We start from the raw sequence: 115343 nt of genomic DNA, 5'->3' as shown, positions 1-115343 counted from the left end.
TTAACGCCTGATTTCGAAATGGGTGAGTTTAAGCGTCAGGATCTGGTTTATGAAAAAGACGATCTGTTAATTTCTGGGCCCGGCAAATATCCTGAATATAACTTTTACCGTAAAACAGGTATGGCGATTAACGGCAAAGACAAAGGTGATGCAGATGATGAAGCTAAACCTATCGATGTCAAAAGCCTGTTACCGTAAGGAGCGATATTCATGGAATTTGCATTTTACATCGCGGGGCTGATTGCCATCCTTGCAACATTGAGAGTTATCACTCATACCAATCCAGTACACGCATTGTTGTACTTAGTGATTTCATTGATTGCACTCTCTGTGGTTTTTTTCTCGCTGGGCGCCTATTTTGCAGGTGCATTAGAAATCATCGTTTACGCTGGCGCCATTATGGTGTTGTTCGTTTTCGTGGTGATGATGCTCAACTTAGGTAAATCCGTCGTTGATCAAGAGAGAAAGTGGCTACAACCGAAGTTTTGGATTGGGCCAGCACTTTTATCTCTGATGTTATTAATCGTGCTTATTTATGCAATTAGTAGTGTCACTCACGGTGAAATTACTGGAGAAATAATTGGTGCGAAAGAGGTCGGTATTAGCTTATTTGGGCCTTATATTCTGGCTGTTGAGTTAGCATCTGTTCTCTTATTGTCAGGGTTAATAGTTGCTTATCACATTGGTCGTGATCAGAGCCATGACGATCTCGTCGAAAACGAAAACGCAGGGGAGCAAAAATGATACCTCTTCAACATGGTTTGATCTTGGCTGCGGTACTGTTTGTGTTAGGTTTTACCTGCTTAGTACTTCGCCGCAACCTGTTGTTTATGTTGATCGGACTAGAAATTATGATTAATGCGGCTGCACTGGCATTTGTTGTCGGTGGTAGCTTTTGGGGTCAAACGGATGGTCAGATAATGTATATTCTGGCAATCAGCTTGGCAGCGGCAGAGGCAAGTATTGGTCTGGCATTGTTGTTACAGCTTCATAGACATCGCCAAAATATCAATATCGATACAGTCAGTGAGATGCGCGGATGAATATACTCTATTTAACCATTCTGCTACCACTGCTGGGATTTTTACTGCTCGCTTTCTCACGTGGTCGTTGGTCTGAAAACGTATCAGCATGGATTGGTACTGGTTCGGTTGGTTTATCGGCTTTAGTTGCACTTTGGGCTGGTATGGATTTCTTTGCCAATGGGCAAGAAACGTATGTTCTGACTTTATGGAACTGGATGTCTGCAGGAAATTTTAATATTCCATTCACTCTGGTTCTTGACGGTCTTTCATTAACTATGCTGGGTGTTATTACCGGTGTTGGCTTCCTTATTCATATGTATGCATCGTGGTATATGCGTGGAGAAGAGGGGTATTCTCGCTTCTTTGCTTATACCAACTTATTTATCGCAAGTATGGTTGTTTTAGTACTGGCTGATAACATGATGCTGATGTATATGGGTTGGGAAGGGGTTGGTCTATGTAGCTACCTATTAATTGGTTTCTATTATAGCAATCCTGCTAATGGCGCAGCGGCGATGAAAGCGTTTATCGTAACGCGTATCGGTGATGTGTTCTTAGCTATCGGTATGTTTATCCTGTTTGACCAATTAGGTACATTGAGTTTCCGTGAAATGGCAGTACTTGCTCCTGAGCAATTAGCCGTGGGCTCAAGCGTTATTAACTGGGCAATGTTGATGGTATTAGGCGGTGCAGTAGGTAAATCAGCACAGCTTCCATTACAAACTTGGTTAGCCGATGCAATGGCAGGTCCAACACCTGTATCTGCATTAATTCACGCCGCAACCATGGTCACGGCGGGTGTGTACTTAGTCGCACGCAGCAATGCACTATTCTTAATGGCACCAGAAGTACTGGAATTGGTCGGCATTATCGGTGCAGTCACATTAGTGTTAGCGGGCTTTGCAGCTTTAGTACAAACAGATATCAAACGCATTCTTGCTTATTCAACCATGAGCCAAATTGGTTATATGTTCTTGGCTTTAGGCGCTCAAGCATGGGATGCGGCAATTTTCCACTTAATGACACACGCTTTCTTTAAAGCATTACTGTTCTTATCAGCTGGCTCGGTGATTGTTGCCTGCCACCACGAACAAAATATCTTTAAGATGGGCGGGTTACGTAAGAAGATCCCATTTGTTTATGCTTGTTTCCTAATTGGTGGTGGCGCATTAGCGGCATTACCGCTGTTAACAGCAGGGTTCTTCAGTAAAGATGAAATCTTATGGGGTGCGTATTCAAACGGGCATTTTAACTTAATGCTTGCAGGTTTAGTTGGCGCGTTATTTACGTCACTTTATACCTTCCGTTTGATTTTCATCGTATTCCATGGTGAAACCAAAACCGAAGCACACCAAGTTAGAGGGTTTACTCATACTTTCCCATTAGCGGTATTAGCACTGTTATCAACATTTATCGGTGCGTTAATTACTCAACCGCTAGGTGCAGTTTTCCCTGAAGGAAATGCATCGCACGATGGTAAATATGTGTTAGAAATTCTTTCTGGTGTGGTAGCGATAGTAGGCGTTGCCATTGCAGCATGGTTATACCTGAAACAGCGTCAATGTGTTTCTAAGGTTGCCAATACTCGTACAGGTCGTTTCTTCTCAACATGGTGGTTCCATGCTTGGGGATTCGATGCGCTGTATGAAGTGCTGTTTGTCAAACCTTATAAAGGGGCGGCGTGGCTTATCCAAAATGATCCTGTTAACCAATTCTTTAATTTATTCGGTTGTCTGCTTAAAGGCACCAATAAAGGATTAAGTTTCAGTGAGAATGGATTAGCACGTTGGTATGCGGCTTCTCTCGGTTTAGGTGCAGTGCTGGTCATCGCTCTGCTGCTTCTGGTTTAATTAAGGGACACATTGCGCCATGTTATTACCCTGGCTAATACTTATTCCCTTCATCGGTGGCCTGCTAAGTTGGCAGGCTGAACGAATCGGCTCGCAAGTCCCTCGCTGGGTTGCGTTGCTGACGATGGGATTAACACTTGTTATTTCTGTGCAACTTTGGTTGCAGGGCGATTATCAACTACTTAGTGCTGATGGAGCGCCACGCTGGACAGAGTATTACTTTGTGCCGTGGATACCTGCTTTAGGGATTAATATCCAATTTGCACTTGATGGTATGTCATTGCTGATGACTGTATTAACTGCGATTTTAGGTATCTTAGCGGTACTTTCATCGTGGAGTGAAAATCAGCCATCACAAGGTGCTTTCCATTTTAATCTGCTGTGGATCTTAGCAGGTGTGATGGGGGTATTTTTAGCAACTGACCTGTTCTTATTCTTCTTCTTCTGGGAAATGATGTTGATCCCAATGTATTTCCTGATTTCTTTATGGGGACACAAAGGAAGTAGCGATAAAAAACACGTTAGTGCAGCAACAAAATTCTTTATCTATACACAGGCAAGTGGCCTGTTAATGTTGCTGGCCATTATCGGTCTTGCGGTGGCTTTCTACCGTGAAACAGGTATTTGGACATTTAATTACGATACCTTATTACAAGCACATACTGTTTTAAGCTCTGAACTACAATTTATTCTGATGTTAGGTTTCTTTGCTGCATTTGCAGTGAAAATGCCAATTGTTCCTGTACATGGTTGGTTAGCGGATGCTCACGCAGAAGCGCCAACAGCAGGCTCTGTTGACTTATCAGGTATTTTGCTAAAAACAGCGGCTTACGGTCTATTACGTTTTAACTTACCGCTCTTCCCAGAAGCATCAGCGTTACTGGCTCCGGTGGCGATGTGGTTAGGTTTAATTACTGTATTCTATGCAGCATTACTGGCATTTCGTCAGACAGATATCAAACGTCTTGCGGCTTACAGTAGTATTTCTCACATGGGCTTTATCGTAATTGCGATTTATGCCGGCTCTGTATTGGCTTACCAAGGTGCGATTATTCAAATGATCACCAATGGTTTGTCAGCAGCAGGTCTATTTATCATGTGTGGCATGCTGTATGAGCGTTTAGGTACGCGTGATATGAACCAAATGGGTGGATTGTGGAAAAGCATCCGCTTCTTACCAGCGTTTTCATTGTTCTTTGCGGTTGCTTCTTTAGGTATGCCGGGAACAGGTAACTTCGTTGGTGAGTTTATGATCCTGTTTGGTACTTATGGTCACTTTAAGCTGATTACAATTATTTCGGTCTTTGGTTTAGTTTTTGCTTCTGTCTATGCATTGTGGATGATGCAACAAGCTTACTATGGTTCACCGAAAGCAGCTGAAAGAACCTATAAAGGGTTAGATCTGAGAGAGTTCTTTATCCTGATCACATTGGTTGTTTTACTGGTTATCTTAGGCTTCTTCCCACAACCAGTATTAGACACATCAATATCAGCGATGGAAAATCTCCAGACTTGGTATTCCGCTTCTATTTCAACAGTAAGGCCGTAATTCGCCATGACAATAACTCCTGAACAATTGATCGCAATGCTACCGCTATTGATCGTCGGATTGACGGTGGTGGTTGTGATGCTGTCCATTGCGTGGCGACGCGATCATTTTACTATTGCCACTTTGACAGCAACGGGTTTCATCATTGCGCTGGGATCACTCTATTACGTTAATGCATTAGGCGTAGTGGACGTTACCACGCTTTACCATGTTGATGGATACTCTAGCTTCTTTACCGCGCTAGTGATCCTTTCTGGTATTGGAACTATAGCTTTTGCTTATCCTTGGTTAGAAGGCTATCAAGATAACAAAGAAGAATTTTATTTGCTGATTGCGATTGCGGTCATTGGGGGGATTTTACTCTCTTCGGCTCACCACTTCGCATCGATGTTTATTGGTATTGAATTACTGACATTACCGCTGTTTGGTCTTATCGGTTATGCATTCCAACAACGTCCTTCTTTGGAAGCAGGTATTAAATATATGCTGCTTTCAGCAGCTGCATCTTCTTTTTTACTGTTTGGCATGGCACTTCTCTATGCAGAAGCAGGAAACCTCTCCTTTACCGCAATGGGACAGAGTTTAAGTGATAGTAATATCCATAAACCATTAGTACTCGCAGGTTTAGGTATGATGTTAGTGGGAATTGGCTTTAAATTATCTTTATTCCCATTCCAACTGTGGACACCCGATGTTTACCAAGGCGCACCAGCACCAACTGGCGCGTTCTTAGCGACAGCAAGTAAGATTGGTATTTTTGCTGTTGTTATGCGTTTATTCCTTGAAGCACCCGCTGCGGATAGTGAAACCTTACGAATGATCTTAGGTTTCATGGCAATTGCCTCTATCTTATTTGGTAACATCATGGCGTTAACGCAAAAGAGCGTGAAGCGCTTACTGGGTTACTCTTCAGTATCGCACCTTGGTTATCTGCTAGTGGCATTAATTGTATTGCAATACAGTCCTGTATTAGCACAAGAAACAGCTGAAATTTATTTAGCAGGTTACTTGTTTGCAAGCTTAGGGGCGTTTGGTGCTATTGCAGTAGCTTCAAGTCCTTATCGTGAGAGCGAAATGGATTCACTGGAAGATTACCGCGGGTTATTCTGGCGTCGTCCTGTGGTTGCGGTGGTGATGTCGCTGATGATGTTATCACTGGCAGGTGTACCAATTACATTAGGCTTCATTGGTAAACTATATGTCATCATTGCAGGTATCAGCTCAAGCTTATGGTGGTTAACAGGTATGGTTGTGTTAGGTAGTGCTATTGGTTTATTCTACTACCTACGTGCTGCGGCTATTGTCTTCTTACGTAAACCTGACAATGACAACACTCCAGCTATTTCAACAACATCACAAAACATGGCAACATTTGTTGCACTAATCTGTGCAATTGTTGTTATTGCATTAGGTGTATGGCCACAACCACTTATTGAATTAACTAATTTTGCGATTATTGCTCCAGCAGTAAATTAATCGATATTATTAGATAATAAGGTAGTAAAACGGCTCTTTATTATAGAGCCGTTTTTTTAGCTAAGGTGTATTACTGTTTATCTTTTCTGAAGTATCGTAATATAGAGAGAAATCATCTAAGAATGAAAATAGAGGGATAATAATATCTTCTGTTAATAAAATATTATTTTTTAGCTCGTAAAATTGTAAATTAATATTATTCCAATATTTGTTTAATCGTTCTAATTGTTCAATAAAAACTCTTAGGTAATAGTCGATATCAATTAGTTTATAGTAGTGTTTTAGAACAAATAGGGCATTTTGCTTTTTGTTTCTTAATTGGTTGAGTTGTTTAATTTGCTCTAGGTAATTTGCCGTTAATTGGTGACGAGTTTCAACGATTTTAGTATAAGAAAAACCATGATTTAAGGTTGAAAATAAATTATTAAGTATTTCTATCAATGAAGATAACAGGTTTTTCTCGTTAGGTTCAATATTGAGTTCTTCTATTTCTGACTTTGACGGAATAGAACTTTTGAAGAGGTTGAGAAAATATCTTTTATTTAGAAGCGCTTCACTTTCTCGAATGATATTCAGTTCTTGCTTCGTTTTTTCTGAATCTATCTCTAAAGTTGAAATGTTTTTTGTTAGTTGGTTAATAAAATCCTTTTTATCAGTGATAAAGGGTGTGACCTTATGAGTGATAAAATGTTTTTTAAGTCGCTTTATTTCCATTGATAGAAATAAATTATGTTCACTAATTATAGTGCTTGTTTCGTTTATCTCGTTTAGATATAGATCTATGATCTCTTTTTTTTCTACTTCCAGTTTTAATTTTAACTCTACATCAAGAGTTTCCTTTTTTATCTCTTCATCAATTTCATTAATGGTTTTAAATGTATTATTAAGTAATTTTTGTCTTAATCGACTTTTTAATACTAGAGAAAAATAAATGATACTCTCAATATTTTTATTGTTTTTCTCTAAGAATAAGGTTAGCTCATTGTCAAAATCATTATTCATATAACACTTATTATTACTTAAGTGAAGAATGTTTTTATATGCATGAAAGAGTTTATTATGTTCAAAAGATATTTCTGAGATGATGTGAGTTTCATTATTATTCATAACAATTCCCTTTGTTAATTTGAGGAGTAAAAAGAAGAGAGAGCATTATCGAAAGAGATTAAGATCTCTTTTGAATAACCAATTACCATATACCAAGGTGAAATGATTTTTTCTAGATAAATACTAAACTTAATAAGTTCTAATGCATTGTTTATTTTGTTGAAATTATTAATTGATGCTTCTATTTCCGTTAATATGGCTTGCCAAACATATTCAATATGCTCTAGTGCCATATTTGTATCTTCGATAAGTTGTTGTATCTCTTCCAGTTCAATATAAAGTGAATTTAAATGTAGTGATAGGTTGGTGTAAATATCTATCTCTTTATTGAGGCTTTTTACTTTATCAATTAATTGATTTCTTTTTTTACGAATATTTTCAGCTTTTGAACCAAAAATTCCACCAGTAATAATAACGCCGATAATGCCCGCAGCAAGCCCTGTAAAAGCAAGGATAACATAGTTTTTATATTCTTCTTTCAGTATTGAAATATCTTCAATCAGTAAATTACGTTCATCACTTAATAGAGGATTATTTTTATTATAAAATTCATTAATGAGTCTCTTTTTATTAAGAATTTCATGATAAATAGAGTGATGAGTTACATTTTTACTGTCTTTTTCACCCATAATTTTACTTCTGAACGTGGATAAGTTCTCTTTTAATTTAAGTGTTTTATCTCGCTCAGTTTCAATATCTTCTTTCATACTTTCTAATATATGAATAAGTTGAATGGAAACTTGTTTATCTTGAGAGGTATATTTGATGTTGGCTAACTCTTGCTCAGAAAGATCATGCATGGTTGTTGATATTTTAGTAAGTAACGGCATTTGATTAATAAATGAAATAATATTTTCACCTGTAGAAGTAATCTCTCTACCAATAATTTCTAAATCAATTGCTTGTTGTTTTATTGAATATTCTATCTTATTCCATTCTAAGGCATGCTCTCGTATTTTGATAAAAAGAGATAAAATGCTTTCTGGTAAAAGTTGTTGTATGCTTATTTGGTTGTAACCAATAAAATCTATTACATCATCTAATTTGTAAGGAAGTGAAAGCGCTTTATTAATATAAGATTTTATCTTAATTAAATCAGGAGCAGTTACAATTCCCGGTAATCGGCCATTTTCGATATCTATTCCTAATATTAAACTGAGTGCAACTTTAGGAACATCGGGCACTTCGATAAATTTATCTACTTGTTCAAAGATGGTTGTATCCATATAACCCCTCTTATGTATAATGTTTTTCGCCTATACAGTTCAGCCTTAAAATGATTTGTTCACGATTTAAGTTTTTAGATTAATACATCTACTTTGTAACATGAAAAATACAAAACTTTGATAAATGACAAAGGTTATAATTAATCAACCCTTTGATAATTTGTATAGAGACGTATAATCTTCCTTTTAATTAGTTGTGGGTATTTGGAGTGGAAAAGGTTAATCCTGTGTTTTCGACACTGTACGAAAAAGTTAAAAATATAAATCTGACAGCACAAGGTAATCTTTTACATTTGAAAGTCACCTTGCCATCAGAGGTTTCATTTTCATTGCTCTCATGGCTTGCTGCACAGTCGCATTATCCCCAATTTTATTGGCAACATCGCGATGAGCATGAAGAAGTCGCCGCTTGTGGGCAATTACGCTGCTTTAATCATATTCAAGATGCTTGCCAATTTTTAGGTTTACATCATTGTGATGCAGACAGTGATGATGTGCGTATTTGGGGCTTAAATGCATGGGATACCATTATTCCAGGCCGCATTGATAAAATAAAAGGCGATGATGCCTACCTTTTTTTGCCTCGCATTGAGATTAGGCGCCACCAGCAACAGCTTTCTGTTCATCTAAATATGTTGGATGAAGGTGATAAGCAAAATACATTGGATTTTCTGCAAACATTAAATCAAGCTGTAGAAATTGAACCGCTTTCTGTTTCTGTTACTCATGTTAATCACTCTTTAACGCAAGAGCAGTGGACTCACTATCTCAATATTGCCTTAGATGAAATTAGCCAAGGTTTATTTGAAAAAGTTGTCCCTGCAAGAGCGACATGCTTAACTCTAGATAACCCGCTGAAAGCGATCCAATTTATGAAAGCGAGCCGTGATGTTAATCATCATTGCTATCACTATATGCTGGCGTTTTCACCTTCAGATGCATTTATGGGATCAACCCCAGAAAGATTATATAAGCGTGATGAGTTGATGCTTTATACCGAAGCGTTAGCGGGTACAGTCGCGAGTTCTGATAACGAGCAACAAGCTACTGAATTTGCAGATTGGTTGATGAATGATAAGAAGAATCAACATGAAAATCTGGTTGTAGTTGATGATATTTGCCAACGATTACAAGGTGGAGTTGACGGTATTGATGTTTCACCCGCGGATGTTATCCGGTTGCGTAAAGTGCAACATCTTCGTCGCTATATACATGGTAAATTAATTGACTCTGATGACATCGATTGCTTAAAGCGATTACAGCCAACCGCAGCCGTATGTGGCTTACCAAGAAGTGTCGCGCGTGCATTTATTCGTAAGCATGAACCTTTTGAGCGCCGTTGGTATGCGGGCTCTGCGGGATATTTATCTCTCCCTCATGCCGAATTTGCGGTCAGTTTACGTTGTGGTGAGTTGCACGATGATGCATTGACTTTATACGCTGGTGCAGGAGTTGTTGCAGGATCTGATCCTCAGCAAGAGTGGACTGAAATCGAAAATAAAGCGGCAGGTTTACGCACATTGCTGGAAAAAGAGAATTAATTTCTTACAGATAATCTCAGTTTGAATAAATAATACCAGCGAAATAATCAAAATTTGATGAGTAGTTTTTTAAAGTCAGTTATTTAGTGCTACTCTTCAAATAACCACTGCTAATTGTTAACTAATTGATGCTATCCTTTAGAACACTAGCGCTATTTATTCCTATTCTTAACGATAAAAAAGAGCTCATTGAAAATAGAGTGGATGATTAGCCTAAATAATGCACTTTTTGAGTGTTTTCTTTAACGATTTATTTAACGAAAACTTCTGTTCATTGAACTAGGCTAAGGAAAAGTATTTAGGAACAGATATTATAATAGCAATTGCAGGTTTTCGTTGTTGGGATGATCAATGTCTAATAGTTCGTTTAATCGCCAATGGGCTAAAGTTATACTCGAAACTTTGACTCGTCATGGCTTACGCCATATCTGTATTGCCCCCGGATCTCGTTCGACCCCTTTAACACTTGCGGCGGCTGCCAATCAAAAATTAGTCTGCCATACGCATTTTGATGAGCGTGGTCTTGGTCATTTAGCTTTGGGTCTCGCAAAAGCAACTAAAGAGCCTGTCGCTGTGATCGTGACATCGGGAACCGCCGTTGCCAATTTATATCCTGCGTTAATTGAAGCCGGATTAACGGGTGAGCGTGTTGTCTTTTTAACCGCGGATAGACCGCCCGAATTAATTGATTGTGGTGCAAACCAAGCTATTCGCCAGCAAAGTATTTTTGCAACGCATCCTTCACAGACACTCTCGTTACCAAGGCCAACAGCAGATATTTCTGCAAGCTGGTTAGTTTCTACCCTTGATAATGCCATGAATACATTGGTTCATGGTGCATTACACGTCAATTGCCCTTTTGCAGAACCTTTATATGGTGATGATGTTGAAACATCGACTCCATGGACTGAAGCTTTAGGGGATTGGTGGCAAAGTGATAAACCGTGGCTACAAGAAACACTTTTTACCTCTGCCACTATGCATTCTCAGTGGAATGCATTGCGTCAAAAAAAAGGTGTAGTTATTGCAGGACGTATTAGCCCAGAAGAGGGTGTTGAAGTCGCAAAATGGGCTTCACAATTAGGTTGGCCTTTATTGGGTGATGTATTATCACAAACTGGGCAACCGTTACCTTGTGCCGATTTATGGTTGAATAATCCACAGATAAAATCAGAATTAAATAAAGCTGAAATCGTTATTCAATTTGGTTCAAGTTTAACAGGCAAACGCTTATTACAATGGCAAGTAGGATGTTCGCCAAAAACGTATTGGATTATTGATCCTATTCCGGGACGATTAGATCCTGGTCATCATCAAGGTGAGAAATTTACATTACCACCGATGCAGTGGTTAACGGCACATCCTGCGGTTGATAATTCACCGTGGACAAATGTATTAACTAATATAGCCAAACAAACCTATCAAAAAGTCAGTGAAATAACGGATTATTTCGGTGAAGCACAGGTTGCGCACCGATTAGATAAATTACTTCCTAATGATGGGCAGTTATTTGTTGGCAATAGTCTGATAGTACGATTAATCGATGCATTTGCTCAGTTGCCTGAAGGTTATCCTGTGATGAGCAATCGAGGTGCGAGTGGTATTGATGGTTTGATTTCAACATCTGCGGGTGTTCATCGTGCAACAGAAAAGCCAACATTAACAATATTAGGCGATTTATCAGCACTGTATGATTTAAATAGTCTAGCGTTGCATCAACAAGTCTATGCGCCTAATGTTATTATCGTAGTGAATAATAACGGTGGGCAAATATTCTCAATGCTACCAACGCCAGAGGCAGAACGAGAACGTTTTTACTGTATGCCTCACTCATTAAATTTCAAACATGCAGCCGCAATGTTTGGCTTGCATTATGTATCACCAACAAATTGGGATGCACTGTTAACGACTGTTCAGGCGTGCTGGACAGGGGCGCCAACAACGACATTAATTGAATTAATTGTTGATGATACTGATGGTGCAAAAACATTAAATCAGCTGGTAAAACAGGTAACATCTCATGACTTTAGCATGTCAGCGATATAATACCCATAATGAAGGGCCTTGGTTAGTTTGGTTGCATGGGCTATTAGGTGAAGGTTCTGAATGGGAGCCTGTGATCCAGGCTTGCCATGAATATCCATCACTTGTGATTGATTTGCCTCGTCATGGTGGTTCTGCTTCTATCAGTGCGAAAGATTTTGTTGAAGTTAGTGCATTGCTAACAGACACACTTAAAGAGCAAGGTATTAACCATTATTGGTTAATTGGCTACTCGTTAGGTGGCAGAATCTCTATGTATCACGCGTGTTTTGGCGATACTACAGGATTAATGGGATTGATTGTGGAGGGCGGAAATCCGGGGTTATATGATGCAACGGAAAGACAAAGCCGCCTTGCACATGATAAACGCTGGGCTGAACGTTTTCGTAATGAGCCTATCAGAGACGTATTAACACAGTGGTATCAGCAACCGGTATTTGCCGATTTAAGTGATGATAAACGCCAGTTATTCGTTGAAAAACGTTGCCGTAATGCGGGTTTTTGTATTGCAGAAAGTTTAGAAACACTTTCTTTAGGTAATCAGCCTTGGCTTGTTACAGAATTACAGCAACTCACTTTGCCATTTATTTGGCTTTGTGGTGAAAAAGATAATAAATTTCAATCTATTGCGCAGCAATATTCGCTGCCATTAACGACTATCCCGCATGCTGGTCATAATGCCCATCAGGCACAGCCTATTGCTTATGCTGCGGTGATAAATCATGTTTTATCCCTCTTTGGTTAAAGGAACCTAATTATGCTTTACCCGAGCGAAGAAAAATTATATGCACCGATTGAATGGCAGGATTGTTCTGAAGGTTTTGAAGATATCCTTTATCATAAATCAGTCGATGGCATTGCAAAAATTACGATTAACCGCCCGCAAGTGCGTAATGCTTTTCGTCCTTTGACAGTGAAAGAGATGATCCAAGCATTAGCTGATGCACGTTATGATGACACAATTGGTACTATCATTTTAACGGGTGCGGGTGAAAAAGCATTCTGTGCAGGTGGCGACCAAAAAATTCGTGGCGATTACGGCGGATATCGCGATGATAGCGGTACTCATCACCTGAATGTGCTAGATTTCCAACGCCAAATCCGTACTTGTCCAAAACCTGTTGTAGCAATGGTTGCAGGTTATTCTATCGGTGGTGGTCATGTACTTCATATGATGTGTGACTTAACTATCGCTGCTGAAAACGCTATTTTTGGTCAAACTGGCCCTAAAGTTGGTTCTTTTGATGGTGGCTGGGGCGCTTCTTATATGGCTCGCATTGTTGGTCAAAAGAAAGCACGCGAAATTTGGTTCTTATGCCGTCAATATGATGCAAAAGAAGCATTAGAAATGGGCTTGGTTAACACTGTTGTTCCTTACGCAGATCTTGAAAAAGAAACAGTACGCTGGTGTCGTGAAATGCTGGAAAATAGCCCAATGGCATTACGTTGCTTGAAAGCTGCATTAAATGCAGATTGTGATGGTCAAGCTGGCCTTCAAGAATTAGCGGGTAATGCAACTATGCTGTTCTATATGACTGATGAAGGTCAAGAAGGTCGCAACGCCTTTAACGAAAAACGTCAACCTGATTTCACTCGATTTAAACGTAACCCATAATGCGAAACGCCAAACTCTATTCATTCAGCCTACCTGTAGATGCAGGCGTTGTTCTGCGCTATCAAAGGCTAAAAACGCGTGATGGTTTTCTTGTCTGTTTAGAGCAAAATGGCAAACAAGGGTGGGGTGAAATTTCACCTCTTCCTGAGTTTAGCCGTGAAACTTTAGAACAAGCACAAGAAGCTGCACAATCTTGGTTAACAGCTTGGTGCGCGGGTGAAAACCCTGTTCATAGTGAACTGCCAAGTGTGGCTTTTGGTATTAGCTGTGCATTAGCAGAGCTGGAAGGTACATTGCCACAAGATGCGAATTATCGTGCCGCACCTTTATGTAATGGCGATCCTGATGATTTGATTTTAAGCCTTAATGATATGGAAGGTGAAAAGGTCGCTAAAATCAAGGTTGGCTTATATGAAGCAGTGCGTGATGGGATCGTTGTTAACCTGTTATTAGAAGCTATCCCTGACTTAAAACTAAGACTTGATGCCAATCGAAGCTGGACACCAGCAAAAGCAGAAGGCTTTGCAAAGTATGTTAATCCGCAATGGCGTGACCGTATTGCGTTTTTAGAAGAGCCTTGCAAAACACCAGAAGAGTCACTGGCTTTTTCTCAAGCAACAGGTATTAACATCGCTTGGGATGAAACGGTGCGTGATGATGGTTTTGAAGTAAAACTACAACCTGGTGTAACAACGATTGTTATTAAGCCTACGTTAGTGGGAAGTCTTGAACGCTGTCAAATGCTTGTTAAACAAGCAAATGCGTTGGGGTTAGATGCTATTATCAGTTCAAGTATTGAAAGTAGTTTCGGACTCACTCAATTAGCCAGAATTGCACAATGGTTAACACCTAATAGCATTCCGGGGCTCGATACTGTTGATTTGATTAAACAACAACTTATTCGTCCTTGGCCAAATGTGGACATTCCGCTTATCTCTCTTGAACAACTAGAGACAGTATGGCAACAGTAGTTCCATTTAAACAATGGCCGTGGCATCACTGGGCACAATTATACCCAAATGAAACGGCCATCATTTCAGGTGTTTCACCAATTACATGGCAACAACTAAGTTGTCATATAAATCAGTTAGCTAATAATTTTGCTAAACAAGGTATTGATACACAAAGCACTGTGCTGTTGCGTGGAAAAAATCACATTAATCTTGTTTTCGCATTGCTCGCTATTTTTCAATGTGGTGCAAAGGTTTTACCTTTAAATCCACAGCTTCCAAAATCTTTACTTGATGAATTATTGCCTCACTTACGCATTGATTTTTATGCTGATTTGAGTGAAATATCGCTAGATTTAAATGCAACATTGCTTGATCTTAGTGGTATTGAACTAGATAACATGTCACGTCAATATAAAACTCAAACAGTAAATGATGTTTTATGGGAGCCATCTCGTATGGCAACACTTATTTTGACATCAGGTTCATCAGGTTTACCTAAAGCCGCGGTACACACTTTTGATGCACATCTTTGCAGTGCAATGGGTGTTTTATCATTAATGCCTTTGGAAAAAGGGGATAGTTGGTTACTTTCTTTGCCTCTATTTCATGTTTCAGGACAAGGTATACTTTGGCGCTGGTTATTACGCGGAGCAACGCTGGTGGTGCGTGAAATGCATCCTTTTGTAGATGCTTTGCAAGGTTGCACTCATGCCTCTTTAGTTCCCACACAATTATGGCGCTTCTTACAAAATAGAGCGCAACAAGATAATCAACAACCTATTACCCTAAAATCTGTTTTATTAGGCGGAGCAATGATCCCTATTGAGCTAACGCAAGAAGCAGAACATTGGGGAATTCAATGCTGGTGTGGTTACGGCATGACAGAAATGGCATCGACCGTTTGTGCCAAGCGTGCGGATGGTAAAGCTGGAGTAGGGCTTCCACTAAAAGGCAAAAGTGTTAGGTTAGTGAATGATGAGCTCCAGGTAATGTCTGACAGCATCGCATTAGGTTATTGGTTTGATGGTCAATTAAAACCGCTATCGCTTACGGCTGATGGTTGGTATTCAACGCGAGATAAAGGTTGTTTTAGTGCCGAAGAATGGTGTGTTTTAGGCCGTTTGGACAATCTTTTTTTCAGTGCTGGCGAAGGGATCCAACCGGAAGATATTGAAAAAATTCTTAATACACATCCAAGTGTTAGCCAATCTTTTGTTGTCCCTATCGATGATGCCGAATTTGGACAACGTCCGGTTGCAGTTGTTGATGCTGATATTGAAATCATTAATCAATTACCACAGTGGTATCACTCTCGATTAGCCGGATTTCAAAGACCTGTTGCTTGCTTACAACTTCCTGAAAGCCTTAAAAATGGGGGAATAAAAATCTCTCGTAAACAAGTACAACAATGGATGAAAGGGCAATTGTTGAAGTAATAATGGTGTGTTTGTCGATCCTCCTATCAAAATTCTATTTCTAATATAAAAGGTAGATAAAAGTAATTTGAATTTCTGTTCGTCATGGTTAAAATGATGAGCATAAAATAGACAATAAGTCCTAAAGATTATTAGAGAAAGGCGCCCGAAGGCGCCTTATTATTTTTGCCGAGTTGCTCACAGGGCTTCTTATTATACGGTTATTTAGCGTCTTTTTTTGCTAATGCTTTCATTGCTTTTTCAACACCAGCACCATATTCAGGATGAACTTTCTTAAATAAGGCAATTTGACGTTTTTGTGTATCTTTACTTGCTTGAATTAATTCACCTGCGATGCGAGAAAACATACGTTGATGCTCTTCATCACTCAGTAATTCATACAGTGCGCGAGGTTGGCTGAAATAATCTTCGTCTTCACGATGGTTCCAGTGATCTGCAGCACCTTCAATTGATAATGGTGGCTCTTTAAAATTAGGCTGTTCTTGGAACATACCACCATTATTGGGCTCATAAGTAATACCGCTACCACTATTACCATCAACACGCATTGCACCATCACGATGATAATTATGGAATGGGCATTGTGGCGCATTCACAGGGATTTGATGATGATTAACACCTAAACGATAACGGTGAGCATCACCATAAGAGAATAGGCGACCTTGTAACATCTTATCTGGGGAGAAGCCAATGCCCGGAACAATGTTGGCAGGGCTAAATGCTGCTTGCTCTACATCAGAAAAATAGTTTTCAGGGTTACGGTTTAGCTCGAAATAGCCCACATCAATTAATGGATAGTCAGCATGAGGCCAAACTTTAGTTAAATCGAAAGGATTATAAGGGACTTTTGACGCTTCTTTTTCTGGCATCACTTGAATTTGTAAATTCCAGCGAGGGAAATCACCGCGTTCAATCGCATCAAATAAATCACGTTGTGAGCTTTCTCTATCTTTACCAACCAGAGTCTCAGCTTCATCATCCATCAAGTTTTTAATACCTTGTTGGCAACGGAAGTGAAATTTAACCCAGAAACGCTCATTATCTTTATTAATAAAGCTATAAGTATGGCTACCAAAACCGTGAATAAAACGATAGCTTTGTGGTAAACCACGGTCACTCATATCAATAGTTAATTGGTGTAAAGCTTCTGGTAAATGAGAGAAGAAATCCCATTTATATGCCATATTGCGTAGGTTGGTTTTAGGATCACGTTTTACAACGTGGTTTAAGTCTGGGAATTTCAGCGCATCGCGAAGGTAGAAAACAGGAGTGTTATTACCCACCATATCCCAATTACCTTCTTCAGTATAAAATTTTAACGCAAAGCCACGAATATCGCGTTCGGCGTCTGCGGCACCTCTTTCACCAGCAACAGTTGAAAAGCGAGCAAACATTTCTGTTTTTTTACCCACTTTAGAGAAAATTTTAGCGCGAGTATATTTCGTAATATCGTGAGTGACTTTAAATGTACCAAAAGCACCAGAGCCTTTTGCGTGCATACGTCTTTCTGGAATAACTTCACGATCAAAGTGAGCTAGTTTTTCTAAAAACCAGACATCTTGAAGTAACATCGGACCACGAGGGCCTGCTGTCATTGAGTTATTATTGTCTACAACAGGTGCGCCTGACGCCGTTGTTAGCTTTTTCTTTTCCATCACATATCTCCAGTTTATGAAATAGTAAACGATCTAAAAAAATAGCATGTGTGAATAAAACGAAGCGAACAGCCTTATATTTATTATGGTTAATATTGACTGTAATTCCACTTTAGCAATATTAAATCCATTAATAAAACCAATTAGACCAATAATATTGATAGATGTAACTTATTTACATAGATTGAAAATTCTACAGATTATCTTTCAATTTTGAGTCAAGTTGTTTAATAAATTTGTTGTATAATTATAAGTTAGGACAATTATTTGCTGGGGTAATAACAATGAAAAAATATTTATTGGTCGGCGCTATAAGTACACTATTTATGGCGGCAAATGCCAATGCGGTATCAATGAATATTCAAGCGGGTGAGCATTATACAGACGTTCGCGCAGGATTAGGCAATCCTAATGCGGGTCTTTCTTTTAATGGTAACTGGGCTCGTAGTGATCATGATGGTCAATTAGGTAGCCTAGGTGCAAAGTTTGCTCTGCCATTAGGGCCTTTTTCAGCAAGTGTTGGTGGTAAAGCACTTTATTTAGCACCCAAAAATGGTGATGATGGTGCTGCTTTAGCGGGTGGTGTGGGTCTTAACTGGAATGTTCTGCCTTCTTTAAGTGTGTATGGCGAAGCCTATGCATCTCCTGAAGGATTAACCTCTGGTAGCAAATCTTATTATGAAGCTGATGTGGGTGCACAATTAACGGTATTTAAACCATTGCATGTTAATGCTGGTTATCGCGTGATTGAAATCGAAAACTCACATAATAGAAGTAATAATAAATTAGCTGATGGTTTCTATGTGGGTGCCGGTTTAAGTTTCTAATCTAGACGCTATATCTGAATCAAAAAAAGCAGGTGTCTAAAATCAGCACCTGCTTTTTTGTCGCCTATAAGAAAGGGAGTTAGCCAACTTGAGGTAATAAACCAAAAGTGATGGCGACTTGAATACCAATAACCACCAGGCCACAAGTAAATACAATACCTAATGCACTTTTCCCACCTTTAACTTTGTATTTATCAGTACCATTTCGTTCTTGTCTGACTTTCCATACTAATAAAGCCGGTAGAAGTAATGCTAAAATTGACAGTGCAATAGCCGCATAAGCTAATGCTTGCACAAAGTTAGGGAAATAAAGCGCACAAACCAAAGGTGGAACAAAGGTTAACAGGCTTGATTGCATGCGCCCAGTAGCGCGATTGCTACGCTTAAAGAGATCTGCAAGATAATCAAATAGCCCTAATGCAACACCAAGGAATGAAGTAGCTAAAGCCAATGCAGCAAATAGGTTAACTGCAATATTCACGCGAGGTGTAGCAACAACATCACGAATAGCAGTCAGTAAGCCATTTAATCCCGATTGCTGCGCCATAATTCCCATAAAAGTATTTGTTGGGATGGCACCTAATGTGGCAATTTGCCATAAGATATAAGCAACAAGCGGAATAGCACTACCAATAATAAAGATAATACGTAGCTTTTTAATATCGCCATTCATGTAACTTACGATACTTGGCACACTACCGTGGAAACCAAATGAGGTAAAAATAACAGGAACCGCAGAAAGGATAAGTCCATATTCTACAGGCATTGAGGTCAAGTTTACCGACTCAACGTGAGGTAACATCACAATCAGCATGAATATAAGGAAAAAGACTTTTGCGGTAAATAATAGGCGATTAATCATATCGACCGATGTTGTACCAATTCCTACTACAGCTCCGCCAATCACTGTAAAGATAATAATACCTTGAGTGATAGAAAGCTCATGACCAATCCAAGATGAAAGGGTAGCCGAAAGTAGTTCACCTGCACCACTAATATAAGCGGTCGTTAACGCATACATTAATAGCAACAGTGCGAGGCCAGTGATAACTTGACCACCTACACCGAGATAGCGTTTTGCGATAGAGCCGAGACCTGTATGAGGATCGTTGTATTGATAAACTTCCACCAGCAGTAATGCGGTATAGCTCATCAATAACCATAAGCCAATAAGCAATAACATCATCGTGCTAAAGCCAATACCCACGGCAGCTAATGGCATTGCCAGCATACCAGCCCCAATTGTTGTTCCTGCAACAATAAAAACACTGCCTATAGTGCGATTCTTCACAAGATCCTCTGTTCACTAGACTATTTTATTTATTTAAAAAGCAGAGTATAAGAATGGTAAAATTCTGTCAAATTTTAATTACGTATAGTGTAATGATTAGTTTACAAGAAGAGGTTTTGTGAATAAAAAAACGCCAATCATAAATATGAATTGGCGCTTTAAGAGAAGGGTTTATAAGAGCATTAATCGTCAAGCTCTACCATTCGTCTTATTTGATCACGATTAATCTGTTTAATCTGTCCGGTTTCTGAATCTTTGTAGGTAATTAATCCAGTTGCTTCATCTTCTTGGGGTTTATCCGTCGTTAAAATTGTTTCCCCATTTACTGTTTCTATTTTTTGTGGACTTGAACAGCCTGCAACAAGCAGAATTGATGTAGAAATAGCAATGACTGAGAAAATAGACTTTAATTTCATAATGCTTTTCCTTTTTTTATCGTGTTAACTTAACCTTAGTCAAAGTTGAACAAGAGTGTTAGAAAAAAGCTCAAATTAAGATAATTCAAATTATTCAGAGTAAATTTCTATTTCAATATCACTGATGGGATGACAGCTACAAGGTAAGATTTCATCAGGTTGGATAAATGCTAAAGGTTCATTGCGATAACAAACCTTGCCTTTCACTAGGCGCAGACGACAAGAGCCACAATAGCCTTCGCGACATTGGTATTCGACTTGGACTTTCCCATGTTCTAATGCATCAAGCAAAGAGGGGTGGGTGTCAGTATGAAATTCTAAAGGTTTTGAAAGACCCTGCATCAGCAGGGTCACTTTATGAGATGCCATAACGTATCGGTGTTATTTCTCAGTATTACAATTCAAAGTTGCTTAAATCATCAGTATCAACTTGTGAATCGATTTGACCCACGAGGTAAGAACTGACTTCAACTTCTTGAGGTGCAACTTGAACGTTGTCAGACACTAACCATGCGTTGATCCATGGAATAGGGTTAGAGCGCGCTTTAAATGGTAATTTAAGACCCACTGCTTGCATGCGAATATTTGTAATATATTCAACATATTGGCAAAGGATATCTTTATTTAAACCAATCATCGAGCCTTCAGAGAATAGGTATTCAGCCCACTCTTTTTCTTGCTCAGCAGCTTCAACGAACAGGTCATAACACTCTTGCTCACATTCTGCTGCAATTTCTGCCATTTCAGGATCATCTTGACCTGAACGCAGTAAATTCAGCATGTGTTGTGTACCTGTTAAGTGTAGCGCTTCGTCACGAGCAATTAGTCGGATGATCTTCGCGTTACCTTCCATCAGTTCACGTTCAGCAAAGGCAAATGAACAAGCAAAGCTAACATAGAAGCGGATTGCTTCTAGTGCGTTGACGCTCATTAAGCACAGATAAAGCTGTTTCTTTAATTTACGTAATGTGACGTGAATTGTTTTACCTTTAACTTGATGGTCGCCTTCACCATACATGTGATAAAGATTTGTCAGCTTGATTAACTCGTCATAGTAAGAAGAAATATCACGAGCACGTTTTAAAATCTCTTCATTTTCAACGATATCATCAAACACAACTGACGGATCATTAACGATATTACGAATAATATGAGTATAAGAGCGTGAGTGAATGGTTTCAGAGAATGACCATGTTTCAACCCATGTCTCTAACTCTGGGATCGAGATCAAAGGTAAGAATGCCACGTTAGGGCTTCTGCCTTGAATCGAATCCAACAGCGTTTGATATTTTAAGTTGCTAATAAAAATATGTTTTTCATGATCAGGTAATGCATTGTAGTCAATGCGATCACGAGAAACGTCCACTTCTTCTGGACGCCAGAAGAAGGAGAGCTGTTTTTCAATTAGCTTTTCAAAAATAGGATATTTTTGCTGATCATAACGCGCTACGTTAACAGGTTGCCCAAAAAACATGGGCTCCTGAAGTTGATCATTTTTAACTTGTGAAAAAGTAGTATAAGACATAGCTTCCTCAATTAAATTTTACACGCGCCGCCTTCACAATCTAAATCTTCCGTCTCAACGACTTCTTCCAGATCACCCTGTACATCATCTGCACCGTCACGGGTATTGTGATAATAAAGTGTTTTCACACCATATTTGTAAGCGAGCAGCAAATCTTTCAGCAGTTGGTTCATTGGAACCTTACCGCTAGGGAAACGAGTAGGATCGTAGTTAGTGTTCGCTGAAATGGCTTGGTCAACGAATTTCTGCATGATGCCCACTAACTGCAAGTAACCTTCAATACTTGGCATTTGCCATAGTAATTCATAAGCGCCTTTCAAACGCTCATACTCAGGAACCACTTGACGTAAAATACCGTCTTTAGAGGCTTTAATACTGATATAACCACGCGGTGGTTCGATACCATTTGTTGCATTAGAAATCTGTGAAGATGTTTCTGATGGCATCAGTGCAGACAGTGTTGAGTTACGTAAACCGTGCTCTTTAATGTCTTTGCGTAAACTTTCCCAATCGTAATGCAGAGGTTCTTTTGTCAGTACATCTAATGATTTTTTGTAGGTATCAATAGGTAAAATACCGTCAGCGTAAGTGGTTTCATTAAACCATGGGCATGCACCTTGTTCTTTCGCTAATTCATTAGATGCTTTTAATAAATAGTATTGAATTGCTTCAAACGCACGATGAGTTAAGTTATTTGCACTACCATCAGAGTAGCGAACACCGTGTTTTGCTAAATAATAAGCAAAGTTAATAACACCAATACCTAAGGTACGACGGCCCATTGCACCTTGTTTTGCCGCTAAGATTGGATAATCTTGGTAATCTAACAGCGCGTCTAAAGAACGAACGGCTAAACGAGCAAGTTCTTCTAAATCATCAAGATTTTCAATTGCGCCTAAGTTAAATGCAGATAATGTACACAGTGCAATTTCACCATTAGGATCTTTAATATCATTTAATGGTTTAGTTGGTAGTGCAATTTCTAAGCATAAATTCGATTGACGAATTGGTGCAATTGCCGGATCAAATGGGCTATGTGTATTACAGTGGTCAACGTTCTGAATGTAAATACGGCCAGTTGATGCTCGTTCTTGCATCATTAATGAGAATAACTCAACTGCTTTAACTTGTTTTTGGCGGATGCTCTTATCTTTCTCGTATTGCACATATAAACGTTCAAATTCATCTTGATCAGCAAAGAATGCATCGTATAGACCAGGGACATCAGAAGGGCTAAATAAAGTAATATCCTGCCCTTTGATTAAACGTTCATACATTAATTTATTTAATTGAACGCCGTAATCTAAATGGCGAACACGGTTATCATCAACACCACGGTTGTTTTTCAGCACCAGCAGGCTTTCAACTTCTAAATGCCATAATGGGTAGAACAAGGTTGCTGCGCCACCACGAACACCACCTTGCGAGCAAGATTTTACCGCAGTCTGGAAGTGTTTATAGAAAGGGATACATCCCGTATGGAATGCTTCACCATTACGAATAGCACTACCTAATGCACGAATACGACCCGCATTGATACCGATACCCGCACGTTGAGAAACATATTTCACGATGGCACTTGATGTCGCATTGATAGAATCAAGGCTGTCGTCACACTCAATTAATACACAAGAGCTAAATTGACGAGTTGGTGTTCTTACACCTGCCATGATTGGTGTTGGTAATGAGATTTTAAAGGTTGAAATCGCATTATAGAAACGTTCGATATAGTCCATACGTGTTGCTTGTGGATAACGAGAGAACAAGCAAGCCGCAACTAAAACATATAAAAACTGTGCGCTTTCGTAAATTTCACCTGTAATACGGTTTTGAACGAAGTATTTACCTTCTAATTGTTTAACCGCAGCGTAGGAGAAGTTCATATCACGTTGATGAACAATAAAGTTATTCATCTGTTCAAACTCTTCTTGTGTGTAATCTTCAAGAAGATGGCGATCATATTTGCCTAAATCGACTAATTTTTTAACGTGATCATACAGTGTTGGTGGCTCAAATTGGCCATACGCTTTTTTACGTAAATTAAATACGGCAAGACGGGCAGCGAGGTACTGATAATCAGGCGTTTCACCAGAGATTAAGTCCGCAGCAGCTTTTACCAGCGTTTCATGGATATCAGCAGTTTTGATACCATCATAAAACTGAATCTGAGAACGTAATTCAACTTGAGATACAGAGACATTTTCTAGACCTTCTGCGGCCCAGGTGATAACACGGTGAATTTTGTCTAAGTCAATGCGTTCTTTATGACCATCACGTTTTGTGACGAGCAGGCTGTGATTCATGAGCGATGCACCTTTCTTGCATTAGTGTTACCTGAAATTTTATACCGCAAAAAAACGCTCCCGATGACAATCTGTGCCAAGGAGTCTTGTGGTGTGAAATTTAAGGAAACACAATATATAGGGGTTGGTTCAAATGGTGATAACAAGATAAAGGTAATTGAGCGATTGATCAAGTGTACAAATCTGATTGTTTCTGTGGATAAATAGGGGATAATTTTTTTAACAACTGCCTGTACCCTGCATAAATACAGGCAGTAAGAAACACAAATTCAAGTGACAACGATGTAAAGTCAATTTTAAAAAATGTGATCGTTTGATGTTTTATTAAACCAAATCAAACTTTCAGTTTCACGAATTCGAGTTATGTGTCGATTGTGTGTGCACCATATAGTTCACATCGACATTTGGCGCTAATCGGAATTTGTCAGTAATCGGGTTATAATGTAAACCAATCATATTTTTGCTACGCAAATCGGTTTCATCAACCCAACTAAGTAATTCTGATGGGCGAATAAACTTATTAGCATCATGTGTGCCCTTAGGTACCATATTCAGAATATACTCCGCACCTACCACCAGCATCAACCACGCTTTTTTATTACGATTGATGGTTGAGAAGAAAACATGTCCACCAGGTTTTACCAGTTTTGCACAGGCTCTTACAACAGATGAAGGGTCAGGAACGTGCTCTAACATCTCCATACAGGTAACGACGTCATAAGTTTGTGGGTTTTCATTCGCGTGGTTTTCAACTGTATCTTGAATGTAAGTGACCGGAATACCCGATTCTAGCGAGTGCAAACGTGCAACTTGTAATGGCTCTGTACCCATATCAAGGCCAGTTACTTCAGCCCCAACACATGCCATACTTTCAGACAAAATACCGCCACCGCAACCAACATCTAGGACTTTTTTTCCGAATAGGCCGTCTGCGCGTTCTTGAATATAGTTGAGTCTTAGCGGGTTGATGCGGTGTAATGGCTTAAATTCACCTTCAAGATCCCACCACCGTGATGCGACGCTTTCAAACTTGTCGATTTCATGCTGATCCACGTTAGCATGTAAAGAGGTTGTTTTATCATTCATCAGAAAGTATTACTCCTATTTTCATATTGCCATGATTCTACCAACGTTAGACGGTGAAATCGAAGAGAATAGCGAAAGGATCATTAATTTAGTTGTTTCCTTTTTCCAAAAATTGGCGATTTGTGGTATAGTTCTAAACCTTTGAATCCGTAGTATGAGGGACAGTGGCTCCATGAGCGACATTGCCAGAGAAATCACACCAGTTAATATCGAAGAAGAGCTGAAAAGCTCATATTTGGATTATGCGATGTCTGTTATTGTAGGACGCGCATTACCCGATGTTCGAGACGGACTGAAGCCAGTACACCGCCGAGTGCTTTTCGCGATGAATGTACTAGGAAACGATTGGAATAAACCTTATAAAAAATCAGCCCGTGTTGTTGGGGATGTTATCGGTAAATATCACCCGCACGGTGACAGTGCTGTTTATGAAACGATTGTTCGTTTAGCACAGCCTTTTTCTATGCGTTACATGTTGGTTGACGGGCAGGGTAACTTCGGGTCAGTTGATGGTGACTCGGCGGCTGCAATGCGTTATACCGAAGTTCGTATGGCGAAAATCGCCCATGAACTGCTGGCGGATTTGGAAAAAGAAACGGTTGATTTTGTTCCTAACTATGATGGAACAGAACATATTCCGGCAGTAATGCCAACCCGTATTCCAAACTTGTTAGTCAATGGTTCTTCAGGGATTGCGGTGGGGATGGCAACAAACATTCCTCCACATAACCTAGGCGAAGTTATCGACGGCTGTCTTGCTTATGTTGATAACGAAGACATCACGATTGAAGAGTTGATGGAACATATTACGGGGCCTGATTTCCCGACTGCCGCTATTATTAATGGTCGTAGAGGAATTTTAGATGCTTACCGTACTGGTCGCGGAAAAATTTATATTCGTGCTCAGGCTGACATCGAAACTGATGAGAAAACAGGTCGCGAAACTATTATCGTGACAGAAATTCCTTATCAGGTGAACAAAGCTCGTTTAATTGAAAAAATTGCAGAGCTTGTTAAAGATAAGCGTATTGAAGGTATTAGCGGATTACGTGACGAGTCTGATAAAGACGGTATGCGTATTGTCGTTGAAATCAAACGTGATGCTGTGGGTGAAGTGGTATTAAATCACTTATTCTCACAAACACAAATGCAGGTTTCTTTCGGTATTAATATGGTTGCGCTTCACCAAGGCCAGCCAAAATTATTAAATCTAAAAGAAATTATCTCTGCCTTTATTCGTCACCGTCGTGAAGTTGTTACTCGTCGTACTATTTACGAATTACGCAAAGCGCGTGACCGTGCTCATATCTTAGAAGCACTGGCTGTTGCATTGGCGAACATTGACCCAGTTATTGAAATGATCCGTCAAGCACCAAATCCAGCAGAAGCAAAAGCGGCATTAATTGCACAACCTTGGGATTTAGGTAGCGTTTCTACCATGTTAGAGCGTGCTGGCGACAGCAACGTTGCTCGCCCTGAATGGTTAGAGCCACAATATGGTGTGCACGACGGTAAATACTATCTAACAGAGCAACAAGCTCAAGCTATTTTAGATCTGCGTTTGCAGAAACTGACCGGTCTTGAACATGAAAAACTGTTAGATGAATATCGTGAGTTATTACTCCAAATTGCTGAGCTATTACATATCTTAAGAAGCCCTGAACGTCTGATGGAAGTCATTCGTGAAGAGCTAAATACGATTAAAGATCAGTATAACGATCCTCGCCGAACTGAGATCACTGAAAATACGGCTGATATTAATATTGAAGACTTGATCAATGAAGAAAATGTTGTTGTGACACTTTCTCACCAAGGCTACGTTAAATATCAACCACTTACCGATTACGAAGCACAGCGTCGTGGTGGTAAAGGCAAATCAGCAGCAAGAATTAAAGAAGAAGACTTTATCGATCGTCTATTAGTGGCTAACACCCATGACACGATTTTATGCTTCTCAAGCCGTGGTCGTCTCTACTGGATGAAAGTTTACCAGTTACCAGAAGCAAGTCGCGGTGCTCGTGGTCGTCCAATTATCAACTTATTACCTCTTGAGCAAAATGAACGAATTACCGCTATTTTGCCAGTAAGAGAGTATGAAGAAGGTAAGTTTGTCTTTATGGCAACGGCAAGCGGAACCGTGAAGAAAACGCCTCTGCAAGATTTCAGCCGTCCTCGTAGTGCAGGCATCATTGCCGTTAACTTAAATGAAGGCGATGAGTTAATCGGTGTTGATTTAACCGATAGCACAAACGAAGTTATGTTGTTCTCTGCGGAAGGTAAAGTGGTTCGTTTTGCGGAAGATTGTGTTCGCCCAATGGGTCGTACTGCGACAGGTGTCCGTGGTATGAAACTGAGTGATGACGATAAAGTGGTTTCACTCATCATCCCTCGTGGTGAAGGTGATATCTTAACTGTAACTGAAAATGGTTATGGTAAACGTACTGCTCAAAGCGAATACCCAACGAAGAATCGTGCAACACAAGGCGTTATCTCTATTAAAGTGAGTGAGCGTAACGGTAAAGTTGTTGGTGCAATTCAAGTTGAAGAAACTGATCAGATTATGATGATCACTAATGCGGGTACATTAGTTCGTACACGCGTTTCTGAAGTCAGCATTGTTGGACGTAATACACAAGGTGTTACCTTAATTCGTACAACAGAAGATGAGTTGGTCGTTGGCTTGCAACGCGTTGAAGATGAGGATGATGCATTAGATGACGATGAAGTTAATGAAGTTATTAGCGAAGAGTCATCAGAAGCACCTGATTCAAATTTAACAGATGATGCGGACGAAGAATAATATTTATCATTATTGTGATGTATAAATAAAAGAAAGCAGGCATAATTGCCTGCTTTTTTTATGTGGTAGGATCAGTTTATTATCAGAAAAAATTATCCTGATGATAAAGATCATATCATTCAGACATTCAGTAACTTCTGCTAGAATAGAATAAGTTTCTTGTGCGGTAGGAATATTGATTAGGGTGGTTGTTTGAGATATCTCTCGTCCTTTAAAACATCGTTAAAAATTTCCCGCTACCTTTTTCGGATATTAGGTATCATGTTGTGGGCGATGGGTGCATTGCTAACCATGTTTTACCTCATCAATATCTTTAATGATACCAAGTCTGATATTCGGCAAGAGTATAGTAATAACTACACCAACCTTCTTAGTTTCTTTAGGCAAACCTCCGGCACTATCCGTGATTTACAATACCTCGCAGAACGTCACCAAGAACAAATTAACTTAAACCCGGGCATGAAAAACTCATTATTTTATGAAGGGCCATTCTCTCTTCATAAACTTAATGACACCGCAGATTGTGAATTATTTAAAGGGCAAACGAACAACTATTTCCGCTCTTTTAACAGCATCTTATATTATTGGAAAGATAACACTCCGGCATTACAAGGGATAAATCAAGTCTTTATGGTTGGCTCCCATAGCATGTGTATGATTAACTTCCCTTTGCGAGCATCCCCTGTTGATACTGAAATGTTGAAAAAAATGGTTTACGAAAATACACGTAACTATGTTAATCAACGTGCACAAGGTAAAGAAGTTAATCAATATTGGATAGTGCCAGATGCAAAAGGGGATAGTGGCATTTTATATGTTATGTCGCCAGTTTATGCCTCAGGTAAATTCATTGGCCTGATTGGTATTGAAAGGGCTATTCGTCTTGAATATTTTTCTCCTGCCAAAGATAGAGTGATTTCAATTCATCTTCTTAATAGCAGAAATACAACAGTTTTAAGCTATCCAGCAGAAAACAACTATCATACCGTTAAACAGGTTCCTGATGTCAGCGCCCCTTATTTTGGCTTTGATGAAGACTTTAGTGATTTAGTTGCTAAGCGTAAATTATTACCATCATCTTTTAGTGTGGTGTATTCATTACCACTCAAGCAAATTTTAAATGAATTTAAATTCACGATTTTTAATGCGCTGATCTTAAATATTATCTCAGCCATTATGATTTTTATTTTCGTCTGGATCTTTGAGAGAAAAATATTCTCTCCAGCCGAAAATAATGCCTCTCGTCTAGAAGAACACGAACAGTTTAACCATAAGATCGTGGCATCAGCGCCAGTCGGGATCAGTATTCTTAGAATACGTGATGGAATGATCATCTTAAGTAACGAGCTAGCACACAACTATTTTCGTTTGCTTAGCCATAGCGATAAACAAAATATTCTTTCTATTATTGCTGAGAAAAGTAGCAATATGGTCGATGTAGTGACCAACAATCGTAATCATCTGCAAATAAGCTTTGTTAACTCACGTTATCAAAATGAGGATGTGGCTATCTGTGTTTTAGTGGATATTAGCGCACGGGTTAAAATGGAGCGCTCACTACAAAATATGGCAACAGCTGCGGAGCAAGCTAACCAAGCTAAATCGATGTTTTTAGCAACAGTCAGCCACGAATTACGAACACCACTTTATGGAATTATTGGTAATCTAGAATTATTGCAGTCGCTTACACAAAATGATGATACATCTCGATTACTAAAGACGATGGATAACTCTTCATCGTTATTGCTAAAAATTATCAGCGATATCCTCGATTTCTCGAAAATTGAATCTAAACAGTTAAAAATTGATATTAAGCCATTTAATTGTCGCCAAGTACTCTCGTTTGTTATTTCTAACTATTTACCTTTGATTGCGAAAAAAGGCTTGGCTATTTACTGTTTTATTGAACCTGATGTACCAAAAATTGTAAATAGCGATCCTGTTCGTGTACAACAAGTTATCTCTAATTTGTTGAATAACAGTATTAAATTCACCACAACTGGATGTATTACCTTACATCTTTATAAAGATGATTATTATCTCTATTTTGATATTCACGATACAGGGAGAGGTATTAGCGATAAAGCATTGCATGAGCTGTTCGAGCCATTCTTCCAAGTATCTCAAAATACAGAAAGTGCATCAGAGGGAACTGGATTAGGTTTGGCCATTTGTGAAAAACTGATCAACTTAATGGATGGGGATATCAGTGTTGTTTCCCAAGAAAATATTGGTAGCCGCTTTACGGTTCGTATACCTCTTTATGGTGCCTTAGAAGGAATAGAATCGTCTTCTAAACAGAATATTTATAAAGAAAGTAATGTTCGTTGTTTTATAGACATTAAAAATCTTTATTTGGAAGGCTTTATTGGTCGATACCTTCGTTACTTCGGTTTGAGCTGTGAATTACTTACTGAAGAAGTGGTGATATCTTCAAACGATTTTATTATTACGGACTACGATCTACCAAGAAAATATAACAGCCAATTTATTAGGATCAATGAGCATTACTTTGAGCCATCAAAGAAAATAGCTGAAAATATATGGGTATGCAGTACTTATAAACTAAATGAATTAACAAAAATAATACTGCAATTACCACAAAATAAAGTTGAAGCAAATTGTGCGGAGATGGTGGAGCAAGCTACAGATTGTAGCTTACAAACTTTAACTATCCTTATTGTCGATGATCATCCAATAAACCGCTTATTGTTGACCGATCAACTGAAAAAAATTGGTTTTAATACAGCAACAGCAGAAGATGGTTGTGACGCATTAACGTATTTAGCTAAGAATCATGTTGATATCGTTCTGACAGATGTCAACATGCCGAATATGAATGGCTATCAGTTGGCAACACATATACGAGAAATGGGCAGTGCTATGCCTGTAATAGGAGTAACGGCGAATGCGATTGCCGAAGAGAAGCAACGCTGTATTAATGCCGGAATGAATGATTGTGTATCCAAACCTGTTTCACTTTCTATTTTAAGAGAAGTGTTGGTGAAGCATATTCCTAAAGAATAGTTCTAGAACGTGAACGATAAAATGAGTAAATAAAGACTAATTTATTAGTCTTTATTTATTTTTAAGCCCAAATAAGGCGAAAAGTGATGCATTTAAAAAGTATTTTGATAGATAAGGTAAAAACAGAGCAGAGTCATAACAAGATAAATGACTTAAAAGCAGGGTAATAAAGCCTCTACAATGCTCTGTGAGCACTGAAGCTAATAAGGGTATGAAGAAATAGAAGGATAAATCATACTGCTTAGAAGCGCTTGTAAACAAAGGAGGATATTACTAAGGGAAAGAAAGGGGGAGCCCAAAAAGAAAGAAGGATAAATTAAAGACTAAAAAGCAGAGAAGCTCCCCAAAGGGTTGAGCTTCCTGATTTTATCGGTGCAACTAAGGTAACTACAGTGAAATTAATCTGGGCCGTTAATTTCCTTATCAATAGTCACTGATGATAAGGAATTAAGTAATGCGATATCGTTATCGACACCTAATTTCATCATGGCTGATTTTTTCTGACTACTAATCGTTTTAATACTACGATTCAGTTTCTTCGCGATTTCAGTTACAAGGAAACCTTCAGCAAATAATCTCAGCACTTCACTCTCTTTTGGTGATAGGCGTTTATCGCCATAACCATTCGCATTGACTTTTTCAAGTAGCTTCGCAACACTTTCAGGCATAAATTTTTTGCCTTTTTGCAGCGCAGCCAATGCTTTTGGCAGATCAGTCGGAGCACCTTGCTTAAGCACAATACCTTCAATTTCAAGATCAAGGACTGCGCTCAAAATAGCTGGGTTGTTATTCATTGTTAGTACGATAATCGACAAATTAGGATAATGTCTTTTAATGTACTTAATGAGTGTAATACCATCACCATACTTATCGCCAGGCATAGACAAGTCAGTAATTAAAGCATCCACATTTAACTTAGGTAAGTTATTGATAAGTGAAGTCGAATCTTCAAATTCACCAACAACATTGACCCATTCAATTTGTTCTAAAGATTTACGAATACCGAATAAAACGATTGGGTGATCATCGGCAATAATAATATTAAGGTTATTCATGTTTAATTGTTACCTTGCTGCAGCAACTGTTGAATCCATTTATCCAGTTGAGTGATACGTTCTTTGATCTCTAATTCATTATGATTTTTTATGTCATGCTCTAAATATTCACAGCTTTCTCTGAGATATTCTAAATCTAACATGGCAAAAACCCCTTTTAGACGATGAGCTGTCTGGGCTAGAGAATGAAAGTCTTTATTTGTTGCTTCTAAGTGTAGTTTTTCAACATCAATAGGAACAGTACTGATAAATAGTTCCTTATAATCACTACCATTCAACTTCTTCCTATAATTATTAAGAATTACTTCGTATTTATCAAGGTTATTATTTTCATCCCAAATACTCTCTTTAGCTGTATCTAGGAGAAATGACTCATTTTCTTCAATTAAATAAGTAATAGCCTCTATTAAAGGATCACCGAAGTTATAGTTACACTTTATTAAATCTTTTGATATTTTTTCAAATCCAACAATAGAGCTCATTAATAATATTGTTGGAGATTCAGGATTATCATTCGGCGTATCCCTAAGTATGATATCGTATTCGGGATAAAGATTCTCTCTATTTTTATCAAAGTATGTAGCGCCATATTTATCAAGCTGTTGACAGATGATTTTTTCTATTTCAGGGTTTTTTATGGCGAGTTTTGCGTTTATACCCTCTAATAATACGTTAAAAGTTCGTTCTTCCGTATCTATATGCTGGTATGGGAGTGCAATTCGGAAATGAGAACCAATACTTTCTTGACTCTTAATAGTTAATTCTCCCTGTATCTTATTACACAGCAAATGACATAAATAAAAAATGATACCTGAGTTAGAATAATATTTGTCTCCCATTGCTTGGCCTAAGAATGGGTATTTTATATTAGCAATGTCTTGAGGTGTAAGTCCGCTTCCACTGTCAATAATATCAATAAGTATTTCTTCTTTATCTTTATTTTGAACTAAATTCAGATTAACTGTTATCTTTCCATAATTAGTCGTACTAATGGCATAATTAATCAATGATAAAATAATCTTACTTAAAGCCGGGCCATCGTTAATTAAAAGTAAGCCTGGTCTTATGTTATTGTGGAAATAAAGTGTTAGGCCTTTTCTTATCATAAAAGGTGATGCTGTTATCAGAATAGATTCAACTAATGTTGAGAGTTCAAATTCATCCTTATGAATTTTCCATTCTTGATTTTCTAACTTATTAATTAATGTAATGTTTTCTATCCACTCAGAAATGTAATTTGTTTTCTCTAATAATAAGCTAAGCAATTGTTGATGAGTATCTTCGGGTAATAACTCTTTGAACTGATAAACCATCTCATTTATATCTTTGATGGGACGCATCAATTCTAATGACATATTAGATAAAATTTTGCGTCGTGCGATGGTGTTTTTCTCATATTCTTGCTGTGCAAGTTGTAATTTTTTATTGATTAATGCTTCGTTATCTTTATTCAGGAATATGAATAATGATGTATTGTCAATATTGTTATTATTACTGGTTCTTATTTCATAAATTTCGTTGTTGATAGCCGTTTGGATTAAGCCATTATGCTCAACCGCCATTTGGCGGATCTTAGATAAATCAATATGAGGCAGTAATTTTTCCGCATGACTATTACTAATAATCTTATGGTTAGAGGAAAAATTATAGACTAATAATCCTATCGGGAGATTCGAAATGATGTCGTTTGTCATCTCTTCTTTGATTCGTAGGTTACGAGTCATAGAGATATAAGGGAAAACGTACTTATTCCGAATATAGATATGGCCAAAAATGGAAATAGAAATAAATACCAGCAGGCTGATTAATAACCAAATATTTTTGTAGGCAATCTCTTTTATAATCGATTTCAACGGATATTCATAAGAGAGTGAATAGGGGATCCCTGCAATAGGTTGAGAAAAAATCAGTGAAGAGCCGTCTGTTGATACTTCAATGCTATTTTTGTCGTAAACAGATTGCTGACCTGTTGGAAGTAGTCTTAAGTAGTGTGGAGACAATTCTGAAGGTAAGAAGTTATTGATAGGCAAATCAAACGCTACTACGCTGGTTAACTGACCAGGCACATTAAACATAATACGATAAGTGTAGTAGTAGATGTTTTCTGTAGACATTTTCCTGATGGGAGAAAGACTCTCTTTTTCATCTAATGCCGTTGATTGCATCAATAACTCAGACCGCTTGTTTTCAGCCGTTAATGTTAAATAGCTTTCTTTATAACGGATCTCCGGCTTAAGCACAGAATGAGTCGTAATTAAGATAAGATCATTTCCTTTACCATTTAGATAATAAAGTGAACTGTAATCATTACGCACTCCCCAAAGAATTTCGAGTGAATTTGCAAATCGTTGTGCTAACTGAAAGGTTTGCTCATTGGGTTTGCCGAATATAATGGAATCTACGGTTTGATCTCGGCCTTCAAGCCAAAATACATCCGAACGTAATCTTATTGGATTAAGTCGCAATACAGGGAACGTCGAGGTATCTGCTATTTTATTTGATAGCTGAAAAAGCTGATTAGAGTGGTAACGGTAATCTTCAACCTGTCGAGCAAATTTGTGAGTCGTATTGTTGATAGCATTTTTTTTGCTATCTAGCCAAGTGTCAAAATAACTGTAAGCGTATAGAAAAAGTGATATGACCATAAAAAGAAGAAACAGGGCATATAGACGAGTTAGTGTATTTGGCTTGAGTTGGTTCAATGTACGCATTCAGTTTGCGAGCCTTTAAGAGACAATGTAATTAAAAAATAGAAAATTGAATAAACAATCACCATTATTCAGTCATTATATTAACAGGTTATCACTTTAAAAGGGATATTCGGATGAACTTTGAGCAAACAAACAAAAAAATCCAATTTTTTTACAATCGGAGCTAGACAGCGGGGCCAGAGATAGGCATAATTCCGCGCTATGGAAGGATGGCCGAGTGGCTGAAGGCAGCGGTCTTGAAAACCGCCGATGGGAAACCATCCTAGAGTTCGAATCTCTATCCTTCCGCCAGAATTAGCCGGCTTAGCTCAGTTGGTAGAGCAACTGACTTGTAATCAGTAGGTCACCAGTTCGACTCCGGTAGCCGGCACCATATAAGAACCCGTTATCTCGTAAGAGATAGCGGGTTTTTTCTTATCTATAATTCTATTTTTCATTTTCCCTCTTATTTATTTTTATTTAATTCCTTTTGGGTTACTCCATTTATCTCTCGATATCACTGTGATTTTTTATCTTTAGTTATCAAAAATTAACCAGTATATTAGTGAGTTAGCACTTTTTAAGCAAAAAGCGTTTGAAGATTGAGCAAACAGATAAAAAAGTCATTTTTTTTACAATCAGGACTAGACAGCGGGGTCAGAGATAGGCATAATTCCGCGCTATGGAAGGATGGCCGAGTGGCTGAAGGCAGCGGTCTTGAAAACCGCCGATGGGAAACCATCCTAGAGTTCGAATCTCTATCCTTCCGCCAGAATTAGCCGGCTTAGCTCAGTTGGTAGAGCAACTGACTTGTAATCAGTAGGTCACCAGTTCGACTCCGGTAGCCGGCACCATATAAGAACCCGTTATCTCAAAAGAGATAACGGGTTTTTTCTTGGGTAAATTTTATGAATATATATTAAAAAACACCACATAAAAGATTGTAGTGTTTTCGTGTATTACTATGATTATCGATCTATCACGATCACCAACCCATCACGGACCAATTAAATACTCGTCCCAAAATTTTTACTTCTTCTAATGTAGAACGCTCATCTGGGTAATCAATAGTGTTATAGCTACGGATGATTATGGTGTTATTGGGAAGTCGATGTAAAATTTTGACTCTTAAAAGATCACCTTGTTGAATAGCATAAATACCGCCATCAACAATTTTTGTATGTCCTGTACTGATAGTGACAATTGAACCATCAGGGATAACAGGGGACATACTGTCACCATGAACTTTAAAAGCAACGGCATCACTAGGTTGAACACCATAGCGATTAAATGTAGAACGAGAAAATCTCAATAACTCCACCTTCTGATTATCCGTGGTACAACTTCCGAAACCGGCAGCTAATTCAATAGTAGTATAGAAGGGGATCTCAACTTCATCTCGTTCTATCGGTGTATTATTATCCCAATCATCAACAGGTGTCATTTCATTGACTGAAACACCATCGTTTCTTTTTGCTCCTCGCCCATATTCTAACCATTCTGCTCGAACATCGAGCCATTGACTTAATGCTAAAATATTGGTTGGATCGGGAATTGATTCGCTGTTTAGCCATTTCCACACTGCTGGAGCACTGACTTTTATACCTTGTTCAGCAAGTGCATCTGTAATTCTTTTACCTAACCCACGACCTGCAATCCCTGAATCTAAACAAGCTTCTTGAAGCCTTTTTGTGAACTCCGTTTTATCATTAATCTTAACCATTGGTTAATTTCCTTTGCTGCTTGACGTCACTTTAGTTAAAATATAACATTAACCATTAGTTAATAAAAGTATGAGAAGTACAAAAAATTAACTAAATAAACCAATGCAAGAGTGGTAAGTAAAAATCACGTTGAGATAACGCCGTAAATGCGGGTGATTTAGATGCATAAATGCCATGCCTTGTCGTGGTACATGGATGACCAATTAGTAGTGATAGGAAATCAAAAGGAGCATTAAATGAGACTAGCAGACTTACCTAAATATTTTTCACCAAAAAGCATTGTATTAAGTGATGTAAGAACCATTAAATCGGTAGATTCACTTTCAGTCACCGATGTTATGACATCAATTAGCCTAGTAACGCGAAAAGGGCGCATGGGAATAGAACTGTTTTTAGCTAAACATAATATTAATAACCCAAGCGAAGCGATAGAAAGTCTTTACCAATACGCATTAACCCAAGTTTATCTATATAAAGCGATTGATAAATTAACTGAAAACGATAAATCCAAAGTTTTGCAGATTATTGCTAATTATGCTTTTCAGGATTACGCAAGAAGTGCCGCAAGTAAGAAAGCGTGTCCTAATTGCTGTAATGGATTTATTGAGGTTGAAGTTTTTACCACCAAAAGCTACACCTCAAAATCAGTTAAAGGGCTTGAGCGAAACCTTAAAGATGAGCTTAAAGTTAAACCAATAAATAAAACCTCTTACCGTGAAGTGAGAGAGACAACTCGTGTTGTTTGCCCTACATGTAAGGGAAAAGCCGAAATTCGTTTGGCATGTCGTTGTCATGGACGTGGTCAAATTTTAGATAAAAAAGAGAGCGAAAAACAAGGCATACCTGTTTTCAAACCTTGTAATCAATGTTCAGGACGCGGGTATCCTCGTTTAAAATTCAGCGAAGTATTAGAACAAGTACAAGCGGTAGTGAGTGTTTCTAAAACTGTTGCGTACAGTAACTATAAGCCGCTATTTGAACATTTAGTTGAAGAATGCTTTAAAGAAGAGTCTTTATCAGAAAAAATTCTTCAAGAAGTAACTGTTAAGTAATAATTTTCTCTATTTTTTATTTTTGTAGAAAATAGGTATTGATCTTCAGGAAAAAAAAGCATACTATATCCCCACAGTGAGAGATTTGTATCTAAAGACCTCACAACAGAATATAAAGAGCCTCACTTCGGTGGGGCTTTTTTGTTTCTCGATTTTCTTAACTAATATAAATTAACGATATCTGTTAAATTTTATCTTCAATTAAAGACCACAATGTGGTCTTTTTTATATCCGCCATTTATCTAATTAGATAAATAAAACATAAAGATACTCATATTAAAACAGTGCTTAAATTTAAGTGCTGTAGATGAGTATATTATTTATTACTGTTCCTCCTATTGGAGGTAAGCCATGAGAAACAATGAAAGAAAATCCAGATCTATGGGAATAGATATTTATTACTCTTTCTTCAATGAAAGAGCAAGGAATATCAGCCTCTCTAGCTGGAGGAATGGCTATTCTTCGAGGTTTATATAACGGCGGAGGATGGAAAAAAACCTCTATAGATGGGCTGATGTGTGCAATGTTTGCTTGGTTCGTAAAAGACATCTTAATTTTATTTAATATTAATCATGAGTTTGCTTACTTAGCCAGTGTATTTATTGGCTATGTTGGAGTGGATTCCGTGAGTAAACTCCTTAAAGGGAGAGCAGGAGTTAAAAATGGCTAAAATAGCACGAGGTGAGCGTAATAATAATCCGGGTAATATCCGGCATGGTTCGAAATGGCAGGGATTATCCGTAGAACAAACAGATAAAGATTTTTGCCAATTTATTTCACCTGAATATGGTATACGAGCTATCTACAAATTATTACAAACTTACCAAAAAAAATATGGTTTAAATACCATTAGAACGATTATTAATCGTTATGCTCCACCTAATGAAAATAATACAGAAGGCTATATTAGCCGAGCATCAAAAGAAATTGGTATTGATGCCAATAACCCAATTAATACACAATTAAAAAATGTCACCATTCCTTTAGCAATAGCGATTGTTAATATTGAACTTGGCTACCAACCTTATTCAAAAGAAGTTTTTGAAGATGCCTGGTTGCTGCTATGAGTTATTTATCAAAAATAATGCTAATGGCTATCTTATGCCTAGGTATAGGATTGCTCTGGTTAATTGATAAAAAAAAATCGCTGCAACAGGAATACGATAATATTAATCAATCTCTTATCCAGCAGATTGCAGAAAATAAAGATTATCAATTAAGAATAAATCGGCTTAATCAACTTGATAATCGTCATTTACAGGAACTTGTTCATGCAAAAAAAGAAATTGATCAGTTACGTGATATTAGTGAGCGCGCTCCTGAGCGGGTGTATATCAAAGCAGAGTGCCCTAAAGCCGCAACCACTTCCACCACCGGCTTGGTTGATGCAAACACCGCCAGACCTACTGACACCGCTATCCGAAATTATTGGGTACTCAGAGAACGAATTACGCAGTCAGAACAGATCATTTTAGGTTTACAAGATTATATTCGCCAAGAGTGTATTAATTAAAAATATCTTTAAGTAATTTATAATCAATAAAATTATTTATAAACAAAATGGGTTAAATATTTCTAAAGAAAAGGAGAATTATATTAAGGAGGTGAAATGAAAGATAATGATATTAATATTGCCATTCGTGAACAACTATTAAAACAATTCAAATCAGCAGATATTAATGTTGAGGTTATTGCTGGTTTTCAGCCAGAGAAAAGACAAGATAATAATATTATTATGTTTTTCCCTATAAAGGAGATTGGCCAAGGTTGGCAAAAAAGAAATTATAATATTCAAGGTAATAATGCAAACCATAAAGAACAACAACTGTTTGAATTAACATTCCAGGTTCAAGGTTTTATTAAACAATATTCAAATTTAACAGCAGGTGATTTAGTTCGAATGACTCGAATGATTATTAATTCGCTGTCTTTTGTTGAATCAATGAGAAAAGTAGGAATAGGGATACAACGAGCGAGCGAAATTAGACGGTCGCCAATAATAAATGCTGGAAATAGCTATGAGCATAATCCTTCATTTGATTTTAATATCACTTTTTCCAGCACTTTATCTTTAGACACTGCTGCTACAAATTTACTTATTTCTAATCTATATCGTATTTAAGGATAAATATGTCTATTAAACAAACTCGCTATATTGATATTGCGAGCGCGGTTGTTGGTGCATCGGCTGCACCTATGCGCAAACTTACAGCTCGTATTTTCTCAACAAACCCTAAAATTCCAGCGGGGAAAGTACTTGAATTTGCCTGTGGGCAAGTGGATGAGTTGCTTGGTGCAGGATCACTAGAAGCTAAATTCGCTCGTCAATATTTTAGTTATGTTAGCCCTGCGCCTATTAGCAAACCTAAAGAGCTACAAATTGCTTCTTTCGAACCTGTAGGTCGGGCACCGACATTATTTGGTACACCAGCAAAGACACTTGATAAATTAAAACTAATTGAAGAAGGGACACTGAGTTTAACTATTGGTGATGTATCCAAAAATATTACGGGTATTTCACTGACTGAGGTTGAGTCTTACGCAGATGTTGCTTCTCTTATTCAAGCAAAACTAAACGCTGAAAGTGAGCCTCAATTTGCAAGTTGCTACGTTACTTTTAATGCTCTTGATGGTGCTTTTTTGATGAGTGGTGGTGTACAAGAAAAAGCGACGATCACTATGGAACATTCGCCTTTAGCTGATGCTATGGGATTAAGTGATGGAGAGGCATCTGAAGGTAATGTTGCACAAACAGCTCTTCAAGCATTTATCGCTGCCGAAGCGATTTCTGATTCATTTGGTAGTGCGACATTCTTAACCGAGCTTTCGGTAGAGCAAAGTGTTGAGCTCGCAGAGTACATTGCAGGTGAAAATGTAAAATATCAGCTCTATTTGTCAGTTCCAGATAAACAAGCTGAAATTTACAGTAAAGCATTAATTGGTACGGCATCAACAGGCTTAAATTTAAAAACAGATGATGGCTTTTTTGTTCAAGCTCTACCTATGGCAATTATGGCGGCAACAGATTTTGATCGCACAAACGCGACAACTAACTATATGTATCGCCAATTTGGTATCACTTTCCCATCTCAAGTTAAGACAGATATTGCAGCTGATCGATTAGATAAATTACGCGTGAACTACTACGGTGAAACGGCTGTTACTGGTACTGATATTAGTTTCTATCAACGTGGTTTTTTATGTGGAAATGCTTCTAACCCATTAGATATGAGTGTTCATACTAATGAGCAATGGCTAAAAGCCTATATCGCACAGCAATGGTTGAGTTTATTACTTTCGACCCGCGGGATCCCAGCTAATAAAGATGGAGAAGCAAGAGCCATGATGGTTATTGCCGGCGCTGTTACGAAAGCATTAAACAATGGCACTATTCTTACTAGTAAAATGCTGACTGAAGTACAAAAAATCGCAATTACAGATGCAGCAGGTGATGATTTAGCGTGGCACGATGTACAAAACAAAGGTTATTGGTACAACGCTGAAATCGTTGAAGAAACAGGTCCTTCAAATTTATCAGAATACACTATGAAATATGTATTAATTTACGGTAAAGGCGATTGGGTTCGTAAAGTTGAAGGCTCACACAATTTAGTTTAAGGAACAAACAATGAACGATATTTCAGCAACAGGTTTGAGTTTAATTATTCAGGCAAGCAACACATTTCCTGCAGGTATTCCTATTACCACATTTTCGGATGAGGGTGATCCATTAGATTTGCCGGCTGTCGATATTACAGCAACCGCAGTAGATATTAATGGTAATTTAGTGAGTTGGTCGGCACCTACACCTCAAACTGTGACAATCAACGTATTAGCAGGTAGCGAAGAAGATGAAAACTTGGCTATTTTGCTTGATGCAAATACAGCAAGACGAGGACGTCGTCATGCAAGCGATATTATTACACTAGTGGCTTCTTATGGTGATGGTTCTATTACCACTGCTCGTAATGGCAGAATTACTAATGGTAGCCGTGGTAATTCAATTTCAAACAATGCTCGCCTTAAATCTAAGCAATACACCTTCATTTTCCAAGACTTTGATCGTGTCAGAGCACGTTAATTTTTAGCGTTATTCATTTAATGTAATGGCGACTTCGGTCGCCTTTTTTATGGAATTTAATTATGTTAATTAAACCAAAAGAGATCACTGTTATTGATAGTGATCGTGAAGAACACACTTTTATTATTAGCCGATTACCAGCAACGATTGGACGAGAAATTCTTGCTAAATACCCTTTATCAAATGCACCCAAAATTGGTGATTATGAAGTTAGCAAAGAAGCCATGTTAAAAATGATGGCTTATGTTGCAATCGAAAAAGAAGGGCAAGAAATTTATCTAAAAACCAGCACATTAATTGATAATCATGTGCCCGATGGAGAAGCTTTGATCCGTCTTGAGCTCGAAATGTTGAAGTACAATACCAGTTTTTTCGGCAAAGACGGGAGCCAAAATTTCCTACAATACCTTCTAGGCAAGTTCAGCGGTTCTCTCCCGTCGATTATAAAAACGCTGATGGCTTCTTTGCAGTCATCATCTCCGCGGGTTTCGCCTCCTTCACAGAACTCAAAACAACCATAGATCTAGAAGAAGCCTTTGATCTGTGGGAGATCGCGATTACTAATCGTTATAACGAGGCGCTTGCCGCGTCAAAGGAGAGATAATGTCTCTATTACAGGTATTTTCTCAGGTACTGATGTTGGAGGCTGAAGTATCTGATAGTGCATTAGCAAATATCAGAAAATCGGCAGATGAAATCCTTGTTGAGATGAAAAATATTGAGCAGGGTGTTTCAGACGGTATCACTAGTTTCTATAATTTTGTTCAAGAAATTCATCTCAATCTTGGTGAATTACCCGAAGATCATGACATAAGTATTTCATTTAATAGTGATGAAATTACAAGTGCTTCTGTAATCGTTGAAAATTCAATTCAAAGCATTGTTAAAAGCGCGCTAATGGGGACGCAAGAGTTTGATAAATTCTTGCAAGAAATCTTAGTGGGTCTGTTGGGCTTATCACTTGATGAACCAATAAATATTGATCTTAATATTAGTGAAACTCAAGATAAAATTAATTCAGTAACACAAAGTATTGATTTTCTAAAAAGTTCTATGTCGGTATTAGATTATCAAAGAGGATTGGTTAATAACAATGGCGCGGCTGAAGCCCATATTTTAGCAAGTCTCAATGCTGAATATGATGCAATGGAGGATCAACTATCCTCATTGAATAATGAATTGGGATCTTTAACTGAAGCCGAGAAGAAAAATAAAGAAAGTAAAATTGCTATCGATGCGCTCATTAAGCAATTAGGTGCTGATTACGATACTTTTATTAGCACAATGCAAACACAAGGCATTAAGGCTGCGGTCGAAGAAGCAAAAGCTCAACGTCGATTAGGCGAGAGTGTTGATGAAACAGGTAAGAGCTATCAAAAAACCGTAGAGAAAATGAAGGATTATATTCTTAACGCTATGGGGGTTAAGGATATTACTGGAGCTTTACAAAAAGTTTTCACTGCTTCATTAGATCGTGCCAAAGAAATAGAGTCATTAGATAAACTGAGTAAAAAAATAGGTATAGCGGCTATTGATATCGATGCTTTTTCAGGTGCTATGGCTGAAATGGGGGGAACAAAAGAAGCCGCTCAAGCCGATTTAACTGCAATGGCAAATGCATTTACTGATACCGAAGATCCTATTGAACAACTTTTAAAAACCGCAGATAAAGTCAAAGGAATGAGCTTTGACGGAGCCCAAAAAGAGCTGGAAAAATTGGGTGTTGTGGATGAAAAAACCATTGAATTAATGATGAAAGGCCGAGAAGAATTAGAGCGCACAATGGGGGTGCAAAAACAATTCTCTGGCATTAATGATGAAAGTATCGAAAGTTCTATTCAACTTAATGCAGTAATGAATAAGTTTGATCAATTAGCGTCGCAATTAAAAAACAACTTTTTGGAGATAATCATTCCTGTTCTTGCAAGAGGAATAACGTGGTTTGATAAATTAGTTAGTTTCTGTATTGAGAATAAAGATTTTGTTATCGGTTTTTTTTCCGCGATTGGTAGCGCTGTTGCTATTTATTATCTGCCTGCGATGGTGTCTGCGGCAGTTGCTACACTTGCCACTGCGCTTCCTATATTAGCTATTGCAGCTGTTATTGGTCTCTTAGCGACAGCATTTAAACTCGTCTATGACGATATTATGAATTTTATTAATGGTAATGATTCAATGATAGGTAGTATTTTGGATCAATACCCCGCGCTTAAAGACGCAATAATGGTGGTATGGGAAGCATGGCAAGTTTTTGTTCAATCTTTAAAGATTGCTTCAAAGGTTATTGCTGAACAATTTATTGCTGCTTGGAATTATATATCTGACGCATTTAACCAATTTGTTATAGCGCTTAATGCGGGCATTAATAATATTATCGAGTGGGGGCAATCAATAATAAGTGTCTTTATTTTTGTCTCTGATGCTGTGGTTAGTGTTTTTAGTTGGATGTGGGAATATATAGAGAAAATATTAGGCTGGGTTAATGAGGGTATTGATTCCATAAAAGGGATTTGGCAATCAGCAAAAAGCTTTTTGGGAATGGAAGATGACGAGAAAGAGGTCACTGTTGTTCAAAAAGTAGAGCGAAAATTATCTGATGAAGGTAGTCTCAATTATACCCTGCCACAGTCAAATCCAACGATACGATATTATAATCCAATACAAGATGTAAATGCGTTAAATAATGGATTAACACTATCTTCAACAAATAGTTTAAACCCAATGACTAGCCAAATGATCAGTAACCAATCAAGCATTAAAAATGAAAATAATGTTCAAATTGGTGAAATCAGAGTTGAAACACAAGCCACTGATGGCGTTGCTGTTGCAAAAGTTCTTGATGAGACATTGAAAAATAAAGCCTCTAAAGAAATATCAGAGCATTATTCTAGCGGAGGGAAGGCTTAACTATGATAACGGAAGTTAGAATTTTTGATTTAGAGTCATTCACAACACTATTTGATAGCGTTAATCCGATGAAAGTTTCAATTACTGATAGTCATCAAGTTATTAAATTTGCAGTTGAAAATGGTGAAAATCGTAGTGACCACGTCATTATTAATCCTATTAGCATAGGCGTCGAGTTATTATTAACGGGTGATATTGCGGATCGTTATTCTATTATAAAGCAGCTTTATGACGAACATACATTAGTGGGAATTCAAACCAGAGTTAAAACTTATCAACCAATGTTGTTAGAAAGTTTGACTCACGATGAAGATCCCCAAAAAGTGAATGCCATCGAATTAAAACTTAAATTTACAGAATGGAAAACAATAGAGCCCGAATATAATAAAAAATCCTCTAAATCAACCAAAAAACCAAAGCAAACCTCAACAGTCAATCGTGGAAATGTCAAAAGTAAAAAATCAACACAAGCAGGAAAAAAAGAAAAATAGGAGATAGATAAAATGCAGGTTATTCCATTACAAGCTATTCCTAATCAGCGATTTTCTGTAGAGATAGCCGGTGTTGATTGGACATTTACGCTAAAAGTCGCTAATCGAACAATGTTTTGTGATATTGAGCGAGATGGTGAAGTGCTTATTACAGGTATTCGCTTAGTTGCTAATACACCCATTATTCCTTATCGCTATTTAAACCAGGGGATTAATTTAATGTTTCTAACAGAAAATGATGCTTTACCGTGGTATGAGGAATTTACAAAAACACAATCATTAGTGTATTGGAGTAATGAAGATGGATCTTCGGCGTATAAGGGTGGGGATTGAGGTCGGTGAAAGGCTTCAATGGTATGAAGGATTGCGTATATCAGCAGGAGGAAAGAAATATGCAAATCCATTACAAAACGAATGTAAAATCGCTATTACAGGGCTTAATACCGAGACAAGAGATTATTTGCTGACGGAAACAAGTCCTTATAATAAAAATAAGCAAGTTCGACGACTTTATTTAGAAGTTGGTCGAATTAACTCTGGGCTATTCTCACTTTTTATTGGCGATATTGTCAGTGCAGAAATAGACTCTCCTCCGGATGTCACCGTAACGTTATCTGCAAAAACTAGCCACCATTGTTCTGGAAAAATTATTTCTTCTAGTGGTGGCGCAATTCAAAAATTGAGTGAAATCGCGTTAACCATTGCTAATGATTGCGGTGTGAAATTGGATTTTCAGGCGACCGATAAGAATATTGCTAATTGGTATTATTGTGGCTCTGCATTACATCAAATAGAGCGTTTACAAGAGTCGGGAAATGTTAAAGCTTTTATTGATGATGATACGTTATTCGTAAAAGATGATGATAAAGCATTAAAAAGCCGATTTCGTATTTTGAATATGAATTCAGGCATGATTGGAATTCCCAAAGCCACTGAGAGTGGCTTAACGGTGAGTTATCTTATCGATAGCACATCTGAACTAGGCGGAATGCTTCGGCTTGATAGCAAATTAAATACCTCACTAAATGGTGACTACATTATTGAGCAGCTTGAATTTAAAGTTGCTTCACATGATGCAGATTTCACTTATACCGCAACGTGTAAACGAGCTTAATTATGAGTAAACCCAATAATGATATTGCCAGTGTTGGTTCACTGGCAGGGGCTTTTTCGTCTGCATTCCGCCATTTAATGATGAATACAGATGATATGTTACCCGCAACCGTCATTAATTATGATGAGCAAACTAATCGAGCCATGATCAAACCTTTGGTCATGATGTTGACTACGGATGATGAAAAAATCTCTCGGGCACCGGTTGCTAATATTCCCGTGTTTCGATTTGGTGGTGGCGGTTTTTTTATTAGAGCGCCAATTAAACCGGGTGACTTTGGCTGGCTAAAGGCGAGTGATCGCGATATTAGCCTTATTTTTCAACGTGGTGGTTTGGAAGATCAACCCAATACAACACGATTACATTCGTTTAGTGATGCTATGTTTTTTCCTGACACGATCAAAGGATGGGCGATTGATGGGAAGAATATCGACGCCTTGGTTATTCAATCAATGGATGGTTCAGTCTGTTTCTCTCTTCATAACGATAAAGTTGTATTAGAAGCCCCCAAATATGAAATCAATGCACCTGAAACGATATTTACTGGCAATGTAACTGTTAATGGTAATTACGCCGTAAATGGCAATAGTGATTCACAAGGTGGAGTGATGCGCCATAACGGAAAAGATATCGGCTCAACACATACTCATGGTGGAGTGCAATCAGGGAAAGATAATACAGGGAGTCCAATATGAGGACATTTTCAATAAATCAGCAGAATGATTTTGCGATAGGTACTGATGGTAACCTTCAAATTTGTGACAACGATGATGCAGTAAAAAATCTTTGTCAGCACTTTATTAAAGCTGTACGCGGTGAAATGCTACATAAAAAAGATAAAGGAATTCCTTATTGGTCAGCAACATTTAGCCGACAAGTTGATATTCCTTTATTTGAAATGGCATTTCGACAACGTATTGCTGAAATAGAGGAAGTTGTTGCTATCACTTATTTCCATGCTTTTCTAGAAGAGGGAACATTGAAATATCAGGCAGATATACGCACGATATATGGAGGATTTACATTGAATGGCTGACTATCGTTATATTAATAATAAAGGGGTGATTGTTCCAGACACATTGACGTTACGAAATAATGTCGAAGATGAATTTCGCACTGTATTTGGTCAATCTATTAATTTATCGCCAGAAACCCCACAAGGGGTATTGGCAACTATGGAAATTGAAAATAGAGATGCCATTGTTCGTAATAATGCCGAGCTTGCAAATCAAATAAATCCTGATATTGCTGGTGGTGTTTTTCTCGATGCAATTTGGGCGTTAATGGGCGGAGAGCGTATTAATGCCACACATTCCTATTTAAGTGACGTCGAGTTTACTGGTATCCCCGGTACTATTATTCCTAAAGGCTCTCAGGCTCTCACAATAACAGGTGCTACCTTTGAAACTTTATCACCATTAATTATCGCTAATAACGGGAAAATTAAAGGCGATATGCGAGCCAAAGAATATGGCCCTATTGCTTGTGGCGTTGGGCAATTAAATAAAATGGCAAGTTCTGTCTTAGGATGGGAAAAAGTAAATAACTTAACCCATGCTGTTGTTGGTCGCCATGCTGAGTCAGATATAAAGGCAAGGCGTCGGCGTAAACAAACATTAGCTAAAAATACAGTTAGTGTTGCAGAAGCAATTACCTCTTCGTTATATGAATTAGAGGGAGTTAATTCTCTTTCTTTTCGTGAAAATTTTAATGATAAAGCGTTAGTTGTCGATGGTATCTCATTATTACCTCATAGCATTTATGTGTGTGTAGAAGGTGGAGATAGCCATGAAATTGCTAAATCATTATTAAGAACAAAAACAATAGGCGCTGCATTTAATGGTGATATTGAAATAAATGTAATAGAGCCAGCAAGTGGGCAAGAATATCCTATTAAGTTTTCACGCCCGAAAGAAGTGCCTGTGTTTTGCCGTGTGTCTGTAAAAAAATCCAATATTGATGCGCAAACCATTATTCCTAATGCGTTAGAGAAATGGGTTCAGGGCGAAATAGATGGAGACAATGGGCTGGTAGTTGGACGAGAAGTTTCTCCTTTTGAAATTTCAGCAGCGGTTAATGCGGTTGAGCCTCATTTATTTGTCACTAAAGTGGAGCTTTCAACAGATGGAAAAAATTGGAATGTTGCATTAATTCCTATCAAACTTAATCAAATTGCCCGATTACCAAAAGGGGCGGTACAAGTGGTGATCGCATGAATATTCAAGAATTTGATTTTCATTCTGATCTACTAAAAGCGATCCTCTGGCAATATGAAAATGCAGATAAATTAAAAGCATTAGCTCATTTAAAAGCCACTTACTTTAATCAATCTACGGTTACTTTTTGGCAAAATTGGTATCGAGATGTCTTTAATATTGATACAGCTAACGATTTTGGTTTATCAGTATGGTCACGTATTTTAGATGTGCCTTTAGGCATTGATATTCCACCGAGTGATAAAAATAAAATAGGTTTTGGTTTTGGTAAAAAGAAAATCAATTTTAAAGCAAATTTTCGACGAAATGCTGATTACACTTTATCGCTGACTTTAGATCAAAAAAGAATGCTGGTGAGAATGCGTTATTTCAATCTCACTCAAAGCCCTACCGTAACCAATATTAATGAATTTCTTAAACGTTTTTTCTGGCGTGAGGATAGCAAGGTTTTTGTGCTCGATCCTTTTGATATGACGTATATGTATTACGTTTTTAATTTTAATCCAGATGAACGTTTACGCCTTTTATTAGAAAACTTCGATTTAATGCCTCGCCCTTCAGGTGTAGGTGTCAAATATCGCATCATAACCAAAAAAGCTTTTGGTTATGGACAATATCGTAAAAACTTTCTGAAGAGTAATTTCGGAGAATAATCCCTATGACTAAAATATTTAAAACCCCCTTTGCAACACAAGGGGATAAAACAGTTGTACCTGTTGAAATACAATCTGATGGTTCGGTCTCTTATACACAAGGTTATGGTTATGATTATGAACGTGACCAAGTGACTGATCCGGCAGCGAAAGATATTGAACGTGAAAAAATGAATAGTTTATTTCATGATATCACTGAATCTATTGGTGAAATGCAATTGCAGGGGTTTGCTAAGTGGTCGGAAGCGGGGAAACCTTACCCTATTCGTAGTGTGGTTTATCATAAAAATAAAGCTTGGCAGTCTAAAATTGAAAATAATAATGTTGAGCCAGTCGCGGGTAATGCATGGATTGAATTAAAAGCTGATATTAATGCAAATGATGTTGGTGCTTATTCTAAAGGTGATGCAGATAAACGTTTTCAACCAGTAGGTAAATATCAAGCTGAAGGCTATGGTTATTCAAAAGCAGAATCTGATACCAAATATCAACCTAAAGGGAATTATGCCCCTGCTGGAAATTATGCTAATAAAGGCGAAAGCTATACCAAAGTAGAATCGGATGGTAAATATCAGCCAAAAGGAAGTTATCAGCCTGCGGGAAATTATGCGACTAAAGGCGAAAGTTATACTAAAGCAGAATCTGATAGTAAATATCAGGGGAAAGGGAATTTCCAAGCAGCGGGTTATAGTTACTCAAAATCTGAAGCAGATAATAAATATCAAGCTAAAGGTAACTATGTGACTACGGCACGAAAAGTCAATAATAAGCCATTAAGTGGTGATGTGACAGTAACATCGCAAGATATTTTTAATGGTCAAGCGATCTCAATTGGCGCGAATCAAAATTTAAATAACTATAAAACAGCGGGTATTTATTTTCAGCCTGCCAATGCGAATGCAACAACAAACTTAAATTACCCAGAAGCTATGGCGGGTACGTTAATTGTTTTAAAAAATGCGGGTATTACTCAGCTGTATTATGTTTATAACACTAGTCGTATTTATTCTCGTAGCCAGTATGGAACAGGTAATTTTACACCTTGGGCTAAAGAGTTTAATAGTCAAAATAAACCGACCGCAGGTGATGTAGGGGCATATTCAAAAGGCGAATCTGATGGTAAATATCAGCCGAAAGGAAATTATTTAACATCGGGTTATAGTTATTCCAAAGGTGAGTCTGATAATAAGTATCAAATAAAAGGTAATTATGCCATTGCTGGAAGTAGTTACACTAAAGTAGAAAGTGATAACCGATACTCGAAATATAAAGTAAGTGGTTGGAAAGAGCTATATAATGGTGATTGGCTGAGTGGTGATGGTGTTAATATAAATGAAGATATTCGAGGGAAAATAGTATGGGTTGATCTAGGTGGTAGTCAGTGGACTTCATTTTTCATGCCTCCTGTTGATGATATTCCAATATGGTGTGGTCACTCTGATAATAACTGGTGTACATTCAAAACATCTAACAATGGTAAAAGAATACATCGTGCTTTTGGTAAAGGTAATACAGGAATAGTAAAAGTTTTTGTTGCTAGCTAATTTCTCAATAGTAGTAAGATAAAAACACTATGAAAATCACCTCCGCCACACACCATCATCTTTCTGCGCTTATTGAGCTAGGTACCTATGCTAACAGGATGCTTCGCGTATTGAAGAAATTAAAGCTTGGCTATCTAGCCAAGCTGTTTATCTTCTTGAAGTGGATGCACAGATTGTGGGTTATGGTGTTATTCATCATCACTTTTTTAACCAGCCATTTATTGAACTTGTGATGATAGATAAGAAGTATCGCCAAAAAGGCTATGGAAAATGCTTGATTACTTATTTTCAAGAGAATACGCAAGGAAATAAACTATTTACATCAACCAATAAATCTAATCATGCAATGCGAAATATGCTGGTTCAGTTAGGATTTATTGAAAGTGGTTGTATTGAAAACCTTGATGAAAATGATCCTGAAATTATCTATTGTTTTATTAAGTAAAAAAGAACTTCTTATAGCGTATTAAATAAAAAACCTTCTAGGAATAGAGGGTTTTTAACGAAATTGCTTTATCTTATTTTATTACCACTCTCAATTTTCATGGGGATATAGTCATTAACCTCCTTCATTAAATTCTTTTTTGATCTAATAGATAATATCAGCAATGACATTTTCAATAAATATATTTTAGCGATAGTTATAAAAACAATTCTCTATTTTATAAAATAAATATGATATCATAATATATTGATATTACTTAATAAAATTATAATTTAAAACAGTAAATAGCCATTATTCTAATTTAATAGAATATAACTATATATTATTAAATATAATGTTAAGAACTAGCTGAAAATAGAGAAGATAAGTGCCATAGGAAAGCTAAGAGGCCAAGTTAAGGCAATTAATAATGCGCTTAAAAGGCGCATGGCAAGACTAGGATCTTTGGTTAAAAAGAAAGTAATAATAAACGATATTAGAGCCCCAATAAGGTAGCTTATTCCAATAATAGAGATAGCAGACATAACAGATCATTCAGTAAATAGACTGCAACAATTGTACTCCAAAATTGTTAAAGAAACAGAGGAATAGAGCAAACTTTTCAATAAATGTCATCACTAATGTGTAAATTTTAAACATTCATCTCACTTTTGATCTCTGGTTTCTTTTGGGGTAATCACACAAGATAATAACAAGATTAAAGCCGAAAAAATTAAAAGTTGAAATATAGTGCATTGATTTAACTGGTTATTTATAACAATCTTTATTGTCATAAAATGCTGTTTTTTTTAAAATAAAATAAGACGGTATAGATCTTTTTTAGTGGTTTCACTATAAAAATTAAAATATTCAACTGCTGATTTTTAAGGCAAGGTAGTGATACAGAGATAAATTTGATGTTTGTAAAATGTGCGGACTAATTAAATTGCATCATAATATCGACAGAATGTAATAAATGGAATGAATACCACTTTATACAGACTTGTAGATAAATTGGCTTATGGATGGCGCGACTTAATGGATTTAAGCGTTAGCTAGGAAGCATTTTAAATCCCCTTTAAAGATTAAAGAGGGGATTTATTTTTATGTCCTTTTCGGATAGGGATTAATAGCTGTTGCTATATTAAAATGGTAATTTACCAAAGTAGTAACTCGCCAATGACGTTTATTTTGATGAAAATAAACGCTATTTTGATTAATAAATAACTAGCGTGGTAGTTTTTATGATCCCTTATCAATCAACTTTGACGTTTTGGTTTGAAGAATGCACACCAGAGCAATGGTTTAAAAAAGATAGCCAGTTTGATAAAGAAATTAGCCGTAGATTTGGTGAATTATGTTTAAGTGCAAGCCGTGGTGAACTGGCATCGTGGAGAGAAACGATAGAAGGGCGCTTAGCTGAGATTATTATTCTTGATCAGTTCTCGCGTAATATTTGGCGTGATACACCAAAAGCCTTTGCCCAAGATAATATGGCGTTAATCTTAGCGCAAGAAGCTATCCGGTTACCTGAATATCTGACATTAACCCCCGTTAAACGCAAGTTTATGATAATGCCATTTATGCATTCAGAATCACCTAAAATTCATCAAGATGCGGTTATATTGTTTTCTCAACTTAATGATGAAAATACTTATCAATATGAACTAAGACACAAAGAAATTATTGATAAATATGGTCGTTATCCTCATCGTAATGACATCTTAGGTCGAACATCTACGCCAGAAGAATTAGATTTTTTACAGCAACCTGGCTCTTCATTCTAAAAAAAATGCATACCTTTTCGGGTATGCATTTTTGTCTCTTTTTTATGACTGATTAATCAGTCATAACATCAAGATCACATGGTAATATGCCATAAATTATAAAAGGCGATACGGCCTGATAATTCAGCAATAATGACTGCTGCTGCACAAGTTGCTAGCGTCATTTTTGATGCTTGCGCTTTTACTGCAGTAAATCCTACGATAACCACACCTAATGCTAATACAGCTAACTGGAATCCCCAAAATAGAGATTGGTCAGCGCTAAGTTCTGGGCCTGTAAAGCCAAGGAAGCTAACATAACCAGAGCGTGTAGCAAAAGTAATAATGGCACCGATAATAAAGGACAATGCACCTAAGCGTCTTGCACCTGTTGCCATTGCTAAAACACCGCCGCCAACTAATAGCGTCATCCAGAATTGCAATGTGGTGTAGTCTGTATTCCAGTTAGCAATTGTAGGAATATGATAGACTTGAGGAATTGACCAAACAAATGCTAGACCAAAAACAACGGTAAATAGGTTACAAATTTCACGTAAACCCTTCCATTTTTTCATGATAGTGAGTGCAACAGTTGCAAAAGCAAAACCTGTAAATACACCACTTAAGAAGGCTTCGTTACTCATTGGAGAGCGACCAACGCCTAATAGCATATTGAAAAAACGTAGAGGTTGACCAACGTGTAATCCACCAATGCCTAAGCCAACTAATGTTAAGATCAGGGCTAAAATATTGGCATTACGCAGTTGGTTTTCATCAATTTGACCTAATTTTTTACTGATATAAGCAATAAGAAACAAGCCTGCTGCTGAAGAACCTAAAACAGTAAAAAAGACTAGAGGAAGTTCATGCATGGTTTATACCTCCGCCGCATTTTGAACTGAGCCGGTTTTATCACCAGAAGGTTTAGCTTCTTTGTGTGCTTTGATCACGATATTTGGATTGGTCAAACTAGGATCAGGCATTGGCGCGATACCACATTCAGTACCGTGTTTTGCTCTGATCACTTCAATATCATCAAAATCAAGCGCACGTTGAGGACAAGACTCAACACAAACCGGTTTCATGCCTTGTGCTACACGTTCGTAGCAACCATCACACTTAGACATGAGTTTTTTCTTCTCATCGAATTGTGGCGCACCATAAGGGCAACGCAATTCGCAATAACGGCAACCAACACAAATATCTTGGTTAACAACCACTAAACCATCTTCTTCACGTTTATGCATAGCGCCAGTTGGGCAACCTGCAACGCAAGTAGGGTTTGAACAGTGGTTACAAGAAATGGATAAATAATAACTATAGATATTTTGTGTCCAGATCCCGTCTTGTTTTGCCCAGCTACCACCACCGTATTCATAAACACGACGGAATTTAGGGCCTAAATCTAAATCTTTTTCATCCTTGCAACTGACTTGACATGTTTTACAGCCAGTGCATTTAGTGGAGTCAAAATAAAAACCATATTGCTTCATGAGTTAACTCCTTATGCACGTTTCACTTCAACAAGGTTTGTATGTTGTGGATTTCCTTTAGCAAACGGCGATGGGTGCCAGCTTGTTAATGTATTAATACATCCACCTGTATCTACACCTGTTGTATCAAGTGAACGCCATGCACCTTGCGGTACTGCAATCACACCAGGTAATACACGATCTGTAACTTTGACGAGAATATTTAAACGACCACGGGCATTATAAATTTCAGCGATATCGCCAGATTTTAATCCGCGTTCAGCCGCATCAATTGGGTTTAGCCAGAATTGATGAGGAATAGCTTCACGTAACATAGCAACGTTATAGTAACTTGAGTGAACGTGGCCTTTATCGTGGAAACCAGTCATTTGCAGAGGGAATTTCTCTTTAAGCTTAACGTTTTCGACACCTTCTTCATTCTTACAATATTCTGGAATTGCAGGGATACGATCGCCTTCTGGTAACACCCAGCCATCAGTATCTTGCATTAGTTTTTCAGAATAAATTTCAATCTTACCTGACGCTGTTTTTAATGGATTAGCGATAGGATCTTGACGGAATGCTTCAAGTGCAACGTATTGATTACGGTTAGGTAATTTACGATCGATAATTCCTACATCATTAGTTTCTGCAAATGTAGGCAGAGCTGGGTTTTTCTCACGCATTTGGTTATAGCAATATTCAATCCACTCTTCGTAAGTACGACCTTCAGTGAATTGTTCTTTGGTACCCATCTTTTCTGCAATGTCAGTTAAGACATCATAGCAAGGGCGGTTTTCCCAAAGTGGTTTAATTGCATTTTGTAAACGGACGACATAGTGGTAAGCACCACTTGCGTAAGAGTTATTGATAAGATCGTTTGTCTCAACCGTTGTCACATCTGGCAGTAAAATATCAGCGTATTTTGCAGATGGTGTCATGTGGTTATCCCACACTAAAATAAACTCACATTTTGATTCATCTTGCAGTAAATCATGTGTTTTATTCAAGTCAGCGTGTTGGTTACCAATCACGTTACTGGAATAACACCACATAAATTTAATGCCCGTATCGAGTTTATCTTTATTTCTGACACCTGCATTTTTGCTGGTAAGCTGATCACCACGAGCAATTGCTTCAGACCACATAAATGTTGGGATTAATGTCTTAACTGGGTTAGGTAAAGCAAAGCTTGCAACTGGATAAGCAACGTTACCACCCCAACAGCCTGTATTTGTACCAGGGCGACCGATATGACCTGACATTAATGGTAGCATCATAATCGCACGACATGCTTGCTCACCATTTGAAGTACGCTGGATGCCCCAACCTTGAGAGATCCACGCCGCTCTTGCACCGCCAATTTCACGCGCTAATTGGATAATACGTGCAACAGAAATACCGGTTAATTTACTTGCCCACTCAGGTGTTTTTGCAATGCCATCAGGACCATTACCTAAAATGTAATCTTTATAAGAGCCATTTTCAGGTGCTGATGCAGGTAATGTTTGTTTATCCCAACCGACACAATATTCACGTAAGAAGTCTTCATCGGTGATACCTTCTTGGATCATCACATAGCCTAATGCAGCCACTAATGCAGCATCAGTACCCGGATAAATAGGGATCCATTCGGCACCTAATGTTGTCACACTGTCGGTACGACGAGGGTCGATGATGATAACTTTACTTTTGCTCTTATCTAACGCATTTAACGTTTCATAGAACTGACCACCACCAGACATACGTGTTTCAGCAAGGTTATGACCAAACATCACCACTAAGTCTGAATTCTCAATTTCTGTTAACAGTGATTCCAGCATATCGCCATAAACATAAGGCACAATACCAGTTAATTGAGAGTATGAATAAGTACCATAGTCACTTAAAAAACCACCGACAGTACTTAATAAACGTTTACATGCAGTTCTACCGTGTAAGTTTGCACCAGTAGAGCCTGTACCATATTGGTAATAAATGGACTCATTACCATATTTTTCGATGGTATATTTTAATTTTTCCGCGATGATTGAAGTCGCTTCATCCCAAGAAATACGCTCAAATTTACCTTCACCACGCTTACCAACACGTTTCATTGGGTATTTTAAACGATCTGGATTATACGTTTTCCAGCGTACAGAACGACCACGAAGACACGGACGAATTTGGTGAAGACCAAATGTTGAATCGTCATACATAGTTTCATTAGAAATACGGCGAATAACACCATCTTTCACATGAACTTTTAATGGACAACGGCTACCACAGTTCACTAAACATGCACTGTACTTGATAGTTTCAGAAGTCTCATCAGGACGAATACCCTGGGGAGTTTGAGCATTAGCAGCGAATGGTAATGAAACCGTTCCTGCAACAGCGGCAGCACCAGAAATAACTGCTGCAGACTGAATGAATCCACGCCGACTCATTTCAGTAATAGAAGTATTATTTTTAATTTTTGACATTGACATTACCCTAACATTTTTCACAACAAGTAAAGTTGTATATATATGTTAAGTTATAACCCTTCTACCTATAATGATTTATATCAATATAAAAAATGTTAATAACGTTATATAAAAAAATAATTATTAAACAAATGGTTACATTTTCGGGTTAATACCACTTTAGTGGTAAATAAAATATCAAATAAATAGAAATTGACAATCGATCGATATGTAAAATATAACATATCGTTTTTTGTTAATATATAGAAAAACAAGATTGTTAACATGATAACAAAATAAAAGATTAAAAATATTTGTTAATAAGAAAAGTAATTTATTGTGGATTATTTTCGGCAGGAAATCTGAGTGCTCTTACATCATTTCCAGTTGGTGATTGATGAACTCTTAAGCCAAATTGAGGCAAAATAGCAAAGATATGATCAAATATATCTGATTGAATAGCCTCGTATTGAACCCAAACTGTGGTGTTAGTGAAAGCATAAATTTCAATGGGAAGCCCATCCGAGGTGGGTGCTAATTGTCTTACCATAATCGTCATTTGCTTATGAATGTTAGGATGGTTTTTTAAATAGGCTTCAACATACGCACGGAAGGTTCCAATATTGGTCATGCCACGTTGGTTTAATGGTGTTTGACATTCATTGCTCAAAGTTGCATTGAATTGATTAATTTCGCTTTCCTTATTTTTGATATAAGGTTCTAATAAGTGAGCCTTTTCTAGATCATCAAGTTGTTTTTTATCTAAAAAGTGGATGCTATTAATATCAAGAGCAAGACTTCGTTTAATACGACGTCCACCTGATTTTGTCATTGCTTGCCAATTTTTAAAGGAATCTGAAATCAGAGAATAAGTTGGAATAGTGGTGACAGTATTATCCCAATTACGCACCTTAACGGTCGTTAAACTAATATCAATAACGGCGCCATCAGCTCCATATTTAGGCATCTCTAGCCAGTCACCAAGGCTTATCATATTGTTTGCAGATAGTTGAATACCGGCAACTAATCCCATAATAGGATCTTTAAACACCAACATTAATACAGCCGTCATGGCACCTAAACCACTGAGTAAAATAAGTGGTGATTTGCCAATAAGTAGGGAAATAATCATTATCCCAATTAGCACAGAGGCTGCGAGTTTTAAGCTTTGAAAAATACCTTTTAAGGGTAATCGACCAAATGAGGATGAATTTCTCATGATCTGCATACAGAGATCCATAATAGAGAAAAGCATCAACAAGCCAAAAATTAAACACCATGCTTGAGCGCTGGTGGTGAGAATTTCTTGTGTTTTACCTGATCCCATCCACACCAGCGCTTGGATATTAACAACAACACCTTGGATTAAAAAAGCAAAACGACTGAATAGTTTATTTATTTCTAGAGAAAGTTGCCATTTCTGATCGTATTGAGTTATTGCTTTGGAAATTTTAGGTAAGACTAACTTGTGCAAAATAAAATGGAGAATAATTGCAACAATAAAAATAATGGCTAAAACGAGTAGGAGAGAAGCGATTTGGGCATACTCCTCATTGAATTGACGTATCCATGTAAGCAGTTGCTGCTGCATAAAATATCCTCATAGTTAATGTGGGCTGTTTATTAAGAGTACAGAAAAGAGAGCTTAGTTCAAGAAGGTGAATTTTTTGTTACGAAAAATGCGAGAGTACACGAGGTAATGAATAAGTGTAAAGAGAGGGGTAAAAGCCAGAAATAGTCTTTTGTGCGATGAGGGTGCTATTTCTGGCTTTATGCTGCATTTTATTTTTAAATCAAATAATTACAGTAAACGAGTTGATGATAATTGTACAACAACTTGGTGCAGGTGAGTAATAAAAGAAGTCATTGATTTCATGTTAAGTATCCTATTAATAAAATGTGATTCACGTCACAAATATTTTCTAAGATTGATTTTAATCACATTTCCATAACAGTCAATAGCTTTATACAAAAATATTTTAAAATTTAAATTATTTTTATATTAAAGGCATTTTTTAGCGCTCAATTAGGGATGGTTTTATTAGGGGTATTTTTTATCTTATTGTTTATTAAGTATTTATTTCTTCCATCTAACAACAATACTTAGTTGACTTTTTTCTATTGTGATTTTCACTCAAAGTTTTTGCTTTAAGCTAAAAATGGAATCGGAAAAAGAAAGGAAATCACTCAATGAATATCGAAACAAAAGAAGAACGCTTACAAAAAATTATACAAGGTGAGAAGGACACTCTGGCTTTTCAGCCCCCTATTTATAATGCACAATCACAAGTTGTTGATGATGATGTGGAAATTGAATTTAATCAAATCAAATTATCACCCGATGAAGCTGATAACGAAGTCAAAATAAATAGAGTCATCAAATATGAGGTTATTGTAACGGGGATTAATCTGCGTTTAGCCGAATGGCGTACAAGCCCTAAAGGGATTTTAGTTTTACCTAATAATAAAGATGTCTACATTACGATAGTGGATAATAATAAAACAGAGATTTCTTTAACGGGAAATCGTAATGGTGTGGCGTCATTGCAATTGATATTAAAAGATGAAGATGATGAAAGCATTGTGTATTATGCAACGCCGATTCAAATTCGAGTTACGCCTACAAAGCCTAATCCTAATACTGATTGCATTGCGACTAACTGTGAGAAGTTTGATGACTTACTGACAATACGTTCGGAATCTATGCAATGGCCGAGTAAATGGGAAAGTGTGTCTAAAAGTTTTGTAGTGCATTTACAGGATAAAGAAGGAGAAGATGTTTCAAATAAAGAGGTAAGGCTCGTCTATAATGCTGATAATAGTACCTTAGGGGTTGAGCCAGAAGTTTATAACGCTGATGGTGAAAAAATTAATGTTGGGAAAACCAATAAATATGGTATCGCGAACTTTAAAGTGAAATTTAAAAAGAGTGAACCTAAACAAATTGCTATTTTTTATGCTGAATCTGAAAATAGCGAAGACCCAACTAAATCTCTTAAATCAAGAGATTACTATGTTGAAATGACAACGGAAAAATTACCATCGCCAAAAGTTCCAGCAACACTTAATGGTATTTTAAGCTATCACAGCGAAAATTATTGTGTGAATGCAAACCTAATTTTAGGACGTGATATTAGCGAAAGCACACAGGTTGGTTTTTATTTTAATGACCAATTAAAAATGTTGCCTTGTACTGATAAGTCAGCAGTTTCGGTAAGGCTGGAAAATCAAATGCTAACTAATGGTATTCATTACATCTCTTTCTTTACGGTTGATATCTTTGATAATATTTGTTTCTCTCGCCGTGAGCGTATTATTGTCGATAACTCTTTAACGGGGGAGTGCAGTAAGCAAATTAAAAATATTGCACCAAAACCTTGTGTAAGTGTCACTATTCCACAAATTTGTGATCGCTATTTTAACTCTGTAAATATCAGGCTTGTACCTTCACTATGTTTACAGATTAAGAACCGAGTTGCTAAAATGAATATCCAAAAAATGGTTATCATCTTTAATGGCTACTCTAAAGTAAATAGTAGTGAAAGAACGTTAGTGTATCGTTCTACACTGGAAATTTATGCTGATGATCCTCGTTTAGGGAATTTCTTGTATGATACAACGGCAAATAATGATCCTGTTAATATTGTCGAATTACTTGAGCCAGCTTTAGAAAGTATTTTGTCAGATGCGTTGCCAAATATTGAAGTCGGACAATTAGGTATTCAAGTGATGGTTTTTGAAAATACAGGCAATTGCTACCTTTGCGGAGAAAATATGTATACGGTATCTCTGCGCTTACCTTGTGCTTGATGTCTCTGCTTCGTTTTCCATAAATTAAGAGCCACTTATGTGGCTCTTAGTCTATATAAAATGGATGAGATTATTATTACTGAATAGTCAATTAATGGGTCATTCTTTTTATTGCACTGATTATCGATAATATTGTGATAGAACTTAAAATGAGTTGTATACCAATCAATGCCATAACTAATGCCACAGAGGTTTCAGGGCCGAAAGCAAGCAAGAAATAGGCAATCACTAAATCTAAAAATCCCACCAAGATATTAAACCAGCCATAAAAATTATCTTTGATCTGTTTAAAACCTATATTTAAACGTAATATTCCTGCAAAAATAAATAAAAAGCCGATAAAAAAGGCGAGGCTAAGCATACCTTTTAGTGGGTCGGTGACAAAAATATAGCCAAGCAGGAGATAAATAAAACCCGCCAATAATGTGATCAACATTGACCAACCAGAAGAGATTTGAGCATTAAAACCACCAATAATGCTGGATATTGCACAGGCAAAAAATACAATACCGAGTAATACGCTGATAACAATGCCAGAAGAAAGTGGGTTAATAATACAGATAAAACCTGCAATGAAACCCAATGTGGCAATAACAGTCATTAAAGTACATTGTTTTTTAACCAGTTTCTCTGTTAGCTGAGATAAATTATTTTTATTAATATCTAACATAGCCACCTCTTATCCTTATATTTGGTACATAAGTTAAATTATAGCAATTTCTGCTTATATAACATGGCTTAGTTACATAAAACTATAATTAAAAAGGGGTAGGGGTGTGGAAGATTGTCTTTAAAATAGAAAACTGAAAGAGTAAGGTAGTGGATTGAGATAAATTGTTAATAAAATTTATAACGGAGGTAAAATGTCTGATATCGTGTATTTAAACAGTCACTTTGTACCTAAAGAGCAGGCTAGAATATCTGTTTTTGACCGTGGTTTTTTATTTGCAGATGCCGTTTATGAAGTTACTGCCGTTATTGATGGTCAGCTCATTGACTTTAATGGGCATTTTCAACGCTTACAGCGTTCATGCAAAGAATTAGCTCTATCGCTTTCTATTACTAAAGAGCAACTAATTGATGTTCATCATCAACTTATCGAAAAAAATAACCTCCATGAAGGGCTTATCTATTTACAAATAACACGAGGTACTGATTCCTCTCGTTTTTTTGATTTTCCGGCTTCATCTGTTCCTTCTACAATAGTTGCTTTTGTTCAGCACTCCACAGTCATTAACCATCCCAATGCAAAAAAAGGTATTTCGGTAGTGAGCGTTGAAGATATTCGCTGGCAACGTTGTGATATTAAAACAGTGGCATTATTAGCGGCATGTTTAGCAAAACACCATGCACATCAACAAGGTGCTGATGATGCTATTTTAATTAAAGATGGCTATATAACAGAAGGGAGTTCAAGTAACTTCTTTATTGTTAATCACGATAATGAAATTATTACACGGCCATTGAGTCAGAATATTTTACCCGGTATTACCCGCCAAGCGATTATTCAGTTAGCGCAAGAAGAAGGGCTTAAAATAACAGAACGTCTATTTACGCTTGATGAAGCGAAAAAAGCAAAAGAAGCTTTTATTAGTTCAGCAACCACATTAATTTGGCCAGTTGTTTCAATCGATAATGAAGATATAAATCAGGGAAAGGTTGGGCATTTATCTCAACGGCTACGAGAGATCTACCTTGATAAAGCACTTAAGAAGTAATTGAATAAGCAGATATTCTTTATCAAATTTATCGCACTGCTTTTGGGATGTCGATGGTAGTGTGGCAGTGCGGTAAATTCATGATTTTATTATGTTAATTATGATGTTCAATAATCATGACGGCGGTTGTGTCAGGTTCTAAAGCTCGTAATACATGAGTGACATCACCAGGATAGCAAATATAATCACCAGGTTGTAATTCTTGTTGATCATCTAAAGTGCCTACCATTGCACTGCCACTGATAATAATAATATGTTCAGTGACATTCTTACTGTGGGGATCTGAAACTCTATCTTTTCCCGGCTGTGCAATTACCGTGTATATATCTCGTTTAGCACCCATTGGACAGGATGAAAGTAAAAAAGCATGGTAATAGGCTTTTTCTGCGCTAATTTTAAAGCCATCACCTTTACGTATTACCTTCACTTCAGGCTGTGGCGCTGAAATAAGTTGAGAAAAAGGGATGTTTAACGCAACACAAATTGCCCAAAGTGTTTCAATACTTGGATTTCCCTGTCCTGCTTCTAATTGAGATAATGTTGATTTTGCAACACCGGCTCGTCTTGCTATTTCAGCAAGTGAAAGGCCCGCTTTTTTTCTTTCTCTAGCCAGTGCTTGAGAAATAATTTCAATAGGCGCACAAGGCGATGACATCATAGATTCCTTCAAAAATCATCTTGCAAAAAAATAAGTCGTTCAACATAATGAACGAATGGTTCGATAAAAAATACTACATTCTATGGAAATTAACAGTCGTCTTGATAATAACGTACTTAGAGATATTGTGCTTGTTTCATTAGCAGATGGTATCGTCGGTATCTCTTATGGTGCATTAGCACATACCCAAGGTTTTGATTTTTGGGTACCGTTGGTGTTATCCATTTTTGTTTTAGCGGGTGCTTCCGAATTTCTTTTTATTGGCGTTGTGGCGATGGGAGGAAGTGCAATATATGCAGCTCTTGCTGGATTAATGGTCAATGCACGACATATTCCTTTTAGTATGGCCGTAAAAGATTTACCGGGAAAAGGGCTTAAATCATTATTAGGTTTTCATATATTAAATGATGAAAGTGTTGTATTTGGTTTATCTCAACGTACTGCTGAACAAAATAAATTAGCATTTTGGGCTTGTGGGTTGGGTATTTTACTGGTTTGGCCTTTAGGAACTATGCTTGGTGTTTACTTAGGGTCATTTATTGTAGATATAAAGATGTTAGGGCTAGATGCAATGTTCCCAGCCATCATTCTCGCATTAAGTTTACCGGCATTAAAAAATAAACTAACACGCCATGCAGCAATAATAGGAAGCATCATTGCACTTGCAACCACATTATTCCTCCCTGTTGGGCTCCCCGTTTTATTATCACTATTTGGCGTATTGTTCGTGATAAGGAAAATATAATGTCCACGGCACCTATTATTACAGGAATTATTATTCTTGCTGTCGGTACATACGCCATGCGTCTTTCCGGCATATTACTCAACAATAAAGCGGGGGTGTCAGAGAGAGTTAAAGAGATCCTCTCATTGTCGGCGATTGTTATTCTGTTTTCAGTGGCGATGACATCGACATTTTTTGATGGTGACCAACTTGCTGATATCTCAAAAGTTATTGGTGTGGGTGTAGCAGGCGTACTTACTTGGCAGAAAAAGCCTTTTATTATGATTGTACTGAGTGCCGCAATAGTAACAGCAGGTTTACGTTGGTTAATTAATCTTTGGGGATAATCTCCCTTTAGGGTATTACCGTAATAAAATAAAAAGGAGGTACAATATCCTCCTTTATTATGGAATATCAGTTAGCTATCTATTAATCGCTGTCTGATGATGTAACCTCTAAAGGCAGAACAATAATAAACCCAATCCCTTTATTATTTAGTCCTTCAGTCACAATTAACGATGCTTGAATTTTATTAGCGAGATTTTGTGCAATAGATAGACCTAATCCACTTCCTGTTTCGTTAGAGCCAGGAACGCGGTAAAAACGTGAAAATAGAACATTGATATGTTCTTTTGCGACACCAGGGCCATTATCACGCACGATAACATGGATCCCTTCCGCGTATCGATTCTCAATAGTTACCTCAACTTGACTACCTTTGGGACAATATTTGATGGCATTATCAAGCAGATTATTAAATATAGAGAGTAAAGCCTGTTTATCTGTTTTAAGCGTTAAAGCATGGCCTTCATTAAGTGATAGCTCAATATTTTTAGTAATTGCATAAGGAACATGTTGTGCTATTGCATTACCAATGACGTTATAGATATCAAGAGATTCTATTTTTAATGGAAAATCGTCACATTCTAATCGTGCCAAATCAATCAATTGATGAGAAAGAGCCGCTGCTCTATCAAGAGATTGTTTCATATCATCAATAATTTCTTCACGCTCTTTTTGATCATCGACTAAAGAGAGCAGGTGTAATTGAGCAATAACAGCGGCTATTGGTGTTCTCAATTCATGGGCAGCATCTGCCATAAATTGTTTTTCACGAATATTGGCCGCGTCAATTCTTGCCATTAACTGGTTTAATTCTTTAAAGATTGGGCGTATCTCTTTAAATTGTTGACCGACATTAATGGGAGTTAAGTTACGAGGTTTACGATTAGAAATAAGTTCTGCAGCTTGTCTTAACGGACGTAAACTAAAATAAGCCGTAATTAAAATAGCAACAATAACCGTTGCTAGAATAAACAGAAAGGGCACAAAGGTGCCTTCAATAGGGTTACCTATAACATGGCCCCTATCTTCAACAGATTCACCAATAAACACTTTTATTTTGTGTTTTTCTCCCCAGCTAAAAGAGATTATCCATTTTTCACCTGCGATAGAAACTCTTTCTGATGCTAATGAAAGTACTCTTGTGGGGATGGGAAGTTCAGGGCGATTAGTATAAATTAGGTTGCTATTTTCATCTAAGACAACAAACCAAGGTAAATATTGTAATTCATCATCTTCACCATTAAGCATAGCGTCTATATACATACCTTGTAAGTTATGTGCAATTTCTTTGAGCACTTCCGGTTGGTCAGCAACATTCTCTAAGGCATTAGCAAAACCCTCAGCGATAATTTCTTGCTGTTTATCATAAATATTTTCGAACTCAGCAAGATAATCAAATTGTATCCAAGCTAACCAAACGCCCCAAAGCATAATTATGGAGATAATCTGAAGGACAATGGTGTAAATAAAGAAGGAGCGGATCTTCATTTAATTAGCTTCTTTTTTTAATAAATAACCTACGCCACGAACCGTGATAATGCGCTCTTTACCTATTTTTCTTCGTAAATTATGCATATGCACTTCAAGGGAATTACTTTCGATTTTATCGTCTAAGCCAAATAAACGCTGTTCTAACTCTGATTTACGTACCACATTGTCAGTATTACGCATTAATTCATATAATAGTTGGTATTCTTTACCTGATAACAAAAGCAGTTCGTTATTTAAAGTGACTTGATGGTTTGCTGGATTAAGTTGTAAATCGCCAATAGACCATATTTGTGAAGAAAAACCAGCCATTCTACGACTAACCGCTTTTACGCGAGAAATTAGCTCAGGCATAGCAAAAGGCTTTGGTAAAAAATCATCTGCACCTGAATCTAATGTTTGTACTAAATTATCAATTTGAGTGCGAGCAGTTAAAATGATAATTGGAATTTTCTCGCCACTTTTTCTAAGTGCAATCAGTTCGTCTTGCCCATCACCATCAGGTAGACCTAAATCTAATAACATTAAATCAAAAGGGCGCTGGTTTAATTGAACACGAGCATCCGCAAGTAATCTGACCCAACATGGCTGAAAACCTGCAATTTCAAGCCCGCGACAAAGCGCTTTGCCAAGTTGTAAGTCGTCTTCAACTAATAAAATATTCATAATAATACCTACCTAAAATTGCCTTAAGAAAGTATAAGAGCCAAATAAAAATTGAGCAATATAATAAAGTGTAAAGCAAGATTTGATTAATGAACTCTTAATGTAAGATAAATTTCTATTTAATATGTTTTACTAAAAATAAATGACTAGAATTTTTAGGAGCAGATTGAGATAAATATGCTATTTATTTCATTTTTATCACGTTAAGGCATTTAATGTTAATTTTAAAGATTTATTTTAGATAGAACTAGCATAATTAACCTAATGTGAATAATAAATATCGCACGCTATTATGCTAAGGTAACTTAAATACTTTATTTGAGATGTTTTGGATTTAAAAGTTAAGCCTATTAAAAATCAAGATTTAATAAATAAGTTTTTATATTTAAAATAATATAAATATAAAATATCAATTTTATTGAATAATATAACTATTAAATTGATGTCTTATTCTTTTATTGAAAACAAATAACTGTTTTAATATATACCTGTTGTGCAACATTTTTATCAGATTTAAATTATTTACTCTATTCATCTATACTCTTGCAGTAAAAGTTAACTACTTGAAAGGAATTAAATTTTCAATAAAAGGAATTTACATGAAATTAGATGGTGTTATTTAGTATAAATTAAATCATTCTGTGTCAGAAATGCTCCCAACCCTCTGGGAGCATTTCACATATTATTATCACTTGCAAAGTGAGTTATCCCACAACATTAATTTAAATGGTAAATTTAACGGTTTCACCCATTCATTTACGGTAGTTTGAAGCTCAGCTTTTGCTTGAGCCAGTCGTTGTTTATCTATATCAGGAATAAAACCATCTTTCGCAGGTAAATCATCTAATATGTACTCTTCCACTAAAACGCCATTAGCCCAGCGTTGAAATAGCCAATAACTTTCTGGTATCAAAGTATATTGTATACCGTCAATAATTGTTGTTTTATCTTCTTGATAACGAACAGGAATAAGCTGGTTTGCAACATTATCCCAAATCCAACCTTTGTATGTTCCATCTTCTAATCGATTTATCGACCAATGCATATCATCAGGGTGATAAAAATACAGCTCAGTTGATGCAACGTAAGATGTATTTTTTGTTGATAAAGAAGCTTGAATAAGGCCATTAGTAAAATAAGAAATATAAAGCGTTTTATTATCAATATTCAGTTCAATACTGCAAGTATCCCAATGTGTTATTGTTAAACCTTCTTTAGCTAGTTTTTCTGGAATGGAAATCACCGCATCTGTTACATCATCTTCTGCTGGTGGGTAGTAATGACCTGTAATATATTCACCATTATTGCCATAGAAGTGCCAGGTCGCCAATGGTGAGCTTTTAAAAAATTTATTAATAGTCAAAAAAGAAATCAGTGCAATAGTCAAAAAAAGAAATATAAATCGTATTTTTTTAGCCATTTTAATTAATTGCCTATTTTCCGCTTGCTGGACAGAATTCTATAAATTCGGATAAATAAAAGCGAGACATTTAATTAAGAAACGTAATATACTTTTCCGAAATTGAGATAATAAGTACACTTTAATGACCTTAAGATAAATACTTAGATAAGGATTTTTGTAATGATTAAAAATAAAGTACTAGCAGAGCATTATTTTTTAAAAGAAATGGACAATGATAATTATTATCCAACACATCTTGTGAAGAAAGGTCAAGAGTTATTAAAAGCGCTTTGTTTAAAAATAGAAGCAACTTCGCCTAAAAATTTGGCAGAGCTTTATATTCTCACGCAAGAAACAACTGATCAATTTAATGAGTTAGCCGAAGAGTTTTATAAAGAAGATAGTGAGATCGAAACAGTAGCAAGAGAGTGTATTGCTGAAGATTTTGGCGTTATCGCTGATGAATATGGCTTTGAAGATGCAGATATAGAAGAATTAATTGCAACACGAGATTGGTAGAAACAAGATGAGAAAACCATTTTGTGTTTTCTCATTTAGATGATTTTTAATTTTATCGATGATCATCTAAATGATAATGAGAATAATTTATTTGACAAAGAAATATTTATTAATAAACTAGTTCTCAGTTTGGTCAAAAAGACTCGTAAGCGTTTACGTTAATCAACGCATATAACTTTTTTAGCCTGTTGTATTGGCAGTTATGTGCTGTTGTACAATCGTATTATTGGAGTCTTTATTTATGTCTTTTCAGGACGAAAATTACTTTTTAGGTATTCCTAAACTTCCTACTCGAGCAATGATTTTTCTTGTTCCCTTTTTCCTTTCTTTTATTATGTCAGGTATTGTTGCGTTTATTAGTACCGTCAAATCGTTAGGAATGGGAATGCATATAATCCCCCCATGGTTAACTTCTTGGGGGATCTCTTGGATGATTGCTTTTCCCACTGTTTTATTTGTCTTGCCAATCGCAAGACGTTTTTCACTGTTATTGGTGAAACCTGCCAAATCTAATGATTAATCAACAAAGAGATCCGCAATTGATGCGGATCTCTTTGTTTTTTACAATGTGAAGTGAAACATCGCCTAAATGAATAAGATCCGATAGCCTTAAACCTGTATATTTAAAAGGTATATCCAAAAAGCGAAGACATTTTCTTTGCATAAATTCTTATTGATAGCAGGAGGCTTTAAATGAATTTGTTGTTCTCCCCTAAAAAATTAGGCCCCCATCAGTTAGATAACCGTATTATTGTTGCACCTATGTGCCAATATTCAGCACAAGAAGGTTACCCAACCGCATGGCACACTATACATTACGGGCAGTTAGCACTATCTGGTGCTTCGTTAGTGATTGTTGAAGCAACAGCGGTTGAGCCTAGAGGTCGTATTAGCTATAAAGATTTAGGTATTTGGTCTGACCAACATAGTAATGAACTAAAAAAGCTGGTTGATAATGTTAAGCTGTATTCATCTGCAAAAATCGGTATACAGATTGCACATGCCGGGCGTAAGGCATCGACTGATTTACCTTGGAATGGCGGAGCATCATTAGCGCCTGATTCTCCTAATGGGTGGCAAAAAGTCGCACCTTCAGAAATGCCTTTTGGAAAGAACCATCAACCTCATGCGCTGACTATCGATGAAATTGAAGAAATAAAACAAGCTTTTGTTGATGCTGCTAAAAGGGCTGAGTCAGCAGGATTTGATGTTATTGAGATCCATGGTGCTCATGGATATTTATTGCACGAATTCCTATCTCCATTATCTAATCACAGAACGGATCAATACGGTGGTGATTTTAATAATCGTAGTCGGTTATTAGTGGATGTATTTGTTGCAGTGAAAAATGCAGTTTCTGATAATGTCTGTGTTGGTGTCAGAATTTCCGCAACAGATTGGGTTGAAGGTGGTTGGGACTTAGAAAGTACGATTGCTTTAACTCAACATCTTGAAGAGTTAGGTTGCCATTATATTCATGTTTCTTCTGGTGGATTATCAGAAAAGCAAGAAATTAAGCTAGGCCCTAATTACCAAGTACCATTTGCTCAAGCTATTTATAATGAAACACAACTGCCGGTTATTACAGTTGGTCTTATTACCGAGCCAGAACAAGCAGAAGCCATTTTACTTACAGAGCAGGCTGATTTTATCGCTTTAGGCAGAGGTATTCTTTATGATCCTCGTTGGCCTTGGCATGCAGCAGAAAAACTCAAACAAACCATAAAAGTAGCGCCTCAATATTTACGTTGTGCACCTCATGGTAGCAAAGACTTTTTTAAATAATATTATCAAGCTACGGGTAATAACCAATCGTTATTACCCGTAGCTTTTTCTTTGATAATCTTTATCATGGCGCAGATAAACTGCAAGCATAAGCGCACTGCGTTGGAAAAGTTGTCCGTAAACAAGATGAAAAAAAATCCCTTATTACTTCAACCAAGGATTGCTTAAGACGATGTGTTTTGAATGCGAACACATCATCAGAGAATTAAGCATTCTTTGATGACTCATTAATTTATAGCGAGTCATATTATGAAAAATAAACATTGGTCGCGTGTAGAATATCTGCACGAAACAGTTAAAAATAAAAACATTATCATTAAAGGACAACACAGTTATTACAGTGATTGTTGGGATGATGGGTTTGAAACTTCAGTTGTACGTTATCTATATGGTGACGAGGTTAGCCTGCAATGGGAACCATTGTGGGAAATAGATAAATTATATATTGGCGATTATGTCTGTATTGGTGCGCAAGCGGTGATATTAATGGGCGGCAATCATACTCATCGAATGGATTGGTTCTCACTTTATCCTTTTATGGATAAGATTGAGGAAGCCTATATTGGTAAAGGTGATACCCATATTCATGATGGTGCATGGATAGGAATGCGTGCAATGATAATGCCAGGTGTGACAATTGGTGAAGGTGCTATTGTTGCGGCTAATAGCGTTGTTTCCAAAAATGTTGAACCTTATAGTATTGTGGGAGGAACACCCGCACAACATCTTAAATATCGTTTTGAGCCTAAAGTTATTGAGCAACTATTATCTTTAAAGATTTACCAATGGTCAGAAAGGAAATTTGAAGCACTCAGGCCTCTTTTATGCCAATCATCAATTGATAAATTATTAATTGCAGAAGCACAATTTATTGAATAATACTGCCCCCTAAGCGGTGATAAGCTTAGGGGTTTTACTTAGTGTTTCTTTTAATACATCTTAAAAAAGAGTATTCATATTTATAAAGTAGTGCTTCCTATTATTTGATCATTATCTCAAAAGTAAAAATATTTTATTTTTATAGATAATTAATAATTTTATTTTTTAAATTTGAGTTTCGTTTTTTTATTTTTTATCTGTTTTCTTTAGTTGTTGATTATTATTTAAATATAAATTAAATCACAATATTTATTTATGATAAAGTTAATTATATGAGGTTGTTATTATCTTTAATTAATAGAGTTTCAATTTATTATTAGTTTATTTTATAAGATATCTAATGTGTAAAAAATAAAATACATATTATTCTATATATGACTTTATTAATTATGGAGTGATGTAGATATGATTAAAAATAAAGATTTGCAGGTAAAGTTTTTAGTGATTTCATTATTATCATCACCTTTATCTTATGCAAATAATACAACCTTATTGGGTGGTAATAGTAAAGCAGATGGTAATGAATCTACGGCAGTTGGATATAATACGTGGGCGCATTCTGATCAATCAACGGCGATAGGTGCTAATGCAGGAGCTGAGGGTGAAAATGCAACCGCAATAGGTCATAAAAGTACAGCAATTGGTGATAATGCGATGTCATTGGGAAGTGGTGCAATGGCAATTGGTGAGGGTTCTCTTTCTATTGGTTCTCAGGCTTATAGTGAAAATAAAGATTCAATTAGTATAGGGAAAGGGGCAATAAATAATGCTGAAAATGGTGTTATTTTAGGTAGTGGTAGTCGCCTTTCTGATAATGCCGATAATTCAGTGATTATTGGTAGTAAGTCTTCAGGATCAGCAAGTAATGCGATTATATTAGGTGATAATAGCAGTAATAATCGTAATAATACATTATCAATCGGTAGTGATAAAAACCAGCGGCAAATTATTAATGTTGCAGCAGGTACAGAAAATACAGACGCCGTCAATGTTTCCCAATTAAAAAAAGAAAAAGATAATATTCTTATTGAGGCTGATAAGCGCATTAATGACAATAATACCACTATTTATAATAAAATTGAGCAAGAGAAAAATACGGTTGTTGAAGCAACAACAAAACAAATGAATGAAAATAATAAAATAATACAAGGAGATATCATAAAGGCAAATGAAGCAGTCTTAAAAGAGAGCGAGTTTAAGGCAAAAACATATGCGGAAAATGTAGAAAAAAACTCAAATCAATATACTGATAGTAAAATCAATGAACATCAGGCTAATACTGTTAATTATATCAATGAAGTTAAAAATGAAATGTATCTTTATAATGAAGGAAAATTATCTGATCTAAAAGTAGATGCTGAAAATTATACAAATAAAAAAGCAGATGAAATAAAAAAAGGTGCGGAAAATTATACTGATAATAAAATAAATAATATGAAGGAAGTAATAGAGAAAAACACAAATAATAGGATCAATGAGTCTGAAAAACAGATTAAAGAATACACTGACTTTAAAGTCAATGAACATGATAAGAAAATCGTTGAACACGTTAACAATATGAAGGATGAAATTACCTTTTCAACAGAGAGAAAGGTTAACGTATCAGAAAAAAATGCCAATAGTTATACCGATATTGAGATTAGTAAAATAGCATCGGGTATGGAAGGATTTATTGGAAAAAATAATGAGAAATTAACCAAAGAACATCAAAGCTATGTTACTCAAAAAGGAAATGAGTATATAAATGTGACCAACACGATAATTAATGAAAGAGATGAATCACTGAAGGAATATATTGAAAAATCAAAACATGACTCTATCTCTATTGCAAATGAATATACCAATAATAAGTTTAAGAATATCTTTATTGATAATGATATTGCACTTAAGAATATGGATAATAAAATCGATAAAGCAGATAAAAGAGCAAGTGCGGGGATTGCTTCTGTCGCAGCGATGGCTAATATTCCTTACGTAACTAACCACACGTTTAGTATAGGTGTCGGTATGGGGAATTATCGCGATGCTAATGCATTTGCAACGGGTGCTCAGTATCAAATAACAGAAAGCGCCATTATTCGTGTTTCAGCTTCATGGAATACAGAAGATCGCGGTGTTGTAGGCGGAGGTGTTTCTTATGGCTGGTAAAGCACTTTTGTATTGTGCTTAGTAAGATAAAAAGTAGAGATAAGGTTGTTACTTTTTTATCATTCTGCTGGCTTTTATGCCTTTGATTTGAATAATAAAGGTAGCAACCTTTATTTTCTATGTGAGTTAAATATGATTTATCTTCATTCAGGTGGTGGTGCTTTTGAAAAACAAGCAAGAGTTAATCAAGTTGCAACGGAAAAAGCACAAGAAATTGCTAAAAATAAGATAAAACAAGTGGTGCAATTTAGATCACTTGCAGACTTTCCTGTTGATCTTGAAAAGATTGGGGCGATATTACTGATTGAACCCACTATTGAATTAGCGCTTGAAGTCGGGCGACAGTATTCACAATCAACGGATATTGTTATTGCTGAAAGTGCAATAGCAGGAAGGAAATTAACCGTTTGTCAGATTGAATTTGCAGTAACAAAAATCTGTGTTCTCTGATTTTTGGATTTATTCAGTTATCCACATTAACTGTGGATAACTCTTGTCTTACATGTTAGTAATCTTATTATCCATTGATTTTATTGAATATTTTACATTGATTGAAAAATATCCATTTAAATTAATGAACTTAATGCTTTGTTATTATTCAAAATAATAAAGAACATAATAAAATAATGTCGTTTTTAATTAATAGAGATAAAAAGTATGACAAATCTCTCTATAGATACTATTTATCGAATAATGGTGTTGGTTTTCCATCATGATCAACCGCAACAAAATTAAACTGACCATGGATCACTTCTTCACGGCCTTCTGCGTACATATCCTCAAGAAAAATAGAAACATTTACCGTTAAACTTGTACGTCCAACACGAATAACTTCACCCACCAATTCAATAATCGTACCTGATGGAATAGGGTGATTAAAATTTATTTTTTCAGTAGAAACCGTCACTAGACGTTTACGGCTAAAACGGGTGGCGGTGATAAATGAAACTTCGTCCATCCAAGCTAATGCAGTGCCACCAAAGAGTGTTGAGTGGTGATTGGTGGTGGTAGGGAATATAACTTTAGAAACACGGGTGACTGAATTTTTAATTTTATCTTGTAGCTCAGGAGATAAGTCAGAGATGGACATAACAATAAAGCCTTATTCTTTAATACTGTAGGGAGGAATTCCCCACAGTATAAAATAGAGTAAATTGAAAGCAAAGTAGATGAATGACTGATTATGCCGTCTGTAACTAAAAGGTTATTTCGCCAGTTAAAAAGAGTGTGGCATCTCCTGTCATTAAAACACGATTATCTCTTAGCACACAGTCAATATTTCCACCTCGTTTTGAAACTTGTCTTGCTTGTAACTGTGTTTTATTGAGTTTATTAGCCCAAATTGGCGCTAATACACAATGTGATGTACCCGTAACAGGATCTTCATTTACGCCTTTTACGGGTGCGAAGAAGCGAGAAATAAAATCAAAAGGAGCATGACCTTTCGCTGTGATAATAACGCCAGGTAAAGGCAACTGTGTGATTTGAATGAAGTCAGGTTGGTAATTAGTGACTGTTTCTGGATCAGATAAAAAGCAAACATAACGATCACGCGCTTGCCAAACTTCATCGATTTGTAATGCTAATTTTTCTTCAAGGGCTGACTTTATATCGTTATTTAATGTTGCAGGTATAGCTGGGAAATTCAGTGTAAAAAGAGAGTTTTGGAAAGAAACAGTGAGTTCACCTGAAAGAGACTGGAATTTAAAGAGGTCATGAGGGGACTGTTTTATAGTTTTTAGTACAAAAGCAGTGGCTAATGTTGCGTGTCCACAAAGAGGAACTTCAATTTTAGGTGTAAACCAACGAATATGGTCGCCAACTAAAAAAGCGGTTTCAGGTAAATTAATCTCACTAGCAAGTGTAATTAAGGTGTCATCAGGCAACCATTCTTCTAACAAAACGACAGCTGCGGGGTTTCCTGAAAAAGGCATAGAGGAAAAAGCATTAACATAATAAATAGGAAGAACAGTCATTCCATTACCTTAGTGATAAACTATCAATAAATAGAAGGTAATGAGATTAAGTGTTTTAAATATTGGGCGCAATACTTAAAAACAGCGTTTAAGTTGTAAGATATAAAAGCAAAAAACCATGCCTAAGTAATTAGACATGGCTTTAATAATTTATGCATTAGATTAAGCTTGTGCTTTCTCTTTGCTATCTGCGCTTTGTAAAAGCTTACGAACCGGAATAATCAGTGCGGCAAGAACAACGGCACAAATAACCAGAGCGATAGAAACATGAGAGAAGAAATCAGGCATGACATCGAGTTTATCTGGACGAATATTTCCACCCATTAAACCAGCCGCTAAATTTCCTAATGCGCTTGCACAGAACCATAATCCCATAACCTGCCCACGCATTTTAGCTGGCGCTAAAATCGTCATTGTGGCAAGTCCAATTGGGCTTAAGCATAATTCACCTAATGTCAGCAATAAAATACTGCCAATTAACCAAAGCGGTGAAACACCTTGTCCTGTTGCAATAACGCTTTCAGATGCAAACATCATGACTGTAAAGCCACCCGCCGCAAATAAAATACCAATTACAAATTTACTCATGCTGCTTAAATTCATATTCTTACGTGCCATCATTGGCCATAACCAGCTAAATACCGGCGCAAGAATAATAATAAACAGGGCGTTAACAGACTGGAACCAAACCGCAGGGATCTCAAATCCCATAAAGTTTAAGTCAGTATAGTCGTTAGCAAATAAGTTAAATGATGTCGGCTTTTGTTCGAATGCAGACCAGAAAAGGGCTGCTGAAACCAATAAGAGGAAACAAACAAATAAGCGAGAGCGGTCACTACTACTTAATCCAGCAAATAGGAATAAATAGATAAAATAGGCGATAACACTACCGGAAATTACATAGACCATAAAGTTAGCCACAACAACTGGGTTAAAAGGAATAACGCCAGAAATAATAAGGCCAACAATTGCCATAAGAACAACAGATAACGCTAAAATCCATTGACCGACATTACGACGAACAACGGTTGGGCGATCCCAACTTGAATCTAAGCCGACTTCGCTATCAAAGCGACGCATAGTAGGTACTGCGTAAAAGCGGAAAATCAGTAACGCAACAAGCATACCAATCCCACCAATACCAAAGCCCCAATGCCAGCCATAATCACGCACTAAGAAACCTGTGATGAGTGGTGCAATAAATGAGCCCATATTGATACCCATATAAAATAAGGAGAATCCACCATCACGGCGAGTATCATCTCTTTTATATAAGGTTCCTACCATCACAGTTACGCAGGTTTTAAACAGCCCCGTACCCAATACAATCAGTAATAAACCGATAAAGAACAGGTCTTGTGACCAAAACGCGGAAAGTGCGATGGATAGGTGCCCTAAAGCGATAAAGATAGAGCCATACCATACAGCTAGGCGTTGACCTAACCAGTTATCAGCGAGCCAACCTCCTGGCAGTGATGTTAAATAAACACCGCCTGCGAAAATACCCACAATAGCAGATGCCTGCTCTCTGGGGATTTCCATGCCACCCTCATAAACGGTTGCCGCCATAAATAGGATTAATAATGGGCGAATACCATAGAAAGAAAAGCGTTCCCACATTTCGGTGAAGAAAAGGGAGCTTAATGGATATGGGTGGCCAAAGAAAGTTCGGCTAGATTTTGAGTGAGTAGATTGCATCTTAAATTCCCAAAAAAAACCTCTACAGGTCGTTTGCAAGTAAAAAGAACAAAATAGTAGCAAGTGACGAAACAAAGTTATTTCATTCTGTTATCAATATCCACTGCATTTAATTAATATATTTTTAACATACTTTTGTCAGAATTCAGCGACTAAAAGTATATTTAATACTTTATAAACCATTTTTTGGTGCAAAAGTCGATAAAAATCTCATTTTGCAATAGTTAACCTTGCAATTTTTTGAAAAAAGAGGACAAGAAAATTTTAGAGGCCTTAACAAATAGGGGGTGAGAATATTCTTAATAAACAATAAATTACAAAAAATAGAATAAAAGAAGTAACAATTGGGCCTTTAAATGTAAAAGTGTAATTTTTTGAAGAAAAAAAACTATTAACTGATCTTATTTGTGGATTTTTTGACTACTTTTCTTGTGGCCTTCTAAAGCTTAACCAAGAGTAAATTAGATTAAAAAAGACAACAGCTGCGGTGAAATAAAAAACAGCTCTAAATCCATAGCTTGCAGCAACAAAAGCACCCATTAACGGCCCTGTAACATTTCCAACATCTCTTAGTGCTTGGTTATAGCTGAAAATTCGACCGGCAATAGCAGGGGTAATGTTGTATAGGATAAGTGTTTGCACCGCAGGTAACATAGCAGCATTGACTGCACCAAGTAAAAAACGTAGCGCACCTAGCTCCCAATAATTACTGACCAGCGCCATTGGAATTAACATAAAAATAGAGAGCCCTAGGGTAAAGATAAGGACTTTATCCGGGCCAATTCGGTCACCTAATTTACCAAAACGAGGGGCGCTAATAAGTGCAGCGATACCAGGTACAGAGGCGATAACTCCACTGATAAAGGCAAGGTTGCTGATGGAGCCCGTTAACTCTCGGATATAAAGCGTCAAAATAGGCGTAACAGAACCTGTTGCTACTTGAATGATCATTGTGGTGAAAAATAGGCATACCACAAGTCTTTTGTTCTTGAGCGATGAAAAGACCTGTTTTGTGGTGAGTGCGTCTTTTTTAGAAACAGGCGTGAAGTTCTCACTGACGAAAAAGAGGGTGACTAAAAAGCAAATAAATAAAACAGCTGAAGTAATAAAGAATACGGGGCGTAAACCATAGAGATCAGCAAGCATACCACCAATTAAAGGGCCTATTAATGCACCACTTACAGCACCTGTTGAAAGTGTGCCTAATGCCCAACCGCTTTTTTTAACAGGTACTTGAGTGGCAATTAACGCATTTGCATTCGGAACAAAGCCACCTAATATACCGAGCAAGGCTCGTAGTACTAATAATTGCCATATATTTTGTGCAAATCCAATTAATACCATCACAATCGCCATACCAAGGGCTGAACGCAATAGCATTAATTTTCGACCTTTTCTATCTGATAATTTTCCCCAAAAAGGCGCTGCGATAGCAGAAAAAAGGAAGGTAATACTAAATGCAACGCCCGTCCAAAGATTAAGCTCTTCGTGATCGGTTATACCCAGTTCTTCTACATAGAGAGGAAGAAAAGGCATGATCAAACTAAAACCGGCGCCAGTTAGAAAACAGCCAAACCAGACAACATAGAGATTACGTTTCCAAGAATTATTTCGGGGCTTGAGATCCATGTTACTCCTTTAGCCGAGAACGAGAGAGTAAACCAAGAAAATAGGCTGTAAATAACCGTAGCGATGTTGAGCGTGGCAACAGCGAGTCGGTTTTCTTATTTTATGATGAATAAGAATATAGCCATGATACAGAATAAGTGCGATAAGTCTTGCTCTTATAATGTGTTTTGCAGGAGTTTACAGCTTGTACTGTTATTGATTTTATTATCGTTATTGCAGTATATCGTGATATTACAAAGTGGCTGCTTTGGAATAAAGCAGCCACTTTGCGATTAGTGTACTTTCTTTATTTCGTTATATAAAGAAGCGTCACCTTCTGGGCGAGTTTTAAAGCGACGATGCAACCACATATATTGGTCTGGCGCGCGTAAAATCTCTTGTTCAACCACTTTATTCATCGCTTTAGCGGCATTTTCCTCATTATCAACAGGAAAATCCGCAACAGGTGGTGAGATAATTAACTCATAACCTTTACCTTCAGGTAAGCGTTTGGGCGTAAATGGAATTAATGCGGGTTTGCTGGTTCTTGCCAGAATATAAGTCCCCGTTGTTGTTGCCGCTTTATCAACAGCAAACAAAGGTACAAAAACACTTTTACGAGGACCATAATCATGGTCAGGCGCATACCAAACAATTTCACCTGCTTTTAAACTGCGGATCATGCCTTTGACATCTTTTCTGTCGATCATAAATTTATTAGAACGTAATCGACCCCATGTTTGTAGCCAGTCCATAACGGGGTTATCGTTAGGGCGATAAACACCGACTCCAGGGGTATAGATACCAAAAATTCGAGCACCCAGTTCAAGTGTTAGAAAATGGATGCCAATAAGCAAAATGCCTTGTCCTTTTTCTTGAACCATTGAGATATTTTCAAGTCCACTGACTTTAAACCAACGTTTGACGCGCCATTCAGGCCAAAACCACGCCATGCCAGTTTCGAATAATCCCATACCAACAGATTCAAAATTTTTATTAACTAAGGCTTCCCGCTCACTTTTTGGCATCTGTGGAAAACAGAGCTCAAGATTACGTTCCGCTATTTGGACGCGTTTCTTTAAAAAAACTTTCGAAAAACGGCCTAGGCGTGTCCCTAGCCAATAAATGATAGGATAAGGAAGGAGAACCAGAATATAGAGTAATCCAATCCCGAACCAAGTCAGCCAATATTTAGGCTGCAAAAATGATTTTTTAAATGGAGGTGACTTTATCATAAGCCTATCTATTTACTATTTTTCCAATGAACGTCTTATATTGTGACATTTTTTAGCGCAGATAAGAAATTTTGTCATAAATTAGGTGAAATTATTTCGATACCTTGTAATGCGGTCACCAATTCAGCAATATTTTTAGCTGCCATTTTATCCATCACTTTTGCTCGATGGACTTCGACAGTTCTTATTGAAACACAAGCAACTTCTGCTATTTCTCGGTTCATTAATCCTTGAATAACATAATAAGCAATGTCTTTTTCTCTAGGGGTTAGTGACGCATAACGGCGGCGAATATCGTGTGCGGTAAAACGCGTATTGGTTTCAAGAAATGCAACATCTAATGCAGATAACAATGCATTGCTATCAACGGGTTTTTGTAGAAAGTCGATAGCCCCTTTTTTGATCTCTTCAACTGCCATAGGAATATCGCCATGACCAGTTAAAAAAATCACAGAAAGTGTACTGTGTTTATCAATTAAATGCTGGTGGACTTGTCTGCCATCGGGTTTTGGCATTCTCATATCTAACAAGACAACACCTTGTTGATAGAGATTGACGTTGTTGATAAAGAACTCGCTATCATTCCAAACATGGGCTGAATAACCTAAGCTTTCTAATAAAAACTGACAAGCATCAGTGACAGCAAGATCATCATCAACAAGATGAATTGTTGGCATTTTTTCTCCGTTATTTATTTTTGTTAGGGAAAATAAGTGTAATTTTTATTCCAACTTTACTTTGTTCATTCTTTTGGTTTTCAATATGAATATCAGCACCTTGAGAAAGCAATAAACGTTGGCAAATCACCAAACCTAATCCAAGTCCTTCCGTTTTTGTTGTTTGGAATGGGGAAAAGGGGTGTTCAAGTTGGCTATGGCTCATTCCACCCGCATCATCTTCAATGACAATAAGCAACCTATCAGGGGCCTTATGGGTGCTAATCTTTAGTACTTTAGCGCCAGCTTGCAGGCTATTAGTGATTAAATTCGATAAAATTTGCTCTAATAATGTTTCGGGTAAACACAGGGTATCATGTTCATCAATATGAGTGATCAATGAAACCTGTGGGTATTTATCTTCTACGCGTAAGAGCTTCCAGATATGTTGAATACACTCTGCAATATTTTGATGAGAAAGCAAAATCGTATCGGTGTTAGGTGTCTGTTTTCCAACCCATAAACGTAGATTTCTAATGATATCAGCACCGCGCTGTGCCTGTTTATCTATTTGTTGCAATGCAGGTAGCAATGGGTGCGATTCATTCTCTTTTTTAAGGCGAATAACACTCCCTTGCGCATAGCTTTTAATAGCAGAAAGTGGCTGATTAAGCTCATGAGCAAACCCGGATGCCATTTCTCCCAATATATTTAAGCGTTGAGCGTGTTCTAACTCTTCCTTTTGCTGTCTTAATCGATTGTGAGCTTGTTCCAGTTGGCGACTACGACGCCTAACTAAATAGCTGACCCACACTTGGTTTAGGATGAGAAAGAGGATAGCAGCTAATGAAAGGCCAATAATAAATTGGTGCTGAATAGCCCAACTTTTCGCATCTTGCCAAAGCTGCCTTTGTCGAGGATGTTGGTTGACTTCTCTTAATAGATTTTCAACTTGTGTATGGGAGGCCGGCGCTCCCCATTTCATCGGTTTACTGTCATCGGTAAGTAAAACGCGAGTGACCTTATCAACAAGCTCATCAGGAACGGTATCTAGCGCTGCAAATGACCAATTAGGGTAGAGCGGTGTACTGGTTAAACAAGGGGTATTGGTTTGATAGGAAATCACTGGGCGGTAATCACTTTTACGAATAAGCCCTTCATGATCCATATTTTCCAGTAAGCAAACAGGAATAATTGCTGCGTTAATATCTTCATCACGTAAGAGATAAAGTAAAGCGTCGGCTGGAAAACCCGTGAAACGCAATGTGAAATCTTTATCAGGATCAATACCTTCTTCTCGTAGTGCTTTGTAACCTAGAAGATAGCCGCCAAAGGCATCTGGTGCGATGGCGCCAACGCGTTTTCCGATTAATTCATGGGCGGAAGTAATCGGGCTATCGTTACGGACGAGAATTAGGCTACCAATGACATTTCGTGTTGTGTTATCAGGCTCATAGCCGGAGCGTAAAGAGAGCAACCAACGTAAGGGAAATGCATTATCTAATTGAACAAATTGCGCAGGATTTGTGAGTAAGAAATCAACATTTTTCTTTGCAACCGCTAATTTCATCTCTTCCAGATTTAACGGCACTAATACAAAGTTTTCTGACGGAAATTGTTCATTTAAGGTGTCAACAAGTGGATGCCAGTGTCTTTGCGTTGATGCATCACCACGTAATGCTAAAACACCGATTGTCCACTCTTTTGCAGTGGCTTGTAGAGGAAGTATAAAAAAGAGCAGTAATAACCCGATGCTTACTACGTTTCTTATCCCAATTGTCTGTTTTATCGTCATAAATATCTAATGTTAAATATTGTCTTGGATCAAGTTCGCACTTGGTATGTGGTAAACCACAATAGGTGTCGTCTTCAGTAATTTTTACAATGCACTTATAACAAAACACATACTTTTTAATTTCTATTTCCTTCACTCATAGTGAGATTGTGTTATTGAGTGATGCTGGAGACAAATATGGATCTTGGAAAACGAAAATTTCTACAACAATTAGGGGTCCTTACTGCTGGTGCTTCACTGGTTCCTTTAGCTGAAGCCGGCATTAAATTATCACCTGAGCGTCGTGAGGGCTCGGAAGATAAACGCTACGGAATGCTGATTGATTTACGCCGTTGTGTGGGATGCCAGTCCTGTACAGTAAGCTGTAATATTGAAAATCAGACTCCTCAAGGACAATTTAGGACGACAGTAAACCAATATCAGGTTGCTATCAAGGGGCAAGAGGGGATAACCAACGTCTTACTGCCTAGATTGTGTAATCACTGTGATGAACCACCTTGTGTGCCGGTTTGCCCTGTTCAAGCAACTTTCCAACGTAAAGATGGTATTGTCGTTGTTGATAATGAACGTTGTGTTGGCTGTGCTTATTGTGTTCAAGCATGCCCTTACGATGCTCGTTTTATTAATCACTCAACACAAACAGCAGATAAATGTACTTTTTGCGCACATCGCCTCGAAGTTGGATTACTGCCAGCGTGCGTTGAATCTTGTGTCGGTGGTGCTCGTATTATCGGCGATATGAAAGATCCTAATAGCACTATCAGCAAAATGCTGCGTACACATGAAAAAGAGCTGAAAGTATTAAAACCAGAAAGCGGTACATTGCCACAAGTTTTCTATCTCGGCCTCGATGATGCATTTGTACAACCGTTAGCAGGTCAAGGACAACCCGCATTATGGCAGCAGGAGGTTCACTCATGATCCCTCAAGTTTCTCAAATTCAAGAAGTCATCGCGATCCCTCAAGAATATTTTTGGTTACCTTGGGCTGTGCAATATTTCTTTTTCATTGGTATTGCTTGTAGTGCGACGCTTTATGCGTGCTGGCAGTGCTGGAAAGGTAGTGCAGGTAATCAACGTTTAGAAGCGGTTGCTGTATTTATTGCAGTAACCGCTGGTATTACGGCACCTCTTGCGTTAACAGCAGATTTACACCAAACAGCTCGTGTGTGGCATTTCTATGCTTATCCAACACCGTGGTCATGGATGGCATGGGGTTCACTGTTATTACCGTTATTCTCAGCGTTTAGTATGCTCTACTTTGCAGCGATGGTTGTTCGCTTAGTGTGGAAGCGTGAATACAAATTAACGCGTTGGGTTGCATTAGCTTGCTCATTAACGGCGATTGGTTTGTTGTTATATACAGGTCGTGAAGCATCTATCTTAAAAGCAAGACCTGTGTTGTATACCTACTGGTTACCAATACTGCTGTTCTTTAGTGCAATGCAAGTGTTACCGACATTGCTGGCATTAGGCACTCGTCGTGAACCAGTACATCAGCGTGAATTAGCGATGTGGTTTGTAAGTTCTCTGATGTTATTAGCAGTATGTACGGGCTTTTGGGTTGCTGGTGATACGATTTCAGGCCAAGCAATTAGAGAACAATTAGCAATGGGGAGTCTTGGCTGGTGGAGTGCCATGGGGGTTATCACACTATGGGTTATCTCTGTCGCGATGGGACTTTTGATGGCAAAACAAGCTCGTTCGGTTGCATTTATTACCATCATGGCATTTGTATCAATGGGACTTGCGTGGGTATTACGCTGGTTGATGTTGATGGGGGCTCAATATATTCCAAAATATAACATAATTACAAACCCTTATGAGTTTACGCTAGGTAATGATGGACTGATGGCAATTGTCGGTACATTTGGATTGTGGATAGCGTTAACCATTTTATTTAGAGAAAGTATTCGTTGGGTTGTCAGGAGAGTGCAGCATGGCTAAGTTTACAAGACGTCAATGGCTTAAAGGTGGGTTAGTTATCGGTGGTATTGCCGCATTTGCTGCCAGCTACCGTGATGTTGCTAAACGTGCCATAGATGGGTTAGTTGATGGCACATCAGGCAAAGTGACACTTGATAGGATCAATGGAAACTCTTTATTACCTGAAGGTAAAGTTGTAAAAGACGCAAAATGGCAAGCGAATACAGATCAATCTGTTTGTATGACACAATGTTTTGGTTGCTGGACACAATGTGGCGTCCGTGCACGTGTTGATAGAGCAAACAATAAAGTTTTACGTATTGCAGGTAACCCTTACCACCCACTTTCTCATGATCACCACTTTGGCTATAACATGCCAATTAAAGAAGCATTTGAAAAAATGGGCGGTGAAAGTGGTTTAGAAAACCGTTCTACAGCTTGTGCTCGTGGTGCAACTATGATGGAAAGCTTAGACAGCCCAACTCGTATTCTTGAACCGATGAAACGTGTAGGTAAACGCGGTGAAGGTAAATGGAAACGCATCAGTTTTGAGCAGTTGATCCAAGAAATTGTAGAAGGAGGCGATCTGTTTGGTGAAGGTCATGTTGATGGTTTACGCGCCATTCGTGATTTAGATACTTTAATCGATCCAAAACAACCTGCTTTAGGCCCTAAAGCTAACCAATTATTAATGACAAATGCGGGGGATGATGGGCGTGATACGTTTATTCGTCGCTTTGCTCAAAACTCATTTGGTAGTAAAAACTTTGGTGCCCATGGCTCTTATTGTGGATTAGCGTACCGAGCTGGCTCTGGTGCGTTAATGAATGATTTAGATAAAAACGCCCACGTTAAACCTGATTGGGATTACGTTGAATTCGCGCTGTTTTTAGGAACATCGCCGGCACAATCAGGTAACCCATTTAAGCGTCAAGGTCGCCAATTAGCTAATGCCCGTATTCGTGATTCGTTCAATTATGTGGTTGTTGCACCTGCATTACCGTTAACAACGACATTGGCTAACGATCATGGACATTGGGTTCCTGTTCAACCGGGAACAGATGCGGCTTTAGTGATGGGGATGATCCGCTGGATCATTGAAAACAAACGCTACAATGCAGAATATCTGTCAGTGCCAAGCGAAGCTTCAATGAAAAATGTAGGTGAGAAGAGCTGGACGAATGCGACTCACCTTGTGATCAGTGATGAAAAACATCCTCTATCAGGGCAAATGCTGACAACAGCACATTTTAATGATGTTCCAGAAGGTGAAGAACAAACCTTAGTTTTATCACTTGAGGGAGAATTAGTTCCATCTACTCAAGTTGATAAAGCACAATTATTTGCTACGCATACTGTGACATTAAAAACTGGTGCTACTGTTACGGTTAAATCAAGTTTCCAATTACTTGATGAAGCTGCTAAACGTATGACGCTGGCAGAATACAGTGAGCGTTGTAAAGTACCAGAAACAACAATTGCTGCATTAGGGCGTGAATTTACGGCATATGGTCGAAAAGCCGCGGTTATTTCTCATGGCGGTATGATGAGTGGTAATGGTTTCTATACAGCGTGGGGCGTGATTATGCTTAATGCGCTAATAGGTAACTTAAACCTGAAAGGTGGGGTATCTGTTGGTGGTGGTAAGTTTAATGGTGCAACTGACGGGCCATGTTACAAAATGGATAGCTTTAAAGGTAAAGTTAAACCAAAAGGTATGGTGTTATCACGCAGTAAAGCAGCCTATGAAAAATCTGATGAGTACCGTGAGCGTGTAGAGAAAGGGGAATCTCCATATCCTGCAAAAGCACCTTGGTATCCGTTTGCTGCTGGACAATTAACTGAGCAACTAGGTTCTGCATTAGCTGGTTATCCTTATCCATTGAAAGCATGGATAACGAATATGACCAACCCTATTTATGGGATTGCAGGTATTCGCCAAGTGATGGAAGAGCGTCTAAAAGATCCGAAGCATCTACCTTTAATTATTGGTATTGATGCCTTTATGAATGAAACTACAGCGCTGGCCGATTATATTGTTCCTGATACGCATAACTTTGAAAGCTGGGGTTTTAGCGCACCTTGGTCTGGTGTTCAAACTAAAGCAAGTACAGCGCGTTGGCCGATTATCGAACCTCGTGTTGCAAAAACAGCAGATGGTCAACCAATTTCAATGGAAACATTCTGTATTGCTGTAGCAAAAGCTTTAGATTTACCCGGCTTTGGTGAGAAAGCAATTGAAGATATGGATGGTAACTTTTATCCAATCAATAGTGCAGAAGACTACTATTTACGTGTTGCAGCCAATATGGCATTTATGGGTGAGAAACCTGTTGCACCAGCAACCAATGAAGATATTTTATTGAGTGGTGTAGACCGTATTTTACCAGCGATAACGTCAACGCTAAAAAATGAAGAAGTTCTTCAAGTTGCGTACATCTATACACGAGGTGGTCGTTTTGCACCTTATGAGAAAGCATGGAATGGTGATGAAACTGGACCACAGTGGAAAAAACCATTGCAGATTTGGAATGAAGAAGTTGCGAAAAACCATCACGCAATAACCGGTGAACGTTATAGTGGCTGCCCGACTTATTATCCACCGCGTTTATCCGATGGTAGTGATATTCATCAGCACTATCCTGAAGAGCAATGGCCATTAAAATTAATGTCCTTTAAATCTCATGTGGTAAGTAGTTCAACAGGCATGATCCAACGTTTAAGAATGGTGAAACCGAGTAACTTAGTCGCAATTAATCCTCAAGATGGTAAAAAATGGGGTGTTAATCATGGTGATAAAGTTCGCATCGTTACACCAGGTGGGCAAGTTGAAGCTGAGATTAGTTTACTCGATGGCGTGATGCCGGGTGTTTTAGCAATTGAGCATGGATATGGGCATCAAGAGTTAGGCTCTCGTCAGCATTACTTAGATGAACAACCATTACCTATGGATAAAGGCATTGGCAATGGTATCAATCTTAATGATTTAGGGTTTGCTGATCCAACACGTCAAGTCACTAATACGTGGTTAGATTGGGTATCTGGCGCATCTGTTCGTCAAGGCTTACCGGCTAAAATTGAGCGTATAGCTTAATTATCAATTTGGTATTTTAAATAATCACTTCACTCTTTATTAAAACAAGAGTGAAGTGATCGCATAAAAATCAGTTTTACTTTATCTTCTATAAGATAGAGCTATATCAGTTCAATTATTTTAATATTATATGTACCCTACATACATAATATTATAATAAATTTAAGGTGGCCAACACGCATATTAGCCACCTCACTTACAGTGAGTAATAATGGGAATTGGACTCCTTTTTTCTTCTGTTATATTTTTTTATTTAAATGTAATAAGATTATTTCTCGTATATATATTTTAAAATGTTATATATAAAAAATAATTCAATACGATTTTTCACATTAATTTTTTCGGTAATATGTCTTTTGTGTGAATATACGGTGCTACTACTAATGGACAGTTTTTTAGCAATTTGGTGATTAGGTATTTCATTCATCCAATAATTAATTATTTTTTGTTCTTGTAAACTAAAAATAGAACATAATGAATGTTTATACGTTGGAAAGAAAACTTGGCAACGAGAAGTGAATAAAGATGTCTTTTCAAGCACCCAAGGAAGTATCTTCTTAGGAAGAATAAAACAGTTATTTGTCAAAGCGATAGGTCTTTCTTTGTCTGGATAATTTGCATCAATATAAAGATAAAGGCGACAACTTCTTGTTGAAATGAAAAAAAACTGCAAATGTGGGCAATGTGCTATTTCCCGACAATATCTTGTAAGATCAATAAATATAATATCTGGCATTGAGTGATTAATATAATTATTTGCTTCTTGTATAGATGATATGTCAATTATTTCATGTCTTACATTTTTCTTCGAAAAATAATGTTTTATACCATTACGAGTAAAAAAACATTCATCAATAATTAATACTTTCACAAATAACTTCCTTGTTTGTAGCCGTTTTAATTTATTAAAATAAAGATAACCTCATTTTATGTCAATTCGGCTTATATGTTCTTTTTTTGAAGATATATCGAATAAAAAGGCTATGATTGTTTTTCTATTAAATGAAATTTAATTTATTAATATAACTAATTATTTTTATATCGTAAGGATTGGTTTATATATGGATATAACCAATATGTGATGATGGGTTATAGAGAGGTAAAAATAAGAACAGGAGTACCAAGTACTCCTGCTTTGCGTTCACTATCTTTTCTAGAACTTTTTATTAGTGCTTGGTGTTGTCTGAAACAGAATCTTCAGATGATTCAATTTTATCAATACCTGCTTGAAGAATGTGAATCAACTGTTTAGCTATATCTGTTGTGAGCCAAAGTGTCTTATCTACAACTGCGTTTTCTGGATGATGTTCGTTTTCAGGAAGATAATGTAAACGCAACATCATGGCATCGTAGATGTCAACGGTACTGATGTCCCAACCTACAACAGGATGTGTCTGAATAACTTCATTTTTTCTACTCATAATACCTCCTAATCATACAGCCGGTTTTGACTAAGAGAGAAGTTCCCACACAAAGTGGTTACTTTTCAGTATACGAGATTTATCGTGATTAAAAAGATAAATTTTTGCTATAACAAAAAAATGTGTGCTGGCTCTGATAAAAGAGTAATGCACCATTAACAGTCGAACAAATGTTATATGGTGCATTTTAGATAAATATCAAGGGGACGGATTAATTGACAGTGATATCCCAATGAATATTTTCATTTGCTAAGAAAGGAATAAGCGCTTCATTACCACAAAGGATTTGCGCTGGAGCCTCAATCGTTTTTTCAGTTAATGTGATTGTTCCTTCATTAACAGGTAAACCATAAAAGCGAGGGCCATTTAAAGAACAGAAAGCTTCAAAGTGTTGTAATGCATTGAGTTCTTTAAATACGGTTGCGTAAGCTGCCAGTGCGGTTGGTGCATTAAATACTCCAGCACAACCACAAGATGATTCTTTGCGGTGTTGTAAGTGAGGTGCAGAATCTGTACCTAAGAAAAAGCGAGAATTTCCTGATGCAACAGCTTCTCTTAGTGCTTCTTGATGGACGTTGCGTTTAAGAATAGGTAAGCAATACAGATGAGGTTTAACACCACCAACCAACATATGATTGCGGTTAAACATCAAATGTTGCGGAGTGATGGTGGCTCCGAGATATTCATTTCCTTCTAACACATACTGAGCTGCTTCTTTAGTTGTAATGTGTTCAAAAACAATTTTTAGCTCAGGAAATTGCTTGCGTACAGGAGACATAACGCTATCAATAAAACGAGCTTCTCTATCAAAAATATCAATATTTGAAGCCGTTACTTCACCGTGGATCAGCAATGGCATACCAATTTTTTCCATCACACTTAAGATAGGGTAAATCTTGGTGATATCTGATACGCCATTACTAGAGTTAGTTGTTGCATTCGCAGGATAAAGTTTACAAGCAGTAAAAACACCTTGTAAGAAACCTTGTTCGACTTCTGAAGGCAGTGTGCTATCTGTTAAATAGCAAGTCATTAACGGTTCGAAGTTATCTCCCGTAGGAATAGCCGCTTTGATGCGATCACGATAAGTACGAGCAGCTTCAATCGTTGTAACTGGTGGAACAAGGTTTGGCATGACAATAGCTCTGCCAAAATAGCGACTGGTATAAGGAACAACAGTTTTTAGCATGTCATCATCACGAAAGTGAACATGCCAATCATCAGGACGGTGAATAGTGAGGGTGATAGGTTGTGCAGTGGTCATATACCGGCTCCGTGTGTCTTAGGAAAATCGAAAGATCAAGGATTGGATTGGACTAGATAGTCAAGCCGGAAACGAATGCTAATACGAAAACGATTAAATAGCTACCATTTAATCGCATTTTTTTATTATGTCTTTGGAATTATGTAAGGTGAAACAGAGAATAAAATCAAAAGGTTATGAGGGTGACACAAATAGAAATGGCTCCTCCAACTGGACTCGAACCAGTGACATACGGATTAACAGTCCGCCGTTCTACCGACTGAACTATGGAGGAACATCATTAAGTGGCGTGTATCATATAGTGAGTGATTTGATATGTCAAAGGGCAATCGACGATATTTGTTTAAGTGCATAGATAAACAACATATTGTGTATTTCTAAAACAGATAATCTAATAATGAAACGGTAAGCATTTTTAAATGGTTATTTTCTCTACATTGAAGACTAAAAATAAAGATAAAAAATGAAGGGATACGTATTTGAGATGGCACTGAGATCTGAGAAATATAAGGGAAGAAAAATAGGAAGAGTATTGATAATAGAGAAGGTAGAAAGCAAAAAGCCCGCACTGTGATAGCGCGGGCTTTTCTAAATTTGGCTCCTCCAACTGGACTTGAACCAGTGACATACGGATTAACAGTCCGCCGTTCTACCGACTGAACTATGGAGGAATCGAGTTCTCTTGAGAACGAGACGGATAATAGCGAGGGTGATGAAGTTTGTAAAGTAAAAAAAGTGAAACAATAGTTTAAGTGGTTAAAAAATAACTAATTTATGGTTTTTAAATCAAATAAGGTGGTTTTGAGTTTAAAAAATAGTCAGTGGAGTAGTGTTGATTTAAATGATCCTAAAAGAACGAATGCTTTCATTGATGACTTGGAGTTAACGAGGAATTGAAATAGCAGATACATAAGACGGAGATGTAAAGAATACAAAGGAAATAAATAAGAAAATGAAGGAATAAAAATATCTGATGAGTAGAAAGCAAAAAGCCCGCACTGTGATAGCGCGGGCTTTTCTAAATTTGGCTCCTCCAACTGGACTCGAACCAGTGACATACGGATTAACAGTCCGCCGTTCTACCGACTGAACTATGGAGGAAGCGAGTTCTCGTGAGAACGAGGCGAATAATAGCTATCCTCGGTCACCTTGTAAAGTAAAAAAATGAAAAAAATAACTGTTTGCTCAAGAGAACATCAGATTGTTTCTTTTTTGATAAAAATGTATAAAAAATAAATGGTTATCAGTAGAAATAATACTCGAAATTATATTTCTACTAGATGAAATATGTCTTACCTTGGTAAGAAAAGATAAGGTGCTTTTTTAAAAGAAAGTTTTTCAAACTATTTAGTAATACAATCTGACGAATTCACGGACTAAATTGAAAAATCAGAGACTATGGATACTGCGAATTTATCAACACCGGTAGTATTAGAGTTTGAGCATTTTAAAAGAACACTTCTTCTATATACAAAAGATAAAGAAGGGGGATGGGATACGGCTGTCTCTGGTCTAGCGTTATGTCGGTATAGTTCTATTACAGAATCAGAAGGCTGGATGTATGAACCAAGTTTGGCTATTGCTGCGCAAGGTGCAAAGCAGATAACAATAGGGGTAGAGACAAATTGCTATCGTCCTATGAATATGCTTTTAACATCATCAGAAATACCTACCTTTGCTAAAGTTTGTGAGGCTTCAAAAGAAATGCCTTTTTTAGCAATATTACTAAAATTAGATCTCGCTCTATTACCTGAACTGTTAGCTGAAAATAAGTTTGAATTACTACAAGAAAATAACGAGATCCGAGCTCAACAAATTGTTCAAGTAACCGCACCAATCCTACAAGCAGTAATAAGACTTATAAAACTAATAGATACACCCGAAGACGCGCCGTTCATTGCTCCTTTGATCCAAAAAGAGATCCTTTATTACTTATTACGATCAAACGATGGTGCGCGTCAGCAACTATTAGCTTCGCAACATCCTCAGTGTCGGCAAATTAGTCATGCTCTTGATTGGATTAAACAACATTATCGCGAAACAATTCGGATTGAAGATCTAACAACGCTAGTGGGTATGAGTGGCTCTTCATTTCATTTTCACTTTAAAAATCGAACTGGCATGACACCATTGCAATATCAAAAATGGTTACGATTAAATGAAGCGAGAAGGATCATGCTGATTGAAATGAGTGATGTTTCTGAAGCGGCATTTACTGTGGGTTATGAAAGTCCATCACAGTTTAGCCGTGAATATCAGCGACTATTTGGATTGTCGCCCCTAAAAGATATTCAACGATTAAAGGTCTCTGGATCAGAAAGGGTATCTTTGGATTATTAGGCAAGAATAATGGAGAAATGAGTTAAAGTAGTAATAGATAATTGCGTTACAGTCAGTTTATTAACTATGTGTATATAAAGGAGTTTAGACGTGACGAATGTTTTTATTATTAATGCGGCAAAAGAGTTTGATGGGTCTGAAGGGAAGCTCAATGACCATTTGACGCAAGTTGCCACAGAATTATTGTCTTCACATCATATAAATGTGCAATCAACACGTATTGATGATGGTTATGATAATGATGAAGAAGTCGATAAATATTTATGGGCTGATGTCATCATTTATCAAATGCCTGCCTGGTGGATGGAAGGGCCTTGGATCTTAAAAAAATATATTGATGATGTATTTAGTGCTGGAGACGGCAAAATGTTTATTGATGATGGCCGTACACGAAAAGATCCTTCGAAAAAATATGGTTCGGGGGGATTATTGCAAGGCAAAAAATATCTTCTTTCTGTAACTTGGAATGCACCTTTAGAATCTTTTGAAGAGCAAGAACAGTTCTTTGAAGGAAAAGGGATTGATGCTGTCTATTTCCCATTCCATAAAGCGAATCAATTTTTAGGTATGGAAGGATTAAAAACCTTTGGAATGTTTGACGTGGTGAAACAACCGCAAATTGAACAAGATATTAAAGCGTATAAAAAACACTTAGAACAAGAGATAGTTGGAATCGCTGATTAGATATTTATCTTGCTAGATATAAATTAGCTATCTATTAGTCAATCAAGATAACGATACAGATTGGATTTAGGTAGCTGATTTAGATGGTGAAAGCTAATAAAGCAAAAAGCCCGCACTATAATAGCGCGGGCTTTTCTAAATTTGGCTCCTCCAACTGGACTTGAACCAGTGACATACGGATTAACAGTCCGCCGTTCTACCGACTGAACTATGGAGGAAGCGAGTTCTCTTGAGAACGAGGCGCATAATAACGATGATATATCAGAGTGTCAACGTTAAAAGTGGATTAAATATCTGTTTGGTTGCTTTATCAACAAAGTGGCTAAATAATAGAAGTTATTCTCCGTGTTTTTATATGTAACACGGAGAATAAATTAGGCTTGAGGGGATAATTGTGATGCTGCAATAGATTGTTGAACGGGATCAAATGCCATCAAGTACACATCGTAAAAATGAATTTCTTGTTTTTTACTAATAATCTCACGAATGTCTTCTTTTATTTGTTGAGATATCGCTGGGTGCTGGTGGATCTCATTTATGGCTTCATCAGAGAGTTTTTCAAAGGTATACCATTCACCGTTATAGCAAACCCTCAAATCGAGAACACCAATATCTTCAAATTTATAGATAGGTTTAATATCAAATAACAAGATACCTGCCATAACTAAAAACATCACAGTAAAAAGAACGAGTGAGATAACACCAAAGTAAGGTGAATAAATTAATAACGCAGCGAGTAATACATAAGAGAGAACCATGCTGATACATAACCAGATATGGTTTTTTAAAAATTGACTATTAAAATGTGGTTTCCCGTCTCTTTTCTCTGCTTTATTGATCCGGTCTAAATCACGCTCTAAGATTTCTTTTAATACATTCATTGTAAACACCTTAAGAGATGAATGTTGCAAACTTGTTTCTTATTACTAGATTATCACGGGGACAAGATAAGCGGGTAGAACAGTTTTTTTAAAATCTGGCATTAACTGTTATTGTTAGGTCATTAAGAATATTCTTAGTTGTTGTTAATAATAGAGATAAAATATCAAATAAATTTTATACACAGTGATAAAAATAGAGGAAGAATTGTATTTTTAATGTGCAATTCGCATTTTTTTAATCTTTAGACGCATAAAACTATTGCTATTAAACTTGTCTCATGCGTTAATGAGTAAGGCCTCAATACAGACCTGATTTATGATTGACATTCTAAGTTAATGAGTTTTAAACAGCATCGCTTTTTGACCGTTTTCTTCATGTGTGCCCATAAGTTATAGGTAGTTCAGGCCAGTAGATGCCGAGAAGGCAACGTTTTATTGATATATAGGAAAGTCACATGTCTGACAAAATGAAAGGTCAAGTTAAGTGGTTCAACGAGTCTAAAGGCTTTGGTTTTATTACTCCAGCAGACGGAAGCAAAGACGTATTCGTTCACTTTTCTGCCATTCAAGGTAACGGTTTCAAAACTCTGGCTGAAGGTCAGAACGTAGAATTCACAATTGAAAACGGTGCAAAAGGTCCAGCAGCTGCTAACGTAACAGCTCTGTAATTTAAAGCCTTTTAAAAATTTTCTTCAAGCCTGTCACCTTATGGTGGCAGGCTTTTTCGTTATGAGTAAAATAAAGAAAAAGAGAATGATAATATTTATCAGGAGAGAAAATGCAGGTTAATGATAGCGTTGTTGTGAAAACAGATGGCATTGACGACCGTGAAGGAACAATCCTACTTATTGAAGAATTTAACGAAGGTATAATGTATTTAGTATCACTTCCCGAATATCCAAAAGGAATTTGGTTTTTTAATGAAAAAGAGGGCGGAGAAGGAACTTTTGTTACACCAATACAGCAAAAGTGACTTACGTTTAGGTACTGTTCATTTACATTTTTAAATCAGCTACTTATACTTTCGCTAAATTTTAGTTAGGAGAAAGCACCTTGGATACACAAAGTTGTAGGTTAATGATAAATCCATTAACTGAGAATAATTTTATTCAAAATAATAGGTAGGCTGTTTTCTTCACTGAAACTGCTTACCATTTTGGTGGGCAGTGCATTGTAATATTTCTTTCTTATATATTCCTATTCTGCACTTACCCAAATGATTTCCCTTATGCAACTAAAGTACGAAGGGTAACTTCATGTGCTACATTTTTTTCTCTTTATTTCCTCCACCTAAGGCGATGAATTAATTTCAATACTCTGAACTATCAGAGCAAAATTTTCATATCGATTTTAATCATCATGTAGAGGAAATAAACATGACGATGACGCCTTATATTTTAAATCTCATAATTGCAATGTGTCTTGGTGCTTTGATTGGCGCTGAACGCCAATGGCGACAAAGAATGGCAGGGTTAAGAACAAATGCTTTAGTTGCAACGGGTGCGGCTGTTTTTATTTTAAGTTCAATAGAAACTTCGCCAGATAGTCCTGGCCGTATTGCAGCTCAAGTTGTTTCGGGGATTGGATTTCTTGGTGCTGGTGTGATCATGCGTGAAGGAATGAATATACGAGGGCTTAATACAGCCGCAACGCTTTGGTGTTCAGCAGGAATTGGCGTGTTATGTGGCTTAGGTTTATATCAATTAGCAACCATAGCCACACTTCTTATTCTTTGTGCGAATATTTTATTACGAGAAGCTGCTCAGCGGATAAACGCTCAGCCACAGCATCAAGCGATAGATATTGAACAACGTTACTCAATACGAATTATTTGTCATGAAGAAGATGAGGTTTTAGTTAGAACACTCATTTTGCAAGCAATAAATGGACTACATGTTCGATTACAGTCTTTAAGTAGTGCTGATACATTGATGCCTAGCCAGCTGGAAGTTTGTGCTGAATTACTTGCAACGCCTGTTGAGCAAAAAGAGATAGAGGCGATTGTTTGTAGAGTAAGTTTAGAGAAGAGTGTCAGTGCAATTAATTGGAAGATAGCTGCAGAACATCCTGCTTAACGGATCTTTTGAAAATAATGCTTTTCTAATCAAAGCTCCTTGTATTGAATATAGGGGGCTTTTTTGTCATCGAGATATTAAACTAGATATCAACTTACAAAGTTATTTCAAAAAAGAATATGAGTATTAATAAAAGTTATAAAGAATATAACTTTGTAGTTTGTAAGTAATAGTTCTGTCATATTTCAAGCTGTTGTGTGGGGGATTACGCTTATTCGCACCAGTTACATACTTTTGTATGCTCTTAGTAAATCATTCACTTTTGCCTATCTAAACCTCAAATTATTCATATCATCAACATAATACTTAATTTAAGAACTAACTCCTCTGATGAGTATAATGAGATCTTAGTCATATATTACGTATTATTACTAATATATAGAAATAAAGTATTTTGTTTGTGTAATTATTATTTCTGTAACTATTACTTTATGGAATAAAAAATGGAAAAACGTATTCATAAAAAGCTAATTAAAATACGCAATAGGGTGGAATATATTCATTTTCGTTTTAATAGAAACAAACATTTTTACCTAAATTGATTAATGCACAATTATTTGTATTGTGGTTAACCCGTATATAATGAGTTATGAATGAAAAATATTGAACAGCGTTCGAGTATATTTGGCGTGATTCCTCATCTTTATTATTCTCACGTTTTAGGACAATTTGATTTATCTCTGTTTATTTTGTTTTTAATAAACAGGAAAAACTAAAATCAAGTAAGCGGTTGCTACCCATGGTTTACTTATTAAATGAGGTACTTAGAGGTATTGTGGGACAAAAAGTCGTTATTAAGGGGCTTAGTGCAGTATAGAATTTTGGGTTAAAATCAATGCTTTCTATTGATTATATTGGATTTTTTTTTAATACCTAAATTATACTCTCAAATTATTTCAATGTATTTGGTGAAATTTTTATCAATATTTTCTATCGTATTTAATTTAAGTTTGATTTTTTGAGTAATGTTTTTAATTTAATCAAATTAAACCCACAGAAAATGGAGAAGAATTCAGGAAAATGGTGAGTTTAGACCGCTACAGTAAAGCTGATGAATTGCTGTGGTATGTTATTTGTAATCACTAATCAATGATGAATGAAAACCTTTTGAAAAATTGTAGGATTTTTTGTAAAGACCATGTGGGGAAAATGATACCAATAAGTAATCTTATAATACGCATAGAAAAACCACACCACTCTTTTCATTCGATAAAATAATAATTTCAGAATTATATTGTTTATAACTTTGTCAAGGATGTAAATCTTACTTATTACAGAAGGAGAATTATCTTAGTATGAAATAGATGTGTCATTAGTATTTGCTGTGAAAATATATATAAAGGATAATTGTGCCACTGACCTTTTTCGATTTACCAAAAAAGATAAAACTAAGTATAAGAGGAGCGCTAATTTAAAAAAATTGCTGGTATAAAAGGGTGAGCAATCATTTCATGTTTGCTTACTAAAAAAACGATGTAACTCATTTCAATAGAACTGAAAGCAATACACAAAGTATTTGCATTCACGGCATGAATAATCTCAATTATTACTTTTGAAAAATACGATTACAATATTTTTCAAAAGCTTTCTTTTCCAAAAATTTAGAACACTTTTGGGGTATAGAATACTAAGCATGGTTATTGGTTTTTAAGATTAATCTAATAAATGAGATATGAGTCTTGATTATTTAGATACATCAATATTTTATTAGGCTTTTATAGAGAGAAAAAATCTTTTGAAACTCGAAATTACTCATAAAAAGGGTAATAAAATGAGTCAAATTAGTGGTTAGAATAGAAGAGTATTTAGAGATATATTTTATCGTTTTAAGTAAAAACATATCGATATTTAAATCTTTATACTCTCCTAATCCCGTCAACATCAACTTTTGTTAAGTAATGGTGTTGTTACGAAGTCAGCACTTTTTGTTCTGTAATGTCTTGAGACTTGTGCTAACTAGGTTGAAAAAAAGAAGCTAACCGAATGATAAGAGGAAAAGTGAAACAATACTCATCATTTGTAAGAGCAAAACAAATTGCTGTTAAGAGTTGTTTCGGGGGGGGAAAGTAACATTTGATATTTTTTAGTTCTAGGTAATGCCAATAGAATAATCAATAAGATGTTATTTTAATCATATATGTTTTTTTGACTTTACATTGAAAAAGTTGATGTGTACAAGTGTTAACCTTGAGTTGTCATATTTGTCATTACAGTTATTTATTGTGCAGAGGTAATGCTGATAATAGGAAAAACAGAATTTATATTTTGTCTTATTATTTTATGAATTAATTACTTTATATTGGAGATTTTGGGATCTTTTTTTATGGAATTGAAATTTATATTTCAAAAAATGTCTTTTTTTATAAGAAAAGAAGTGTGATTATATAAAATATGATTAATTGATCTGTTTTTTTCTTTATGCTTTTTTTACTGATTGTTATATTTTTAATTAATTGTAGGTTATTTAATTAATATATACATCTATACAGTAAAAATAAGATTATTTTAATTTTATTTTTTGTTTTAATAAAGTATGGCTTTATTTTATAAAAAAATGATTGTTTTTTTAAATTTAACTTAAGTTAAATATTGTATTATTTTTATATTCCGTTTTAAGTTTATAATTAAATTACAAGTGTTTTTTATTTAATTAAATAAAAAATCATTCTTTTGATTTTTTATTAAAACAGTGGCAGTTTTAAATTTTAACTGTTCATAATATATACTGCGATTCATAAATAAAACTTATTTGTATTTGTATATTATTTCTCTGTGACTAATTTACAGCCAATAAAACTCTTATTAAGAGTTCTGTAATTTAAGTGTTAAATAGTACTTAGTAAACATTAGTTAAATTTTATTATTACTATTGAAACTTTAATAGCGTGGAAATAAATATTCAATGATTTAAGGATGAAGATGCATAACTAAGAATTTAATTTTATATGACTTATCGTTCTGCTTAATAAATACATCCTGTTATCGTATTGATTTTAAAGGACAATTTTAATTGTGAAATAATAAGAAAATTTAGGATAACTATAAATAATTAGAATAGGTTGTTTTTCAAACAAATTGTAAATAAAAAGTGATCATTTCTGAAGGTTTACGTAAATGATGAAAAAAATAATATCTATAGAAATATTTATTAAAATTGGGAAGCTTGTTTAGATAAAGATGAGGAGGAGATATATCAATATATGTTACCGTGATCAAAAAAAATCTCAATTGTGGATTTGTCAAACTTTTATGCTGTATTTTTAGGTTTATAAGTTTAATAGATCGTATAAAATAAAAATTATCATTAATATTTTAATTTGGGTAGATTAGCTTATTAATTTACACCTAGTTTTATTACTTTTATCACTTGAATAGTTAATGAACTAATTCCATAATAATGATTATCTTTTTGTGATGTGACTCACATAGTATTTAAATTAGACTACTTTATCCGTTGAATAACTTAATCGTTAAGGAGTAAAGTTGTTGCGTTAGGATTATTCTTAACAAGCTATATTGGCGAGCATTTAAAGTTTACTTTTAATTTAAATGTTTTTTTCGCTACTTTTGAAAATGACCGTAACTAAGTAATACAAGGTAGTGTTACTACGTGTCATGTTCATAAAATGGGGCCTGGAAATTTAATATTACATTTATATTAATTTCCTCGGGATCTTTCATTAGGGAGATCCTCTTTGTTCAATATAATCGGACGGGATGTAAAGAGATGAGTACGGTTGAATTGCTTAAGCATATTTATGACATAAATTTATCGTATTTGCTTTTGGCGCAAAGGTTAATTAACCAAGAAAAGGCTTCCGCAATGTTTCGGCTTGGGATTAGTGACGCTATGGCGGATGCACTGGCAGAGCTTACATTGCCTCAATTGGTTAAGTTGGCTGAAACAAACCAACTAATCTGTAATTTCCGGTTTGAAGACAGCGAAACAATAGAACAACTCACTAAAGAATCTAGAGTAGATGATTTGCAACAAATCCATACTGGCATTCTTCTTTCTTCTAACTTGTTTCGTCAGTTATCGGAACAAGATACTACTGCGACAAAGAAACGGGCATAACAATGAGTGAGAAAAGTATCGTCCGAGAAGCGAAGGATATTCGCTTAGCAATGGAATTAATCACCTTGGGTGCCCGCTTACAAATGCTTGAAAGTGAAACTCAATTAAGTCGGGGGCGTTTAATTAAATTATACAAAGAATTAAGAGGGAGCCCCCCTCCAAAAGGAATGCTGCCATTTTCAACGGATTGGTTTATGACATGGGAACAAAATATCCATTCCTCAATGTTCTATAACGCCTATCGCTTTTTATTAAAAAATGGCGGTTGTGTTGGCGTTGAGGCTGTTGTTAAAGCTTATCGTTTATACTTAGAGCAATGTCCGCCGGTTAAAGATCAAGAACCTATTTTAGCACTAACAAGAGCATGGACATTAGTACGCTTTGTTGAAAGTGGCATGTTGCAACTTTCCGTTTGTACCAAATGTAATGGTTCATTTATTACACACGCACACCAGCCAGCTAGCAATTATGTTTGTAGTCTTTGCCAGCCACCTTCTCGCGCAATAAAAAAACGTAAACTTTCCGCCAATCCTGCCGATATTAACTTACAACTGTTGGATGGTCTTGAACAGTTTGCAATGTGATTCGAGATTGAAAGTTAAATATCAGGTTATAGAGCTTAGTTATCTATAACCTGAGCCGTTTCCTCTCCCCCTCCTATCTCTTGCTGCTATGTTCGCCATTCTCTCTATAACGAAATTAGCTAAAGGGATATCGCGTGTTAGTACTCTTAGGATATATCGTGGTTATGAGCGCCGTCATCGGGGGATATCTTCTCGTCGGTGGTAGTTTAGGCGCCTTGTACCAGCCAGCCGAATTTATAATCATCTTTGGTGCCGGTATCGGTGCTTTTATTGTGGGTAATAATGGTAGAGCAATTGTATCGACAATGAAGATCCTACCGAAATTACTTCGTAGTACAAATTACAATAAAGCGATGTACATGGATTTAATGGCACTCATGTTTCGTTTATTGTCAAAGGCTCGTCAAAACGGGATGTTGGCATTAGAGAGAGATATCGAGAACCCACAACAAAGTGACATTTTTTCCCAATATCCTCGCATTATGAAAGATGTATATATGCTCAGTTTTATTACTGACTATATGCGTCTGATGGTGACAGGGAATATGAACCCTTATGAAATTGAATCTCTGATGGATGAAGAGATTGCAACTTTTGAGGAAGAAAGCGAAGTACCTGCAACAGGTTTATCGGCGATGGGTGATTCATTACCTGCGTTCGGTATTGTTGCTGCGGTTATGGGTGTTGTTAATGCGTTAGGTGCCGCAGATAGGCCTGCTGGCGAAATGGGCGTATTAATTGGACACGCAATGGTTGGTACTTTCTTAGGTATTTTATTAGCTTATGGCTTTATTTCGCCATTAGCTTCTAGACTCAGACAGCGCTCTAGTCAGCAAATGAAAATGATGGAGTGCATCAAAACAACATTGTTATCTAGCATGAATGGATATGCGCCACAGATAGCTGTTGAATTTGGACGTAAAACCCTCTTTCTGGCAGACAGACCTTCTTTTATTGAGTTGGAAGAACATGTACGTCAGGTACGGACACCAATGCAGGCAAATCCTGATGCAATGAAAGAAGAGTAATTATGAAGAGTAATTCACAAATCATTCGAGTTAAAAAGCGAGGAAGAAAGCAACATCACACTCATGGCGGTGCATGGAAGATAGCTTATGCTGACTTTATGACTGCAATGATGGCTTTCTTTCTGGTGATGTGGTTACTTTCAATCTCTAGCCCACAAGAATTAACTCGTGTAGCAGAATACTTTCGTACGCCATTAAAAGTCGCTATTGAAAAAGGGCGATTTAGCGGGGATGCAACCAATCCTATTCCTGGGGGAGGGCGTGACCCTGTTTATAACGAAGGTGATATTTTGCCAAAAGGCCAGGAAGATAAACAGCTCAATGAAAAGCAACAATTCCGCCGATTAAAAGAGAATTTAGAACAAGTCATTTTAAATGATCCTAGATTAAAAGATCTGAAGCCTCATTTATTAATCGACATGATGGATGAAGGTTTACGCATCCAAATTATAGATAAAGCTAATCGACCTATGTTTAGGGTCGGTAGTGCTACCGTTGAACCTTATATGAAGGATATTTTGACGGCAATTGCACCTATTTTAAATGACACGCCATACAAAATCAGTTTATCGGGGCATACCGATGATATTCCTTATGCAAGTGGCGCTTTTAAATACAGTAACTGGGAACTATCAACGGATCGCGCGAATGCCTCACGTCGAGAGTTAATTGGTGCTGGTTTAGGTGAGTGGAAAGTGTTGCGTGTTGTGGGTATGGCATCAACAGTTCATTTAGTTAAAGAGGATGGTTTTGCACCTGCTAACCGACGGATCAGTATCCTGGTCTTAACGAAGCAAGCAGAACAAAAAATTGTACAAGAAAATGAGCGGGTTGCACCGACAGTAACTGAGGCTTCAGAAATTGAACCTCTACTTTCAGGGCAAGAAACCCCACAAGAAAAAGCAGAAAATACACAGACGGGCTCGTCTGTGTCTTCTGCATCTGAGCTTCCCGAATCAAAAAAGGAAAATGTTGAAACAGGAGTTTCTGGGGAAAGTTTGCCATCACAATCGACAAATATTACTACAAAGCAGGGAACAGCCCCCTAATTTGTTGGTAATCGCGTAAAGGTGAATGAGTAACGATGGATATTACTGAGTTTTATCAAACATTTTTTGATGAAGCAGATGAGTTGTTAGCTGATATGGAACAGCATTTGCTGTTACTTGATCCTGCAAATCCAGATCAAGAACAGATGAATGCGATTTTCCGTAGTGCGCACTCCATAAAAGGAGGAGCTGCAACATTTGGCTTCGTTAAACTTCAACAGACCACTCATGTGCTTGAAAACTTGCTCGACAGTGCAAGACGTCATGAGATGGCGCTCACCGACGACATTATTAACCTGTTTCTGGAAGCGAAAGATATTATGCAACAGCAATTGGATGCACATAAAAACTCACAAGAACCTGACGAGGAAACATTTAACTATATTTGTGAGAAGTTGCGTCAGCTGGCTCTCGATGTAAAAGAAGAACAATCCGCTCCTCAAGTTGAGGTTGTTGCTGGATCTGAAACTTCAGACTCACAAGCGACAATGACTGAACCTTCTGTTTTGTCATCTGACACCGAAAGTGTGCAAAGTGAAGCCGTAGAAACTATGGTCGAAGTAACATCGACAATGGCGGCTGATGGACATTATTACCATCATATTATTTTGTCTGATCTTAAAGAGACAGATATTGATTTAATGCTTGATGAATTAAAGCACCTTGGTGAAGTTAGCCAAGTTGAAAAACAACATCATGGCCTTGAAGCAATATTAAAAACTACTGCAACAGAAGAAGATATCAGCGCTGTACTTTGTTTTGTGATTGAACCTGAACAAATCTCGTTTAAAAAAGTGACTGTTGCAGAAAAAGCGCCAGAAGAAAACACAGTTACAGAAGAAAGTACAACATCTGTTGATGATGTTCATGTTGAAAGCCAAATAGAACAAGCTACATCTGCACAAAAAACAGTTGCTGAAAAAGTGACGCCATCGGCAGAACCTGCTAAAGCATCAGTGGCATCGGCTGCATCAGCGAAAAGACCTCTTGCGGCTGCTGCACCAAAAACAGAATCAAGCAGTATTCGTGTTGCAGTTGAAAAAGTTGACCAATTAATCAACTTAGTTGGTGAACTGGTTATCACACAGTCAATGTTAGCACAGCACAGTGGTAGCCTTGAACCTGCAATATATAGTGATTTACTAAGTTGTATTGCTCAGTTACAGCGTAATTCTCGTGATTTGCAAGAATCTGTTATGTCAATTCGTATGATGCCGATGGAATATGTTTTCAGTCGCTTCCCTCGAGTTGTGCGTGATGTTGCAGGTAAAATGAATAAAAAAGTTGAGCTAAACATGATTGGTAGCTCAACAGAACTGGATAAAAGCTTAATTGAAAAAATTATCGATCCTTTAACTCACTTAGTTCGTAACAGTCTTGATCATGGTATTGAAATGCCAGCCGATCGTGTTGCAGCGGGTAAACCGGAAGCGGGACAATTAACCCTATCTGCGGAACATCAAGGCGGTAATATTTGTATTGAAGTGACTGATGATGGTGCCGGATTAAACCGCGAACGTATTTTGAAAAAAGCGATTTCCTCTGGGCTTGCAGTTTCTGAAAATATGAGCAACGAAGAAGTTGCTATGCTGATTTTTGCACCGGGTTTCTCTACTGCAGAAGTCGTCACGGATGTTTCTGGTCGTGGTGTGGGTATGGATGTTGTAAAACGAAATATCCAAGAGATGGGCGGTCAAATTCAAATCAGTTTTGAAGTGGGTAAAGGAACGCGCATTCGTATTTTACTTCCACTGACATTAGCAATTTTAGATGGTATGTCTGTTAAAGTTCATGACGAAGTCTTTATTTTACCATTAGGAACGGTAGTCAGTTCTTTACAACCGGAAGAAGATGATATTTATCCATTGGCTGGTGATGAGAAATTATTGCAGGTCAGAGGAGAATATTTACCACTGATTGAACTGCATCGTACTTTTAATATTGAAGGTGCTCAAACTGATATTACCCAAGCAATTGCGGTAATTGTTCAAAGTGCCGGACGTCGTTATGCTTTATTGGTAGATCAATTAGTTGGTCAGCATCAAGTTGTTGTTAAAAATATAGAAAGCAATTACCGAAAAGTGCCTGGAATATCTGCTGCAACAATTATGGGCGATGGTAGTGTGGCTTTAATTCTTGATGTACCAGAATTGCAACGTTTAAGTCATACACAAATGACGAATAAGAAAAAGAATACAACTGCAAGCGCAGTCATTTAATAGTGAGGATAAAATAAGATTATGGCTTCGGAACATTTCGAGAAATTATCCGGTGAAACTGTTGGACAAGGATTTCTAATTTTTACGCTGGGCGATGAAGAATATGGAATTGATATTTTAAAAGTTCAAGAAATTCGTGGATATGATCAAGTTACACGTATTGCTAATTCACCTAGCTTTATTAAAGGTGTAACTAATTTACGGGGCGTTATTGTTCCGATAGTTGATCTGCGTATTAAATTTTCACAAGAAAATGTAACTTATAATGACAATACTGTTGTTATTGTGGTTAACTTATTAAATCGAATTGTGGGAATTGTTGTTGATGGCGTTTCTGATGTTCTTACGCTAAAGCCAGAGCAAATCTGCCCTGCGCCAGAGTTTGCAGTCACAATGTCTACTGAGTATTTAACTGGTTTAGGTACTTTAGATGAAAGAATGCTTATTCTTGTTGATATTGAAAAATTACTCAACAGTGAAGAAATGGAATTAGTCGATAGCGCAACAATTCAAGCTAAATAAGTTTTTATTTTTTAAAAAATAATCTAAATACTGTTCCGGTAATTTTGCCGGAATAGCTATTTCTATCTTTTTTATTTTATTATCGAGAGCTAAAGCATCAAATTAACTTTAAGTAAAATTAAAAGATAAAAAAGAACTAATAATTTTAGTTAAGTTCTATTTTATTATTTATGAACTTATAAGTAGATATCACCTAGCTGTAATATTTTTCTACTGACGGAAATAACTTTAAAGTTTTTTATACTTATAATTTTAATTAAAAACAGTATTACTACCGCTTTCTAATGGGGCAAAAACGAGACTAAGACGAAATGAAACCTATAAAGTTTCTCTTAAGTCTGCCGATAACTTGCTCATTACCGTTTATTATAAAAAGGGAAACTATGTTTAGCCGAATGAAAATAGTGACTGGATTATTATCCATTCTTCTGTTGTTTGGTGTTTTGCAATTTATCTCAGGGGGCGTTTTTTACTCAAATATCGTTGAGACAAGAAGCGACCTTAATAAAACACTGACAATACAAGATCAACGTGAGCGCCTAGATGAAAGCTGGGCTAACTTACTGCAAGCTCGTAATAACATTAACCGTGCCGCGATTAGTTTTTTATTACAAGATAAAAATCTTAATGTAGATGATTCTCTATCTGTTGACTATCTAACGGGTCTTGCTCGTAAAAATATGTCCCGTGCAGATGAGAAATTTAAAGAATTTGAAAAGAATATTACGGCTTATCAAGTTCACTCAGAAGATGATGTTCGTAGCCTAAAAGGGCGTTTTATTGAATATTATTCTGCATTAAACCAGCTGGAAATTTTACTTCAAGATAAAAACTTAAAAGACTTTTTTGAACAACCAACTACGGGTTATCAAGACGCTTTTTATAAAGAATATCTTGCATATGTCATGCGTAATGAGAAATTTAACGAAGAGTTAAATGTGGCACTAGAAGATTCTCACCAACGTACTGTCATTACTATGGTTGTATTAGCCATTATCGTGATCTCGGCATTAATTATATGCTGGTTTGCATTACGTAATGCCTTAATTAGACCATTAAATTCACTTCTATTAAGTATCAAAACCTTCTCTGAAGGTGATTTACGTCCAAATATCGAAGTGAATGGCCGCAATGAAATGAGCTTGTTAGCAAATGGGTTAAAACATATGCAACAAGAACTTATTCAAACCGTTCGTGGTGTCTATCAAAGTACGGAAAACATTTATAACAGCACAAGTGAAATTGCTGCTGGAAATAATGATTTATCTGCTCGTACAGAAGAGCAAGTGGCTTCGTTAGAAGAAACTGCTGCAAGTATGGAACAGTTAACGGCGACCGTAAAACAGAACGCAGACAATGCTCGCCAAGCAAGTAACCTTGCTAATGACGCCTCAGATATTGCCCGCCAAGGCGGAAAAGTTGTCGCTAATGTGGTGCAAACGATGCACGACATAGCCGGAAGTTCTCAGAAAATCACCGATATCACAGCAGTTATCGATGGCATTGCATTCCAGACCAATATTTTGGCACTGAATGCGGCTGTTGAAGCAGCAAGAGCCGGTGAGCATGGTCGCGGATTTGCGGTAGTTGCCGGTGAAGTTCGTAACCTTGCACAGAGAAGTGCAGAAGCTGCTAAAGAAATAAAAACACTGATTGAAGATTCTGTAAGTCGTACTGAAACGGGTTCTGTACTCGTTGAAAGTGCGGGTGAGACGATGACACGTATCGTGGATTCAGTAACGCGTGTTACTGACATCATGGGCGAAATCGCTTCTGCATCAGATGAGCAAAGCCGAGGTATCTCACAAGTTGGCCTTGCAGTTTCTGAAATGGATCGCGTCACTCAGCAAAACGCCTCTTTAGTAGAACAATCTGCAGCCGCTGCTGCTGGTCTTGAAGATCAAGCAGTTGCATTAACCCGCTTAGTTTCGATCTTCAAATTACCGGGTCAGGAAGAAAAAGCAACACTAGAAAGAAAGGAATCGGATGCAACCCCTGTAGTTAAAGCCGCTGCTCCACTTATAAAACCAGGAACCTCAGAAAAGAAAAAGAGCAGCAGTGTTGAAGATCCCGCTAACTGGGAAACTTTCTAACAACAACAAGTGGCTGACAAGCGGTGGCTTTTAACCACCGCTTTAAACGAGGTGAAGGCATGTTTAGGTTTCGCAAATTAAAGATATCCACCAGTCTCTATTTATTGCTGATGATGTTTTGCGTTATGCAGGTGATTTCTAGTGGTATTTCGCTAGGGATCGTTCATTTGAATAACGAACAGGTCACCAGAGTAGATATAGATACATCTAAGCGAGATGAATTAGGATTAAGTTGGGCATCTTTAATACAAACACGTAATGCAATTAATCGTGTAGCTATTGCAGTGAAAACTGAACAGTCAACAGATTATATTCAATCTATTGAATCAATTGCACTTTCACGTTTGGAAACGGCGAATACACATTTTCAAAATTTCCTTGCTGATATAAATAAAGAGGCAATCCCAACAGAAGAAAAAGAAATCGTTGAAGCAGTAAAGAACGATTACCACGTTTTATATGGTGCATTAACTGAATTACATAGCATGTTAAAAAACGATAACTTCCAAGGTTTTTTAGATCAACCAACAGAACGTTATCAAACTGCGATGGAAAATTCATTTAACACCTATATGAATTATGTTCAAACAGAAATTACTGAATCTATAGAGCAAGGACATCGATCTTATACTATTGCTATCTTGATGTTTATCGGTGCAATAGCGATGGTTATTGTTGTATCAATCGCCGCTCATCGCTGGCTAAGTTTTAATATCATTAAACCTTTCGCAAGTTTAAGCCGTTATTTTAATGATGTTGCTACCGGTAAATTAAATCGTGAAATTCTTGTCTTCACTGATGATGAAATAGGAGATGTGTTTAGCCGGCTACGAGATATGCGTGGTGAGCTAGCGCGTTCTATTCGTATCGTACGTGATAACAGCCATGCTATGTATTCTGGTATTCAAGAAATTTCCAAAGGAAATACGGATTTATCCTCAAGAACTGAACAACAAGCTGCTTCGTTAGAAGAAACTGCGGCAAGTATGGAAGAGTTAACAGCAACGGTAAAACAAAATGCTGATAACGCTTTACAAGCGAGCAAGCTAGCAGAGTCTGCTTCTGAAACAGCCATACGTGGTGGAAAAATCACGCATAGTGTTGTTGAAACCATGGATGCGATTACACAAAGTTCTCAAAAGATAGGGGCTATTATCAGTGTGATTGATGGTATTGCGTTCCAAACCAATATATTAGCACTTAACGCAGCGGTTGAAGCTGCGCGCGCAGGTGAACAAGGGCGTGGATTCTCTGTTGTTGCTGGAGAAGTTCGTAACCTTGCTCAACGCAGTGCTGATGCTGCAAAAGAGATCAAATTATTGATTGATGAATCTGTTTTACGAGTCTCACAAGGTTCTCAACTCGTTAATAATGCAGGGCAGACAATGGAGGAACTCGTCACATCAGTAAATAAAGTCACTGAGTTAATGGCAGAAATCGCCTCAGCTTCTGATGAACAAAGTCGGGGTATTCACCAAGTCGCTGATGCAGTCAGTCAGATGGATCAGGTGACACAGCAAAACGCTGCTTTGGTGGAGCAATCAGCATCTGCTGCCGCAGCATTGGAAGATCAGGCTAATAATCTTGTTGATGCTGTATCGGCATTCGAGTTGCCTGACACGGATGAGAGTAATTCCTCTTCATCCCTAGAAGGTAATGGGTTGAAAAAAGCAGATAAAAAATCATTTTTTAAAAAGACCCATTAAAAAACAATGAAACGTAATGTTACTGAAGTCTTATCAGATATCGCTGCTCAACCGTTGGATATTTTTACCCAACGGTTCATGTTGTCCGATGATCAGTTCCAATCTATATGCCAATTGATTTATCAAAAGGCAGGTATTGTGCTGACTAACAACAAAAGGGAGATGGTTTATAACCGTCTCACTAGGAGGTTACGTGAATTACGGATGAATAACTTTGGTGACTATCTTGCGTTTCTTAAAAGTGATATACGCAACCCTGAATGGCAAGAGTTTGTAAATGCTTTAACAACCAATCTCACTGCATTTTTCAGGGAAGCGCATCATTTTCCTATTTTGGCAAAACATGCCAGAAAAAGAGCAGGAGGCGTCTACCGAGTATGGTGTGCAGCAGCATCTACTGGAGAAGAACCTTATTCAATTGCGATGACTTTACGCGATGTTTTTGGGAATAACCCTTATAAAACCAAAATTATTGCCAGCGATATCGATACTAATGTGTTGGATAAAGCACGAAAAGGTGTTTACCGACAGGAAGAGCTTAAAACTTTAAATGATGAATATTTGAAAAAATATTTTCTCAAAGGTGTCGGCGATTTTGAAGGATACGTGAAAATTAGACAGCAAATTAGCGAGATGGTCTCTTTTCAGTATTTGAATTTACTCGACAAGCAATGGGATCTAGAAGGCAGTTTTGATGCGATTTTTTGTCGTAATGTCATGATTTATTTTGACAAAGCGACACAACAAACCTTACTTAACCGCTTTACCTCATTACTTAAGCCAGACGGCATGCTGTTTGTTGGACATTCTGAGAATGTAAGCCAGCTTAGCAAGGATTTCTACTTGCATGGGCATACCGTTTACGGGCTGACACCAGCAAGGAGAGGTTATGAATAAAATAACGGTACTCTGTGTTGATGATTCGGCGTTAATGCGTCAAATCATGCGAGAAATCATCAACAGTCATAGCGATATGGAAGTTGTTGATTGTGCACCAGATCCTATAGTGGCTCGTGACTTAATAAAAAAGTACAACCCACAGGTATTAACGTTAGACGTTGAAATGCCACGTATGGATGGTATTGATTTCTTGGAAAAACTGATGCGATTAAGACCAATGCCTGTCGTTATGGTCTCATCATTAACAGCAAAAGGTTCAGAAGTGACGTTAAAAGCGTTAGAACTGGGTGCAGTTGATTTTGTGACAAAACCACAGCTTGGTTTGCGTGAAGGTATGATGGCTTATAGTGAACTGATTGCTGAGAAAATTCGAGCCGCAGCACTGGCACGGATTAATCGCCGAGAAGTACAAGCAACGCCTTCTAAATCATTGTCATTTACACCGATGATTTCGAGTGAAAAGTTGATTGCTGTAGGTGCATCAACTGGTGGCACAGAGGCTATTCGTAATTTTCTAGAACCATTACCTATTACCAGCCCTGCGATATTAATTACACAACATATGCCCGCAGGGTTTACACACTCATTTGCAGAACGATTAAATCGTTTATGCCAAATTAGTGTAAAAGAAGCAGAAGACGGCGAACGTGTATTACCTGGGCATGCTTATATTGCGCCAGGTGATTATCACATGGAGCTTCGTCGTAATGGTGCTAACTACCAGATCCACATTAATAAAGAGCCAGCAGTAAACCGTCATCGTCCTTCTGTAGATGTGCTATTTAAGTCAGTCGCAAAATATGCGGGACGTAATGCTATCGGTGTGATTTTAACCGGAATGGGAAGTGACGGTGCTGCGGGTTTATTAGAAATGCGTCGTGCTGGTAGTTATACCTTTGCACAAGATGAAGCGAGTTGTGTCGTCTTTGGTATGCCTCGCGCTGCGGTTGAATTTGGCGCAGTAGACGAAGTGAAAAGCATAAGCGCAATGAGCAAAGCGGTGCTGATGAAAATCAGCAGCACACAATCATTGCGTATCTGATTAAGTTCAGTTTAAAAAGCAACACAGTAATTTGCCGATATATTTTGAAGGAGTTTTCAATGGCAAGTAAGGATCTGAAATTTTTAGTGGTTGATGATTTTTCAACAATGCGCCGCATAGTTCGTAATTTGCTAAAGGAATTAGGATTTACGAATGTAGAAGAAGCAGAAGATGGTGCTGACGCGTTAGCTAAATTACGCAATTCGGCAATTGATTTTGTGATCACAGACTGGAACATGCCAAACATGGATGGTCTAGAGCTTCTTAAAAATATTCGTAGTGACGCGGGACTTGCAGCAACACCAGTGTTAATGGTGACTGCTGAAGCTAAAAAAGAAAATATCATTGCAGCAGCGCAGGCTGGTGCAAGTGGATATGTTGTTAAACCTTTTACAGCAGCAATTCTTGAAGAAAAACTAAATAAAATTTTTGAAAAACTGGGCATCTAAGGAGTCGCAATGAGTGGGAATCCAATTATGCCGAAAGATAATATTGAAATGACATCTGATATTATCAGCCGGATCGGACAATTGACGCGGATGTTACGCGACAGTTTGCGAGAATTAGGATTGGATAAAGCAATAGCCGAAGCAGCAGAAGCCATCCCTGACGCTAGGGAACGACTGGACTATGTTGCTCAAATGACCGCTCAGGCAGCTGAGCGTACATTGAACTGTGTCGAAGCTGCGCAGCCTAAACAGGATGCGTTAAGTTCCGATGCGACTAAGCTTACTGAACGTTGGGACCAATGGTTTGAACAGCCAGAAGAGCTGAAAGATGTACGCTCTCTTGTAACCGATACCCGCAATTATTTGCGGGATATCCCTGAGAGTACGGCTTTTACTAACAGTCAGTTATTGGAAATTATGATGGCACAGGATTTCCAAGATCTGACCGGCCAGGTAATTAAACGCATGATGAGTGTCGTTCAAGAAATTGAAAAACAACTCGTGATGGTATTAATGGAAAACCTGCCACCAGAGCAACTTGAAAAGTCTAATGTGAAGAAAGAGACCGACTCTTTATTAAATGGTCCACAGGTTAATAAAAACAACGCTGGTGTGATCAAAAATCAAGATCAAGTTGATGATTTACTAGAAAGTTTAGGTTTCTAACCTTCTAATGAGTTTTAGGGCGATAAGGACGTTGAGATATGCAGGACGCATTCGCTCTATGCTCAGCTCTTTTAGGATTGTGTATTTTATGGATAAAAAATCACGTAATAATGCTTTAATAGCACACGCTATTGAAGAAAATGTAAGCCGCTTTTTTTAAGCGGCTTTTGAAGTTGTAGAAATAAACATCAAAAGTAGAATTGCTCAATTTTGCTGTGAATTTTGCTGATTTCCTTACAATCAGCGTCAATATTGTCTATATCTCCACTTTTATCATTGGGTTGTTTTTTTTAATGTATACTGTCATAGCTCAAAAAGCCCCGTAAATTTGCGATTGTTCAGCCCATCAATTTCCTCTGAATTTGTCATGCTTAGAGTCATTTCATTCATGCTTTTAATCTCAATATCTAAATCGGACAGACTGTGGCTGAAGATAGCGATCTCGAAAAAACAGAGGACCCCACACCCCATAAACGGGAAAAAGCCAAAAAGGATGGGCAAATTGTCCGTTCTAAAGAGCTATCGTCCGTATTAATGGTCTTGGGTGGTGTGAGTTTGCTGTGGATGAGTGGTGGGTTTATCACTCGTGGGCTATATGCCATGTTAACAGAAGGGTTTACGTTTAATCATCACCTTATTGGTAATGAGAATTTGCTGATCCCTCGATTTGGTAGCTTGATTAAACAAGCTGTGTTTGCGCTATCACCGGTGTTTTTGGGTTTAGTGCTTGTGGCAATTGGTGGCTCTGCCTTATTAGGCGGGATTAACTTTAGTAGTAAATCTATTAAGTTTGATCCGAAAAAATGGAACCCTATTTCTGGGTTAAAGCGCATTTTTTCAATGAATGCGTTAGCCGAGTTATTTAAAGCGATATTGAAATCAACCTTTGTGGGGATCGCTGCAACTGTTTTTTTATGGCACAACTGGAACGATATTCTTCATCTGATCACGCTTCCACCACTGAGTGCACTAGCGAATGCGATGCAACTACTGATTTTCGCCGTCTATATCACGGTTTTTATGCTGATCCCGATGGTGGCATTCGACATTATTTTCCAAATTCGTAGCCATTTGAAAAAGCTACGCATGACGCGCCAAGAAATTAAAGATGAGTTTAAACAGCAAGAGGGTGATCCGCAACTTAAAGCGCGTATCCGTCAACAACAACATGCAATGTCTCGCCGTCGAATGATGGCGGATGTGCCGAAAGCTGACGTTATTGTTACGAACCCAACACACTATGCTGTTGCATTGCAATATAACGACAAAATGTCTGCACCTAAAGTTTTAGCAAAAGGTGCAGGGGCTATTGCGTTAAAAATTAAAGAGATTGGTGCAGAAAATCGAATTCCGCTTCTAGAAGCGCCACCGCTTGCTAGGGCATTATATCGTCACAGTGAAATAGGCCATGCAATACCTTCAACCCTCTATGCTGCAGTTGCAGAGGTACTTGCATGGGTTTATCAACTGAAACGATGGAAAACCGAAGGTGGTTTAAAACCTAAACAACCTATGAACTTGCCAGTGCCTCCCGCACTGGACTTTGCTGGAGAAGATAATCGTCATGGCTAATTTGGCCTCATTACTCCGCTTGCCGGGAAATTGGAAAAGTTCTCAGTGGCAGATACTGGCAGGGCCAGTGCTTATCTTGTTGATACTGTCAATGATGGTATTGCCATTGCCACCTTTTCTATTGGATTTATTATTTACCTTTAATATCGCACTCTCCATCATGGTGCTGTTGGTTGCAATGTTCACTCGACGTACTTTGGACTTTGCTGCTTTCCCTACTATTTTGCTGTTTACCACGTTGTTACGTTTATCCTTAAACGTTGCTTCAACACGTATCATCTTAATGGAAGGACACACAGGGCCAGAAGCGGCAGGGCGCGTTGTTGAGGCCTTTGGCCATTTCCTTGTTGGCGGTAACTTTGCTATCGGTATTGTGGTCTTTATCATCCTTATTTTGATTAACTTTATGGTTATCACCAAGGGTGCGGGACGTATTGCCGAAGTGGGTGCGCGTTTTGTGTTAGATGGAATGCCGGGTAAACAGATGGCAATTGATGCTGACCTGAATGCCGGTATTATCAACGAAGACGAAGCCAAAAAACGCCGTAAAGAAGTTTCATTAGAATCCGACTTTTACGGTTCTATGGATGGTGCGAGTAAGTTCGTTCGTGGTGATGCCATCGCTGGCTTAATGATCCTTGTGATTAACGTGGTAGGTGGCCTTATCGTCGGTGTCGCTCAACACGGAATGGCATTAAACGATGCTGCAACAACTTATACCCTTTTAACCATTGGTGATGGTCTGGTTGCGCAAATTCCTGCATTGATTATCTCAACAGCTGCGGGTGTTATCGTTACTCGTGTTGCAACAGATGAAGACGTTGGGCAACAAATGGTTACCCAACTGTTTGACAATCCTCGTGTTTTACTGTTAACCGCAGGCGTACTAGGTCTGTTAGGTTTAGTGCCGGGAATGCCTAACTTTGTTTTTCTTTTCTTCACCGCAGCATTAGGTGGATTAGGTTGGTATATCTTACGCCGCAACGCCAATCCTGAAGTGCAACAACAAAAAGAGATGGAAGAAGTTGAAAAACAAAACCGTGTTGTTGAAGCTTCATGGGAAGATGTACAACTTGAAGATCCATTAGCTATGGAAGTAGGGTATCGCTTAATTCCAATGGTAGATAACCGCCAAAATGGTGAGTTATTAGGCCGAATTAGTGGTATTCGTAAAAAGTTTGCTCAGGAAACGGGATATCTTCCTCCTGTTGTTCATATTCGAGACAATATGGAATTAAGGCCTTCCTCTTATCGTATTCTAATGAAAGGGGTTGAAATTGGTCACGGTGAAGCGCATCCAGGCCGTTGGTTAGCAATCAATCCGGGTAATGCAGTTGGCTCTTTAGAGGGTGATATTACTCAAGAGCCTGCATTTGGTTTACCCGCAGTTTGGATTGATGACAGCTTAAGAGAGCAAGCACAGGTTCAAGGCTATACAGTTGTCGCTGCAAGTACTGTTATTGCAACGCACTTTAACCATGCATTAGCGAAATACGCATCAGAATTATTTGGTCGTCAAGAAGCACAAATGTTGTTTGATCGAGTGAGTAAAGAACTCCCTAAAATGACAGAAAATATGATCCCAGATATGCTTTCGCTTACTGTGTTGCACAAAGTATTGCAAAACCTGCTGTCTGAACAAGTGCCTATTCGTGATATGAGAACCATATTAGAAGCTTTAGCAGAGCACGCACCAGAGCAGAAAGATCCAGCTGAATTAACCGCAGTTGTTCGTGTTGCACTTCGCCGTGCGATCACACAACACTGGTTTGGCGATCAAGATGAAATTCAAGTCATTGGTTTAGATGCAAGTTTAGAGCGTATTCTTGTTCAAGCAATGCAAAGTGGCGGTGGTTTAGAGCCGGGGCTGGCTGAGAATATTGAGCAACAAGCAGCGGATGCAGTGCGTCACCAAGAAATGTCCGGTGGTGCTCCAGTATTATTGGTAAATCATGCATTACGCTCATTACTGTCACGTTTCTTACGCCGTAGTCTGCCACAATTAGCTGTATTGTCGAATATGGAAGTTAGTGAAGGTCGTCGCATTCGTATGACGTCGATGATTGGTGGACAACCTCATTAATCATTCTCACTGATAAACTGTTATTAAAGCTAAGGCCACTTTATTAAGTGGCCTTTTTTATTATGGCTTTAGCCAGTTTAAGTCGCGCTAGCGTCTTAAACATAAAACCACCTGCTTTGCAGGTGGCGTTCAAGGGTTATACCAAGAAAAACACCTTTCCGTTACGATATA

The 115343-nt window shown here is 37.3% G+C and carries 98 protein-coding genes, 8 tRNA genes and 1 pseudogene (1 of these 107 running past the window's edge); 70 read left to right on the top strand and 37 right to left on the bottom strand.

Annotation, left to right across the window (positions count from 1 at the left end; genetic code table 11):
• The 6 genes in view from nuoI to nuoN are tightly spaced (at most 19 nt apart) and all read left to right on the top strand, a layout consistent with a single transcriptional unit that may run on beyond the window.
• Positions 1 to 198, top strand: partial view of an NADH-quinone oxidoreductase subunit NuoI gene (gene nuoI, locus DK857_RS06780; protein WP_006533299.1) — the end only. The gene continues 345 nt to the left of window position 1, outside the view; the window shows 198 of its 543 coding nt (coding positions 346–543); its start codon lies off the left edge, out of view; its stop codon occupies positions 196 to 198.
• A 12-nt stretch (positions 199 to 210) separates the two neighbouring features.
• A complete protein-coding gene (gene nuoJ / locus DK857_RS06775) occupies positions 211 to 744 on the top strand; it encodes an NADH-quinone oxidoreductase subunit J (RefSeq protein ID WP_109401838.1) in 534 nt (177 codons plus the stop codon).
• Complete coding sequence (gene nuoK / locus DK857_RS06770; RefSeq protein ID WP_023581731.1) at positions 741 to 1043, top strand: NADH-quinone oxidoreductase subunit NuoK; 303 nt, start codon at positions 741 to 743, stop codon at positions 1041 to 1043. Before nuoJ ends, nuoK begins: the two co-directional genes overlap by 4 nt.
• A complete protein-coding gene (gene nuoL, locus DK857_RS06765; RefSeq protein ID WP_109401837.1) occupies positions 1040 to 2875 on the top strand; it encodes an NADH-quinone oxidoreductase subunit L in 1836 nt (611 codons plus the stop codon). The genes nuoK and nuoL overlap by 4 nt, the downstream gene beginning before the upstream one ends.
• A 19-nt stretch (positions 2876 to 2894) precedes the next feature.
• On the top strand, positions 2895 to 4424 hold the full coding sequence (gene nuoM, locus DK857_RS06760; protein WP_109393059.1) for an NADH-quinone oxidoreductase subunit M: 1530 nt from the start codon (positions 2895 to 2897) through the stop codon (positions 4422 to 4424).
• A 6-nt stretch (positions 4425 to 4430) separates the two neighbouring features.
• A complete protein-coding gene (nuoN, locus tag DK857_RS06755) occupies positions 4431 to 5900 on the top strand; it encodes an NADH-quinone oxidoreductase subunit NuoN (protein WP_109401836.1) in 1470 nt (489 codons plus the stop codon).
• 60 nt (positions 5901 to 5960) lie between these two features.
• Here the strand turns inward: nuoN and DK857_RS06750 are convergent, their stop codons facing one another.
• Entirely contained in the window at positions 5961 to 7007 is a 1047-nt protein-coding gene (locus tag DK857_RS06750; protein ID WP_109401835.1) for an alpha-xenorhabdolysin family binary toxin subunit B, read from the bottom strand.
• 14 nt (positions 7008 to 7021) lie between these two features.
• The gene (locus tag DK857_RS06745) at positions 7022 to 8233 is read right to left on the bottom strand and encodes an alpha-xenorhabdolysin family binary toxin subunit A (protein WP_109401834.1); all 1212 of its coding nucleotides are present in this window, start codon (positions 8231 to 8233) and stop codon (positions 7022 to 7024) included.
• Between the two features lie 209 nt (positions 8234 to 8442).
• Here DK857_RS06745 and DK857_RS06740 point away from each other — a divergent pair, with 209 nt between their 5' ends.
• The 6 genes from DK857_RS06740 (at position 8443) to menE (ending at position 15821) form a co-directional block, all read left to right on the top strand.
• Positions 8443 to 9774 (top strand): isochorismate synthase, encoded by a 1332-nt coding sequence (locus DK857_RS06740; RefSeq protein WP_109401833.1) that lies wholly within the window; start codon positions 8443 to 8445, stop codon positions 9772 to 9774.
• Between the two features lie 351 nt (positions 9775 to 10125).
• Positions 10126 to 11820 carry a 2-succinyl-5-enolpyruvyl-6-hydroxy-3-cyclohexene-1-carboxylic-acid synthase gene (menD, locus tag DK857_RS06735; RefSeq protein ID WP_109401832.1) on the top strand — a complete coding sequence of 565 codons (1695 nt, stop codon included), beginning with the start codon at positions 10126 to 10128 and terminating at the stop codon, positions 11818 to 11820.
• Entirely contained in the window at positions 11795 to 12562 is a 768-nt protein-coding gene (gene menH, locus DK857_RS06730; protein WP_109401831.1) for a 2-succinyl-6-hydroxy-2,4-cyclohexadiene-1-carboxylate synthase, read from the top strand. The genes menD and menH overlap by 26 nt, the downstream gene beginning before the upstream one ends.
• 12 nt (positions 12563 to 12574) lie before the next feature.
• Complete coding sequence (gene menB, locus DK857_RS06725; RefSeq protein ID WP_075670662.1) at positions 12575 to 13432, top strand: 1,4-dihydroxy-2-naphthoyl-CoA synthase; 858 nt, start codon at positions 12575 to 12577, stop codon at positions 13430 to 13432.
• Positions 13432 to 14403 carry an o-succinylbenzoate synthase gene (menC, locus tag DK857_RS06720; protein WP_109401830.1) on the top strand — a complete coding sequence of 324 codons (972 nt, stop codon included), beginning with the start codon at positions 13432 to 13434 and terminating at the stop codon, positions 14401 to 14403. The genes menB and menC overlap by 1 nt, the downstream gene beginning before the upstream one ends.
• On the top strand, positions 14391 to 15821 hold the full coding sequence (gene menE / locus DK857_RS06715) for an o-succinylbenzoate--CoA ligase (RefSeq protein WP_109401829.1): 1431 nt from the start codon (positions 14391 to 14393) through the stop codon (positions 15819 to 15821). The genes menC and menE overlap by 13 nt, the downstream gene beginning before the upstream one ends.
• 200 nt (positions 15822 to 16021) lie before the next feature.
• On the opposite strand, the gene DK857_RS06710 is transcribed toward menE, so the two are convergent.
• Entirely contained in the window at positions 16022 to 17476 is a 1455-nt protein-coding gene (locus DK857_RS06710) for a catalase (protein ID WP_098942372.1), read from the bottom strand.
• Between the two features lie 284 nt (positions 17477 to 17760).
• Here DK857_RS06710 and DK857_RS06705 point away from each other — a divergent pair, with 284 nt between their 5' ends.
• Positions 17761 to 18303 (top strand): YfaZ family outer membrane protein, encoded by a 543-nt coding sequence (locus DK857_RS06705; protein ID WP_109393068.1) that lies wholly within the window; start codon positions 17761 to 17763, stop codon positions 18301 to 18303.
• A gap of 79 nt (positions 18304 to 18382) precedes the next feature.
• On the opposite strand, the gene tyrP is transcribed toward DK857_RS06705, so the two are convergent.
• The 6 genes from tyrP to ubiG all read right to left on the bottom strand — a co-directional run bounded on the left by tyrP (position 18383) and on the right by ubiG (position 24924).
• The gene (tyrP, locus tag DK857_RS06700; RefSeq protein WP_109393069.1) at positions 18383 to 19594 is read right to left on the bottom strand and encodes a tyrosine transporter TyrP; all 1212 of its coding nucleotides are present in this window, start codon (positions 19592 to 19594) and stop codon (positions 18383 to 18385) included.
• Between the two features lie 182 nt (positions 19595 to 19776).
• Entirely contained in the window at positions 19777 to 20010 is a 234-nt protein-coding gene (locus DK857_RS06695) for a YgdI/YgdR family lipoprotein (RefSeq protein ID WP_036935606.1), read from the bottom strand.
• A 90-nt stretch (positions 20011 to 20100) separates the two neighbouring features.
• A complete protein-coding gene (gene yfaE, locus DK857_RS06690; protein ID WP_109393070.1) occupies positions 20101 to 20379 on the bottom strand; it encodes a class I ribonucleotide reductase maintenance protein YfaE in 279 nt (92 codons plus the stop codon).
• A 25-nt stretch (positions 20380 to 20404) separates the two neighbouring features.
• The gene (gene nrdB / locus DK857_RS06685; RefSeq protein WP_109393071.1) at positions 20405 to 21535 is read right to left on the bottom strand and encodes a class Ia ribonucleoside-diphosphate reductase subunit beta; all 1131 of its coding nucleotides are present in this window, start codon (positions 21533 to 21535) and stop codon (positions 20405 to 20407) included.
• Positions 21536 to 21546: 11 nt separating this feature from the next.
• Positions 21547 to 23838: a class 1a ribonucleoside-diphosphate reductase subunit alpha gene (gene nrdA / locus DK857_RS06680; RefSeq protein ID WP_109401828.1), complete on the bottom strand. Its 2292-nt coding sequence runs from the start codon at positions 23836 to 23838 to the stop codon at positions 21547 to 21549.
• A gap of 348 nt (positions 23839 to 24186) precedes the next feature.
• Positions 24187 to 24924 (bottom strand): bifunctional 2-polyprenyl-6-hydroxyphenol methylase/3-demethylubiquinol 3-O-methyltransferase UbiG, encoded by a 738-nt coding sequence (gene ubiG / locus DK857_RS06670; RefSeq protein WP_109393073.1) that lies wholly within the window; start codon positions 24922 to 24924, stop codon positions 24187 to 24189.
• Positions 24925 to 25096: 172 nt separating this feature from the next.
• Here ubiG and gyrA point away from each other — a divergent pair, with 172 nt between their 5' ends.
• Both gyrA and rcsC read left to right on the top strand, forming a co-directional pair.
• Complete coding sequence (gene gyrA / locus DK857_RS06665; protein ID WP_109401826.1) at positions 25097 to 27724, top strand: DNA topoisomerase (ATP-hydrolyzing) subunit A; 2628 nt, start codon at positions 25097 to 25099, stop codon at positions 27722 to 27724.
• A gap of 192 nt (positions 27725 to 27916) precedes the next feature.
• The gene (gene rcsC / locus DK857_RS06660) at positions 27917 to 30751 is read left to right on the top strand and encodes a two-component system sensor histidine kinase RcsC (protein ID WP_109401825.1); all 2835 of its coding nucleotides are present in this window, start codon (positions 27917 to 27919) and stop codon (positions 30749 to 30751) included.
• A 398-nt stretch (positions 30752 to 31149) separates the two neighbouring features.
• Here rcsC and rcsB read toward each other — a convergent pair whose 3' ends face one another.
• Both rcsB and rcsD read right to left on the bottom strand, forming a co-directional pair.
• The gene (rcsB, locus tag DK857_RS06655; RefSeq protein WP_109401824.1) at positions 31150 to 31806 is read right to left on the bottom strand and encodes a response regulator transcription factor RcsB; all 657 of its coding nucleotides are present in this window, start codon (positions 31804 to 31806) and stop codon (positions 31150 to 31152) included.
• Positions 31807 to 31808: 2 nt separating this feature from the next.
• A complete protein-coding gene (gene rcsD / locus DK857_RS06650) occupies positions 31809 to 34517 on the bottom strand; it encodes a phosphotransferase RcsD (RefSeq protein ID WP_109393075.1) in 2709 nt (902 codons plus the stop codon).
• A 203-nt stretch (positions 34518 to 34720) separates the two neighbouring features.
• On the opposite strand from rcsD, the gene DK857_RS06645 reads away from it, so the two are divergent.
• From DK857_RS06645 to DK857_RS06630, 4 genes are all read left to right on the top strand, one after another.
• A tRNA-Ser gene (locus DK857_RS06645) sits at positions 34721 to 34808 on the top strand.
• A gap of 6 nt (positions 34809 to 34814) precedes the next feature.
• Positions 34815 to 34890: transfer RNA gene (locus DK857_RS06640), tRNA-Thr, on the top strand.
• A 290-nt stretch (positions 34891 to 35180) separates the two neighbouring features.
• A tRNA-Ser gene (locus DK857_RS06635) sits at positions 35181 to 35268 on the top strand.
• A gap of 6 nt (positions 35269 to 35274) precedes the next feature.
• Positions 35275 to 35350: transfer RNA gene (locus DK857_RS06630), tRNA-Thr, on the top strand.
• 131 nt (positions 35351 to 35481) lie between these two features.
• Here DK857_RS06630 and DK857_RS06625 read toward each other — a convergent pair.
• Complete coding sequence (locus DK857_RS06625; protein WP_109395187.1) at positions 35482 to 36219, bottom strand: LexA family transcriptional regulator; 738 nt, start codon at positions 36217 to 36219, stop codon at positions 35482 to 35484.
• Between the two features lie 237 nt (positions 36220 to 36456).
• Here DK857_RS06625 and DK857_RS06620 point away from each other — a divergent pair, with 237 nt between their 5' ends.
• From DK857_RS06620 to DK857_RS06535, 18 genes and pseudogenes are all read left to right on the top strand, one after another.
• Positions 36457 to 37272, top strand: a complete 816-nt coding sequence (locus tag DK857_RS06620) for an antitermination protein Q (protein WP_109401823.1) — start codon at positions 36457 to 36459, stop codon at positions 37270 to 37272.
• 412 nt (positions 37273 to 37684) lie between these two features.
• On the top strand, positions 37685 to 37942 hold the full coding sequence (locus DK857_RS06615) for a phage holin, lambda family (protein ID WP_109401822.1): 258 nt from the start codon (positions 37685 to 37687) through the stop codon (positions 37940 to 37942).
• On the top strand, positions 37935 to 38339 hold the full coding sequence (locus DK857_RS06610; RefSeq protein WP_109401821.1) for a structural protein: 405 nt from the start codon (positions 37935 to 37937) through the stop codon (positions 38337 to 38339). Before DK857_RS06615 ends, DK857_RS06610 begins: the two co-directional genes overlap by 8 nt.
• Complete coding sequence (locus tag DK857_RS06605) at positions 38336 to 38785, top strand: lysis protein (protein WP_109401820.1); 450 nt, start codon at positions 38336 to 38338, stop codon at positions 38783 to 38785. Before DK857_RS06610 ends, DK857_RS06605 begins: the two co-directional genes overlap by 4 nt.
• Before the next feature lie 96 nt (positions 38786 to 38881).
• Complete coding sequence (locus DK857_RS06600) at positions 38882 to 39394, top strand: phage gateway protein (RefSeq protein WP_109401819.1); 513 nt, start codon at positions 38882 to 38884, stop codon at positions 39392 to 39394.
• Positions 39395 to 39402: 8 nt separating this feature from the next.
• Positions 39403 to 40890: a DUF3383 domain-containing protein gene (locus tag DK857_RS06595; protein ID WP_109401818.1), complete on the top strand. Its 1488-nt coding sequence runs from the start codon at positions 39403 to 39405 to the stop codon at positions 40888 to 40890.
• A 10-nt stretch (positions 40891 to 40900) separates the two neighbouring features.
• Positions 40901 to 41353, top strand: coding sequence for a phage tail fiber protein (locus DK857_RS06590; protein ID WP_075674211.1), 453 nt, complete (start codon positions 40901 to 40903; stop codon positions 41351 to 41353).
• Between the two features lie 62 nt (positions 41354 to 41415).
• Positions 41416 to 41874 (top strand): hypothetical protein, encoded by a 459-nt coding sequence (locus DK857_RS06585; RefSeq protein ID WP_075674210.1) that lies wholly within the window; start codon positions 41416 to 41418, stop codon positions 41872 to 41874.
• A gap of 82 nt (positions 41875 to 41956) precedes the next feature.
• Positions 41957 to 44260: a hypothetical protein gene (locus tag DK857_RS06580; RefSeq protein ID WP_109401817.1), complete on the top strand. Its 2304-nt coding sequence runs from the start codon at positions 41957 to 41959 to the stop codon at positions 44258 to 44260.
• A gap of 2 nt (positions 44261 to 44262) precedes the next feature.
• Positions 44263 to 44751 carry a phage baseplate protein gene (locus tag DK857_RS06575; RefSeq protein ID WP_109401816.1) on the top strand — a complete coding sequence of 163 codons (489 nt, stop codon included), beginning with the start codon at positions 44263 to 44265 and terminating at the stop codon, positions 44749 to 44751.
• Between the two features lie 12 nt (positions 44752 to 44763).
• Positions 44764 to 45084 (top strand): phage baseplate plug family protein, encoded by a 321-nt coding sequence (locus DK857_RS06570; RefSeq protein ID WP_109395177.1) that lies wholly within the window; start codon positions 44764 to 44766, stop codon positions 45082 to 45084.
• Positions 45053 to 45865, top strand: a complete 813-nt coding sequence (locus DK857_RS06565; protein ID WP_075674206.1) for a baseplate hub protein — start codon at positions 45053 to 45055, stop codon at positions 45863 to 45865. Before DK857_RS06570 ends, DK857_RS06565 begins: the two co-directional genes overlap by 32 nt.
• A gap of 2 nt (positions 45866 to 45867) precedes the next feature.
• Positions 45868 to 46560, top strand: a complete 693-nt coding sequence (locus DK857_RS06560; protein ID WP_109395175.1) for a Gp138 family membrane-puncturing spike protein — start codon at positions 45868 to 45870, stop codon at positions 46558 to 46560.
• Positions 46557 to 46901: a hypothetical protein gene (locus DK857_RS06555; RefSeq protein ID WP_109401815.1), complete on the top strand. Its 345-nt coding sequence runs from the start codon at positions 46557 to 46559 to the stop codon at positions 46899 to 46901. Before DK857_RS06560 ends, DK857_RS06555 begins: the two co-directional genes overlap by 4 nt.
• Positions 46894 to 48081 (top strand): baseplate J/gp47 family protein, encoded by a 1188-nt coding sequence (locus DK857_RS06550; RefSeq protein WP_109401814.1) that lies wholly within the window; start codon positions 46894 to 46896, stop codon positions 48079 to 48081. The genes DK857_RS06555 and DK857_RS06550 overlap by 8 nt, the downstream gene beginning before the upstream one ends.
• Entirely contained in the window at positions 48078 to 48734 is a 657-nt protein-coding gene (locus tag DK857_RS06545; protein WP_109401813.1) for a DUF2612 domain-containing protein, read from the top strand. Before DK857_RS06550 ends, DK857_RS06545 begins: the two co-directional genes overlap by 4 nt.
• 5 nt (positions 48735 to 48739) lie before the next feature.
• Positions 48740 to 49483, top strand: a pseudogene (locus DK857_RS19640) (hypothetical protein); the annotation flags it as partial.
• A 904-nt stretch (positions 49484 to 50387) separates the two neighbouring features.
• On the top strand, positions 50388 to 50723 hold the full coding sequence (locus tag DK857_RS06535; protein WP_319418289.1) for a GNAT family N-acetyltransferase: 336 nt from the start codon (positions 50388 to 50390) through the stop codon (positions 50721 to 50723).
• A gap of 344 nt (positions 50724 to 51067) precedes the next feature.
• Here DK857_RS06535 and DK857_RS06530 read toward each other — a convergent pair whose 3' ends face one another.
• Positions 51068 to 51247, bottom strand: a complete 180-nt coding sequence (locus DK857_RS06530) for a GhoT/OrtT family toxin (RefSeq protein WP_109395169.1) — start codon at positions 51245 to 51247, stop codon at positions 51068 to 51070.
• A gap of 699 nt (positions 51248 to 51946) precedes the next feature.
• Between DK857_RS06530 and DK857_RS06525 the strand changes: the two genes are divergently transcribed.
• Entirely contained in the window at positions 51947 to 52489 is a 543-nt protein-coding gene (locus tag DK857_RS06525) for a DUF924 family protein (RefSeq protein ID WP_109401811.1), read from the top strand.
• A 74-nt stretch (positions 52490 to 52563) separates the two neighbouring features.
• On the opposite strand, the gene DK857_RS06520 is transcribed toward DK857_RS06525, so the two are convergent.
• The 4 genes from DK857_RS06520 to DK857_RS06505 form a co-directional block, all read right to left on the bottom strand.
• Positions 52564 to 53340, bottom strand: a complete 777-nt coding sequence (locus DK857_RS06520) for a dimethyl sulfoxide reductase anchor subunit family protein (protein ID WP_098942386.1) — start codon at positions 53338 to 53340, stop codon at positions 52564 to 52566.
• Between the two features lie 3 nt (positions 53341 to 53343).
• Positions 53344 to 53961, bottom strand: a complete 618-nt coding sequence (locus tag DK857_RS06515) for a DMSO/selenate family reductase complex B subunit (protein WP_023581764.1) — start codon at positions 53959 to 53961, stop codon at positions 53344 to 53346.
• A gap of 11 nt (positions 53962 to 53972) precedes the next feature.
• Positions 53973 to 56405: a DMSO/selenate family reductase complex A subunit gene (locus DK857_RS06510; RefSeq protein WP_088495176.1), complete on the bottom strand. Its 2433-nt coding sequence runs from the start codon at positions 56403 to 56405 to the stop codon at positions 53973 to 53975.
• 316 nt (positions 56406 to 56721) lie between these two features.
• Positions 56722 to 57978, bottom strand: a complete 1257-nt coding sequence (locus DK857_RS06505) for a mechanosensitive ion channel family protein (protein ID WP_109395168.1) — start codon at positions 57976 to 57978, stop codon at positions 56722 to 56724.
• 599 nt (positions 57979 to 58577) lie between these two features.
• On the opposite strand from DK857_RS06505, the gene DK857_RS06500 reads away from it, so the two are divergent.
• Positions 58578 to 60197, top strand: coding sequence for a hypothetical protein (locus tag DK857_RS06500; RefSeq protein ID WP_109401810.1), 1620 nt, complete (start codon positions 58578 to 58580; stop codon positions 60195 to 60197).
• Positions 60198 to 60288: 91 nt separating this feature from the next.
• Here DK857_RS06500 and DK857_RS06495 read toward each other — a convergent pair whose 3' ends face one another.
• Complete coding sequence (locus DK857_RS06495) at positions 60289 to 60867, bottom strand: HdeD family acid-resistance protein (RefSeq protein ID WP_109395166.1); 579 nt, start codon at positions 60865 to 60867, stop codon at positions 60289 to 60291.
• 193 nt (positions 60868 to 61060) lie between these two features.
• Between DK857_RS06495 and DK857_RS06490 the strand changes: the two genes are divergently transcribed.
• Positions 61061 to 61915, top strand: a complete 855-nt coding sequence (locus DK857_RS06490; protein ID WP_109395165.1) for a D-amino-acid transaminase — start codon at positions 61061 to 61063, stop codon at positions 61913 to 61915.
• Positions 61916 to 62009: 94 nt separating this feature from the next.
• Here the strand turns inward: DK857_RS06490 and DK857_RS06485 are convergent, their stop codons facing one another.
• On the bottom strand, positions 62010 to 62570 hold the full coding sequence (locus tag DK857_RS06485; protein ID WP_109401809.1) for a helix-turn-helix domain-containing protein: 561 nt from the start codon (positions 62568 to 62570) through the stop codon (positions 62010 to 62012).
• A gap of 85 nt (positions 62571 to 62655) precedes the next feature.
• Between DK857_RS06485 and DK857_RS06480 the strand changes: the two genes are divergently transcribed.
• Positions 62656 to 63318 carry an AzlC family ABC transporter permease gene (locus DK857_RS06480; RefSeq protein WP_109395163.1) on the top strand — a complete coding sequence of 221 codons (663 nt, stop codon included), beginning with the start codon at positions 62656 to 62658 and terminating at the stop codon, positions 63316 to 63318.
• On the top strand, positions 63318 to 63644 hold the full coding sequence (locus tag DK857_RS06475; RefSeq protein WP_202611270.1) for an AzlD domain-containing protein: 327 nt from the start codon (positions 63318 to 63320) through the stop codon (positions 63642 to 63644). The genes DK857_RS06480 and DK857_RS06475 overlap by 1 nt, the downstream gene beginning before the upstream one ends.
• 82 nt (positions 63645 to 63726) lie before the next feature.
• Here DK857_RS06475 and DK857_RS06470 read toward each other — a convergent pair whose 3' ends face one another.
• From DK857_RS06470 to DK857_RS06460, 3 genes are all read right to left on the bottom strand, one after another.
• On the bottom strand, positions 63727 to 65130 hold the full coding sequence (locus DK857_RS06470) for an ATP-binding protein (protein ID WP_109401808.1): 1404 nt from the start codon (positions 65128 to 65130) through the stop codon (positions 63727 to 63729).
• The gene (locus DK857_RS06465; RefSeq protein ID WP_109401807.1) at positions 65131 to 65796 is read right to left on the bottom strand and encodes a response regulator; all 666 of its coding nucleotides are present in this window, start codon (positions 65794 to 65796) and stop codon (positions 65131 to 65133) included.
• A gap of 688 nt (positions 65797 to 66484) precedes the next feature.
• Positions 66485 to 67126 (bottom strand): hypothetical protein, encoded by a 642-nt coding sequence (locus tag DK857_RS06460; RefSeq protein WP_157957597.1) that lies wholly within the window; start codon positions 67124 to 67126, stop codon positions 66485 to 66487.
• Positions 67127 to 67378: 252 nt separating this feature from the next.
• Between DK857_RS06460 and DK857_RS06455 the strand changes: the two genes are divergently transcribed.
• The 6 genes from DK857_RS06455 (at position 67379) to DK857_RS06430 (ending at position 72979) form a co-directional block, all read left to right on the top strand.
• Positions 67379 to 67717 carry a DUF5713 family protein gene (locus DK857_RS06455; RefSeq protein WP_109401805.1) on the top strand — a complete coding sequence of 113 codons (339 nt, stop codon included), beginning with the start codon at positions 67379 to 67381 and terminating at the stop codon, positions 67715 to 67717.
• Between the two features lie 241 nt (positions 67718 to 67958).
• A complete protein-coding gene (locus DK857_RS06450) occupies positions 67959 to 68237 on the top strand; it encodes a DUF2798 domain-containing protein (RefSeq protein WP_109395157.1) in 279 nt (92 codons plus the stop codon).
• 173 nt (positions 68238 to 68410) lie between these two features.
• Entirely contained in the window at positions 68411 to 69502 is a 1092-nt protein-coding gene (locus DK857_RS06445) for an NADH:flavin oxidoreductase/NADH oxidase (RefSeq protein WP_109395156.1), read from the top strand.
• A gap of 249 nt (positions 69503 to 69751) precedes the next feature.
• Entirely contained in the window at positions 69752 to 70381 is a 630-nt protein-coding gene (locus DK857_RS06440; RefSeq protein WP_109395155.1) for a CatB-related O-acetyltransferase, read from the top strand.
• Positions 70382 to 70786: 405 nt separating this feature from the next.
• Entirely contained in the window at positions 70787 to 72529 is a 1743-nt protein-coding gene (locus tag DK857_RS06435; protein WP_109401804.1) for a YadA-like family protein, read from the top strand.
• A 132-nt stretch (positions 72530 to 72661) separates the two neighbouring features.
• Positions 72662 to 72979: a hypothetical protein gene (locus DK857_RS06430; protein ID WP_109395189.1), complete on the top strand. Its 318-nt coding sequence runs from the start codon at positions 72662 to 72664 to the stop codon at positions 72977 to 72979.
• 229 nt (positions 72980 to 73208) lie between these two features.
• On the opposite strand, the gene DK857_RS06425 is transcribed toward DK857_RS06430, so the two are convergent.
• The 7 genes from DK857_RS06425 to ttrS all read right to left on the bottom strand — a co-directional run bounded on the left by DK857_RS06425 (position 73209) and on the right by ttrS (position 81497).
• Positions 73209 to 73619 carry an acyl-CoA thioesterase gene (locus tag DK857_RS06425; RefSeq protein ID WP_023581781.1) on the bottom strand — a complete coding sequence of 137 codons (411 nt, stop codon included), beginning with the start codon at positions 73617 to 73619 and terminating at the stop codon, positions 73209 to 73211.
• Positions 73620 to 73725: 106 nt separating this feature from the next.
• Positions 73726 to 74505, bottom strand: a complete 780-nt coding sequence (locus tag DK857_RS06420; RefSeq protein WP_109401803.1) for a PhzF family phenazine biosynthesis protein — start codon at positions 74503 to 74505, stop codon at positions 73726 to 73728.
• A 162-nt stretch (positions 74506 to 74667) separates the two neighbouring features.
• Positions 74668 to 76203 (bottom strand): peptide MFS transporter, encoded by a 1536-nt coding sequence (locus tag DK857_RS06415; protein WP_075673839.1) that lies wholly within the window; start codon positions 76201 to 76203, stop codon positions 74668 to 74670.
• 420 nt (positions 76204 to 76623) lie between these two features.
• Positions 76624 to 77832, bottom strand: coding sequence for a multidrug efflux MFS transporter MdtG (mdtG, locus tag DK857_RS06410; protein ID WP_109401802.1), 1209 nt, complete (start codon positions 77830 to 77832; stop codon positions 76624 to 76626).
• Positions 77833 to 78104: 272 nt separating this feature from the next.
• A complete protein-coding gene (locus DK857_RS06405) occupies positions 78105 to 79046 on the bottom strand; it encodes a Kdo(2)-lipid IV(A) acyltransferase (protein ID WP_109401801.1) in 942 nt (313 codons plus the stop codon).
• A 74-nt stretch (positions 79047 to 79120) separates the two neighbouring features.
• The gene (ttrR, locus tag DK857_RS06400) at positions 79121 to 79723 is read right to left on the bottom strand and encodes a tetrathionate respiration response regulator TtrR (RefSeq protein WP_109395150.1); all 603 of its coding nucleotides are present in this window, start codon (positions 79721 to 79723) and stop codon (positions 79121 to 79123) included.
• Positions 79724 to 79733: 10 nt separating this feature from the next.
• Positions 79734 to 81497 (bottom strand): tetrathionate respiration histidine kinase TtrS, encoded by a 1764-nt coding sequence (gene ttrS, locus DK857_RS06395; RefSeq protein WP_109395149.1) that lies wholly within the window; start codon positions 81495 to 81497, stop codon positions 79734 to 79736.
• Positions 81498 to 81674: 177 nt separating this feature from the next.
• Between ttrS and ttrB the strand changes: the two genes are divergently transcribed.
• From ttrB to ttrA, 3 genes are read left to right on the top strand one after another with little or no spacing between them, the layout of a single operon-like run.
• Positions 81675 to 82418, top strand: coding sequence for a tetrathionate reductase subunit TtrB (ttrB, locus tag DK857_RS06390; RefSeq protein ID WP_072068548.1), 744 nt, complete (start codon positions 81675 to 81677; stop codon positions 82416 to 82418).
• Positions 82415 to 83443 carry a tetrathionate reductase subunit TtrC gene (gene ttrC, locus DK857_RS06385; RefSeq protein ID WP_075673844.1) on the top strand — a complete coding sequence of 343 codons (1029 nt, stop codon included), beginning with the start codon at positions 82415 to 82417 and terminating at the stop codon, positions 83441 to 83443. The genes ttrB and ttrC overlap by 4 nt, the downstream gene beginning before the upstream one ends.
• Positions 83436 to 86516: a tetrathionate reductase subunit TtrA gene (gene ttrA / locus DK857_RS06380; protein ID WP_109401800.1), complete on the top strand. Its 3081-nt coding sequence runs from the start codon at positions 83436 to 83438 to the stop codon at positions 86514 to 86516. Before ttrC ends, ttrA begins: the two co-directional genes overlap by 8 nt.
• Positions 86517 to 86784: 268 nt before the next feature.
• Here ttrA and DK857_RS06375 read toward each other — a convergent pair whose 3' ends face one another.
• From DK857_RS06375 to DK857_RS06350, 6 genes are all read right to left on the bottom strand, one after another.
• Positions 86785 to 87387: a response regulator transcription factor gene (locus DK857_RS06375; protein WP_075673846.1), complete on the bottom strand. Its 603-nt coding sequence runs from the start codon at positions 87385 to 87387 to the stop codon at positions 86785 to 86787.
• Positions 87388 to 87682: 295 nt separating this feature from the next.
• On the bottom strand, positions 87683 to 87937 hold the full coding sequence (bssS, locus tag DK857_RS06370) for a biofilm formation regulator BssS (protein ID WP_064720401.1): 255 nt from the start codon (positions 87935 to 87937) through the stop codon (positions 87683 to 87685).
• Between the two features lie 211 nt (positions 87938 to 88148).
• The gene (pyrC, locus tag DK857_RS06365) at positions 88149 to 89201 is read right to left on the bottom strand and encodes a dihydroorotase (RefSeq protein WP_109401799.1); all 1053 of its coding nucleotides are present in this window, start codon (positions 89199 to 89201) and stop codon (positions 88149 to 88151) included.
• A 198-nt stretch (positions 89202 to 89399) separates the two neighbouring features.
• A tRNA-Asn gene (locus tag DK857_RS06360) sits at positions 89400 to 89475 on the bottom strand.
• A gap of 321 nt (positions 89476 to 89796) precedes the next feature.
• Positions 89797 to 89872: transfer RNA gene (locus DK857_RS06355), tRNA-Asn, on the bottom strand.
• A gap of 354 nt (positions 89873 to 90226) precedes the next feature.
• Positions 90227 to 90302: transfer RNA gene (locus DK857_RS06350), tRNA-Asn, on the bottom strand.
• Between the two features lie 297 nt (positions 90303 to 90599).
• On the opposite strand from DK857_RS06350, the gene DK857_RS06345 reads away from it, so the two are divergent.
• Both DK857_RS06345 and DK857_RS06340 read left to right on the top strand, forming a co-directional pair.
• Positions 90600 to 91541, top strand: coding sequence for an AraC family transcriptional regulator (locus tag DK857_RS06345; protein WP_109395146.1), 942 nt, complete (start codon positions 90600 to 90602; stop codon positions 91539 to 91541).
• A 90-nt stretch (positions 91542 to 91631) separates the two neighbouring features.
• A complete protein-coding gene (locus DK857_RS06340; RefSeq protein WP_109395145.1) occupies positions 91632 to 92225 on the top strand; it encodes an NAD(P)H-dependent oxidoreductase in 594 nt (197 codons plus the stop codon).
• Positions 92226 to 92367: 142 nt separating this feature from the next.
• Here DK857_RS06340 and DK857_RS06335 read toward each other — a convergent pair.
• Positions 92368 to 92443, bottom strand: a tRNA-Asn gene (locus tag DK857_RS06335).
• Between the two features lie 156 nt (positions 92444 to 92599).
• Entirely contained in the window at positions 92600 to 93106 is a 507-nt protein-coding gene (locus DK857_RS06330; RefSeq protein WP_075673851.1) for a YlaC family protein, read from the bottom strand.
• A gap of 455 nt (positions 93107 to 93561) precedes the next feature.
• Between DK857_RS06330 and cspE the strand changes: the two genes are divergently transcribed.
• From cspE to flhA, 17 genes are all read left to right on the top strand, one after another.
• Positions 93562 to 93774 carry a transcription antiterminator/RNA stability regulator CspE gene (gene cspE, locus DK857_RS06325; protein WP_004243573.1) on the top strand — a complete coding sequence of 71 codons (213 nt, stop codon included), beginning with the start codon at positions 93562 to 93564 and terminating at the stop codon, positions 93772 to 93774.
• 110 nt (positions 93775 to 93884) lie between these two features.
• A complete protein-coding gene (gene dsrB / locus DK857_RS06320) occupies positions 93885 to 94079 on the top strand; it encodes a protein DsrB (protein WP_109401798.1) in 195 nt (64 codons plus the stop codon).
• A 403-nt stretch (positions 94080 to 94482) separates the two neighbouring features.
• Positions 94483 to 95181, top strand: a complete 699-nt coding sequence (locus tag DK857_RS06315) for an MgtC family protein (protein ID WP_088495205.1) — start codon at positions 94483 to 94485, stop codon at positions 95179 to 95181.
• A gap of 3727 nt (positions 95182 to 98908) precedes the next feature.
• Complete coding sequence (gene flhD / locus DK857_RS06310) at positions 98909 to 99259, top strand: flagellar transcriptional regulator FlhD (RefSeq protein WP_072063484.1); 351 nt, start codon at positions 98909 to 98911, stop codon at positions 99257 to 99259.
• Between the two features lie 2 nt (positions 99260 to 99261).
• Positions 99262 to 99843, top strand: a complete 582-nt coding sequence (gene flhC / locus DK857_RS06305; RefSeq protein ID WP_006533207.1) for a flagellar transcriptional regulator FlhC — start codon at positions 99262 to 99264, stop codon at positions 99841 to 99843.
• 134 nt (positions 99844 to 99977) lie between these two features.
• Positions 99978 to 100871 (top strand): flagellar motor stator protein MotA, encoded by an 894-nt coding sequence (gene motA, locus DK857_RS06300; RefSeq protein ID WP_036935706.1) that lies wholly within the window; start codon positions 99978 to 99980, stop codon positions 100869 to 100871.
• A 2-nt stretch (positions 100872 to 100873) separates the two neighbouring features.
• Positions 100874 to 101920, top strand: a complete 1047-nt coding sequence (motB, locus tag DK857_RS06295) for a flagellar motor protein MotB (RefSeq protein ID WP_109395144.1) — start codon at positions 100874 to 100876, stop codon at positions 101918 to 101920.
• Positions 101921 to 101955: 35 nt separating this feature from the next.
• Positions 101956 to 104139: a chemotaxis protein CheA gene (gene cheA / locus DK857_RS06290; RefSeq protein WP_109401797.1), complete on the top strand. Its 2184-nt coding sequence runs from the start codon at positions 101956 to 101958 to the stop codon at positions 104137 to 104139.
• Positions 104140 to 104160: 21 nt separating this feature from the next.
• Entirely contained in the window at positions 104161 to 104661 is a 501-nt protein-coding gene (gene cheW, locus DK857_RS06285) for a chemotaxis protein CheW (RefSeq protein WP_109395142.1), read from the top strand.
• Positions 104662 to 105044: 383 nt separating this feature from the next.
• Positions 105045 to 106754 carry a methyl-accepting chemotaxis protein gene (locus tag DK857_RS06280; RefSeq protein WP_109395141.1) on the top strand — a complete coding sequence of 570 codons (1710 nt, stop codon included), beginning with the start codon at positions 105045 to 105047 and terminating at the stop codon, positions 106752 to 106754.
• A 59-nt stretch (positions 106755 to 106813) separates the two neighbouring features.
• On the top strand, positions 106814 to 108460 hold the full coding sequence (locus DK857_RS06275) for a methyl-accepting chemotaxis protein (protein WP_109395140.1): 1647 nt from the start codon (positions 106814 to 106816) through the stop codon (positions 108458 to 108460).
• A 6-nt stretch (positions 108461 to 108466) separates the two neighbouring features.
• Positions 108467 to 109357, top strand: coding sequence for a protein-glutamate O-methyltransferase CheR (cheR, locus tag DK857_RS06270; RefSeq protein WP_088495210.1), 891 nt, complete (start codon positions 108467 to 108469; stop codon positions 109355 to 109357).
• Positions 109350 to 110402 carry a protein-glutamate methylesterase/protein-glutamine glutaminase gene (locus tag DK857_RS06265; protein ID WP_109395139.1) on the top strand — a complete coding sequence of 351 codons (1053 nt, stop codon included), beginning with the start codon at positions 109350 to 109352 and terminating at the stop codon, positions 110400 to 110402. The genes cheR and DK857_RS06265 overlap by 8 nt, the downstream gene beginning before the upstream one ends.
• 59 nt (positions 110403 to 110461) lie before the next feature.
• The gene (gene cheY, locus DK857_RS06260; RefSeq protein WP_023581807.1) at positions 110462 to 110851 is read left to right on the top strand and encodes a chemotaxis response regulator CheY; all 390 of its coding nucleotides are present in this window, start codon (positions 110462 to 110464) and stop codon (positions 110849 to 110851) included.
• Between the two features lie 9 nt (positions 110852 to 110860).
• Entirely contained in the window at positions 110861 to 111517 is a 657-nt protein-coding gene (cheZ, locus tag DK857_RS06255) for a protein phosphatase CheZ (protein ID WP_075673040.1), read from the top strand.
• A 423-nt stretch (positions 111518 to 111940) separates the two neighbouring features.
• Complete coding sequence (flhB, locus tag DK857_RS06250) at positions 111941 to 113089, top strand: flagellar biosynthesis protein FlhB (protein WP_109395138.1); 1149 nt, start codon at positions 111941 to 111943, stop codon at positions 113087 to 113089.
• Positions 113082 to 115172 carry a flagellar biosynthesis protein FlhA gene (flhA, locus tag DK857_RS06245; RefSeq protein ID WP_109395137.1) on the top strand — a complete coding sequence of 697 codons (2091 nt, stop codon included), beginning with the start codon at positions 113082 to 113084 and terminating at the stop codon, positions 115170 to 115172. The genes flhB and flhA overlap by 8 nt, the downstream gene beginning before the upstream one ends.
• Positions 115173 to 115343 lie beyond the last annotated feature (171 nt).

Source organism: Proteus terrae (assembly GCF_003144325.1).
Classification (GTDB): Bacteria; Pseudomonadota; Gammaproteobacteria; order Enterobacterales; family Enterobacteriaceae; genus Proteus; species Proteus terrae.
This window is presented reverse-complemented; position numbering and strand designations above follow the sequence as displayed.

Bases quoted from the DNA above. Each gene is read 5' to 3' on its own strand.
- DK857_RS06585 (WP_075674210.1), top strand. From the start codon at position 41,416: ATGTTAATTAAACCAAAAGAGATCACTGTTATTGATAGTGATCGTGAA.
- nuoM (WP_109393059.1), top strand. From the start codon at position 2,895: ATGTTATTACCCTGGCTAATACTTATTCCCTTCATCGGTGGCCTGCTA.
- bssS (WP_064720401.1), bottom strand. From the start codon at position 87,937: ATGAGTAGAAAAAATGAAGTTATTCAGACACATCCTGTTGTAGGTTGG.
- DK857_RS06620 (WP_109401823.1), top strand. From the start codon at position 36,457: ATGAGACTAGCAGACTTACCTAAATATTTTTCACCAAAAAGCATTGTA.
- cspE (WP_004243573.1), top strand. From the start codon at position 93,562: ATGTCTGACAAAATGAAAGGTCAAGTTAAGTGGTTCAACGAGTCTAAA.
- flhA (WP_109395137.1), top strand. From the start codon at position 113,082: ATGGCTAATTTGGCCTCATTACTCCGCTTGCCGGGAAATTGGAAAAGT.
- DK857_RS06550 (WP_109401814.1), top strand. From the start codon at position 46,894: ATGGCTGACTATCGTTATATTAATAATAAAGGGGTGATTGTTCCAGAC.
- DK857_RS06425 (WP_023581781.1), bottom strand. From the start codon at position 73,619: ATGTCCATCTCTGACTTATCTCCTGAGCTACAAGATAAAATTAAAAAT.
- flhC (WP_006533207.1), top strand. From the start codon at position 99,262: ATGAGTGAGAAAAGTATCGTCCGAGAAGCGAAGGATATTCGCTTAGCA.
- DK857_RS06600 (WP_109401819.1), top strand. From the start codon at position 38,882: ATGAAAGATAATGATATTAATATTGCCATTCGTGAACAACTATTAAAA.
- DK857_RS06570 (WP_109395177.1), top strand. From the start codon at position 44,764: ATGCAGGTTATTCCATTACAAGCTATTCCTAATCAGCGATTTTCTGTA.
- DK857_RS06420 (WP_109401803.1), bottom strand. From the start codon at position 74,505: ATGACTGTTCTTCCTATTTATTATGTTAATGCTTTTTCCTCTATGCCT.
- cheW (WP_109395142.1), top strand. From the start codon at position 104,161: ATGGCTTCGGAACATTTCGAGAAATTATCCGGTGAAACTGTTGGACAA.
- DK857_RS06565 (WP_075674206.1), top strand. From the start codon at position 45,053: ATGGATCTTCGGCGTATAAGGGTGGGGATTGAGGTCGGTGAAAGGCTT.
- DK857_RS06265 (WP_109395139.1), top strand. From the start codon at position 109,350: ATGAATAAAATAACGGTACTCTGTGTTGATGATTCGGCGTTAATGCGT.
- DK857_RS06330 (WP_075673851.1), bottom strand. From the start codon at position 93,106: ATGAATGTATTAAAAGAAATCTTAGAGCGTGATTTAGACCGGATCAAT.
- DK857_RS06405 (WP_109401801.1), bottom strand. From the start codon at position 79,046: ATGATAAAGTCACCTCCATTTAAAAAATCATTTTTGCAGCCTAAATAT.
- rcsB (WP_109401824.1), bottom strand. From the start codon at position 31,806: ATGAATAACCTTAATATTATTATTGCCGATGATCACCCAATCGTTTTA.
- nuoL (WP_109401837.1), top strand. From the start codon at position 1,040: ATGAATATACTCTATTTAACCATTCTGCTACCACTGCTGGGATTTTTA.
- nrdA (WP_109401828.1), bottom strand. From the start codon at position 23,838: ATGAATCACAGCCTGCTCGTCACAAAACGTGATGGTCATAAAGAACGC.
- ttrA (WP_109401800.1), top strand. From the start codon at position 83,436: ATGGCTAAGTTTACAAGACGTCAATGGCTTAAAGGTGGGTTAGTTATC.
- menE (WP_109401829.1), top strand. From the start codon at position 14,391: ATGGCAACAGTAGTTCCATTTAAACAATGGCCGTGGCATCACTGGGCA.
- DK857_RS06580 (WP_109401817.1), top strand. From the start codon at position 41,957: ATGTCTCTATTACAGGTATTTTCTCAGGTACTGATGTTGGAGGCTGAA.
- DK857_RS06470 (WP_109401808.1), bottom strand. From the start codon at position 65,130: ATGAAGATCCGCTCCTTCTTTATTTACACCATTGTCCTTCAGATTATC.
- DK857_RS06505 (WP_109395168.1), bottom strand. From the start codon at position 57,978: ATGCAGCAGCAACTGCTTACATGGATACGTCAATTCAATGAGGAGTAT.
- yfaE (WP_109393070.1), bottom strand. From the start codon at position 20,379: ATGGCATCTCATAAAGTGACCCTGCTGATGCAGGGTCTTTCAAAACCT.
- ttrR (WP_109395150.1), bottom strand. From the start codon at position 79,723: ATGCCAACAATTCATCTTGTTGATGATGATCTTGCTGTCACTGATGCT.
- DK857_RS06510 (WP_088495176.1), bottom strand. From the start codon at position 56,405: ATGTCAAAAATTAAAAATAATACTTCTATTACTGAAATGAGTCGGCGT.
- ttrC (WP_075673844.1), top strand. From the start codon at position 82,415: ATGATCCCTCAAGTTTCTCAAATTCAAGAAGTCATCGCGATCCCTCAA.
- DK857_RS06610 (WP_109401821.1), top strand. From the start codon at position 37,935: ATGGCTAAAATAGCACGAGGTGAGCGTAATAATAATCCGGGTAATATC.
- menH (WP_109401831.1), top strand. From the start codon at position 11,795: ATGACTTTAGCATGTCAGCGATATAATACCCATAATGAAGGGCCTTGG.
- DK857_RS06450 (WP_109395157.1), top strand. From the start codon at position 67,959: ATGTCTTTTCAGGACGAAAATTACTTTTTAGGTATTCCTAAACTTCCT.
- cheR (WP_088495210.1), top strand. From the start codon at position 108,467: ATGAAACGTAATGTTACTGAAGTCTTATCAGATATCGCTGCTCAACCG.
- DK857_RS06575 (WP_109401816.1), top strand. From the start codon at position 44,263: ATGATAACGGAAGTTAGAATTTTTGATTTAGAGTCATTCACAACACTA.
- DK857_RS06750 (WP_109401835.1), bottom strand. From the start codon at position 7,007: ATGAATAATAATGAAACTCACATCATCTCAGAAATATCTTTTGAACAT.
- motB (WP_109395144.1), top strand. From the start codon at position 100,874: ATGAAGAGTAATTCACAAATCATTCGAGTTAAAAAGCGAGGAAGAAAG.
- nuoK (WP_023581731.1), top strand. From the start codon at position 741: ATGATACCTCTTCAACATGGTTTGATCTTGGCTGCGGTACTGTTTGTG.
- DK857_RS06615 (WP_109401822.1), top strand. From the start codon at position 37,685: ATGAAAGAGCAAGGAATATCAGCCTCTCTAGCTGGAGGAATGGCTATT.
- DK857_RS06435 (WP_109401804.1), top strand. From the start codon at position 70,787: ATGATTAAAAATAAAGATTTGCAGGTAAAGTTTTTAGTGATTTCATTA.
- DK857_RS06605 (WP_109401820.1), top strand. From the start codon at position 38,336: ATGAGTTATTTATCAAAAATAATGCTAATGGCTATCTTATGCCTAGGT.
- pyrC (WP_109401799.1), bottom strand. From the start codon at position 89,201: ATGACCACTGCACAACCTATCACCCTCACTATTCACCGTCCTGATGAT.
- DK857_RS06710 (WP_098942372.1), bottom strand. From the start codon at position 17,476: ATGGAAAAGAAAAAGCTAACAACGGCGTCAGGCGCACCTGTTGTAGAC.
- DK857_RS06345 (WP_109395146.1), top strand. From the start codon at position 90,600: ATGGATACTGCGAATTTATCAACACCGGTAGTATTAGAGTTTGAGCAT.
- DK857_RS06495 (WP_109395166.1), bottom strand. From the start codon at position 60,867: ATGTTAGATATTAATAAAAATAATTTATCTCAGCTAACAGAGAAACTG.
- mdtG (WP_109401802.1), bottom strand. From the start codon at position 77,832: ATGGATCTCAAGCCCCGAAATAATTCTTGGAAACGTAATCTCTATGTT.
- rcsD (WP_109393075.1), bottom strand. From the start codon at position 34,517: ATGCGTACATTGAACCAACTCAAGCCAAATACACTAACTCGTCTATAT.
- menB (WP_075670662.1), top strand. From the start codon at position 12,575: ATGCTTTACCCGAGCGAAGAAAAATTATATGCACCGATTGAATGGCAG.
- dsrB (WP_109401798.1), top strand. From the start codon at position 93,885: ATGCAGGTTAATGATAGCGTTGTTGTGAAAACAGATGGCATTGACGAC.
- DK857_RS06560 (WP_109395175.1), top strand. From the start codon at position 45,868: ATGAGTAAACCCAATAATGATATTGCCAGTGTTGGTTCACTGGCAGGG.
- cheY (WP_023581807.1), top strand. From the start codon at position 110,462: ATGGCAAGTAAGGATCTGAAATTTTTAGTGGTTGATGATTTTTCAACA.
- DK857_RS06695 (WP_036935606.1), bottom strand. From the start codon at position 20,010: ATGAAATTAAAGTCTATTTTCTCAGTCATTGCTATTTCTACATCAATT.
- DK857_RS06275 (WP_109395140.1), top strand. From the start codon at position 106,814: ATGTTTAGGTTTCGCAAATTAAAGATATCCACCAGTCTCTATTTATTG.
- DK857_RS06490 (WP_109395165.1), top strand. From the start codon at position 61,061: ATGTCTGATATCGTGTATTTAAACAGTCACTTTGTACCTAAAGAGCAG.
- menC (WP_109401830.1), top strand. From the start codon at position 13,432: ATGCGAAACGCCAAACTCTATTCATTCAGCCTACCTGTAGATGCAGGC.
- DK857_RS06430 (WP_109395189.1), top strand. From the start codon at position 72,662: ATGATTTATCTTCATTCAGGTGGTGGTGCTTTTGAAAAACAAGCAAGA.
- flhD (WP_072063484.1), top strand. From the start codon at position 98,909: ATGAGTACGGTTGAATTGCTTAAGCATATTTATGACATAAATTTATCG.
- DK857_RS06415 (WP_075673839.1), bottom strand. From the start codon at position 76,203: ATGCAATCTACTCACTCAAAATCTAGCCGAACTTTCTTTGGCCACCCA.
- DK857_RS06485 (WP_109401809.1), bottom strand. From the start codon at position 62,570: ATGTCATCGCCTTGTGCGCCTATTGAAATTATTTCTCAAGCACTGGCT.
- DK857_RS06530 (WP_109395169.1), bottom strand. From the start codon at position 51,247: ATGTCTGCTATCTCTATTATTGGAATAAGCTACCTTATTGGGGCTCTA.
- DK857_RS06555 (WP_109401815.1), top strand. From the start codon at position 46,557: ATGAGGACATTTTCAATAAATCAGCAGAATGATTTTGCGATAGGTACT.
- DK857_RS06625 (WP_109395187.1), bottom strand. From the start codon at position 36,219: ATGGTTAAGATTAATGATAAAACGGAGTTCACAAAAAGGCTTCAAGAA.
- menD (WP_109401832.1), top strand. From the start codon at position 10,126: ATGTCTAATAGTTCGTTTAATCGCCAATGGGCTAAAGTTATACTCGAA.
- DK857_RS06280 (WP_109395141.1), top strand. From the start codon at position 105,045: ATGTTTAGCCGAATGAAAATAGTGACTGGATTATTATCCATTCTTCTG.
- ubiG (WP_109393073.1), bottom strand. From the start codon at position 24,924: ATGAATGATAAAACAACCTCTTTACATGCTAACGTGGATCAGCATGAA.
- DK857_RS06465 (WP_109401807.1), bottom strand. From the start codon at position 65,796: ATGAATATTTTATTAGTTGAAGACGACTTACAACTTGGCAAAGCGCTT.
- DK857_RS06440 (WP_109395155.1), top strand. From the start codon at position 69,752: ATGAAAAATAAACATTGGTCGCGTGTAGAATATCTGCACGAAACAGTT.
- DK857_RS06475 (WP_202611270.1), top strand. From the start codon at position 63,318: ATGTCCACGGCACCTATTATTACAGGAATTATTATTCTTGCTGTCGGT.
- DK857_RS06455 (WP_109401805.1), top strand. From the start codon at position 67,379: ATGATTAAAAATAAAGTACTAGCAGAGCATTATTTTTTAAAAGAAATG.
- ttrB (WP_072068548.1), top strand. From the start codon at position 81,675: ATGGATCTTGGAAAACGAAAATTTCTACAACAATTAGGGGTCCTTACT.
- DK857_RS06545 (WP_109401813.1), top strand. From the start codon at position 48,078: ATGAATATTCAAGAATTTGATTTTCATTCTGATCTACTAAAAGCGATC.
- DK857_RS06315 (WP_088495205.1), top strand. From the start codon at position 94,483: ATGACGATGACGCCTTATATTTTAAATCTCATAATTGCAATGTGTCTT.
- DK857_RS06480 (WP_109395163.1), top strand. From the start codon at position 62,656: ATGGAAATTAACAGTCGTCTTGATAATAACGTACTTAGAGATATTGTG.
- DK857_RS06520 (WP_098942386.1), bottom strand. From the start codon at position 53,340: ATGCATGAACTTCCTCTAGTCTTTTTTACTGTTTTAGGTTCTTCAGCA.
- DK857_RS06705 (WP_109393068.1), top strand. From the start codon at position 17,761: ATGAAAAAATATTTATTGGTCGGCGCTATAAGTACACTATTTATGGCG.
- nuoJ (WP_109401838.1), top strand. From the start codon at position 211: ATGGAATTTGCATTTTACATCGCGGGGCTGATTGCCATCCTTGCAACA.
- nuoN (WP_109401836.1), top strand. From the start codon at position 4,431: ATGACAATAACTCCTGAACAATTGATCGCAATGCTACCGCTATTGATC.
- DK857_RS06500 (WP_109401810.1), top strand. From the start codon at position 58,578: ATGAATATCGAAACAAAAGAAGAACGCTTACAAAAAATTATACAAGGT.
- cheA (WP_109401797.1), top strand. From the start codon at position 101,956: ATGGATATTACTGAGTTTTATCAAACATTTTTTGATGAAGCAGATGAG.
- nrdB (WP_109393071.1), bottom strand. From the start codon at position 21,535: ATGTCTTATACTACTTTTTCACAAGTTAAAAATGATCAACTTCAGGAG.
- DK857_RS06745 (WP_109401834.1), bottom strand. From the start codon at position 8,233: ATGGATACAACCATCTTTGAACAAGTAGATAAATTTATCGAAGTGCCC.
- DK857_RS06590 (WP_075674211.1), top strand. From the start codon at position 40,901: ATGAACGATATTTCAGCAACAGGTTTGAGTTTAATTATTCAGGCAAGC.
- gyrA (WP_109401826.1), top strand. From the start codon at position 25,097: ATGAGCGACATTGCCAGAGAAATCACACCAGTTAATATCGAAGAAGAG.
- DK857_RS06515 (WP_023581764.1), bottom strand. From the start codon at position 53,961: ATGAAGCAATATGGTTTTTATTTTGACTCCACTAAATGCACTGGCTGT.
- DK857_RS06525 (WP_109401811.1), top strand. From the start codon at position 51,947: ATGATCCCTTATCAATCAACTTTGACGTTTTGGTTTGAAGAATGCACA.
- DK857_RS06595 (WP_109401818.1), top strand. From the start codon at position 39,403: ATGTCTATTAAACAAACTCGCTATATTGATATTGCGAGCGCGGTTGTT.
- DK857_RS06445 (WP_109395156.1), top strand. From the start codon at position 68,411: ATGAATTTGTTGTTCTCCCCTAAAAAATTAGGCCCCCATCAGTTAGAT.
- ttrS (WP_109395149.1), bottom strand. From the start codon at position 81,497: ATGACGATAAAACAGACAATTGGGATAAGAAACGTAGTAAGCATCGGG.
- cheZ (WP_075673040.1), top strand. From the start codon at position 110,861: ATGAGTGGGAATCCAATTATGCCGAAAGATAATATTGAAATGACATCT.